This window comes from Paenibacillus sp. J2R1T-4, assembly GCF_059692235.1.
The window spans coordinates 1-115343 of record NZ_JCAUBA010000017.1 but is presented as its reverse complement, the minus strand read 5'-3'; the positions used below and the strand labels follow the sequence as shown (position 1 = coordinate 115343).

At 48.8% G+C, this 115343-nt stretch carries 104 protein-coding genes, 1 pseudogene and 2 riboswitches; of the genes and pseudogenes, 28 read left to right on the top strand and 77 right to left on the bottom strand.

Annotation, left to right across the window (positions count from 1 at the left end; translation table 11 throughout):
- Window positions 1-21 precede the first annotated feature (21 nt).
- The 8 genes from AC58QD_RS24230 to AC58QD_RS24195 all read right to left on the bottom strand — a co-directional run bounded on the left by AC58QD_RS24230 (window position 22) and on the right by AC58QD_RS24195 (window position 7070).
- Window positions 22-1041: a galactitol-1-phosphate 5-dehydrogenase gene (locus AC58QD_RS24230; RefSeq protein WP_497337590.1), complete on the bottom strand. Its 1020-nt coding sequence runs from the start codon at window positions 1039-1041 to the stop codon at window positions 22-24.
- Between the two features lie 188 nt (window positions 1042-1229).
- The gene (locus tag AC58QD_RS24225; protein WP_497337589.1) at window positions 1230-1943 is read right to left on the bottom strand and encodes a GntR family transcriptional regulator; all 714 of its coding nucleotides are present in this window, start codon (window positions 1941-1943) and stop codon (window positions 1230-1232) included.
- A gap of 186 nt (window positions 1944-2129) precedes the next feature.
- Window positions 2130-2579, bottom strand: coding sequence for a NanQ anomerase/TabA/YiaL family protein (locus tag AC58QD_RS24220; protein WP_497337588.1), 450 nt, complete (start codon window positions 2577-2579; stop codon window positions 2130-2132).
- A 49-nt stretch (window positions 2580-2628) separates the two neighbouring features.
- On the bottom strand, window positions 2629-3414 hold the full coding sequence (locus AC58QD_RS24215; protein WP_497337587.1) for a phytanoyl-CoA dioxygenase family protein: 786 nt from the start codon (window positions 3412-3414) through the stop codon (window positions 2629-2631).
- Between the two features lie 18 nt (window positions 3415-3432).
- Entirely contained in the window at window positions 3433-4380 is a 948-nt protein-coding gene (locus tag AC58QD_RS24210) for an aldo/keto reductase (RefSeq protein ID WP_497337586.1), read from the bottom strand.
- Between the two features lie 50 nt (window positions 4381-4430).
- Window positions 4431-5213: an SDR family NAD(P)-dependent oxidoreductase gene (locus tag AC58QD_RS24205; protein WP_497337585.1), complete on the bottom strand. Its 783-nt coding sequence runs from the start codon at window positions 5211-5213 to the stop codon at window positions 4431-4433.
- Window positions 5214-5216: 3 nt separating this feature from the next.
- Window positions 5217-6068: an HpcH/HpaI aldolase family protein gene (locus tag AC58QD_RS24200; protein WP_497337584.1), complete on the bottom strand. Its 852-nt coding sequence runs from the start codon at window positions 6066-6068 to the stop codon at window positions 5217-5219.
- Window positions 6069-6083: 15 nt separating this feature from the next.
- Window positions 6084-7070: a Gfo/Idh/MocA family oxidoreductase gene (locus AC58QD_RS24195; protein ID WP_497337583.1), complete on the bottom strand. Its 987-nt coding sequence runs from the start codon at window positions 7068-7070 to the stop codon at window positions 6084-6086.
- Window positions 7071-7415: 345 nt separating this feature from the next.
- Between AC58QD_RS24195 and AC58QD_RS24190 the strand changes: the two genes are divergently transcribed.
- The gene (locus AC58QD_RS24190; RefSeq protein ID WP_497337582.1) at window positions 7416-7721 is read left to right on the top strand and encodes a DUF5658 family protein; all 306 of its coding nucleotides are present in this window, start codon (window positions 7416-7418) and stop codon (window positions 7719-7721) included.
- A 520-nt stretch (window positions 7722-8241) separates the two neighbouring features.
- Here the strand turns inward: AC58QD_RS24190 and AC58QD_RS24185 are convergent.
- The 6 genes from AC58QD_RS24185 to AC58QD_RS24160 form a co-directional block, all read right to left on the bottom strand.
- A complete protein-coding gene (locus tag AC58QD_RS24185) occupies window positions 8242-9432 on the bottom strand; it encodes a DUF3900 domain-containing protein (RefSeq protein ID WP_497337581.1) in 1191 nt (396 codons plus the stop codon).
- An 835-nt stretch (window positions 9433-10267) separates the two neighbouring features.
- A complete protein-coding gene (locus AC58QD_RS24180) occupies window positions 10268-11803 on the bottom strand; it encodes an alpha-L-arabinofuranosidase family protein (protein ID WP_497337580.1) in 1536 nt (511 codons plus the stop codon).
- A gap of 7 nt (window positions 11804-11810) precedes the next feature.
- A complete protein-coding gene (locus tag AC58QD_RS24175; protein WP_497337579.1) occupies window positions 11811-13298 on the bottom strand; it encodes an FAD-dependent oxidoreductase in 1488 nt (495 codons plus the stop codon).
- 31 nt (window positions 13299-13329) lie between these two features.
- Window positions 13330-14847: an extracellular solute-binding protein gene (locus AC58QD_RS24170; protein ID WP_497337578.1), complete on the bottom strand. Its 1518-nt coding sequence runs from the start codon at window positions 14845-14847 to the stop codon at window positions 13330-13332.
- Window positions 14848-14930: 83 nt separating this feature from the next.
- Window positions 14931-15797, bottom strand: a complete 867-nt coding sequence (locus AC58QD_RS24165) for a carbohydrate ABC transporter permease (RefSeq protein WP_497337577.1) — start codon at window positions 15795-15797, stop codon at window positions 14931-14933.
- Window positions 15798-15812: 15 nt separating this feature from the next.
- Entirely contained in the window at window positions 15813-16802 is a 990-nt protein-coding gene (locus AC58QD_RS24160) for an ABC transporter permease (RefSeq protein ID WP_497337576.1), read from the bottom strand.
- A 218-nt stretch (window positions 16803-17020) separates the two neighbouring features.
- Here AC58QD_RS24160 and AC58QD_RS24155 point away from each other — a divergent pair, with 218 nt between their 5' ends.
- From AC58QD_RS24155 to AC58QD_RS24125, 7 genes are all read left to right on the top strand, one after another.
- Window positions 17021-18634: a response regulator gene (locus AC58QD_RS24155; protein WP_497337575.1), complete on the top strand. Its 1614-nt coding sequence runs from the start codon at window positions 17021-17023 to the stop codon at window positions 18632-18634.
- Complete coding sequence (locus tag AC58QD_RS24150; RefSeq protein ID WP_497337574.1) at window positions 18631-20436, top strand: sensor histidine kinase; 1806 nt, start codon at window positions 18631-18633, stop codon at window positions 20434-20436. Before AC58QD_RS24155 ends, AC58QD_RS24150 begins: the two co-directional genes overlap by 4 nt.
- Before the next feature lie 303 nt (window positions 20437-20739).
- Entirely contained in the window at window positions 20740-22497 is a 1758-nt protein-coding gene (locus AC58QD_RS24145; protein WP_497337573.1) for an ABC transporter ATP-binding protein, read from the top strand.
- Window positions 22494-24251 (top strand): ABC transporter ATP-binding protein, encoded by a 1758-nt coding sequence (locus AC58QD_RS24140; RefSeq protein WP_497337572.1) that lies wholly within the window; start codon window positions 22494-22496, stop codon window positions 24249-24251. The genes AC58QD_RS24145 and AC58QD_RS24140 overlap by 4 nt, the downstream gene beginning before the upstream one ends.
- A gap of 490 nt (window positions 24252-24741) precedes the next feature.
- Complete coding sequence (locus tag AC58QD_RS24135) at window positions 24742-26223, top strand: spore germination protein (RefSeq protein ID WP_497337571.1); 1482 nt, start codon at window positions 24742-24744, stop codon at window positions 26221-26223.
- On the top strand, window positions 26201-27292 hold the full coding sequence (locus AC58QD_RS24130) for a GerAB/ArcD/ProY family transporter (protein ID WP_497337570.1): 1092 nt from the start codon (window positions 26201-26203) through the stop codon (window positions 27290-27292). The genes AC58QD_RS24135 and AC58QD_RS24130 overlap by 23 nt, the downstream gene beginning before the upstream one ends.
- A gap of 1 nt (window position 27293) precedes the next feature.
- The gene (locus AC58QD_RS24125) at window positions 27294-28388 is read left to right on the top strand and encodes a Ger(x)C family spore germination protein (protein WP_497337569.1); all 1095 of its coding nucleotides are present in this window, start codon (window positions 27294-27296) and stop codon (window positions 28386-28388) included.
- A gap of 63 nt (window positions 28389-28451) precedes the next feature.
- Here the strand turns inward: AC58QD_RS24125 and AC58QD_RS24120 are convergent, their stop codons facing one another.
- The 8 genes from AC58QD_RS24120 to AC58QD_RS24085 form a co-directional block, all read right to left on the bottom strand.
- Window positions 28452-29318, bottom strand: coding sequence for an inositol monophosphatase family protein (locus AC58QD_RS24120; RefSeq protein WP_497337568.1), 867 nt, complete (start codon window positions 29316-29318; stop codon window positions 28452-28454).
- Between the two features lie 113 nt (window positions 29319-29431).
- Complete coding sequence (locus AC58QD_RS24115; protein ID WP_497337633.1) at window positions 29432-30247, bottom strand: sulfite exporter TauE/SafE family protein; 816 nt, start codon at window positions 30245-30247, stop codon at window positions 29432-29434.
- Window positions 30248-30362: 115 nt separating this feature from the next.
- Window positions 30363-31136, bottom strand: coding sequence for an enoyl-ACP reductase FabI (fabI, locus tag AC58QD_RS24110; RefSeq protein WP_497337567.1), 774 nt, complete (start codon window positions 31134-31136; stop codon window positions 30363-30365).
- 118 nt (window positions 31137-31254) lie between these two features.
- Window positions 31255-32220 carry a UV DNA damage repair endonuclease UvsE gene (gene uvsE, locus AC58QD_RS24105; RefSeq protein WP_497337566.1) on the bottom strand — a complete coding sequence of 322 codons (966 nt, stop codon included), beginning with the start codon at window positions 32218-32220 and terminating at the stop codon, window positions 31255-31257.
- Window positions 32221-32295: 75 nt separating this feature from the next.
- Entirely contained in the window at window positions 32296-33606 is a 1311-nt protein-coding gene (gene serS, locus AC58QD_RS24100) for a serine--tRNA ligase (RefSeq protein WP_497337565.1), read from the bottom strand.
- Between the two features lie 293 nt (window positions 33607-33899).
- On the bottom strand, window positions 33900-34226 hold the full coding sequence (locus tag AC58QD_RS24095; protein ID WP_497337564.1) for a hypothetical protein: 327 nt from the start codon (window positions 34224-34226) through the stop codon (window positions 33900-33902).
- Window positions 34227-34259: 33 nt separating this feature from the next.
- On the bottom strand, window positions 34260-35387 hold the full coding sequence (locus AC58QD_RS24090; protein ID WP_497337563.1) for a D-alanine--D-alanine ligase: 1128 nt from the start codon (window positions 35385-35387) through the stop codon (window positions 34260-34262).
- A 116-nt stretch (window positions 35388-35503) separates the two neighbouring features.
- Entirely contained in the window at window positions 35504-36541 is a 1038-nt protein-coding gene (locus tag AC58QD_RS24085) for an amidase domain-containing protein (protein ID WP_497337562.1), read from the bottom strand.
- A 233-nt stretch (window positions 36542-36774) separates the two neighbouring features.
- On the opposite strand from AC58QD_RS24085, the gene acnA reads away from it, so the two are divergent.
- Window positions 36775-39492 (top strand): aconitate hydratase AcnA, encoded by a 2718-nt coding sequence (acnA, locus tag AC58QD_RS24080; protein ID WP_497337561.1) that lies wholly within the window; start codon window positions 36775-36777, stop codon window positions 39490-39492.
- Window positions 39493-39579: 87 nt separating this feature from the next.
- Here the strand turns inward: acnA and AC58QD_RS24075 are convergent, their stop codons facing one another.
- Entirely contained in the window at window positions 39580-40164 is a 585-nt protein-coding gene (locus tag AC58QD_RS24075; protein ID WP_497337560.1) for a Uma2 family endonuclease, read from the bottom strand.
- 205 nt (window positions 40165-40369) lie between these two features.
- Between AC58QD_RS24075 and AC58QD_RS24070 the strand changes: the two genes are divergently transcribed.
- Entirely contained in the window at window positions 40370-41350 is a 981-nt protein-coding gene (locus AC58QD_RS24070; RefSeq protein WP_497337559.1) for an alpha/beta hydrolase, read from the top strand.
- Between the two features lie 87 nt (window positions 41351-41437).
- On the opposite strand, the gene AC58QD_RS24065 is transcribed toward AC58QD_RS24070, so the two are convergent.
- Both AC58QD_RS24065 and AC58QD_RS24060 read right to left on the bottom strand, forming a co-directional pair.
- The gene (locus AC58QD_RS24065; RefSeq protein ID WP_497337558.1) at window positions 41438-42424 is read right to left on the bottom strand and encodes a hypothetical protein; all 987 of its coding nucleotides are present in this window, start codon (window positions 42422-42424) and stop codon (window positions 41438-41440) included.
- A 178-nt stretch (window positions 42425-42602) separates the two neighbouring features.
- A complete protein-coding gene (locus AC58QD_RS24060; RefSeq protein ID WP_497337557.1) occupies window positions 42603-43346 on the bottom strand; it encodes an IclR family transcriptional regulator in 744 nt (247 codons plus the stop codon).
- A gap of 216 nt (window positions 43347-43562) precedes the next feature.
- Between AC58QD_RS24060 and AC58QD_RS24055 the strand changes: the two genes are divergently transcribed.
- Window positions 43563-44603, top strand: coding sequence for a Fe-Mn family superoxide dismutase (locus AC58QD_RS24055; RefSeq protein ID WP_497337556.1), 1041 nt, complete (start codon window positions 43563-43565; stop codon window positions 44601-44603).
- A 4-nt stretch (window positions 44604-44607) separates the two neighbouring features.
- Here AC58QD_RS24055 and AC58QD_RS24050 read toward each other — a convergent pair whose 3' ends face one another.
- From AC58QD_RS24050 to AC58QD_RS24040, 3 genes are all read right to left on the bottom strand, one after another.
- Window positions 44608-45342 carry a TspO-related membrane protein gene (locus AC58QD_RS24050; protein ID WP_497337555.1) on the bottom strand — a complete coding sequence of 245 codons (735 nt, stop codon included), beginning with the start codon at window positions 45340-45342 and terminating at the stop codon, window positions 44608-44610.
- Between the two features lie 366 nt (window positions 45343-45708).
- Window positions 45709-45816, bottom strand: coding sequence for a PAS domain-containing protein (locus tag AC58QD_RS24045; RefSeq protein ID WP_497337632.1), 108 nt, complete (start codon window positions 45814-45816; stop codon window positions 45709-45711).
- 314 nt (window positions 45817-46130) lie between these two features.
- Complete coding sequence (locus AC58QD_RS24040; RefSeq protein WP_497337554.1) at window positions 46131-46517, bottom strand: hypothetical protein; 387 nt, start codon at window positions 46515-46517, stop codon at window positions 46131-46133.
- A 587-nt stretch (window positions 46518-47104) separates the two neighbouring features.
- On the opposite strand from AC58QD_RS24040, the gene AC58QD_RS24035 reads away from it, so the two are divergent.
- Together AC58QD_RS24035 and AC58QD_RS24030 are read left to right on the top strand one after the other, a co-directional pair.
- A complete protein-coding gene (locus AC58QD_RS24035) occupies window positions 47105-47995 on the top strand; it encodes an ATP-binding cassette domain-containing protein (protein ID WP_497337553.1) in 891 nt (296 codons plus the stop codon).
- Window positions 47992-48780, top strand: a complete 789-nt coding sequence (locus AC58QD_RS24030) for an ABC transporter permease (RefSeq protein ID WP_497337552.1) — start codon at window positions 47992-47994, stop codon at window positions 48778-48780. Before AC58QD_RS24035 ends, AC58QD_RS24030 begins: the two co-directional genes overlap by 4 nt.
- Window positions 48781-48838: 58 nt before the next feature.
- Here the strand turns inward: AC58QD_RS24030 and AC58QD_RS24025 are convergent, their stop codons facing one another.
- The 6 genes from AC58QD_RS24025 to AC58QD_RS24000 form a co-directional block, all read right to left on the bottom strand.
- A complete protein-coding gene (locus AC58QD_RS24025) occupies window positions 48839-49624 on the bottom strand; it encodes a TetR/AcrR family transcriptional regulator (protein WP_497337551.1) in 786 nt (261 codons plus the stop codon).
- 117 nt (window positions 49625-49741) lie between these two features.
- Entirely contained in the window at window positions 49742-49939 is a 198-nt protein-coding gene (locus tag AC58QD_RS24020; protein ID WP_497337550.1) for a hypothetical protein, read from the bottom strand.
- Window positions 49940-50613: 674 nt separating this feature from the next.
- Window positions 50614-51147, bottom strand: a complete 534-nt coding sequence (locus AC58QD_RS24015) for a hypothetical protein (protein WP_497337549.1) — start codon at window positions 51145-51147, stop codon at window positions 50614-50616.
- A gap of 175 nt (window positions 51148-51322) precedes the next feature.
- The gene (locus tag AC58QD_RS24010; RefSeq protein ID WP_497337548.1) at window positions 51323-51769 is read right to left on the bottom strand and encodes an NUDIX domain-containing protein; all 447 of its coding nucleotides are present in this window, start codon (window positions 51767-51769) and stop codon (window positions 51323-51325) included.
- A 26-nt stretch (window positions 51770-51795) separates the two neighbouring features.
- Complete coding sequence (locus AC58QD_RS24005) at window positions 51796-52383, bottom strand: GNAT family N-acetyltransferase (RefSeq protein ID WP_497337547.1); 588 nt, start codon at window positions 52381-52383, stop codon at window positions 51796-51798.
- Window positions 52384-52907: 524 nt separating this feature from the next.
- Complete coding sequence (locus AC58QD_RS24000; RefSeq protein WP_497337546.1) at window positions 52908-53081, bottom strand: hypothetical protein; 174 nt, start codon at window positions 53079-53081, stop codon at window positions 52908-52910.
- Between the two features lie 169 nt (window positions 53082-53250).
- Here AC58QD_RS24000 and AC58QD_RS23995 point away from each other — a divergent pair, with 169 nt between their 5' ends.
- Window positions 53251-53676: a DUF1801 domain-containing protein gene (locus AC58QD_RS23995; RefSeq protein ID WP_497337545.1), complete on the top strand. Its 426-nt coding sequence runs from the start codon at window positions 53251-53253 to the stop codon at window positions 53674-53676.
- 379 nt (window positions 53677-54055) lie between these two features.
- Entirely contained in the window at window positions 54056-54529 is a 474-nt protein-coding gene (locus tag AC58QD_RS23990) for a hypothetical protein (protein ID WP_497337544.1), read from the top strand.
- A 171-nt stretch (window positions 54530-54700) separates the two neighbouring features.
- Here the strand turns inward: AC58QD_RS23990 and folE are convergent, their stop codons facing one another.
- From folE to AC58QD_RS23945, 9 genes and pseudogenes are all read right to left on the bottom strand, one after another.
- Window positions 54701-55294 (bottom strand): GTP cyclohydrolase I FolE, encoded by a 594-nt coding sequence (gene folE / locus AC58QD_RS23985; protein WP_497337543.1) that lies wholly within the window; start codon window positions 55292-55294, stop codon window positions 54701-54703.
- Between the two features lie 13 nt (window positions 55295-55307).
- The gene (locus AC58QD_RS23980) at window positions 55308-55523 is read right to left on the bottom strand and encodes a YneF family protein (protein WP_497337542.1); all 216 of its coding nucleotides are present in this window, start codon (window positions 55521-55523) and stop codon (window positions 55308-55310) included.
- Between the two features lie 82 nt (window positions 55524-55605).
- Window positions 55606-56637, bottom strand: a complete 1032-nt coding sequence (locus AC58QD_RS23975; protein ID WP_497337541.1) for an HD-GYP domain-containing protein — start codon at window positions 56635-56637, stop codon at window positions 55606-55608.
- 162 nt (window positions 56638-56799) lie between these two features.
- Complete coding sequence (gene queG, locus AC58QD_RS23970; RefSeq protein ID WP_497337540.1) at window positions 56800-57972, bottom strand: tRNA epoxyqueuosine(34) reductase QueG; 1173 nt, start codon at window positions 57970-57972, stop codon at window positions 56800-56802.
- Window positions 57973-58048: 76 nt separating this feature from the next.
- Entirely contained in the window at window positions 58049-58657 is a 609-nt protein-coding gene (gene lepB / locus AC58QD_RS23965; protein ID WP_497337539.1) for a signal peptidase I, read from the bottom strand.
- Window position 58658: 1 nt separating this feature from the next.
- Entirely contained in the window at window positions 58659-59210 is a 552-nt protein-coding gene (locus AC58QD_RS23960) for a DUF402 domain-containing protein (RefSeq protein ID WP_497337538.1), read from the bottom strand.
- 189 nt (window positions 59211-59399) lie between these two features.
- A complete protein-coding gene (locus tag AC58QD_RS23955) occupies window positions 59400-59825 on the bottom strand; it encodes a GNAT family N-acetyltransferase (RefSeq protein WP_497337537.1) in 426 nt (141 codons plus the stop codon).
- A 201-nt stretch (window positions 59826-60026) separates the two neighbouring features.
- Window positions 60027-60965: a sensor histidine kinase gene (locus tag AC58QD_RS23950; RefSeq protein WP_497337536.1), complete on the bottom strand. Its 939-nt coding sequence runs from the start codon at window positions 60963-60965 to the stop codon at window positions 60027-60029.
- Window positions 60962-61701, bottom strand: a pseudogene (locus AC58QD_RS23945) (response regulator transcription factor). The gene AC58QD_RS23950 and the pseudogene AC58QD_RS23945 overlap by 4 nt, the downstream one beginning before the upstream one ends.
- Before the next feature lie 95 nt (window positions 61702-61796).
- On the opposite strand from AC58QD_RS23945, the gene AC58QD_RS23940 reads away from it, so the two are divergent.
- Window positions 61797-63092, top strand: a complete 1296-nt coding sequence (locus tag AC58QD_RS23940; protein ID WP_497337535.1) for a hypothetical protein — start codon at window positions 61797-61799, stop codon at window positions 63090-63092.
- A gap of 701 nt (window positions 63093-63793) precedes the next feature.
- Here AC58QD_RS23940 and AC58QD_RS23935 read toward each other — a convergent pair.
- Window positions 63794-64837 carry an Ldh family oxidoreductase gene (locus tag AC58QD_RS23935; RefSeq protein WP_497337534.1) on the bottom strand — a complete coding sequence of 348 codons (1044 nt, stop codon included), beginning with the start codon at window positions 64835-64837 and terminating at the stop codon, window positions 63794-63796.
- A gap of 141 nt (window positions 64838-64978) precedes the next feature.
- Window positions 64979-65773 carry an IclR family transcriptional regulator gene (locus AC58QD_RS23930; protein WP_497337533.1) on the bottom strand — a complete coding sequence of 265 codons (795 nt, stop codon included), beginning with the start codon at window positions 65771-65773 and terminating at the stop codon, window positions 64979-64981.
- A 225-nt stretch (window positions 65774-65998) separates the two neighbouring features.
- Here AC58QD_RS23930 and AC58QD_RS23925 point away from each other — a divergent pair, with 225 nt between their 5' ends.
- A complete protein-coding gene (locus AC58QD_RS23925) occupies window positions 65999-66814 on the top strand; it encodes an AAC(3) family N-acetyltransferase (protein WP_497337532.1) in 816 nt (271 codons plus the stop codon).
- Window positions 66815-66871: 57 nt separating this feature from the next.
- Here the strand turns inward: AC58QD_RS23925 and AC58QD_RS23920 are convergent, their stop codons facing one another.
- Genes AC58QD_RS23920 through AC58QD_RS23885 form a run of 8 tightly spaced genes read right to left on the bottom strand, consistent with a single transcriptional unit; the run spans window position 66872 to window position 73922 of the window.
- Window positions 66872-67261, bottom strand: a complete 390-nt coding sequence (locus tag AC58QD_RS23920; protein WP_497337531.1) for a RidA family protein — start codon at window positions 67259-67261, stop codon at window positions 66872-66874.
- Between the two features lie 22 nt (window positions 67262-67283).
- Window positions 67284-68117 carry an amidohydrolase family protein gene (locus tag AC58QD_RS23915; protein WP_497337530.1) on the bottom strand — a complete coding sequence of 278 codons (834 nt, stop codon included), beginning with the start codon at window positions 68115-68117 and terminating at the stop codon, window positions 67284-67286.
- The gene (locus tag AC58QD_RS23910; protein ID WP_497337529.1) at window positions 68114-69223 is read right to left on the bottom strand and encodes an aldose 1-epimerase; all 1110 of its coding nucleotides are present in this window, start codon (window positions 69221-69223) and stop codon (window positions 68114-68116) included. The genes AC58QD_RS23915 and AC58QD_RS23910 overlap by 4 nt, the downstream gene beginning before the upstream one ends.
- A 51-nt stretch (window positions 69224-69274) precedes the next feature.
- Complete coding sequence (locus AC58QD_RS23905; protein WP_497337528.1) at window positions 69275-70393, bottom strand: mandelate racemase/muconate lactonizing enzyme family protein; 1119 nt, start codon at window positions 70391-70393, stop codon at window positions 69275-69277.
- Window positions 70390-71175 carry an amidohydrolase family protein gene (locus AC58QD_RS23900; RefSeq protein ID WP_497337527.1) on the bottom strand — a complete coding sequence of 262 codons (786 nt, stop codon included), beginning with the start codon at window positions 71173-71175 and terminating at the stop codon, window positions 70390-70392. The genes AC58QD_RS23905 and AC58QD_RS23900 overlap by 4 nt, the downstream gene beginning before the upstream one ends.
- Window positions 71176-71200: 25 nt before the next feature.
- Window positions 71201-71938, bottom strand: coding sequence for an amidohydrolase family protein (locus AC58QD_RS23895; RefSeq protein WP_497337526.1), 738 nt, complete (start codon window positions 71936-71938; stop codon window positions 71201-71203).
- Window positions 71935-72966: a Gfo/Idh/MocA family protein gene (locus AC58QD_RS23890; RefSeq protein WP_497337525.1), complete on the bottom strand. Its 1032-nt coding sequence runs from the start codon at window positions 72964-72966 to the stop codon at window positions 71935-71937. Before AC58QD_RS23890 ends, AC58QD_RS23895 begins: the two co-directional genes overlap by 4 nt.
- Before the next feature lie 26 nt (window positions 72967-72992).
- Window positions 72993-73922 carry a hypothetical protein gene (locus AC58QD_RS23885; RefSeq protein ID WP_497337524.1) on the bottom strand — a complete coding sequence of 310 codons (930 nt, stop codon included), beginning with the start codon at window positions 73920-73922 and terminating at the stop codon, window positions 72993-72995.
- A gap of 105 nt (window positions 73923-74027) precedes the next feature.
- Between AC58QD_RS23885 and AC58QD_RS23880 the strand changes: the two genes are divergently transcribed.
- Together AC58QD_RS23880 and AC58QD_RS23875 are read left to right on the top strand one after the other, a co-directional pair.
- Entirely contained in the window at window positions 74028-74822 is a 795-nt protein-coding gene (locus tag AC58QD_RS23880) for a creatininase family protein (RefSeq protein WP_497337523.1), read from the top strand.
- Window positions 74823-74946: 124 nt separating this feature from the next.
- Complete coding sequence (locus tag AC58QD_RS23875) at window positions 74947-76398, top strand: aldehyde dehydrogenase family protein (protein WP_497337522.1); 1452 nt, start codon at window positions 74947-74949, stop codon at window positions 76396-76398.
- A 387-nt stretch (window positions 76399-76785) separates the two neighbouring features.
- Here the strand turns inward: AC58QD_RS23875 and AC58QD_RS23870 are convergent, their stop codons facing one another.
- The 7 genes from AC58QD_RS23870 to AC58QD_RS23840 all read right to left on the bottom strand — a co-directional run bounded on the left by AC58QD_RS23870 (window position 76786) and on the right by AC58QD_RS23840 (window position 84206).
- On the bottom strand, window positions 76786-77985 hold the full coding sequence (locus AC58QD_RS23870; RefSeq protein WP_497337521.1) for an MFS transporter: 1200 nt from the start codon (window positions 77983-77985) through the stop codon (window positions 76786-76788).
- Window positions 77986-78031: 46 nt separating this feature from the next.
- A complete protein-coding gene (locus AC58QD_RS23865) occupies window positions 78032-78904 on the bottom strand; it encodes a methyltransferase domain-containing protein (RefSeq protein WP_497337520.1) in 873 nt (290 codons plus the stop codon).
- A gap of 200 nt (window positions 78905-79104) precedes the next feature.
- A complete protein-coding gene (locus AC58QD_RS23860; RefSeq protein WP_497337519.1) occupies window positions 79105-79329 on the bottom strand; it encodes an XRE family transcriptional regulator in 225 nt (74 codons plus the stop codon).
- Window positions 79330-79344: 15 nt separating this feature from the next.
- Entirely contained in the window at window positions 79345-79968 is a 624-nt protein-coding gene (gene kdpC / locus AC58QD_RS23855; RefSeq protein WP_497337518.1) for a potassium-transporting ATPase subunit KdpC, read from the bottom strand.
- Window positions 79969-80004: 36 nt separating this feature from the next.
- A complete protein-coding gene (kdpB, locus tag AC58QD_RS23850) occupies window positions 80005-82038 on the bottom strand; it encodes a potassium-transporting ATPase subunit KdpB (RefSeq protein ID WP_497337631.1) in 2034 nt (677 codons plus the stop codon).
- A 21-nt stretch (window positions 82039-82059) separates the two neighbouring features.
- Entirely contained in the window at window positions 82060-83739 is a 1680-nt protein-coding gene (gene kdpA / locus AC58QD_RS23845) for a potassium-transporting ATPase subunit KdpA (RefSeq protein ID WP_497337517.1), read from the bottom strand.
- Between the two features lie 62 nt (window positions 83740-83801).
- Entirely contained in the window at window positions 83802-84206 is a 405-nt protein-coding gene (locus tag AC58QD_RS23840) for a hypothetical protein (protein WP_497337516.1), read from the bottom strand.
- A 118-nt stretch (window positions 84207-84324) separates the two neighbouring features.
- Window positions 84325-84544, bottom strand: a riboswitch (cyclic di-AMP (ydaO/yuaA leader).
- A gap of 86 nt (window positions 84545-84630) precedes the next feature.
- Window positions 84631-84833: riboswitch (cyclic di-AMP (ydaO/yuaA leader) on the bottom strand.
- A gap of 410 nt (window positions 84834-85243) precedes the next feature.
- Between AC58QD_RS23840 and AC58QD_RS23835 the strand changes: the two genes are divergently transcribed.
- The 4 genes from AC58QD_RS23835 to AC58QD_RS23820 all read left to right on the top strand — a co-directional run bounded on the left by AC58QD_RS23835 (window position 85244) and on the right by AC58QD_RS23820 (window position 88969).
- Window positions 85244-85684 carry a hypothetical protein gene (locus AC58QD_RS23835; RefSeq protein WP_497337515.1) on the top strand — a complete coding sequence of 147 codons (441 nt, stop codon included), beginning with the start codon at window positions 85244-85246 and terminating at the stop codon, window positions 85682-85684.
- A gap of 50 nt (window positions 85685-85734) precedes the next feature.
- Window positions 85735-88068, top strand: a complete 2334-nt coding sequence (locus tag AC58QD_RS23830; protein ID WP_497337514.1) for a histidine kinase — start codon at window positions 85735-85737, stop codon at window positions 88066-88068.
- A gap of 106 nt (window positions 88069-88174) precedes the next feature.
- The gene (locus tag AC58QD_RS23825; RefSeq protein WP_497337513.1) at window positions 88175-88783 is read left to right on the top strand and encodes a superoxide dismutase; all 609 of its coding nucleotides are present in this window, start codon (window positions 88175-88177) and stop codon (window positions 88781-88783) included.
- A gap of 3 nt (window positions 88784-88786) precedes the next feature.
- Window positions 88787-88969 (top strand): hypothetical protein, encoded by a 183-nt coding sequence (locus AC58QD_RS23820; RefSeq protein WP_497337512.1) that lies wholly within the window; start codon window positions 88787-88789, stop codon window positions 88967-88969.
- Here the strand turns inward: AC58QD_RS23820 and AC58QD_RS23815 are convergent.
- A complete protein-coding gene (locus AC58QD_RS23815) occupies window positions 88946-89803 on the bottom strand; it encodes an aldose epimerase family protein (protein ID WP_497337511.1) in 858 nt (285 codons plus the stop codon). The genes AC58QD_RS23820 and AC58QD_RS23815 overlap by 24 nt on opposite strands.
- A 213-nt stretch (window positions 89804-90016) precedes the next feature.
- Here AC58QD_RS23815 and AC58QD_RS23810 point away from each other — a divergent pair, with 213 nt between their 5' ends.
- The gene (locus tag AC58QD_RS23810) at window positions 90017-90178 is read left to right on the top strand and encodes a hypothetical protein (RefSeq protein ID WP_497337510.1); all 162 of its coding nucleotides are present in this window, start codon (window positions 90017-90019) and stop codon (window positions 90176-90178) included.
- Between the two features lie 814 nt (window positions 90179-90992).
- On the opposite strand, the gene mutY is transcribed toward AC58QD_RS23810, so the two are convergent.
- The gene (gene mutY, locus AC58QD_RS23805) at window positions 90993-92489 is read right to left on the bottom strand and encodes an A/G-specific adenine glycosylase (RefSeq protein WP_497337509.1); all 1497 of its coding nucleotides are present in this window, start codon (window positions 92487-92489) and stop codon (window positions 90993-90995) included.
- A gap of 132 nt (window positions 92490-92621) precedes the next feature.
- Between mutY and AC58QD_RS23800 the strand changes: the two genes are divergently transcribed.
- On the top strand, window positions 92622-93476 hold the full coding sequence (locus tag AC58QD_RS23800; protein WP_497337508.1) for an AraC family transcriptional regulator: 855 nt from the start codon (window positions 92622-92624) through the stop codon (window positions 93474-93476).
- 179 nt (window positions 93477-93655) lie between these two features.
- Here the strand turns inward: AC58QD_RS23800 and AC58QD_RS23795 are convergent, their stop codons facing one another.
- The 5 genes from AC58QD_RS23795 to AC58QD_RS23775 form a co-directional block, all read right to left on the bottom strand.
- On the bottom strand, window positions 93656-94747 hold the full coding sequence (locus tag AC58QD_RS23795) for an exo-alpha-sialidase (RefSeq protein WP_497337507.1): 1092 nt from the start codon (window positions 94745-94747) through the stop codon (window positions 93656-93658).
- A 66-nt stretch (window positions 94748-94813) separates the two neighbouring features.
- A complete protein-coding gene (locus AC58QD_RS23790; protein WP_497337506.1) occupies window positions 94814-95701 on the bottom strand; it encodes a carbohydrate ABC transporter permease in 888 nt (295 codons plus the stop codon).
- Window positions 95702-95714: 13 nt separating this feature from the next.
- Complete coding sequence (locus AC58QD_RS23785) at window positions 95715-96659, bottom strand: ABC transporter permease (RefSeq protein WP_497337505.1); 945 nt, start codon at window positions 96657-96659, stop codon at window positions 95715-95717.
- Between the two features lie 120 nt (window positions 96660-96779).
- Window positions 96780-98381, bottom strand: a complete 1602-nt coding sequence (locus AC58QD_RS23780; RefSeq protein WP_497337504.1) for a type 2 periplasmic-binding domain-containing protein — start codon at window positions 98379-98381, stop codon at window positions 96780-96782.
- A gap of 211 nt (window positions 98382-98592) precedes the next feature.
- Complete coding sequence (locus AC58QD_RS23775; RefSeq protein ID WP_497337503.1) at window positions 98593-100959, bottom strand: helix-turn-helix domain-containing protein; 2367 nt, start codon at window positions 100957-100959, stop codon at window positions 98593-98595.
- A 483-nt stretch (window positions 100960-101442) separates the two neighbouring features.
- Between AC58QD_RS23775 and AC58QD_RS23770 the strand changes: the two genes are divergently transcribed.
- On the top strand, window positions 101443-102021 hold the full coding sequence (locus AC58QD_RS23770) for a hypothetical protein (RefSeq protein WP_497337502.1): 579 nt from the start codon (window positions 101443-101445) through the stop codon (window positions 102019-102021).
- 6 nt (window positions 102022-102027) lie between these two features.
- Here AC58QD_RS23770 and AC58QD_RS23765 read toward each other — a convergent pair whose 3' ends face one another.
- Window positions 102028-102792, bottom strand: coding sequence for a (S)-benzoin forming benzil reductase (locus AC58QD_RS23765; RefSeq protein WP_497337501.1), 765 nt, complete (start codon window positions 102790-102792; stop codon window positions 102028-102030).
- Window positions 102793-102839: 47 nt separating this feature from the next.
- On the opposite strand from AC58QD_RS23765, the gene AC58QD_RS23760 reads away from it, so the two are divergent.
- Window positions 102840-103193, top strand: coding sequence for a c-type cytochrome (locus AC58QD_RS23760; protein WP_497337500.1), 354 nt, complete (start codon window positions 102840-102842; stop codon window positions 103191-103193).
- A gap of 29 nt (window positions 103194-103222) precedes the next feature.
- On the opposite strand, the gene acpS is transcribed toward AC58QD_RS23760, so the two are convergent.
- Entirely contained in the window at window positions 103223-103618 is a 396-nt protein-coding gene (acpS, locus tag AC58QD_RS23755) for a holo-ACP synthase (RefSeq protein ID WP_497337499.1), read from the bottom strand.
- 6 nt (window positions 103619-103624) lie between these two features.
- Window positions 103625-104434 (bottom strand): NAD(+) synthase, encoded by an 810-nt coding sequence (gene nadE / locus AC58QD_RS23750; RefSeq protein ID WP_497337498.1) that lies wholly within the window; start codon window positions 104432-104434, stop codon window positions 103625-103627.
- Between the two features lie 270 nt (window positions 104435-104704).
- Between nadE and AC58QD_RS23745 the strand changes: the two genes are divergently transcribed.
- Complete coding sequence (locus AC58QD_RS23745) at window positions 104705-104998, top strand: hypothetical protein (protein ID WP_497337497.1); 294 nt, start codon at window positions 104705-104707, stop codon at window positions 104996-104998.
- Window positions 104999-105559: 561 nt separating this feature from the next.
- Here AC58QD_RS23745 and AC58QD_RS23740 read toward each other — a convergent pair.
- The 7 genes from AC58QD_RS23740 to AC58QD_RS23710 form a co-directional block, all read right to left on the bottom strand.
- A complete protein-coding gene (locus AC58QD_RS23740) occupies window positions 105560-106603 on the bottom strand; it encodes a zinc-dependent alcohol dehydrogenase (RefSeq protein ID WP_497337496.1) in 1044 nt (347 codons plus the stop codon).
- Between the two features lie 30 nt (window positions 106604-106633).
- Window positions 106634-110416 (bottom strand): beta-galactosidase, encoded by a 3783-nt coding sequence (locus AC58QD_RS23735; protein WP_497337494.1) that lies wholly within the window; start codon window positions 110414-110416, stop codon window positions 106634-106636.
- Window positions 110417-110460: 44 nt separating this feature from the next.
- The gene (locus AC58QD_RS23730; RefSeq protein WP_497337493.1) at window positions 110461-111270 is read right to left on the bottom strand and encodes a sugar phosphate isomerase/epimerase family protein; all 810 of its coding nucleotides are present in this window, start codon (window positions 111268-111270) and stop codon (window positions 110461-110463) included.
- Window positions 111271-111451: 181 nt separating this feature from the next.
- A complete protein-coding gene (locus tag AC58QD_RS23725) occupies window positions 111452-112456 on the bottom strand; it encodes a phosphotransferase (protein WP_497337492.1) in 1005 nt (334 codons plus the stop codon).
- Entirely contained in the window at window positions 112447-112692 is a 246-nt protein-coding gene (locus tag AC58QD_RS23720) for a hypothetical protein (RefSeq protein WP_497337491.1), read from the bottom strand. Before AC58QD_RS23720 ends, AC58QD_RS23725 begins: the two co-directional genes overlap by 10 nt.
- Window positions 112693-112770: 78 nt before the next feature.
- Entirely contained in the window at window positions 112771-114102 is a 1332-nt protein-coding gene (locus AC58QD_RS23715) for a multi antimicrobial extrusion protein MatE (protein WP_497337490.1), read from the bottom strand.
- Window positions 114103-114460: 358 nt separating this feature from the next.
- On the bottom strand, window positions 114461-115343 hold an 883-nt coding region (locus tag AC58QD_RS23710; protein WP_497337489.1), incomplete at its 5' end, for a type 2 periplasmic-binding domain-containing protein.

Genomic DNA, 115343 nt, shown 5'->3' with positions numbered 1-115343 from the left:
ATGTCAATGATTTCCTCTTTACTACTTAACCGAAAGTAGGATCTTTCCTTTATGTACCTTGCCTTCGGTCAAATCTTTGAAAGCCTGATCCCCATCGGAAAGCGGTCTGATTTCGGTCCACCCCTCTTCGGTAATAGCTCCTTCAGATAGAAGGCGTACCGCATCGTGAAAATCTTGAGGGGTATAACAGAATGATCCCAAGACACGGATCTCGTTACGGATAAAGTGATTTACTGGTAATTGTGTGGCATCGATACCCAAGCCAATATTCATGATCGTGCCGCCCGGATTAAGCAAATATGCGGCAGCTTCACGGGTCTGCTGAAAGCCAGCAGCGTCAATGACAACATCAATACCTTCCGGAAACGAAGCTCGGATGACCTCCTTCAGATTCTCTTCTTGCGGGTTGATTGCTAGATCTATACCATTGTTGCGAGCGATCTCGAGACGCTTAGTGTTCGTGTCAGTAACTACAACTTGCATAGCTCCTAATAACTTGGCTGTGAAAGCCGATAGCAGCCCGATTCCTCCGGCTCCGCAAACAAGCACATTAGCAAACGGATTATCCGATAACGCACGACGCGTTGCCCGTAATGAACAAGCTAGCGGCTCCGCTAACGCTGCCCGAAAAGGACTTAGATGACCTGGAACGGGTATGATGGATGATCTTGGAACAGCGACCCATTCACCGAAAGCCCCAGGTCGATGAACGCCTATAATCATGCGGGAAGCGCATAAATGCGGCAGACCTTTTCGACACGAAGCGCAAGTGCCGCAGGATAGCAGCGGATTCACCACCACTCTCTGCCCTTCTTGAAGATCCTTAACTCCGCTTCCTAACGCTTGCACAGTTCCGCAAAATTCGTGCCCCATCACAAGCGGCGGAACGCGCAAGCTGTTGTGACCCAAATACCCTTCAATTTCCGAGCCGCAAATTCCGACTGCTTCAACAGAAACAACTACTTCATCTTTTCCGTAATGAGGATCATCCACCTCATTCCACTGCATTTCTCTTACCTGCTCCCATACTAGCGCTTTCATTCTCTTGAACCTCCTATCCAGACTGCTGCTGCTTTGGAAAATCACATATTTATGTTGCAACTATTTCCTGTATATATTTTATATTATATATAATGTTTTTGTCTATTATTATTTTGCTGATACAAAACAAAACTGCCCCACGTTCTATGGGACAGCAGCTCGACTCGAATGTCACTCTAATCTTTCATTTACAACCAAATATTTTCCTCATATTGAGGTTGTTCCATCTTCTTCTCATTTAATTCCACGAATTCACGATAGGATCTAAAGATATGCCTTCGTATTGTTTTCTCAGCAAAGTCTGGGTCTTTTCTTTTTAAGGCTTCGATTAGCTCTGCATGATCCTCTACTTCTTTTTGCTTAGTAGATTTAGTCCCCAGCATTCGATTCACTAGAGATATCTGGAACGAAATCGATTTGTACATCGTTATAAGTCTGGAATGATTGGATAAATAAATAATGGTCTGGTGAATGTGGGCAGAATCCTGCATTAGATAAGGAATCGAATCGTCGTGTAGTTTATCATTCATCCCATTGTAGAACTGTTCCAGCTCGTCAATCTCCTGGTCTGATGCATTTTGTGTGGCCAAACGGATCGCAAGCCCCTCCAACATGGAACGAACCGAATATATTTCGAAGACATCCTTCATGTCTAATGTACGTACAAGAGGGCCTTTATTCGGAACAATCGTAATAATACCTTCACCTTGCAGATGCCGGATTGCTTCACGAACAGGCGTCTGGCTAATGCCTAATTCCTTGGCTAGCTTGGTCTCAACGATCCGTTCTCCGGGATTCAATTCGCCGAGCAAGATTTGCTGTTTGATATATACAACAAGATCTTCGCTAATATTTTGTTTTTGAATTACCATTGGCTTTTGATTCAAAGAATTATTGTCCATCGTCCAAAACCTCATTACATATTTATTGTTTTTGTTGTAGTCTGATCAACTTTGCGAAAAAAACTCTATATATACAATAATATATATAATGTTAATGAAATGTCAATCAACCTCGAATGTCATTTCACCCAACCGTATACTGAAGAAGAGAAAAGAGGCAAGGGATTCCCTTACCTCTATCTAGTCTTATATATGAACTTTGACGACGATTTTTTTCACCTCTTCTGGGAGTATCCCGGTAATACACGGCATATGCGCGTCCTGAGGAAACACTAGCGCGAAGCTCCCTGCTGCAAGACCAAGGAAGCTTCCCTCTCCAGCAAACAAAGCGTAATCCTGCTCTGTATCGTAAGATTTCGTTTCTTGCAAGGAATCGACCGGTGCATAACCGAACGATTCGAGCCCTTTGACGATATATTGGATATCCAAATAGTTACGATGGGCTTCCCACAGTCCTTTTTCCTTTGGCTTCGTCGTATATTCCTGCACTAGAGCAAATATATGGGTGCCGTCGATTTCATATTTTCCAGATTCCAAGTTATTTAAATCCGTATCGATTAAAAATTGAAACGCCTGACGCAATCGAGGATGAAGCCCATAATAGTGCTGTGAATGATTCAACGTGTCAATAATCATATCCATTCCTCCTGTGAAGGCTGCTGCCACAAATGTCGGGTTGAACTTGTCATTCTGCAGATTTGCGTATGCGTTTGGAAACTGCAGGGCGCGCGTACAGCTCCGTTGGGACGTCCCCTTGCGGGTTATGGTTGAATGTATCCACACCGCGAACCATGTAACTCAGGAAATTCGGATTGCGCTCAAGGTCGCAACGAACTTCGGTAGCGGAATAGCGGAGAATATACCCCACCCTCCAGCGATCCGAGACGTTGCCGGACGAGCCGTGCACAATCGCGTCGTCGTGCAAGGAGAAGCCTCCTGCAGGAATGCGCAGCGTCACAGCATCCTCTGTACTGAAGTGACCTTTCTCCAGCTCGAAGGACAAGACAGATTCCTCACCAGCAATGCGATGCTTGATAATACCGGCCTTATGCGAGCGCGGGATGACCTGCATGGCGCCATTTGCTTCATCCACGTCCCACAGCGCAATCCAGACCGTAACCGTATTGTGCGGCGAGAGCGGCCAATAGTAGGCGTCCTGGTGCCATGGGACCGTCTTCGGCGAGTGGGGGGGCTTTACTATAAACTCACTTCCCCACAAGTAGAAATCAGGACCAAGCAAGCTTTCTACGTAATCCAGCAATTGAGGCTCATTAGCCACATCAAAAAGCCACCGGCTCGTTCGGTGCCATTGCATAATGTCCGTTGGGGACTCATCATCTTGAAGCAATGAAGTGATCTGTCTGTACCCCTGCTGCAAGTCGGTCAGCTTCGCTTCGGTAAACACGGGAGGGAGGCCTGCCAAGTATCCGTTCTCCCTATAAAACTGAATTTGAGCTTCCGATAATCCCATCCTCTTCAACTCCTCTCATTAATTCGCTAACCTCCAATGAACTGGGTTCACAATATGCTCCGGAAGGTTCGCGAGACTGGCGAGAATATTCGCTCTTCCGGTATTACTAATAGCTGGACCATGGAACAGCTGGAGGTTCTCACGAACCTGTTCAGGAGTCTCTGCCCCGAACACGATGCTGTGGATCTGCGGAATATCACGGATGAACGACACCGCCAGTTGTGCAACCGACAGGCCTTCTTGTGCGGCAATGGTACGAATAGTACGCAATGGTCCGGCCGCATCCAGAAGGTGCGCAGGCAGCTCGTGTTCCTCCATGAACAGCAGACCTTGGAGGAAAATGCTGCGGGCGAACACGATTTTCCCCGCTTCCTCTAACCGCTTCAAACCACCGAATGTGAGGAGGCTGGTATCGAATATATTAATCGGAATCTGCACAGCCTCGTACACATCATCCCTCACCGTCAACCACTGCTCATCGAACTCCGCCTGTGTCATCACACCGAACGATACGCCCATCCGGTCCATAAGTCCTTCCTTCACCAACCGCTTCGCAACTCGAGTTACCGTCGATCCATGCGCGGCCAGGATGGCCGGATTATGCAGCATCATCACAGGCACCCTGGAAAGACGCAAATTATATAGGGACGACTCCAGCTTCTCGACCATCATGCGTTCAACTTCAGCGGGTGTAGCGGAAGCGTCTGCCGATAGCTGCATTTTGGTCACGATGAGGGGGCGATCGCGATGCTCAAAAAAACGGCCTAGCACCTGCTCCGAACTCCCGTAGGCGTTGGCAGTGTCGAAACAGTTTATGCCGCCAGTCAAAGCCGTTTCGAGTATAGCATTGCTGGTCGTATCGTCAGGCTTGCCGTTCTTATTGGCAATGCCGTAAGGAATGCCGAGTTGGACCGTACCCAGCGTAAGCTTGGAGAAAGTCAATCCTTTTAAGGTCACTTCTAACACAGGGTATGCCTCCTTGTATGGATCTGTTGAGATGTGATTCATGGTGTTATTTATTTCGCCGTATAGCCTCCATCGACCGGAATGTTCGTCCCCGTTACATAGACGGAGGCGTCAGAAGCCAGGAAGACGATGGCTCCCATCAGATCGGATTGATTCGCCATCCGGTTCAGGAACGTGCGGGCACTGTACCTCTTCACGAATTCATCAGGTGTCTTCTCCGTCCAGAATCCGCCCGGGCTGATGCAGTTGCAGCGCACGCCAGTCGGACCGTAATAGCTCGCAGCGAATCGGGTGAAGTTGATCATTCCCCCCTTATGAAAAAAGTAATCCGGCACGAAGCCATGGAAACTAAGCCCCTCGTAGAGCGATGCGTCCGGCCCGATCATGCCTTGGATCGAACCGATATTGACGATCGATCCGCTCCCCTGTTTCGCCATCACATCGCCGAACGCGCGGGTCACAAGGAAGATGCCGGTCGCATTGGCGGACATGCTTTTCGCGAACTTCTCAGCCGAATCGTCCCAGCTCGACATTGTCCGCGCAACCGCATTGTTGATCAGAATGTCAAAGCGTCCTTCTGCGGCCATAATCTCATCGCGCAGCGTTATTATTGAAGCTTCGTCCTCCTGGTCCATGTATAGCGCGCGGATATTGCTGCCTTCCTTGTGAAACTCGCCCTCAATTGCCCGCAACTGATCCTTTTGCCGGCTTGAGATGTATGTGCGGGCGCCCGCTTCGTGCAGCGCCATTGTGATTTGCCTGCCGTACTTGCCAGCGCCGCCCGTCACTAAAGCTACTTTGCCTGCCAGAGAAAAGCTGTCCAGGATGCTCATCGCCTATCTCCCTCCATAAATGCCGCCAGGCTGTGTCAGCGTCAGCTTCGAGATGTCGCCAACCAGCTGGCGAAAATATTGGCCGAGTCCCACGACGTCCGCCCCAACACTGATGAAGTTGTAGCCAAGTCCGACAAGTTCGTCCCAGTTGCCGACACCGCCAACCGTTCCTGCGAACTTACCTTTAGCTGCAGCCAAATTGGCAATGCGCTTTCGCGTTTCCAGCAATTTCGGATGATCGAACTGCCCCGGAGCACCGATACCTTGGCTGAAATCACCGGGGCCGAAGAAGATCATATCGAGTCCAGGCAGCGCGATGATGTCCTCCAGTTCGTCAAGCGGCTCCGGATCCTCGATTTGCAGAATGTTGAACCGCTGTTCGTTAGCTTGCTGCAAATACTCGAGGAAATCGATATTGCAGAACGCCCCATCGGCGTTGCCGCCATCAACGGGACGGCGGCCAAGAGGGTGGAACTTCGTGTTGTGCACGACTGAGCGAGCATCGGCCAAGCTCATGACGTGAGGCACCATAATGCCGGTGGCATCCATCTCCAGCGGTCGTACCAAATCGCTGTAGCTGCCTCGCGCAACCCGAACGACAATATCGATGTTGTAAGCTTTGGCCGCCAAAATCTGCTTCTCGATTGTCGACCAGTCGTTCGGCACATGCTCCATGTCCGTCCAAATGCAATCAAATCCTGACAACCCTGCGATCTCGGCCACCCGGGAATCCCCCAAGTTCAGTTTGGTGCATAGCGCTACCCCGCCCCCACGCATTTTCTCCAGCACGCGGCTTGGCTTCATTGTAATTGGATTGGTCTGCCTCATTTCTTTTCTCCTCCTCGATTCCTTCATCTTGACAGTTCTTGATCAAATCTCGCGAATCTCATCCAGCATCACTTCTCGGCCGCCCTCTTCACGGCTGCGTATGCCAGCAATGACCATTTTCATTAGCTCGATCGTTTCAGAGAATGGAAAAGGCCGTTCGCCGGTTCGTAAATAATCGACGAATGCCTGAAGCTGCGACTTGAAGGCATAGAACGAGTCCTTCATCGACACCATAGCGTGATCGTTCGTTCCGCATAGCTGGAGGACGCCGAACGAGCCGTACATATCGCTCACGGCCGCTACAACTACATCCGCCCCGCAGGCATGCTTGAAGTGGATGATGTTGCGATCGCGGCTGCCCGTATTTCGCGCTGATTGGAAGCCAGGCCCAAGAATCGGATATATGCCTTCCAGCGCATGGATGCCGTAACGCTCCCAGCTCTTGGGTGTCGTAATCGTGGCAAAACGAATCGAGCCCAGATTGTTCGTAGACAAGTGAAACGGTATGTATTCCTTGCAGTAGCGCATGGAGCTTGAAGACAAAATCGGCTTGCCTTCGGCCACCCAACGGGCGAACGTCTGCAGATCCGGCTCGTTGTCCACGAGCGGCTTGTCGACGAACACGGGCAATCCCGCCTCGACGAATGGCCGGCAGCGCTCGACATGCTCATAACCTTTGTCCGTTGCTACGATGACCGCATCGACCTGTCCGATAACGTCCTCTGGCCGCTCCACAATATAGGGAACATTAGAAGCGCGGGCTACATGCTCGGCATCCTTCGGATCGTCCGTCCATATATGGGTAACGCGCGCGCCCTTAATCTGCAGCGTCTCCTTCGGCTCCTTGTTCAGATATGCCGGGATGGCGGCATACGGGCAAGAAGCCATCTGTTCCGCATCGTACCCGTTGAACATAGCGCTCCAGGAATAGGGATGACCGTTGCCGTCCACCATGCCTAGCATCGCGAGTCTTATCGGATCTTTTCCGCGTAGAGGGAACGTCTCCCGTCCAATACCCTTCGTGTTCATTCCATGCTTCCTCCTTCGCTCCAAATTCCAAATTGATGTCAGAAACCGCTTACATGGATCGCAAACATATCTTTCTCATGCTTGTTCCGGACCCTTCTTGGCGCATGTGCGTTAAACTCCTTTACATAACCATATTATCATCTAAAAGCTGAATATTCCACTATATAATACTATGTCTCATATAGTGTGACACTCAGTCCACAAGCAGAGCTCATTTATACTCGATCGCCTCAGGGATGCCCAAGACTTCGGCCTAATGCACCTGCATTGCATCTTTTTTCGCTAGGACTCCTTATAATAAGAACTAGTTAAGTAGTTCCAATGACCCGAACAGGAGTGATTCCTTTGAACCGAATATTACTTGTTTTCATTTTGATCGCCAGTATATTGGATGCCAGCCTTACCGACATAGGCCTTAGGCTTCAATTGATTGGGGAGGCCAATCCGCTCATGCGCTTTCTGTATGACCATCTTTATATAGGCTTTTATGCCTTCAAAATCATACTGCCTTTGTCACTCTTCTTCCTAATTGCCAAAGCGGGAAAGGGACTGCTAGTCAAAGGGCTGTTTCGTTTATCCGTCGTCGTATACGTCGGCATCCTCTGCATGCATTACTACTGGATTACAGCTACGCTTAACGTTAACGCTTAATAAGTAAAAACCGATCGGGAAGATCACTCCAGCGGTCCTTGGCGTTAGATATCAGTTTGGCGCGTGGGTGGGCGAGGATTGGCCCTAATTTGACATTCAACCGAGTAGCGGGGACGATTAGTTAAGCTATCTGTTGACTACTTAGGTCCTGTAGAGTTCAGTTAGCCAGTGAAAGTATAGGTAATTTATGCGGAAAAGAAGGCTTTTTCTGGGATAACAAGTGCTACTAATGGTTATTGGCCTGGTTTTGAGGAAAATCGGTTCACAATGTGGAAATATAGGATAGTCAGATAGGCTAATTAGTGCCTGAGCGATGAAATGGCTCAAATAGACAGTAGTAAAATGGGTTATATGTAAGTGGCGAGCCACCATTATCTGCGACTAATAGTAATGAACAAAGAAGCCTCCAATACCACGAACGATTCCGTGGGAACTGGAAGCTTCTATTTATGCGGATCAACGATGAATCTTCCGCACAGGTCTGTTGCATTTCATTATAAATCGGTTTTGAAACTCCAATTTAGTAGTCTTGTTGCGACGGGGCTGGCTTCTCCCCTATTTTGCGGACAACATCCTCCAGCTCTTCAGGCTGCAGCAGCTCAATAGGTGAGAAGCCCTTGGCGAACTCAAACGCATCTCCCTCAATCAGCACCACATATCGGCCGTTGTGCCTGGCAATGTGGAGGCTGTCCCCGAAGTCTGTGAGCTTCGCTTTTACGACTGTCTCATCCAGCTTAAATCTCAATTCCAGCTCCGGTTTCTCTTCGGTCAGACGCTGTGCGGCATCGACTACCTGCTCCGGAGTCCATTTCTCCTGAAGCTCACGCTTGTCACTGCACGCCCATAGCTCGATTTCCTTGGCTTCACGCTCTCTCTCTTCTGGCGAATATCGCTGCAAGCGAGCGGGCTGCCCCGATTGCTCAACCAGATGATCGAAATCTGAATCTGTAACAGGCGCTGGCTCCGCCCCCTCGTACGGCAGTGGCTGCTGATCGGACGAAGATTGCCCCTCCCATTTGTGCACCATATATTCTTGAACCATATCCATGACTTGATGATTAATAAGTTCGGGCAATGACTTTTCATATGTGACGAATTTCAGGAAGTCTTCAAAGTACCGTGCATGCGATGCCTGATGAATCTTCAGCTCCCATTCCTCTACCATGCCTTCCTCCGGCATATGCGGAAATTGAATCGACTTGATATTCTTCGCGCTAATGGCCATTTCCACTTGACGAACAAGAGACTGCTCGTCCGAGATATGCGCTATCTTTTGCTCGAAGTCGCATTTCATGACGAACACGAACGGCTCACTGCTCACCCGCTCTGCTCTGGTTTGGGCGATAATAAGCGCACCTCCCCGCACAGCATTGGTGGACATATACATGCGAACGAGCTCGTCCGCATAGCTGGCAAAATAGTCCTTCGAATCTTCGGTTCGAAGTCTGTTAAACAAAGCATAGTTCGGATTGCTTCCCAGCTCATAGCCCGGTTCTACGATGAATCGGCCAATCTTGGTCGGGGCTTGCTCTGTATTAGGATGCTTCTCTACCTTCCTTTTGCTGATTCGGGCGAATTCCCCATCCAGAAAATGTTTGATCTCACTTCCTGCATAAGCTTCTCGATCAAGCGTCTGGTAATGCTTAAAGGTCTTCTCCGACCCATCCAATCTGATTACAAAAAATGATAAATACTCTATAGTGAACTCCACTCTATGCAGCTCCTCGGTTTCAACAAATGGCTTGCCTTTGCTCAGACCTTTACTTTAGCGGAAAATCGGCCGCTCTACAACTGCCATCCTAGTAATGGTTATGGCAACCTCCCTTTATTTACAAAAAACAGCGAACCGTAATTGAAAACCCGGTTGACGCTGTTTGAAGGTTTATTCTTTACAGGCGGCTCCATGAGCTACATACTTTTCTAGTCAACCGCCCTCATTTTGCCGGTGCGCCATATGGTGATTAACCGGGGTGCAGGGGGGGGACTCAATGTAGTCAGGTTAAGGAGCAAACGAGTAAAGGGGAGTAAGTTAGGTTTAGGGCGGCGGCTAGTGAAGGTGGATTCTCTTTGGAGAGAAGAGGGAGTCTTCCAACAGGCTGTTTTAACCACTCTGTGTATTAAATTTCGACATCTGCTTTAGTTAGTTAAAGTGGCTGAGCGGCAGCAATTGTGTTCGAAATTTCATACAGATTATCGCAGATGCTTGTATTATTGTGCGAAGAGTATGAAATATCGCATATAATGACGGTATAAACCAGAATAAGGAAAATTATATGCGAAATTTCATACAGATGCACTAGAATCATGAGGCAAGTCGGAGAACGCAATGCAGACTACGGGAGCAAGGGGGAACGACGTCCGAAAAAGCAGATCGCTACGGAGTCATTGCTATGCACCTAAATAGTAGGATGCCACTGATAATCTCGGCTCTAACCAGACAACATTGGTGGGAGCAGGACAATGTTGTCTGGTTAGCGCTTTACCGATCCACCTTCCTGCCCCATCCGTTCCACGCATGAAGCGCCCATTCTTCGCGCTTCAGCAGCTTAAGTCGTTTGTTCCTTAGCGCACAGCAGCAGAACAACAGAATGTGCCGGGCAGCTCCAAGTACCGTCCCACCCGTCGACGGTTTCCAACCGCGGTATAACTTGGTCGGCGGCTCCGAAATCGTTAGACGCATACACGTCTTGATGATGCAGCGTCCAGGACTGCTTTGGCGCATAGCCCCGCGGAAGAACCAGCTTGACCTCTAAAGCAGCGTTCGGACTGCGGTTGATCAGTGAGACGGCCAAGGTTCCATCGGCATTCCACGAAGCGGCGGCATCGACTACCGGAGCTTCCAGATCACCCGTAGGCTCGCAGACGAACTGGGGACTGTTGATCAGAGGAGCTATCCCTGTCTTGACCGCTCCCTGTATCAACACCGCTGCTGCATTACCGGCAAACCAGCGAGCATACTGTTGGAAAATATAGTACAGAGGCGTCCTCAGCACCTCAGTTTCATTCGCGCGCATTACACCGTTGCCATTCACGAGGAACACATAGTTGGCCATCGCGACCCTCGGGCTTAGCCGTATCATCACGTTCAATACCCCCGCCGTGAAGATGGCATCCTGAAGATTGCGCGGGCTGCTGCGGTTCAGGCGGTAGGAGCCATTGTCGGAGCGGACATAGTGGCGGATGTTCCATTCATCCATGCTGATCTGGATCGGTCGCGTGGAGCCGGATGGGTCCGAATACGCGTCGATGGTTGCCAGCATGCGGCGAAGCCGCTTCTCGAAGTACGCCGGAGTATAGGCGATCGATTCGTATTCCGCGCCGCTCTTCCGATCGGAGGAAGAGGCGTACAAATGAAACGTCAAGTAATCGATCGCTTTTCCCCCGTGGCGAAGCACTTCTCGATCCCAATGCGTATCACTGCCGCCATGAGAGCCGACACCCAGGATACGTGCATCCGGCTGAACTTTACGAACGAATTCAGACCAGTTGGCCAGACGCTTGCCGTAATCCTCCGCATCCATCTGCCCCGCTTCCCAATGCCCGTAGGTTTCGTTGCCGATTCCCCAGTACTTGACGTTGTACGGCTCCACGCGTCCATTCGCCCTGCGGCGCTGCACATCTGTCGTGTCTGCCGTCCCGTTCACGTAGTCCATCCAGCGCAGCGCTTCATCCAATGTACCCGTGCCCAGGTTGAAATTGATATAGGGCTCCGTCCCAATCGTCTCACACCAATGCAGAAATTCGTCCGTTCCGAACCGGTTGGACTCAATCCCGCCCCAATGGAAATTGCGGCGAACCGGCCGTTGCGCCCCTTCTCCAATGCCGTCCTCCCAATGGTAAAAGTCGGCGAAGCAGCCGCCCGGCCAGCGGACAATTGGCGCTCCCAGCTCCTTAATCGCCTCCATTACGTCCTGTCTGTTCCCCCGCTCATCGGAGAAGGATGACTTGTCATCCCAGATGCAGGGATAAATGCAGTCCTCTAGATGCTCCAGATATTGCCCGTATATGTGAGGATTGATCGTTCCTATAGTTGTGCCTTCCAACACGGTTATTGTAGTTGAAGGAGCTACTGCCTCCGCCATTGTCATCTCATCCCTTCGCAAACGGATTATGATGGGAGGCCGTACCGCCCGATCCGTTATTTTTGTTCAATCGCAAGGCTGGATCTACCAGCATCTCTGCTTGCTCAGTCAGCAGAAATTGTCCCTGCGCAAGCAGCAGTGCCCGCACATCGGACGCATCCACATCCCTCGTGCTCAGCTCATGCCTGACTGCTAGTGCGGCCGCCGTTCCGGCTCCCTGACCGATGCCCATCGATGTCGCCATTACACGGGTAGAGCCAAAAGCGTTATGCGTCGCAGATATGCATCGTCCCGCAACCAGTACATTGTCGACGCCTTGGGGCAGCAGGCTGCGATACGGAATTTCGTACACGCATTTGCCCGAGCCGGTAAATACTTGCTGCTCGCCTTCAGGCGGGTGAATATCAATGGCAAAGGTGCCGCAGGCGATGCCATCGTGAAAAGCGCGGCTCGATAATACATCCTCTTCCACCATCGTATAGTCGCCAATGATATGCCTTGTTTCACGGATGCCTACCTGAACCCCCGTATCGAGTACATAGGCATTCTCGAATCCCCCGATATACGATTTCATGAATTCGGTAATCGCCCATGCCTGGCGGCGCGTCTCGATCTCGGCTCTCGTCAGGTCGGCCACAAGCGTACCGTCAACGCCCTGCAGCCTTGTGCAGTTGACGGCAAACTGACCGTCCTTGGGCAGCTCGTACATAAGTATGCGCGGAGCAGCATCCTCGGGGTAATCGCCTTTGGCCTGCGCTTCCTTAATAATGTCTTTCATACCTAGAAAGGCAAGCGCGCTTTGCGCCTCAATTTCTTCATCACTGGGCGAGTCTTTGAGCAGATGGCGGTTGGCTTTCATCCATGCCTTGAGGCCCGGGATATCGACACCGGCGATCCGATAAAACAAGGTCACAGGCTGCATCGCTCCATCGCTCTCGCGCCCCTTGACGAATGGGGCGCCAATTCGGGCGATAATGTCTGCATCCGCCGAGCAATCGACAACCAGCTTCGGGCAAATCGCCTGCCGCCCCGACTTGCTCTCTACGATCACGCCGGTAACTCTTCCATTCCCGTCGGTCACAGCATCAGCTACAACCGTATGCAGCATAAGCTGGACACCCGCTTCCTGCAGCAGATCGAACAGCACGAGCTTCATGCCCTCGGGATCAAATGGCGACATGGACGCATTGTCGAACGTCAAGTCGGTAACATGGCCCGGAGAAGCCGTCTTGACCACCAGCCTGTCAACCAATTCACCGGCTATGCCGCGGATAACCTGCAAGCCATTCGTATCATGGAAGGTGAACATTGGATTGACCATTGCTACCGTCAGATTGCCGCCGACAAACCCGTATCTTTCCACCAGCAGCACACTAGCCCCGTTACGGGCGGCTGCAACAGCCGCGCCGATCCCTGCCGGTCCCGCGCCGACAACCAGTACATCGGGCTCTGCCACGACAGGCACTCTTTTTTCCGGTTCTACTATATAGTTCATCGTTCTTCCACTCCCGCTGCTTAGGATTCCGTTACTTCTTCTTCGTAGTTGCATACCATGTATTAATCGCTTTGGACATCTCGGCACCACCTGAGCTGTCCCATTCCTTTATAAACTTATCGAAGCCGTCGAGCTGCTCTCCATCCAGCAAAAATTTGAGGAAATAGTCGACTTCCTTTTGCGAAATGGTCTGTGAATTTTTACCTACTTCTTGCAGCGGCGGCATAAAGGCAATCGGATTCTTCTTGGCATATTTGTCGTAGTCTTTGTTCAGAGCATTGAAGGCTTCGAACAGAGTCGGTGTTCTCCGCACCCTGGCCAGCCACATATCCGCATATTCCTTCTCATGTATTCCGTTTAAGTACCAGTAGGCATTTCCCCGTCTTTCAGTAAAAATCGGCATAATCGGGCTGTAGACTCCCTTTTCCTCATTGAACGTTACCCCTTTTTCGCCCAGTGTAAGGAATGTGAATGTATCAAACTTCAGCTTCTCATTCATAAATTTGATCGCATCCTCGGCCTTCTTCGACGACTTCGGAATCGCATGGACATACAGCAGCTTATCAGAATCCTGAATGCCCGCTTTGCCGTCCTTTCCCTGCAGCGGATTCATGAATCCCATCTTGCTAGCAGGCACGTTCTTGGCAAGTGAAGGAGCCATATTCGAGGCATCATTCCAGTTTCCGGAGATCATCGCCGCCTTACCGCCAACGAATTTCTCCTGCGCCTGCGCCGTTTTATTAACCGACCAGTCATTGTCGATTAGACCTTCCTTGTACAGCTTTTTCATAAAGGCGAAATATTCCTTCATCTGCGGCTGCTTGATTCTCGGCAACAGCTGCCCGTCGACCTCCGCCCAGTCGGTGTACATCCCGAAAGCGCTATAAATCGTTCCGATGGACATCGCCTGCCCGGTTAGCGGAATCATATCCGGTTTCTTTTCCTTGATCGTTTTCAGAGTCGTATAGAAATCGTCTAGCGTCTCCGGTGTTTTCAGATTGAGCTCGGTCAATATATCCTGCCGGAAAACAATCGTTGAATCTATATTCGCGCGTTCATTTTTCTGCGGAACCCCATACAGCTTGCCGTTGTATTTGCCCAGCTCCCAAGAGGCAGGGGAAATCGCTTTCTTGAGATTGTCCCCGTATTTGGCGACCAGATCGTCAATTGGCTGAAGAGCTCCCTGCACCACAAGCGTATAATATTGGGTCGGGGTCAAGGTTAGAATATCGTAGTCGGCACCTGAGGCAATCTCAATGTTCAGCTTCTCTTCCGGCTTGTCTTTGGGCAGCAGGAAATATTCCACCTTGTACCCCGTCTTGTCTTCAATTTCCTTGGCCAGCGGGTCCTTGTTCGGATCCATCCCAATGTTGAAGCCGAGCACCTTGAGCGGCTGCTTCGCTTTCTCCGGCGTAGCTGCGTTCCCGGTCGCGGCCGCTGTGGGCGCGGCTGTATCCTTATTGGCAGGGGTCGAAGAGCATCCGGCAAGCAGCGAAATACTGAGCACAGCGGGAACTGCGATGTTAAGCCATGAATGTCTATTGTTCATGCGGGTAGTGCCTCCCTTTAATTTGGTAAGTATCTATTTAATACCGCTCGCTCTCATACCGAACGGGTTAAATACAACGGCAATTATCCTTTAACCGATCCGATCGTAAGGCCGTGAACGAAATATTTTTGCAAAAAAGGGTAAACCGCCAAAATCGGCAGCACGGATGCAACAACCGCCGTAGCCCGGACGCCTTCTGCTGATATATTCATACGTTCCTCCACGCTTTGCTGGCTGAGCACATCATTGGTGTTCGCCATCGTGTCGTACAAATACAACTGCAGCGGCTTCAGATGGGCCGAGCTGATAAAGATCAACGGATGGAAGTAGCTGTTCCAGTAGCCCACCGCATAAAACAATCCCAGGGTAGCCAGCACCGGAAGCGAAATAGGAAGAACGATCATCAGCAATATACGCATATGGCCTGCACCGTCGATTTTGGCTGATTCCTCGATGCTTTCGGGCAAGCCTTCAAAAAACGTTTTACACACGAGCAGGTTGAACGGAACAACCAGCAGCGGAACAATCATGGCCCACACCGTATCAAGCAAGCCCAGCCCCTTCATCAGCAGATAACCAGGGATGATTCCCCCATAGAACAGCATACTGAACACATACAGCAGAAGAATCGCTTTGCGCCCCCGAAACTCTGGCTTGGACAGCGGGTATGCCGCCATTACCGTTATCGCCAGACTCAGCAAGGTGCCGAAGACAGTCACGAATACCGTCACTTGAAAGGCCGCCAAAAAACCGGATTTCATCAACACAAAAGTATAAGCATCAAGGTTCCAGCCAATAGGGATAAAGGTTACCTTATTAGCCATAACCGAAGCCTCATCGCTGAACGATTTGGCTGCCACATGCAGGAAGGGCAGCACACAAACCAGTCCAAGCACAGTCAGAAATAGTACATTGATCGTGTCAAACCATGTTATTGTGGTGCGCTTCATACCGTTCTCCCCTCTCTACCAAATTCCCTTCCCGAGAAACCTTCGGCTCGCCATATTACTCGAAAAGATCAAGATAAAGGCCACCACCGACTCAAAAAGTCCAAGCGCTGTCGACATGCTGAAATCCAGCTTGCCGAGGCCAATCCGGTACACGTAGGTCTGAATAATATCCGCCACCTCGTATACGGAAGGGTTGTACATAATAAGCACCTGTTCAAAGCCCGCGTTGAGAATATGTCCCAGCCTGAGAATAAACACCAGAATAATGATCGGGACAATGCCCGGCAAGGTGATATGCCAGATGCGCCTAGAGCGGTTCGCCCCATCCACTACTGCTGCTTCATATAACTGAGGATCAATAGACGTCATAGCCGCGAGAAACAGGATCGTGTTCCATCCGCTCTCCTTCCAGCCTTCCGTAAAGACGAGCAGCATCCTGAACAGCTTCGGATCCGTGAAGAATCCCAGCTTTTCCATCCCCAGAAAACCAAGGATCTGATTAAAGATGCCATACGAACCGAGCAGAGAGTAAAATAATCCGAACACAATGACCCACGATAGAAAATGCGGCATGTAAACAATTGTTTGAATCCAGCGTTTGAATACTCGGAGCCTCAATTCGTTCAGCAACACCGCTATCAGGATGGGCACCGGAAACAGAAAAACGAGCTTATACAAACTAATGATGAGCGTGTTCAGGATGACCTGCACAAACTGCTGCTCCCGGAATATTCGTTCAAAATGCTGCAAGCCGACCCACGGGCTCTGAATCACGGATTCCAGCAGACTATCCCCGTTGAACAAGTTGAAATCCTTGAAGGCTAGTGTCAGTCCGTACAGAGGGATAAATTTGTAAATGATGAGAAACAGGAGACCCGGCAGCGACATGAGATAAAGACTGTAGTTTCTGAGGAAATAACCGATAAAACCGGTCTTCTCTCCGGGTGCGGTGCGCGATGCCCGCCCTGTCAGGCTATGCTTGGCGGTTCCCGTATTTTCGCTCATGGTGACATCCTTTCTATATTAGTGGTTTACACGGAGAGCTTGGTGCTTTTACAATGAACTTGGGGAAAGCCCTTGTGTTCACATTATATATGGGGCCGACATACTGGGAATAGAAGGCCGGATTATGATTTGTTGGTGCTGGATTATAGTATTGGTTAACAGCAAATCTGAATCAACGCTTAGTTGTATGCGGTTACAATGAAACCGGGGTGCTTATTATGTATCAAATGATCATTGTAGATGATGAAGCTTCTGTTCGTTCGGGGTTGCGGGAGTGTGTGGATTGGCAGCAGTACGGCATAGAAGTGGTCGGTGAAGCTGAGGACGGAGTCGATGCATTAGCGCTGTTGGCAGAGGTTGAGGTCCATATTTTGATTACGGATGTCAAGATGCCTCATATGGATGGGATCACTTTATCCGCTAAGCTGCGGGAGTTATATGTCGATATCAAAATTATTTTTATAAGCGGCTTTGACGATCTGGATTATATTATGTCAGCCCTGAAGCTGGACGCGGTCGATTATATATTGAAGCCGATTCAACTGGATGAGTTGAAGACCGTTGTCCGCAAAGTTACCCTGCTGCTCCAGGAAGAGGAGGCCCGACTCCATCAGCTCAATGAATTGAATATGAAGCTTAATCAGAGCATCCCGCTATTGCGGGAACGATTTCTAGTTGCCCTCGTCCGTGATGGCATCAATCCTGATGAGCGACTTCCGGGGAAATTCGATTTTCTCGATATCCATCTCCGCCCAAATGAAGGGAACTATTGCGTTTTTATAGTTAAAATCGATGATTACCTAACAGCGCAGGGAAAGTCTGAAAAGGACCGTCAGCTCCTTTCCTTTGCTCTATTGAATATTTGCGAGGATATCATGAACGAACATCTGCGCGGCCACGCTTTCGAAACGACACCAGGCGAATATGCGGGGATTCTCAACCTGTTCTCCGATTCGGATGAGGAACAGCTTTATAATGTGGTCAGCGAGTGCAGGGAGCAGCTCAATCGGATCTTGAAACTGCAAGTAACGATCGGAGTTGGCAGTACGGTTAACGACATCGTATCGTTACCGCGTTCATACCGTTTGGCCGTCCAAGCTGCAGAGCACAAATGGTTTCTCGGCAAAAATCAAATTATCACGATTGATAGTCTGGGAACCGACAAGGAGGAGCCTTCGCTTGGAGCGTTGCCGGATACCCGTAAGTTTGAGGCTCTACTGAAGTCGGACCAGAGCTCAGCCGCTGCCCGTTATGTCAGCGACTGGTTCCTGATGTGGACGGAGAATCGCTCTCTGTCCATCAAATCCTGCCAGAATGGTTGTATCCAGCTCGTGCTGGCCTGCTCCAACCTTCTCATGGAGCTTGAGATTGACAAGGAGCCGATTAACCGGAACGAGCGTCGGTTATGGGAATTTGTTCAACGGGTGGAAACGATTAGTGAGTTGAAAGACGACGTGCTCGCACATATCGAGCTGGTTCACAAGGCCATTATTGAAAAGCGGGAGCGTAAAACCAAGAATGGAGTCGTCCAGATCAAGAGCTACATTCAAGAGCATTTCGCCAAAGATCTCACGATTGCCGAGATCGCCAGCTCCGTCTATTTGACCACCACATACATTTGCCTGCTGTTCAAACAGGAGACGGGCATGACGATCAATGAGTACTTGATAGAGGTGCGCATTAGCAAGGCCAAGGAGATGCTGGGCGATTTCCGCAACAAGCTGTATGATATTTGCTTTGCTGTCGGGTATAAAGACCCGGCCTATTTCAGCAAGCTGTTCAAAAAACAGACCGGATTCTCGCCCACTGAATTCCGAGACAAAATGTTATGAGAGGCCTCAGCCTATTCCGCGCCTCCTTCGTCAGGCTCAGTCTCACGAAAAAAGTAATTTTGCTGTATGTTTGCCTGATCCTGTTTCCCAGCTGTCTGCTGATGTACACCTACTACACGAAATCAGCCGCCATTATTGAAAAGGATATGAGCGAATCGATGCTGCAGACTCTCAATCAGGCGGAAATCAATATAACCTACAGGCTGAGCGCTATCGAGAACGTCTCGAACAGCCTGATTTCCAATCCCGATTTATACCGCTATCTGACCAGTCTCGGACAATCGGAGGCCGTCCAGTTCCAACACTTTCGCGAGCTGGAGCGGCTCGTTATGAGCATGGAAAACAACCGCGACATCCACCGCATCCGTTTGTTTATTCAGCCAGAGTTATACTATTCGCGAGAAAATATTCATTTCTTCCCCCTTCATCAGCTGCAGTCTTCCAACAGGCAGTGGTATGATCGGATCATTGACAGGAACGGATCGATCTATTGGCAAAGCTCTTATTTCCAAAAGTTTGTTGGTGGTGAGGACGCATACGTATTATCCAACTCGCGGATGCTGCGGGATCCGGCCAATTTTGAGAATCTGGCAGGCATTCTGGTCATTGATATCAAATACAAGCTGCTTCAGACTATACTGGAGCAGATCCATTTGGCGAAGACGCAAAGCATATATTTGCTCGATCAGGACGGTCGGATTATTTCCCATTCCGACCCTGAGCGATTAGGTCCAGCAAGCAGCATAAGCACTATGAAGCAGTCGCTGCTGGCGGACAAGGATGAAGGCTATTTTCGTGACCCCGAACATGCTGACGTGTATACGATTTTTCACCGCATTCCTCTTACCAAGTGGGTTGTGGTCGCAGACATACCTACCGCTACCATATCCGGAGAGAGCGTCACATTAGCCAAGGTTTCTGCTGTAATCGTATTGGCAGTCAGCTTCGTTGTATTTGTTTTTGCCCTGTCCCTGCTATTCGTGTATGTCGCGGACAGTATGAGCAAACGAATCAAGGAGCTTATACGCCTGATGAAAAAAGAAGGCCTGGAGGGGTTGGATCACGGGTTGCCGAACGAGGGCAGTGATATGAGGAACTTAGAGTTTGCGATCTCCAGTATGGTCCAGACAGTCAAACATCTAACCGAGGAATCCTACGACGCCAAGCTGCACGAGCGTGAAGCCCAGCTGAAAGCACTCCAAGCGCAAATTAATCCCCATTTCCTTTACAACACGCTGGACAGCATCAACTGGATGGCCATTCGCAGGAATGCTGACGACATCGCGCGTATGGTGGATTCGCTCTCCAAGTATTTTCGCTTAAGTCTGAATAAAGGCAAGGATATCGTGACACTGGATGAAGAGCTGCAGCTCGTCCAGGCCTATATTCACATTCAAAATTCACGGTTCTCCAACGGGATCCAGGCGGAGTTCCGTGTTGATTCCGACATACTGGCCTGCCCTTTGCCCAAGTTGACCCTGCAGCCCATTGTGGAAAATGCCATTCTCCACGGCATTCAGTTGAAGAAGCCAAAAGTCGGCATCCTGCTCATTTCCGCTCATTTCGCAAATAATGCCATTCGCCTCACAGTAGAGGATGATGGGGTCGGCATGGAAGCCGCGCAGCTCAGTCAGCTGCTGCTGCCCCCCTCACAGGATAAAGCGACCAATGGTTATGGGTTATACAATGTCCATGAGCGAATCCGGCTGTATTCTCAAGACTCCAAATACGGACTATCGATCCACAGCGAGCCTGGAGTCGGGACTAAAGTCGAGATATTAATAGCCATCAAATCTCTATAACAAGCATGAGTTGAATTGATTGTAGGGAACCCATGCCTATTACCAAAATAACTGCATTTCGTACCGTTAATTTCATCCAATCCGGCTCATCTCGATAAAAGTCTAATCATTAACTGCAGGTTTTGCAGTTACAATTCGAGACTTGAATATACGACTCCTTCCATTTTAATCAAATTGTCCGTTGACGCTTGTTAGGGAATCTATTAGAGTACATACTTAAGAGAAAAAGCTCAAATAAAACTTTGCTCATTAACCTAGTAGATATTATGGAGTCCCCGTTGTAAGAGGAAAGGTGAACCTGTCATGAAAGCAATTAACATCCCGCTCAGCGAATACGTCAAATTACTATATGGCTACTTGAAACCGCAGTGGAAAAGCATGCTCCTCCTCACCCTTTTGCTGTTGGCCTCATTAGCTATGCAATTGATTAATCCCCAGATTATCCGATATTTTCTGGATACGGCTCAATCCGAACAAAGCGGACGGCCGCTTATTATTGCCGCTGCTTTATTCATAGGCGTCTCGCTTGTGCTGCAGGTAGTAACCGTTATTGCTGCTTATATAGGTGAAAATGTGGGTTGGATCGCCACGAACCGACTCCGGGGTGACGTCGCGGCTCACTGCATGAGCCTGGATTTGTCTTTCCATAAGTCGCATACGGCTGGGGCGATCATCGAACGGGTCGATGGAGACATTAATGCACTGGCCAATTTTTTCTCGAATTTCGTCATTACATTGATGAGCAACTTATTGCTCGTTGCAGGGATTCTGGTGTTGTTGTTCCGTGAAGGCTGGTTGATCGGGACGGCGATGAGTCTTTTCGTTGTGTTAGCGATATTTGCTATTAACTTCATTCGCAAATTCGCAGTGCCTTATTGGGGGAAGCTGCGCGGAATGAGTGCCGAGTTTTACGGGTTTCTTGGCGAGCATCTGGAGGGTACAGAGGACACACGTGCTAACGGGGCTACCCCTTTTGTTATGCATCGTTTTCACACTTTGCTGCGCAAATGGCTGCCTATCCGCATTCGTGCATTCATGGGCTGGGCGGCTATGTGGATCACAACGCTTATTGTGTTTGCGATTGGGAATGCGATTGCTTTTGCGGTGAGTGCTTATATGTGGAAAGCAGGAGCGATCACAATCGGAACCGTGTATATGATTTTTTATTATACCGAGCTAATGGCTAAGCCTATTGAGAAAATTCGTACCCAAATGGAAGATCTCCAGAAAGCCGACGCCAGTATCATTCGAGTGCGCGAACTATTGGCAACGAAGTCTGCGATTCCTGATGATGGGCCGGGCACGCCGCTGCCCGATAGACCGTTGTCTGTTGAGTTTGATCGGGTATCCTTCGGGTACGAGTCAGAGATTATGAACCTGCATGAGCTGAACTTTCGTCTTGAGCCTGGAAAAGTAATGGGCGTATTAGGCAGAACGGGCAGCGGTAAATCTACATTAGCCCGTTTACTGTTGCGGTTCTATGATGTCCAAGCAGGTACGATTAAGCTAGGCGGAGTGTCTATTCGGGATGCCAAATTGAAGAACCTCCGGCAACGGGTGGCACTGGTCACGCAAAATATTGAAATATTCCAAGGCACTGTGAGGGATAACCTGACATTCTTCGATGAATCCATCGAGGATCGTCGAATTATAGAGGTGCTGGAGCAGCTCGGACTGGATAGCTGGCTTCACTCCTTGCCTCTTGCATTGGACAGTCAGCTTGAATCAGGAGGTGGCGGATTATCTGCAGGTGAAGCTCAACTGCTTGCCTTTGCCCGTGTATTCTTATCCGAACCGGGACTCGTTATCCTGGATGAAGCTTCATCGAGACTCGATCCTGCTACAGAGCAAAAGATGGAGGCCGCGATCAACCGATTATTACGCGAGCGTACGTGCATCATTATTGCGCATAGGCTCACAACGATTCAGCGTGCAGATGCCATTCTGATTCTTGAGGATGGACACATTGCCGAATTCGGAAGCCGTATCAAGCTTGCTGAGGATCGGGATTCGCGCTACAGCCGAATTCTCAAGGCCGGAATGGAGGAGATGCTCGTATGACTACCTTCCAATTCATGTGGCGGTTAATCCGCTATCGACCTGGATTATATGTTTTGAATGCTACGGCATGGTCACTGATTTATTTGGCCCCTGTTATCCCAGGCCTCATTACGAAATGGTTCTTCGATATGATATCAGGCGAGGCGGTGTACAATTTCGGTATTTGGACACTTGTAGTCTTCCTGATCGCGGCGGCTCTTGGGCGTTCGGGCCTGATCTTGATCGGTTTTATTACCGACGTACAATTCCGGGCTCGAATAGGCGGACTATTGCGCCGCAATATGCTCAGCCATATTCTGAAGGAACCTGGAGCCAAAGCGATTCCAATCTCGCCTGGGGAAGCGATTAGCAACTTCCGCGATGATGTGGAGCAGACGGAGGAAGCTGTAAGCTGGTCGGTTGATGCATTCGGCATGACCACCTTCGCTACTGTCTCTTTCTTGATTCTGTTCAATATTGACGTTCAGATGACGCTGCTCGTATTCGTTCCACTCGTGCTAGTGGTAACTGCTGCTCAGATGTCTACTGCGATGCTGCAGAAGTACCGTGCCGCCAGCCGTGAAGCGACGAGTCAAGTAACAGGCGCTATTGCGGAAATGTTCGGATCCGTGCAGGCCATTCAAGTAGCTGGCGCTGAGGATCGCGTTATTGGTAGGTTCCGACATCTGAATGATCAACGCCGCAACGCGATGCTCAAGGATAAACTGATGAATCAAGTGCTGGATTCCATCTTTTCCAACACCGTTAATATTGGGACAGGTTTGATCTTATTGCTGGGCGCCCAATCGATGCGCGACGGCAGCTTCACGGTAGGCGATTTCGCTTTGTTCGTGTACTACCTGACCTTCGTCACTCAGTTCATTCAGAATTTCGGTAAATTCCTGACTTATTACAAGCAAAGCGAAGTGTCCAAGGTCCGGATGGCCGGATTGCTTCAGAACGCTCCTGCGACCAAGCTGACAGAATCGCATCCGCTGTTCTTGCGGGGAGAGCTTCCGAAGCTTGAGGTGCCTGTTCGAGGAGAGAACGACCAACTGCAGCTGCTGGAAGTGAGCGGATTGTCGTATCGTTATCCGGAGACAGGACGAGGCATCGACGATATTGATTTGCATCTGCCCCGGCATTCGTTCACGGTCATAACGGGGCGGATCGGGTCCGGCAAGACGACACTCGTCCGGACGCTGCTTGGCTTGCTCCCCAAGGATCGGGGAGCCGTGGTGTGGAATGGCCGGGAGGTGGACGACCCCGGCAGCTTCTTTGTGCCGCCGCGCAGCGCGTACACGCCTCAGGTGCCGCGGCTCTACAGCGACACCTTGCAGCGCAACGTGCTGCTCGGCTTGCCCGATGAGCCGGCGAGGCTCGAGGCGGCGATTCGCTCTGCGGTGATGGAGCAAGACATCGCCGCCCTGCCTAGCGGCCTTGACACCGTCATAGGCCCGCGCGGGGTGAAGCTGTCGGGCGGCCAGGCGCAGCGCACCGCTGCTGCCCGCATGTTCGTTCGCGGCGCGGAGCTGTACGTCTTCGACGACTTGTCGAGCGCCCTCGACGTGGAGACGGAGCGTAAGCTGTGGGAGCGGCTCTTCGAGCGGCGTGAGGCGACATGTCTTGTCGTCTCCCACCGCAAGGCCGCCCTTGCTTACGCTGACCGCATCCTCGTCCTGAAGGACGGGCGCGTAGAAGCAGAGGGCTCGCTTGACGAGCTGCTCGCCACAAGCGAAGAGATGCGCCGGCTTTGGAACGCCGACACGGAGTAGGCAATACCGATTCGAATTGCCCTGTTCATAACCGTTCATTTGACACATAGAAAACCTGGCGGACGTAAATCGCCAGGTTTTTTTGATAGTATAGAATTTATTAATTATGGAGGTGGAGGAAATATTCCCCTCGGCTGTTCTTTCCTCGCTCACTTCTGCTTTTCGCCGCCTGTTTGGATTGTAGTGGCACGCTGCCTGCAAATAACCCATTTTACTACTGTTTATTTGAGCGATTTCTTTACTCAGCCACTAATTAGCCTATCTCACTATCCCCTATTTCTGCATTGTGAACCGATTCCCCTCAAAACCTAGACAATAACCAATAGTAAAACTGGCTATCTTAGAGAAGCGGTCGATTCTACCCTAATAACCTATACTAGAATTGGCTAACCTGTCTCCACATGACCTAAGCAGTAACTAGTGTGATATCCAACCGTCTCCTGAATGAAAAACACCCTCTTTTGAGAAACTATGCATGAGGAGGGATGTTATGGAATCCGATACGAGCAAGCCATCGCATGAGCAACGGCTCAAAGAACTTCAAGAAGCTTTACATCATACCGATGATCTGATGCACACGGTCGTGCAATCCAGCTCACAGAAATCGGAAACACTCCTTTACTTTATAGAGCCGCTTACAGATGCTGTGAAAATTCGTGACAGCGTCATAATCCCATTATCATCTGACACCGGCAGGCCGTTGATTCAGTCGTTAGCGGGTACAACCGTAACAGCTGTTCATTCTGTTCAACAATCCGTCGATTTACTCCTGCTCGGCTACTGCCTCGTCTGTACGGAGGAAGATCCTTGGGGTGTGGCCGTACAGGCTGAAGCTACATATGCCAGAAGCGTTATAGAGCCTCAGAACGAGAAGGTGGTTAGAGGCTCCCATGAGGGCACGGTCGAACAGCTCTCTGTAAATTTGAATATGATCCGCAAGAAAATAATTAATGCCAAGCTAACCGTGAAATACCACATGCTTGGCAAGGAGACGAACTCGAAAGCAGCCATCCTCTTCGTAGATGAAATCGTCAATCCTGATTTAGTCCATATGCTTATGGAACGAGTGAAGTCCATTCACACCGATGATGCTTTCTCAACTGATTTCTTGGAAGATCTCATCGAAGATAATCCTTGGTCGTTATTCCCCCAGATCCTCCATACAGAAAGACCAGATCGGGTGGCTGCCTGCTTGATGGAGGGCAGGGTTGTCCTCTTAATGGAAGGCTCACCTACAGCATTGGTTATGCCTGTAACTTTCGTTGCGTTCTACCAGTCGCCCGACGATTATAATGCCAGGTGGATGATAGGCACATTCTTCCGGATTATTCGAGTAAACAGCTTTTTCTTAGCGATCACATTGCCAGCTTTCTACATAGCAATCATTTCGTTTCACCCGGAAGTGATTCCGAGTGAGCTCGTGCTTCCCGTGCAAAATGCAGTCCGTGACATTCCTTTTCCACCTATTATTGAAGCCATGTTCATGGAGCTTACAATCGAGCTCATCCGGGAAATGGGCATTCGACTTCCAACACCAATCAGTCAGACCATCGGTATCGTTGGCGGTCTTGTAATCGGAGAAGCTGTTGTCCAAGCTGGACTTATATCCAGCCCCATGATCATTGTTGTGGCATTGACGGCCATCGCTTCTTTTGTTGTACCCTCTAATGAAATGAGTATGGCCGTGCGATTGGTCCGCTTCCCGTTCATGATTCTTGCCTCCATCTTTGGACTATTAGGCATTTCATTCGGAGTGACGATCCTTTTTATCCATCTTTGCAAGTTGGAATCATTCGGGACCCCCTACTTAGCCGGCTATGCACCAATGGGTTGGAAAGAGTTGAAGGATTCTTTGATACGTTTTCCGCAGTGGGTGATGAACACCCGTCCTTCATTCTTGCGCACACGCCGTAAAAGGACTCAAGTCTCAACAAGAAAGTGGGCAAAAGATGACGAGTCAAAACAGAACTAACAGCATCTATTTAAGCCAACTTTTCGTAGTCATAGTTCAATTCCAGATTGGCTTTGCCATCCTGCGTATAGCGCATATAACTTCGAAACATGCAGGTCATGACGGTTGGATCTCTGTGTTAGCCGCGGGTATCTTCGCCCAAATTATGATTCTGATTCTATGGTTGATTATGAAGAGATATCCGGAACAAGATTTGTTCCAGATCTCTGAGAAATTACTTGGACGGATCGGTGGAAAGATTATCACTTTTGTGTGCATCTTATACTTCTTTTTGCTCATTCTGTACTTGATGACGGAATTGACCCGGCTAATCCATACATGGGTGCTTCCCCTAACCCCGCAATGGGCCCTATTAATTTTCCCTGTGTTCTGTACTTGTTATTTGGCTATAGAGCCGGCTCGTGTTCTTGCCCGCTTCATGACGGTTACCTTCATGGTCATATTATTGCCTATTGTTATGACTCTGTTCCCTATGACTCACGCAGAGTTTTTGTATTTACTTCCTATAGGGGAGGCAGGAATACTCTCTATCTTGAAGGGGGCAAAGGATAGCTTACTAGGTCATCTTGGATTTGAGGCTATGTTCGTTATGTTCGCTTTGTCTCAAGGCACTCACAAGCAGAAGCTTGCCGCGATCTCTGCAGCCAACGGCTTTGTCACACTCTGTTACGTTCTCATCACGATTGGAGGGATAACGGTGTTCAGTCCGAAGGAGCTGGCGATTGTTCCGGAACCGACATTGTATATGCTCAAAGCAGTCTCTTTCAAAATCATTGAACGTGCCGATCTAATCTTTTTCTCGGCATGGGTTGTCATTATCATTTGCACTTTAGCGGGTTATGCCTACTTATTAAGCATTGCCTTTAACCGGTTATCCGGGATTAGAAGAAAGCCGATCATCCTTGGCTTAGGGGTGGTCAGTTATGCTGTCAATCTATTCACAGTCAATCCGGATACACTACGGGTCATAACGCTTTATTCCGAGTATGCTTCCTATGTAGCAGCAATCGGTGTTCCTCTAATTTTGTTGATCGCTGTGCCATTCCGAAAATCGAGGGAGGCAAGCTGATATGATCACCTTTATTCGTCATGTACTGAAACGAGCTGCGCTGATTACTATACTCATGCTGCTCCCAGGATGCTGGGATCAATCCCTTTTGGGCGGCTCCGTAATTCAACTCGCTTTTGGCATCGATCTTGCCGACAATGGTAAAATCAATACTTCCTTCTACTTGGTTTCAGGTGAGAATCAAATTGAAATTATTAGTTTAGACGGCGATACGCCAAGAGATATCAAGCTACATGCTAACCAACGCTTGCCTGGCACTGTGGATTCCTCCAAGAATAGGGTCGTTCTGATATCCGAAGAGGCAGCGAGGAAAGGGATTTATCCTTATCTGGATGTCCTTTACCGTGATCCCAAAAGCTCGTTGAACGCTAAAATCTCCATTGCGGAAGGTTCATCCAAGCAAGTTTTACAAGCATTCTCCAGCTCCGCCAATAAGCTGGCTATAGATAAATTTTTCACTTCCATGGAATACTCGACCTCCATCCCTTCCGTGAATGTGCAAGATATTTGTACAACAATATTTGACGACGGCAGAGATACCATTATGCCTTACGTTTCGTTGGATAAGGAAAACAGGGTGGTTGTTAGCGGCAGTGCTCTTTTTCACAATGAATTTTATAAAGGGAAGATGACAAAAGATGACACCGAGCTGCTATTAGTTATGAAAAATGACCTTGCCAAAACAGCTCAATTCAGAGTTCATCTCGATGAAATACCAGGTATTCGGGGATTCGCAACCTCCAATGCGATTCAAGTGAAGTCTAAGATGAAGGTAACGTTGAAGGATGGCAAAGTGAATACATCCCTTAGAACCAAAATCCGATTGGAATTAATAGAGTTTCCTGATGATAAACTAGAAAATCCGGAACGAATCACAGAAATAGAAACATTATATGAAAGGGAATTGACCAAACAGATGAGTCAAGTATTCAAACAATTGCAAAATGCAAAGTGCGACGCCCTTGGAATAGCCCGTCATATTCAAGCTTTTTATTCTAGTGAATGGAACCAGATGGATTGGGAAAAGGATTATGCCCAAGTTCAATTCGAACCGCATGTGGATGTAGAGATTACGGGGACAGGCATCATTGAGTAAGCGGCAAAAAGGCTCGAAGCTCCGTCTTAACGGTGGCTCGAGCCTGTATTATACCCATCGTGCTTACTGTTCGTACCCTGTCGCATCTGCAGAGGCGAGCTCTAATTGGAGCTCACGCTGGATATGGCCGTTTGTTGCCAATACATGGCGGACTGGAAGTGTATATGGACGTCCAAGCGTATCCGTGACTTCTCCTCCGGCTTCACGAACAAGCAGAGCACCTGCGGCGATATCCCAGCTATTCAGCCCGATTTCCCAGAACCCGCTTAATCTCCCCGCTGCTACATAGGCAAGATGAAGGGCGGCAGAACCAACAACTCGTACGTTTCTGACCTTTGGTGCTAACGCCTGTAATCCTTTCATATTGACCGGAAGCGTACTGTTCGTACCTGCCGGGAACCCTGTTGCAATAAGGCTGTCTGACAGCTTGACATCCTTCGAGACACTCATTCGTTTGCCCTTCAGGTAAGCTCCCTTGCCTTTCTCCGCCACGAACAACTCATCATGCCATGGGTCGTAAATAACCCCTACGATCACTTCACCCTTATATGCAAGCGCTATCGACACCGAGAAGAAAGGAAAGCCATGAACAAAGTTCGTCGTTCCGTCGATCGGGTCGACAATCCATAAATATTCCTCATCCCTTAATTCCTTAAGCGCTTGGATGGAAGCCTCGGAACCGGCGTTCACTCCCTCTTCACCCAGGAAGGCATGTGATGGAAAATGAGTTTTGATCAAGTTGCGAATTAATGCCTCCGCGCCGCGGTCTATCTCAGTGACTAAGTCCTGCCCTGAGCTCTTCACATCCAGCTTAGAGTGTGCGCCTAGCTTCAGCTTGATCCATTCCCCCGCTTTAGCTGCTGTATTAATTGCAACTGCGGTAAAGCTCTTGCTGCCTACTGTATATACTTCCAATTCTTCATTACTCACAGGCTATTCACTCTTTCTATGATTACGATACTATAACTATATAATATTTACGCCGCAAAATCCTCAGCGTTTCACCCAAAAAAAGTTGTGTTATGCGACAAAAGGCTTTAGAACTAGGACAACCCGCTCCAGATTAGCTTGAAAGCCAGTAGAATCAATGTTATTCTGAGCAGCCACAACAATCCGTTACCGCTGATCCGTCTCACAATTCGTGCCCCAAACCAACCGCCCAGCCAAGCGCCAGGGGCAAGTGCTAACACCAGCCAACCGCCTACATCTCCATGATACAGATGGGTCATGCTGCCGAGTATCGATGATAGGAAGATAACGAACATCGATGTCGCTGTCGCTACATGAGCCGGATAGCGGAATAAGAGCACCATGGCCGGAACGAACAACGACCCGCCGCCAATCCCGAACAATCCGGATATGAACCCTACACCGAATCCTACTACAAGTGCTGCTGGAATATTGTAGCCGTACTCCGATGTTACTCCTGCAGCATCTGTGAACTTACGCTGAATAGGCCAAGTAATGTTCGCGGGCTGAAGCAAATGCTTGAACATAAGCAGTCCTGCCATGAATAACATGAATATTCCAAAGACGAGCTGGAATGATTTGGGTTCGAACCAATCTGTTATGGAAGCCCCTAACATAGCTGCAGGCCCGCTAGTGATGAAGTAGATCCAGGCACTTTTGAAATCAACCTTGCGATCTTTCATATAAGTCAGTGTCGAGGATAAAGCCGTGAATATTAACACTGTCAAGGACGTTCCTACCGCTAGAGTAGTGGAAATCTCCTGATCAAGCAGCAATGGACCGATGTAGATTAGCACAGGTACAATAATAATTCCGCCGCCTAATCCCACGATGCTGCCGAATGTTGCGGACACTGCACCTAACAACAGAAGGACGATGAATGCTAACACAGACACTTGGATCCGCCCCTCTCGACTGGGATTACAAAGTAGAAGCATCCGCCCGACACAGAGTCAGACGGATGCACGATGAAGATGAGTCTAATTCAGATCCGTTATGCGAATATTACACGCCTACAATATGGTATCCGTTATCTACGTAAATCACTTCACCCGTAATTCCTCGCGATAAGTTGCTCATTAAGAACATAGCAGTATCGCCAACCTCTGCGGTCTCCGTTGTGCGGCGAAGCGGAGCTTTCTCTTCTACTTGACGCAGGATTGAATTGAAATCCTTGATCCCTTTGGCAGCCAATGTGCGAATCGGACCTGCAGAAATGCCGTTAACACGAATGTTGAACTGGCCCAGGTCATTAGCCAAATAGCGAATGCTCGCTTCGAGAGCAGCCTTAGCAACGCCCATAACATTGTAATTCTTCATTGCGCGTTCCGCACCCAGGTATGTCATCGCCATGATGCTGCCGCCTTCTGTCATGAGCGGATATACACGCTGTGCTACTGCTACAAGCGAGTATGCACTGATATCATGCGCCAGGGCGAATCCGTCACGTGAAGTGTCAACATATAAGCCATCCAGCTCTTCCCCTTTTGCAAAAGCGATGCTATGTACAAAGCCATGAAGCACACCGAAATGTCCTTTCAGTTCACTGGCCAAAGTATCGATCTCGGCGTCCGCCGTTACGTTACATGGAAGCACCAGCGGTGAATTCGGCAGCGTATCTGCTAATTTGCGAACCCGTTCTTCAACACGTTCATTCTCATAAGTAAAAGCCAATCTTGCTCCATGAGCGGCTAACGATTGGGCGATCGCCCATGCAATACTCCGATCGTTGGCTACGCCCATTATCAATATATTTTTACCTGTCAACAATTGACTCATCCTGTTCGTTTCCCCTCTCCACCACATGAAATCTACGAATTTTACCTCTTGTCCTACAAATAAAGTCCTCTTAAACCGTACCCCATTTTTTTCAATATTTCAAGAGGGATTCGTGTTTTCACTTCAGTTCTATCGTTGTTTGATCCATAAGCTGCACATCGTCCTGCCTCTTCAGCTTATCCACTAAGCGGAATAAAGAAGCATCCTTCATCTTGGCTTCGATCATTACATCAAGTTCAGGCGTAACCTCGCGTATCATCCTTAGGAACCTGAGCAGGGGCACTTCCTCCACATAGTCAGCATGTCCTCGTTGATCCTTTTCGCTCTTAGGGCTGGACACATGGATTTTGGGCGCCAGATGCTGTCCCTCCCAAGTACGGGCAATTCGCTCCCAGAGCTGTAGATCCAGTTCGCCATCACCTGTATTTACTTGATGATGATGAATATCAAGCACCATGGGGACGCCTAGCTGTTCGCATACCTCTAAGGTTTCGATAGTTGTAAATGTCTTGTCATCGTTCTCGAGCGTAATATGTGCCTTGATGTGAGCATCCATTTTGTTAAAATTAGCAATAAATCTAGGTATCGCTGCCTCTTTGTTCCCATAGGCGCCGCCAATGTGAATATTACATTTCGCTTTGTCATCCAACCCCATAAGGTCAAGCATCTGTACATGCCGCTCCAGATCTTCATAGGAATTTCGCAGAACATCCTCCCTAGGTGTACTAAGGACAGTGAAATGATCCGGGTGGAAGCTGACGCGCATACCGTGCTCCTTCACATAGTCACCGATTTCGCGAAAACCAGGCTCCAGTAAAGGGAAAGGATTCCAACCTTCCAGCAGCTCATGGCTAATTAACGGGATTAACTTGGACGAGAACCGATACAGATGAACTTCATAAGCTCGATTATGACGAAGCAAGCGGAGCGTATTGGCCAAGTTCTCCTCGGCAATACGCTCGAGCTTCCGTACTGCTGCTTCGCGATCGGCAAGCTTCAGAAAAGATGTTGCTGTCATTGTCTTAGAAGGGGATGCATTCTGCACCATCATAGACATCGCCACATAACCAAATCTTACAATCACGCTTTTCCCTCCGTTGCCTTTATCAGATTCGTTTATTTTCTCCCTTAGGCAGCAAAATGATGCTTACGATTGTTGTTAGGGTGAAATTGTTGTCATTCCGTTCATATAAGGCTGAAGTGCTGCTGGAATGCGCACAGAACCGTCTTCCTGTTGATGATTTTCCAGCAGAGGAATCAATATCCTAGGTGAAGCAACCGCCGTGTTATTGAGCGTGTAAGCAAACTTCAGATTACCCTCAGCATCCCTGTAACGGATATTAGACCGTCTCGCTTGAAAATCAAGCAAATTCGACGATGAATGTGTTTCCCCATAGCTGCCTCTGCTAGGCATCCACGTTTCAATATCGTATTGCTTGAATGTTTTCTGCGACATATCTCCCGTACACACGGCAACTACTCGATAAGGCAGCTCCAGCATAGTCAGGATCTGCTCCGCGTTGCGAGTTATTTCCTGCAGCAAGTGTTCGGCCAGCTCATCATCGGCTTCACACAATACAACCTGCTCTACTTTGGCAAATTGATGAACCCGGTACAAGCCCCGGACATCTCTGCCAGCCGAACCTATTTCACTGCGAAAGCATGATGATGCTGAGGCGATACGGATCGGGGCATTCAATTCAACCGTCTCTCCGCTGTAGTAAGCTACAAGAGGAACCTCAGCGGTTCCGACCAGCCACTTGTCCTCATCCTGAAGACCGTAAGTCTGGTCCTTTCCCAATGGAAAAAACGCTGTACTCGCCATCGCTTCCTCGCGAACCATAAGGGGAACCTCCATCAAGCTAAAGCCTCGGTTCACGAGCAGATCCGCCGCCATCTGCTGAACAGCACGATGCAGCATAGCCCCTGCACCCCTGAGGTAATAGCTGCGGCTCCCCGCTGCTTTTACTCCTCTGGGGATATCAATGATTCCAAGCTGCTCTCCAAGTGTAACGTGGTCCACAGGCTCGAATGCAAATTCAGGCAAGCTGCCAACCTTTCGAAGCTCCACATTGTCCATATCGCTAGCGCCAACTGGCGTATCGAGCGACACGATATTCGGAACAAGCAGCATGAGCTGTCTGTACTTCGTGTTGACCTCCTCTAATTGTACCTCAAGCTCAGCAATTTGACTGTTTATGACTTTCACCGCTTGTTGTATTTGTTCCTTATCGCTGTCTTCATTTGCTTCAACACTATTATTTGTCCGCACGTTGTGCAGGTTGTAAAGCGTTGCAATCTGTTTCGACTTCTGGTTGCGCTGCTCGCGCAAGCCTTCCGTTTCGTTGACAAGCCTGCGCCGCTCCTCGTCTAGCTTAAGCAATTCCTCGACTGAGATTGTGATCTTCTTCTGGTCTGCTGTCCATTGTACCTTCTCTGCATGCTGTCTAATCCACTTGATGTCTAACATGGTTACTGCCCCTCTCGTCATCGTAATAACACAAAAAGCGCCCTCATCCTGTTGGGACGAGGGGCGCTTTGCGCTCGCGGTGCCACCCAATTTGACCGACTCCGGAGAGTCTGGTCCGCTTGGTTCCGCAGTAACGGGGCGGGTCCGGCTTACTTAGAGGGTATGTTCCGTGGCATGGACACCCTGTTCGCAAACGCCTCCGAGTTGGATTCTCATCATAGGCGATTTGAGCTGTATGATTATTAGGATGAATTATACGTCATAAGATGGCTATGTAGCAAGGAATAATTGAATCAGTTCCCTTGCTCTTGCTCAGCAAAAAACATTTCATGCGCCAGATCCGTCTGAATCCGAGCTTCTTCATCGGTCAGTCTGCGGACCAACACCATCTCAACCTGCGTCACTTCTTCACTTTGGAAATTAATCTCTGCGATCGATGCGACAATCTTGACAATGGCTATTGCTTTGTTCGCAGGCGTGTAGGCAATGACTTTCTGGCCCGTTGGGAATACACGGAAGCCGCTTTTTATCATTTTGCCCCGACCGTATTCCAATAATTCATATAACTCTTGCTCTGATTTGAATTTGCACACAGAATTGAACTCGGTTTGAAAACCCATGACTGCACCTCCTAATACATTTGGAAGAATGATTTAAGTATCGAATGAGTACCGAATTTGTTGTTTGGCTGTATGCCTCTGCAAAGCAAGCTGTATCAGATCGTCAAGTAATTCTCTGTAAGGTTTGCCCGTCTCTTTCCAGAGGAGCGGATACATACTGAACGGGGTGAAGCCTGGCATTGTGTTGATTTCATTAATCAATACAGCATCATCTGATTTTCTCAGGAAGAAGTCTACCCGGGACAAGCCAGTGCCATCAATGGCCTGAAAAGCTCGAGTTGCCATTTCGCGAATTTGTTGGGCTAACTCGTAAGGAAGCTCCGCAGGTATGATCATTCCCGATTTGCCATCGATATATTTTGCTTTATAATCGTAAAATTCATTAGAGGAGACAATTTCCCCTGGAACTGATGCTATAGGTTCATCGTTACCCAGAACGGCCACTTCGATTTCTCTTCCCTCGATGAACTCTTCCACAATCGCCTTGCGATCATATTGGAAAGCAACAGACAACGCTTCAATTAATTCTTCACGACTTCTGGCCTTGGATATTCCTACACTGGATCCTAAGTTAGCAGGTTTGACGAAGCAAGGATAACCGATTGAAATCTCGATCTCCATCAGGAAAAACGCCTGATCCTTCTCCCATTGTGCCCTGGTGAAGCTGCGAAAAACACATTGCGGAAGGCCTTCCTGAGCAAAAATTTTCTTCATCATTACTTTATCCATCCCTATTGCTGATGCTAGGACTCCTGCTCCAACATAAGGAATATTGGCAATTTCAAGCATTCCCTGAATAGTGCCGTCTTCACCGAACGTGCCGTGCAATAATGGGAATACTACATCAAGACTTTGCGTGTCCGGGGTCCCGCCCGTTGCATGAACGGCTTGGGAGCCGAATATAGGTTGAAGCGCACCAGATTCCCCATTCACTGCGCGGCCTTCTTGTTCGGGTTCGAATTGCAGCAGCTCCTTGCGCTCTACTGGAGCTTGAAGCGCTGGGCCAGATCGCCACGACCCCTCCTTGGTAATATAGAAAGGCTGAATTTCATATTTCGAATGATCAAATGCTTGAATAACCGCCATTGCTGTTGATAAAGATACATCATGTTCGCCGGACTTTCCACCGTAGATCAGACCGACGCGAATTCGTTTGTTCATAGTTACCTCCGCCCATGAATAGTAGTCCAGCCGATGCCTCATGCTAGTTAAACAAACAACTATTCGCAGGTATTATTGAATAGCTGCAGGGCTGTAGTAACGCATGCCCATTGTGATCAGAATTGATCAAGAATATGGAGAAACCTGTATCTGGTATTCGGAGTCCAGGCATAGGAATCCTTGTAATCCCAATAGCGATGCTTACTGTTAACCGTGTGTGCATTCACGAGAGGCATGCCGGCAGCATCGATCGCAGTAACGAACGTATTATGCTGGAAATGCCCGTTGCCGTCCCAATCGTAACAAATGACATCACCGATTGTTAATTGAGCTGCATGATCTTTGATCTCTGCCCTAAGTCCTGTTCGGCTTGTCGACAAATGCATACATAAGCTATGCGCAACAGCCCAACTGAAGCTCCACAGCTCGCGCTTCTGTGACATCCCTTGATACCACCAGCCTGTTTCCCTCTTCCCAGTATAGTTCATAGGCGCTCCGCCTGCAAAGAGGCACTGTGAAACAAAGCTTGTGCAATCCACTTCAAAAGCAACATAAGCAGGATTGTCACTGTTCCACCATGTATTCGCGTATTCTTGCGCTTTCATACGATTGTATAAAACTGGGCGATAAGCACCATCGAAGCCATTACCGCTAATTAAGCGAGTGTTTAAATAAGGAACCGATCGGTTATGGTAAGTTCGGTGCTGGATTTCATCCTCTTCTGCTCTAGCAAGTGCTTCGGAAGGTGGTGACAACCGGGAAAATCGTTCTGCCACTTCAGGCTCCACAGCTGTAACAAACCAGCGGCCGTCTTCACGGGATATTGTAAGCCGTTCTCGTTCCTTACGCTCTTCGGTGTGCTTCATACCGTACAGCTCATAGTCAAAGGAGCGACGCATCTCGATATCTACAGCAATTTGACGTCCGTGCTCATGCTCAGCGATTTGTTGAATAACTAGTCCTGTTTCATTGCGAAGAGGCTTTACACGTCTTTCACGATGCCCCGACTGCAATCTCCGCAAGCGAATCTCCTGTCTTCGCAAGTATCGGTCATCTCTGACAGTTGATAATAGCGGGTCAACCTGATAACCGACTTCCAATTGGTTGCGATGGTGCATGTATTCGTAGACGGTTTTTTTCCATTTTTCAATCATTTGGAACCCCCCTGCCCAACTGGAAAAGGTATATGCACTTTAAGTAGGTATGGTTTCACGCAAAAAGACATTATCCCATTTATATGAAAGGAACGTTGCAAACATGTGTAATTTAACACTTTACGGCATACTTAGAAGAAGGTATACTTAAGACAAGGAATTATGAAATCACGTTTCATCTAATGAAACTGGTTCCGTTTTTATACAAAGACAATCCATAGGGAGGCACAAACATGTCCAAAAAAGACCATTTCTCCGTAAGGACCCAGCTTACCGTTGGCGGCAAACCGTTCAACTACTACAGCTTGAAAGCCTTGGAGAGCAAAGGCTTCAACGGAGTTGACAAACTTCCGTTCTCCATTAAGGTGTTACTTGAAGCAGCTGTTCGCCAATTTGACGGACGCGCTATTACGAATGAACATGTGAAACAAATCGCAGGCTGGGCTGAGGGCCGCGACAGCAACAAGGAAATTCCGTTTATTCCAGCACGTATTGTATTGCAAGATTTCACAGGAGTTCCTGTTGTAGTAGACCTTGCTGCTATGCGTGACACCATGAAACGCGCTGGCGGAGATCCTAAGCGTATTAACCCGCTTGTACCGGTTGACCTTGTAATTGACCACTCTGTTATGGTCGATGCTTTCGGTTCCAAACAAGCTTTGGAATACAATGAGAACATTGAATTCGAGCGTAACGGTGAGCGCTACCGCTTCTTGCGTTGGGCTCAAACTGCGTTCGATAACTTCCGCGCTGTTCCACCTGCTACAGGGATTGTTCACCAAGTTAACTTGGAGTACCTTGCTTCCGTAGCTGCAACGAAGACTGTAGACGGCGAAACTGTAGTATATCCGGATTCCCTGGTAGGTACAGATTCACACACTACTATGATCAACGGCCTTGGCGTTGTTGGTTGGGGTGTCGGAGGTATTGAGGCAGAAGCTGGGATGCTTGGCCAACCTCTATATTTCGTTACACCTGAAGTTATTGGTTTCAAATTGACTGGCAGCTTGTCCGAAGGGGCTACTGCAACTGACCTTGCACTTACCGTTACCCAAATTCTTCGTAAGAAGGGTGTTGTAGGTAAATTCGTTGAGTTCTATGGTCCTGGACTCAGCAATATCAGCTTGGCTGACCGTGCTACAGTGGCTAACATGGCGCCTGAGTACGGAGCAACAATCGGCTTCTTCCCGGTTGACAGCGAAGCCTTGAACTATCTGCGCAGCACGGGTCGCCCTGAAGAGCAAATCATGCTTGTTGAAGCGTATTACAAAGCTCAAGGCATGTTCCGCACAGACGAAACGCCAGATCCAGTATTCACGGATTCCATCGAACTTGACCTTTCCACAATCGTACCAAGCTTGGCTGGTCCGAAGCGTCCTCAAGACCGTGTGGAATTGACGAATATGAAAGACGCTTTCAACGAAATCATCCGCACACCGATTGAAAAAGGCGGATACGGATTATCTGATGAGAAAATCGCCCAAACGGTTCCCGTCTCCCACCCGAACGGTAAGAATTCCACACTTAGCACAGGTGCTGTCGTTATTGCTGCGATCACGAGCTGTACGAACACCTCTAACCCTAGTGTTATGCTTGGTGCTGGGCTTGTAGCTAAAAAAGCCGTTGAACGCGGTTTGACCGTTCCAGGCTATGTAAAGACCAGCTTGACTCCAGGATCTCTGGTAGTTAACGAGTACTTGCAAAAGGCAGGCTTGATCGAGCCATTGGAAGCACTTGGATTCCACATTGCGGGTTACGGCTGTGCTACTTGTATCGGTAACAGCGGACCGTTGCCGGATGAAGTGAGCCAATCCATCGCGGACAATGATCTTACTGTAGCAGCCGTATTATCTGGTAACCGTAACTTTGAAGGCCGTGTACACGCACAAGTGAAGGCTAACTACCTGGCTTCCCCTCCGCTTGTTGTTGCTTATGCCTTGGCAGGTAACGTGAATATTGACTTGGTCAATGATCCAATCGGCCATGACAGAGACAACCAGCCTGTATACTTGAAAGACATCTGGCCGACTAACGATGAGATCAAATCAGCTGTTGCTTCGGCTCTTAGCCCAGACATGTTCCGTGCGAAGTACGAGAATGTGTTCACGCAAAATGAGCGTTGGAACCAGATTCCTGTGCCAAAAGGCGAGCTGTACGAGTGGGATACGAACTCCACTTATATTCAAGAGCCTCCGTTCTTCCAAGGCCTTAGTCAAGAGCTTGATGATATTCAAGAAGTACATGGCGCCAAAGCACTTGCGTTGCTTAGCGACTCCGTCACGACGGACCATATCTCCCCTGCTGGTAACATCAAGACTGACAGCCCAGGCGGAAGTTACTTGCTCGAGCATGGCGTGAAGAAAGAAGACTTCAACTCCTACGGCTCCCGTCGTGGTAACCACGAAGTCATGATGCGCGGTACATTCGCGAACATCCGTATTCGTAACCAGGTTGCTCCAGGCACCGAAGGCGGCGTAACTACTTACTTGCCTAACGGTGAAGTAATGTCCATCTACGATGCATCGATGAAATACCAAGCGACCGAAACTTCCCTTGTTGTAATCGCGGGTAAAGAGTACGGTACAGGGTCTTCCCGTGACTGGGCAGCCAAGGGTACTTTCCTGCTTGGCGTAAAAGCAGTTATCGCTGAGAGCTTCGAGCGTATTCACCGCAGTAACCTCGTTGGAATGGGCGTTCTACCGCTTCAATTCCCAGAAGGTCTTGGTTGGAAAACGCTTGGTATCACAGGTACCGAGACATTCGACATTTCCGGTCTTGACAATGGCGTTCAACCTGGTCAAACGGTACGCGTGGCAGCAACTCGTGAAGACGGTTCTTCCTTCGAGTTCGACGCCATCGTGCGTCTGGACAGCATGGTTGACGTTGACTACTATCGCAACGGCGGTATCCTGCAAACGGTGCTTCGCCAGATTATTGCTGAAGGTAAATAAGAACTTGACATAGAAAGAGCGGGACACCTTGGTGTCACCGCTCTTTTGTTCGTTATTGGAAAGTTTCCTGGTCTAACTCGCCTCATCCTAATTCTCGGCACTTTTGAACCTTGCAATGGCACCGAACAGCTCGCCCAGCTTAACCGACATACATGGATATTTCTTGGAGGTTAACGTATCCGTCTCATCATAAGAAGCTGCCAATGTATACTCCTCATTAGCCAGTAAGAATTGATCTACGATGGAATGCACCGGATCAATGATCCAATACTCGCTGACTCTGAACCGAGCATACAGTTCTTTTTTACGCACCTTATCGCGTGAACCTGTACTTGGCGACAATATTTCAACGAGCAGATTAGGCGTACCAATAATCTTCTCATTCACAATAATGGAGAGGTTGTCATTTGCAATAAAAATCAGATCTGGCTGAACAATATTGTCTTCACTAAGATGCACATCCAAGGGAGCCAGCAGAATAACTCCGTCAGGTTGGCAAGAACTATTAAGACTCATATATAGCTGTCCTAGCAAAGCCTGATGCGAGATGCTCGGAGATGAAAGAAAGTCATAGCGTACTCCATCAATGATTTCATAGCGATCAGAAATGTCGTAAAATCCGGGTTGTTCCTTGATGGCTGGTGTTTTCTTTCTATTATTCTGCTCCGTCATGGCTACCTCCTAGTTACGTAGATGATGGTATTATATCATAAGCATTTCATGCTTTGGATTTTATAGAAAACGAGTCGGCACATGTGTAAACTGTCCCTATAGAATTCCAATTAATAAAGTATTGACCGAACCACTAGTTACCAAATATGATTAAACTATCTTATTCCCTTGATTCGACATTTTCTGCACCTAGAGGAGGGACTGTATGGAAACTACTGTGTTATCTGCAAGTCAAGCTAATTCTACAACCATATTAGAAAACGCTTACATTTCCACTAAGCATAAAAAGAATTACGTATTACCCATTGTTGCTTTTATTATCTTACTGGCAGTAGGAGCCGTCCTGACTTTTCACGGCTACATCGCCTGGTCGCTCGCAAGACCGTATATCGCCCCTCTCAGCTCCAACCCCATGAAGGCAGTTGGTCTAGGTTATGAAGAAGTCCATTTCACTAGCAGCAGCGGCGGCAGCATGTTAGAAGGATGGTATATTCCTTCCCTCAACTCTGACAAAACCGTTATATTCTCTCACGGCTATGGCGGGAATCGCGAGGAGCTGTGGGTCCCTTTTTACAGTCTCGCCAAAGAACTGCACAAGCATCAATATAACGTGCTCCTGTTCGATTATTCCTACGTCATTCCCGATATATTACCTACAGGAGGCATCAGGGAATCGTTGGAGCTGCAGGGTGCTATTGATTATGTCAAGCAGCGCGGCAGCGCACACACATATATATGGGGCTTCTCCATGGGAGCCGGAACCGCTCTGCAAACAGCACTGCACACTCAGGATATCGCGGGCATGGTTTTGGATAGCACTTTTTTGCTCGAACCCGAGACGATGTTTCTGAACGTCAGACAACATCTCGATTTGCCAAGGCTCTCCTTGCCTCTCATTCGATTGTTCTTCCCTCTGCTGAACGGTACCAGCCTTAATCAGATCCCGTATCAAACGATCAAACAAACCACATATTCCATGCCGATCTTGTTCATCCATAGCATGAAGGATGCGAAAGCTCCTTTCGGAATCGTAAAGTCTATTTATGACAATCAAGCCTCTACACAATTGGCGAAGCTCTGGCTTCTCCCGGAAGGTAGGCATGAGCTGATTTATAAAGCTAACAAGAAGGAATATTTGAAGCGGGCTTTATCGTTCTTCGATCTTGCCAGGACTGATATTCCTTGATTTGCAATAAACCTGTTAGCACACTCCTAAGAGCGTCAATCGCATTTGGATGCGGTATGACGCTCTTCCATCAACTAACTCTCCTCTTCAGCGACTATTATGACGTTTGCGATGTGCAGTTCGCTTCCTGGCTATCCTGGCTCTTTTAAGCCGTCGTCTAGTACGCTCGCGTCTGTTCATACTTTTTGCACGCTTCGCAGAGATCTTCTTGCCGAGTTTGCGGTGGATTCGTTTACGTAATTTACGTGCACGTTTGGCTGGTTGCTTGGCAGGTTGAAGCCATCCCTTCATGTCTACCAGTGCTTGACCTTTGATCGGATGAATCCAGTAAAAGGATGGATGCTGTCTGGTTTGTTCGGCTTCCGGGATCGTGATATCACTCCCCCAACGCACGCTGTTATTGTACATATGACCATCTGGATATTCCCTGACCCTGCCCCCGCACGCCATCGCCAATGTGACGAAAAACGTTTCTTCCAGCGTGAATGGCGGGTCTGAGTGGATCATTTGAGCCGCCGTATCTGGATTAACATGGCTAAGCATTCGGCGGACGATTTCGTGCTTGTATACCTGTCCCGGGTTGAAATACCGAAAGTAAGTATCCGTACGAAATAGTGGCTGCCACAACGGCCATTTCTCGGTCATATATTGAATCGGAAGCGAATTCGGATTGTCTGCAGCCGTATTGAGTCCCCAGCCCATACAGTCGGCATCTGCCATCGTTTCATCGAGAAATGCTTCAAAGCCATGTTTGACAAATAACACATCATGATCCAGATTGATCAAATAATCATATTCGGTCTGCGTATCTTCCAGCCACCTCATCACTTCCCACAGATAGGGTGTCAAATTCCCGTATACAATAGGATGGCTGTTGGGGTATTTACACACGTTCAAACTAGTAGCAAACTCAGGATTCGTCCCGCCGTTGTATAACACGATTTCGGCATTCGGATTATAATGACGGATATTATCTAATTGCGCGGCCAATACATGCTCTTCCTGATAAGCAAGCAGCGCAAAAATGATTCGTTTTGCTACTGGCTGCTGGTATGCTGTTCCTTGGCTATCCAAGCCCTCCCCCCCTCACTCATCATACTGTAGCTTATGTGGGTCAAGCCAGGAATGGTGCGTGGAGAGGGCGCCCTAATAATTCCTTTAGCTTCAGTCCGCTGCATGAACAAAGCAGGAGCCTCCAAGTGGAGGCTCCTGCTATAATGAACTGATATAACCTCTACCGCTGAAGCGTTATTCAACGCACCATCTTGCCCATCCGGTTCGCTGCCTCAATAATAAGCGGAGCGTGCTCCTTCATCCGCTCGAGCGTCAGTCGGTTCGCCGGCCCCGACACGGCGAGCGCGTCAGCGAGCTTATGCGAGCGGTTAAAGATCGGCGCGGCTACCGCAGCTGCCCCTGGCTCGCGCTCCTCGACGCTCGTGGCGTAACCGAGCCGGCGAATCTCGCCGAGCTGCCGCTCGAACACTGCGCGCTCTTTCGCGTCTGCCCAGCTCAGCGCATCGAGCAGCTCCCGTTGCTCCTCGGGCTGCGCAAAGGCAATGAGCACCTTGCTCGATGCTCCCACGCTTAGCGGCAGCCTAGCGCCAATCGGTGCAACGCGGCGAATCGCTTGATTGCTCTGCACCGCCTGAATGCGAATCCGCTCGTTCCCATCGCGCATATATAAGCTGATCGTCTCGCCAAGCTGATCGCGCAATCGTTCCATCTCTGGCAGCAGAATCGTCGCCGGATCATCACCATGTTCCATATTCGCTGCCAGCTCCCAAATTCGGAAGCCGAGTCTGTATTTCTCCGTCTCTGCATTGCGAATGACGAAGCCCCTTCCCTCCAAGGATGCGAGCAGCCGATGAACCGTACTTTTATGAAGAGAGATTTTACCTGCTATTTCCGTTAGGCTTAGCTCTGTGGAGTCAGTAAAGCATAGGATGACATCCAGAGCACGTTCTACTGCACGAACTGTCAGTTTCTGATCTTCCATGAAGACACCGCCAGATAGGTTTCATATAATGAAACAGAGTTTTATTAAATTATACCCCACTCTCCTTACAAATGCACGTTTTTCCTACCTTTTGGAATATTTCTCATACCATTATTGTAACCAAATATTATAAATAATCGATCACCGCTAAGAATAGTCCAACCTCCGCCAAGAATACATTGTCAGAAGATTATGTAGAGGGAGGCCAACCTCAGTATGCCGGATATGTATGAAACCTTCATGCCAATGAGAGTTCTGGAAGAAATTCGCTCGTGGAAACGACAAGAACGAGAGCAAACGATGAGCATTCGCAAGCAAATGACTTATCTGCAGCCTGAGTATAGAGAACAGCTGGAGCAATGGGAAGCCGTCTTAGGCCAAACAGAAGCAGCAGCGGAGCAATGGATGGATGCCATATGGAGATCAACACCGGACTCAAGCCTGGCCGTTCGCCAATCTGTGTACGAATTACTGCAAGTGTCCTCCGCACAATCCAGACAAATGCTCCAGACGCTGCATGCCATATTGGGAAATGAAAGCAGAAATAGGAATTTTGAGCGTCCCTCACCCGAAGCAAGTCCTCCAGCAACCGGAGAGGGAAATTGGTCCGCTTCCACAGTTCCCTATCGTGAAGTCCCGATCGGAGGCCACACCCTTCCGCCCTTGCCTTATAACTACAATGCGCTCGAGCCCCATATCGATGAGAAAACCATGCGCATTCACCATGACATTCACCATAAATCTTATGTAGATGGTCTGAATACGGCAGAAAAAAAGATGGCGGAAGCCCGTCAAACCGGCAATTATGACTTGGTTAAACATTGGGAAAGGGAATTAGCCTTCAACGGGGCTGGACATTACTTGCATACGATATTCTGGAATGCGATGAGTCCTAAGGGCGGGGGCCAACCCAAAGGTGACCTGGCCAGGCAGATTGAACGTGACTTTGGCAGCTTTGAAGCATTCAAGCAGCAATTCAGCGCGGCGGCAGAAAAAGTGGAGGGCGGGGGATGGGCAATACTCGTTTGGTCTCCAAGAAGCGGACGGTTGGAAATTCTGCAGGCTGAGAAACATCAAAACTTGTCCCAATGGGATGTTATTCCTTTGCTGTCGCTTGATGTGTGGGAGCATGCCTATTACTTAAAATATCAGAACAAACGGCCTGATTACGTCAAGGCCTGGTGGAATGTAGTGAATTGGCCCTATGTGGCTGAACGGTTCGGTGCAGCGAGCCAATTGAAATGGCAGCCTTATTAGTCTTTCAACGCACCAGCTTGCGGAGCAAGGTGAGTGCATAAATAAAGAGCGCAGCAGCCAATACCCAAGCCCCGATCTGGATGTTGGCTGTTGCTCGCACAGAGGCTCCGATTGCAACAAACGCCCATACAAACACGGCTATATAAACGGGATCCACATACCTGCTTCCCATCCAGACTGCTAATCCGGCTGCTACGACAAGCATGATAATGGTCCAAGCTTCGTTCGTTAAGCCCCACCCACTCCAGTCATTAGCGTACAAGACCACACTTATATTCACGATCGTTGCAACTGAAATCCATCCCAGATATAAGCTGAAAGGCAATTGCACAAGCCATTGTACCGCTGTTGAACGTGTGTTTGAGCGAGTTTTCAGGTATACCACAGTTAACGTAATGAGCAATCCGAACATAATAAATACGGTTGAATCTATGTACAAATAATGCCACAGCACAACCCAAGCACAGTTAAAAAGACAACTAATCACAAACCAAGGTCCCACAGCTTGAACCTCTGGTTGTTTCTGACCAGAAGGAAAAAGCTGATATACTACGAAACCCGCTAGAGACGCGTAAATCACACCCCAAATAGCAAAAGCATAAGTCGTTGGTGTAATGAGTACCGGAAACATAGCGGATATCTCGCCAGTTGATCGTCCTCCTAACGGGATCGCATTAGCCAACCAGTTGAGTATTAGTACCACACCTAAGGCAATTACATTCAGCCATCGATAGGTCATAGCTGCTAGCCTCCTTCTACGTGGGACATTTAAGAGTACCTGACTCCTGTTCCTTACCCACTTTATTCACTATATGCACAGCCTGCAATAAACTAGTCCCAAAATATATCGGAACCATCTGCCCCCTCATTTCTTCAAGTTTTCTGAAACCAGATGTCTTTGAAGTCGATCCCGCCCTTGCTCAGAGGTGGTTCGGATAAGAAAATGGCTGCCGATCACGCTGGCAGCCACTTTTTGTTCTAACACTGTTATTCGTTCGGTATGGAGAGACGATTAACAAGACTTTCTATAAGAATTAATTGTTCCGTTATATGACCCACGGAATCGTTAGATCCAATAGTTCCTCTCAACGATTCCAGACGACTTCTAATTTGAGTTACAACACCATCCCAATAAATGGGAGAAGGAACCATTTGCCAATACAATGTTTGCATCCAGGTCTAATAAAAGGATGGGATCCCTGTTATTTTCGATAAATGATTCTCACAACCCTTTGGACAGCAGCCTCATTCTCACATTTGTTGTTGTTTGTGACGTTATATCTATTAAAAATCCAGAGATACTCATAAACTTATTTTCCACTTCGTTTGATACAGTTGTTATTTTCATTTCTATATTTTTTCCATCTTTAGCTTTGATCTCCGTTATAAATTCCTGGGCATCGCTTTCTAAAGCTTTTTGGAAATAATAATGCAGCCTTCTAAATTCATCACACAGATTACATCCGTATGATTTTCGAAGATTTCAATCAGATACTAGGAAGCGGAGGAACTGATTCGGCTTGTAATTTATTCTATTCTACCTTCTCCACTTAACTGCGTTCCTCCAGGTAAACCTAATTGGCCAAAGGTGTAAATATAGTCAGATTGATATCTCTTTTTAACGCCTTCAATAGAAACGAAATATTCATTACCTTCTTCTAAGAGGTTATATATTCTTGAATCCTCTATCATTACCTTATATCTCTTTTTGTCTGGACTAACATCATTAGCGTTAGAACCAACTACCCACATTTTGAGGTATTTACCTGGTTCGATATGATGTTCTTTTTTCTCAATATAAATGAACATACCAACACTTTGAAAAGACTTACCTCTCTCAAAATAAATATAAAGAGCAAATGATAATACCAGCACAATCAAAATTAACCATTTTTTATTGAGTTTTTCAGGCAATTAATCCACCTCCATACATCACCACTGCTTCATCTTGAGTACGATTTAACGTATTTCACTCCTGCTTTTCGTGGCATCTTGATTTTAGGTACCTCGCCTACAGATAAGCCATGTTACTACTGTCTATTTGGGCCATTTCATCTCTCAGTCACTATTTAACCAATTTGACTATCCCCTATTTCCACATTGCGAACCAGTTCTCCTCAAAACCATGCGAATAACCAATAGTAAAACTTGTTATCCCAGAAAGAACCGTCTTAACCTCCCAAATAACCTATACTAGCACCGACTAACTGATCTCCACGGTCCTAAGTAGTAACTCAGGACTTCACTAATCCTATTCAGCTTCATATTACCCTTTACCATTAGACGCACGGGCATCGATAAAGTTCCAGCGTTAATGGTTAAGTCATGCTGCGCTCGTCATTGATCATACGGAATGTCCTTGTAGGCATAGTATGTGGGATAAACGTCTGCAGGTTTTAACGACCTGATTCAAAAATATCCGTCTGGAGAATGAGGCTAAATAACTGAGTATCAAATATACTGTTTATATGATCCACAATTTAATGAACAGGAGATGCATAATGAATACCTATTCCATTGAAGTGAAACAATTGCGCAAGAGCTTCGGCAATCTAACCGTACTGGACAGTTTAAATTTGGTGGTAGCAAAAGGAACGATATTCGCGTTGCTCGGTCCGAACGGTGCCGGCAAAACGACACTGATCCACATCTTGTCAACGTTGTCCGAACCAGACGGCGGGTCCGCGCGAATTGAGGGGTACGACGTTGTTGCTGACAGAAACGCGGTACGCCAGTCAATCAGTCTGACCGGTCAATTCGCTGCGGTCGATGAAGTGCTGACAGGCCGTGAGAATGTCATGATGATGTGCCGGCTGTCCGGCTTGTCGCCGGCGGAGTCCCGTTCACGGACGGCAGAGCTGCTGAAGCGCTTCGACCTCGACGCCGCGGCCGGCAAGCGCGTGAAAACCTACTCAGGCGGCATGCGCCGCAGGCTGGACCTGGCCGTAAGTCTGGTCGTCAGCCGTCCGGTGCTGTTCCTCGACGAACCGACGACCGGCCTGGATACGGTCAGTCGCCGCTCCCTCTGGGAAATCATCCTGCAGCTCAAACAGCAAGGGATGACGATATTCTTGACGACGCAGTATTTGGAAGAAGCCGATCAGCTTGCCGATGAAATCGCAGTACTAAACCAGGGACGAATCGTCGCGACAGGCACGTCCGAGGCTCTGAAAGCGCGCGTCGGGGGAGAAGTCATCGAATTGAGGAACTCTCTGGACGAAGTCATTCGGACCATTTCGACCAGCGGCAGCGTTCATGATGTACGGCGAACATTGAACGAGGTTGCCTCCTTGTATCCGCTGGATACGAAGATCGTCCTTCGCAAGCCAAGCATGGACGATGTCTTTCTTGCCTTAACAACAACTGAACAGAAGGAGGCTTCGCTCGTATGAACGATCTTCAACCAATTTCCAAGCCCGCTTCTTTCGCGGCAACTAACGCCGTCTTCATTAGCCGCAGCATCCGCCACAGCTTGCGCAACATCGAGTCGCTCCTGATGGCGCTCATGCTGCCGATTATGCTAATGCTGCTGTTCACATACGTATTCGGCGGCGCGATCGATCCGAACGGCGACTATGTGAATTATGTCGTTCCGGGCATTATACTTTTGTGCGCCGGCTTCGGCTCGTCCAGCACTGCGGTCGACGTAGCAACAGACATGACCAACGGCATTATCGATCGGTTCCGGACGATGCCGATCCGCAGCATTAGCGTGGTCACGGGCCATGTCGCTGCTAGCCTCGCCCGGAATTTGCTCGCTACAGGTATCGTCATCGGCGTCGCACTGCTGGTCGGGTTCCGCCCTTCCGCCAGTGTGGTCGAATGGCTGGGCGCTCTTGGCCTCATCACCCTGTTCATCCTCACCTTTACTTGGCTATTTGCCGCAATCGGCCTCGTCACCGGCAGCCCTTCCGCCGCCAGCGGCTACGGGTTCGCACTGCTGTTCCTCCCTTATCTCTCCAGCGCCTTCGTCCCGACAAGCACGATGCCTTCCTGGCTGCAAGGGTTCGCCAACCATCAGCCGATCACACCGGTCATCGAGACGATTCGTGGATTGTTAACCGACACGCCGGTGATGGATAACGGCTGGTGGGCGATCGGTTGGTGCGCGTTGATCCTAGTAATCGCTATCACTTGGTGCACCCTGGCTTTCCGCCGGATAGGCGGAAAGCGGTAAAACGAATAAAAACAGCGTTTCGGCATCGCCGAGACGCTGTTTTTATTGATGAAGTCGTTTATTCTTGGATCGATGTCTTCTGCTTCAAATAGTGTTCAATGCCGTCCAAGATCCTATCGAGTCCGAAATCGAGATCGTCACCGATCGGGTTGTCGGCCTCGTCCGTATAAGCGCCGGACATCAGGATAGGGTACAAATACGGAAACCGATCCGATTTGACCAACTGCTTGAGCGCGGCGCTATAGCTGACGCCGCTGAACGTCTCGGGGCTCGCACCTTCGCGGATTGCCCGGTCCATGTCCCGCACGATCAGCCCGCACGCCCTCGTATAGCTGCTTACGAGCAGCAGGAATGACATTTTCTCGAAATCATTCAGCGGGAACCCCCGCATAATTCTAAGCATCCAATCGATCACTTGAAGATTGCCCGGTGTGATTGGTACGCTCGTAATCGGGATATCGCCGTACCAGGGATGCTCCCGGAATACACCCACGCAAGTCCAGACATACTCTCGCATTTCCTGGCGCCACGTTTTACCCTCCTCTTCCGGTGGAATAGGGATGTCGCAGACCGCGTCCTGCATGAGCACCAACAAGTCTTCCTTGCTCGTGATGTAACGATACAGCGACATTGTAGTGAAGCCCAACGATTGGGCAACCCGCTTCATCGAAACAGCGGCAAGACCGTCCTGATCAGCAATCTCGATCGCCGCGTCGACGATTTTCTTGACGCTTAGCTCGCCTTTGGGGCCTCTTCGCGGCTGCTTGACGATCCCCCAGCTTAGCGTTACCCCTGGCGGCAGCCCCTGTAATACTTCTTCATCGATACTATCGCCGCTTCCCATGTATGCTCGATCCTCCATCGTCGTTACAGGTGTCGAAGGTATGTACTTCCTATAAAGTATATCACAAGCACCCCAACACCAAATAACACATAGCGATCATCAGGCATAAAGTTCCTCTTAGTCCTTAACCAGAATAATCTGACTTTCTAGCGCACTTTCATAGCTTTTTTTCATCCTTGTGTCAAAATCCATAGAGTCAAAGATCTCTGGGGCTATGGTCGCCTTGGATTTTTGATAGGCCATCAGCTCGTTGCACAACTCTCTACATTGCTCGATGTTTCCATTTTCCACAATTTCAATTGTTATGTTTTTCATCTCTTTTTCATCCTTCATAGGTGTATAATTTGTCAAGTGCTTAATCGATATCAATACTGCTTAATGGAATGATACCAAATCGGAATAGCACAATAGTAAGGGCTAAAAAGATGATCACCAAACAAACATGCTTTTTACCAACCCACCCTGCTTCCATATAGTGTTTGAAAGAGTTGTGAAGTATCGTATACAAAGGGATCATACCCGTAGTAAGAGCGATAAAATATATGGGTCCATTCGATGATAGCTGTGTGATATGAGTATAGCCATACCCTACTAATACAAACCAAACAACGATTAACAATGACCAAAACGATGTTTTGATCAGAACCATTTCATTCGTATTCTGGGATATATTCCTCCCGCAATTTTTACAATGACCTGCATCAATGCAGCTATGGCATAAAAATCGCATACATTCTGGACATTTCCTTACTGACTCCGTACTTTTATGAATTGTACAAATCAAGTAAATCCTTCCCTTCCATTTAACTTAGCAGAGCCGTAGATCGAGCCAGCGGCGAGCAAAAAAGTGACCCACAGCAACGGGCTGCGGGTCTAAATTTATATATTAAAAAGGGGGTCGTACTTTATTATAAACTTGATTCATTAAAACTGGATGAAAATAAGATTTCAATTGTGTTACACTTCTAAGCTATTGCACCCGTTAAACCTTACGCTAAACCATGTCCTTTAAGAATAAGCAATTTTTCCTTTGGAATACTTTTTTCCAAATCCCCATTTTCAACTTCGATTGCTTCCCATTCCGAATACAGAACAAAGTCAGTTGTTACTGGTAGAATTTCATTCCATTTATATGAGTTTAATTGGTAGGCAACCTCAAAACGTACATTTTGACAAAATTCCCAAGTATCTTCCCACTCATCATTCTCAGTTAGCCCGACAAACTTCTCTTGTTTCTCTTGAAAGGAAGGTAACACTTGTTCAAGCCCTACCTGATACCGAGCAGGCATCTCAGCCGAATTCCACAAATACCATAATTTCTCACTAACCTCTTCATTAATCATTTCGTCTCTATATGATTTTATACCAAGAGTGATTAAACCAAGCACAGGTTCGTTGTCGGATCCAAAAAGGGAGATATAACATACTTCATCCGAGTCCATTAATTTAATTTCTTTAACAGCATTCGGAATTTCACGTAACATATCTTGCTTCAATTCTTCTAGAAGTTGCTTTTTATCCATTTTTTTACCTCCGACTTTTGATTAATATACTGGATACGAAGATCGTTGCCTTAGTGATGGAGTGCGATCCCTTCCCTAGTAGTTTGAAAAAGCTGTCGACCACATCCGTCGGCGGCTTTGAGTCAATTTATCCATCAATTAGAATTGGTGTTTTTAGACTGTTATTATTACCAATCTACTGTGCTAACACGCTCCTCGTTGGGGCTCCCATAATAAAATTAAGATCATGAGCAGGATGCAAATCATAGTCATTTATTTCATTTAACGAAATCCAGGCAATCCCAACTTGATGCACATCTGGAGTGTCTCCTACCTTAGCTTCATTGCGGGACGTAATCTTACATAAGAATGTAAAATCAATTTGATGAACTTCTGACTCTAATTCCGGAAACATGGAGTCCCTCTTGGCGATAAATTCATTAATAAAAAGAAGTTCTATGATTTCGACTTCTAAACTTACCTCTTCAAATACTTCGCGCACTAAGGTTTGTTTTATGCTTTCCCCTTGATTTTGCCCTCCCCCAGGCAGAACATAGAATTCACCTTGGACTCCAGTTCTCCTCAAAACGAGTAGCTGCTCGTCCTTTATTATTATCGCTCGTGCTGCCGTTCTAATCGCCAAAGTTGCACCTCTCTATTGTCTTCTGTTTACCCTTTAGTAAGCCTGTAATAATTATAATTCTCGTTTTTAATCTCAATGCTGTTTAAAAAATCGAAACCACATTTTTGTATTACTCTATTCGATGAAATGTTATGCATCAGAGCTACAGCGTTAAGTATCTCGACATTGGTTTTCTCAAACAAATACTTGATCATTCCTTGTGCGGCTTGGGTGGTATAACCTTTGCCTCTATAATCTTTTGATATAGCATACATAATCTCTCTGTTTGGCGGTGGCAACTCCTCTTTTATTCCAGTACAACACCAACCAATGAATTTACCTGAATCTTTCAAAATAATTCCTAATCGCAGACGGAGTTGTTCAATATTCCCACCCTCTGCTACAGCTCTAAAAAACCGTTTATTCTCTTTAATTTCATAGTTTATTAACCAACTTTTTCGTTGTTCCTTATGTACATTCCAACCAGGCAAGAATTCATATATTTCGGGTTGCCAAGTAAGAGAGTGATATTCGTCCAAATCCTCCACTCTAAACTCACGCAAAATAATATCATTACATTCAATCGTAAAAACGTCATGAATGTATTCCGAGCTATCACCTTTAATTATTATCATTCCCCTCTACTTGTGCACAAAGCGCCGAAATATCCATTGTGGAATATCGTAACATAACATTCGCGAATAGGTTGGGAAAGAATTACTATTTATTAAACTTTCGGATTCATGGACTTTATTTCTTTGTATACTCATACAAAATCAGTCCATTATATCAAATATGCTGCGTTTGAGAGAAATTAACTGAAGGTTTTGCAGTTACTACTCGCGCTGTTTAGCTAGATAATCTGCCCTGTGCCTAACTGAACTCGTTGTAGTGGTACGCTGCCTGCGCATAACCCATAGTACTACTGTTTATTTGGGCCACTTCATCGAGCATGCACTAATTAGCCAATCTGACTATCCCTTATTTCCGCATTGTGAATCCGTTTTCCTCAAAACCTGGCCAATAACCAATAGTAAAACTTGCTATCCCAAAAAAAGCTGTCTTTTCCACCCTAATAACCTATACTAGCAGTGGCTAATGATCGCCACAGAACCTAAGCAGTAGCGACATAAGTAACTATTTTTACACCGCTTCATCCCTACGATAAGTCCAATTGATCAAAGACGATTGCATCTTTACCGACAGATGAATTAGCTTTCACAGCGGCAATTGCAGTAAAGCGGGTCCCCCCTATAAAACTGATGTAGGAGTACCCGCCGATTACGCACAAGATAATAATAAACATGATAATACCTTTATTGTTAGTCCTCATGTTCCCTCCAAATTCTTATTTACACCACCATTCCATTATCGTTTCCCGATAGCTTGAATGGTCAACCATTTATAGCTAAACTACAAAAGAAGACTATTTATTGAATAGATTGAAAGAGCCAAGAAACTAGCGACAAGATAATAATAATTGACGAGGAGTGGTTTCTAGTATGTACGAACAAAAAACAAAAGAAACGGACAGCAGTGTCCTTGAGTTTATTGAAAATGTCGAAAGCCTTAAGAAGCGTGAAGACGCCTATAAATTATTAGATATTTTTACTGAAACGACAGGCTATGAAGCGAAGATGTGGGGACCCAGTATTATTGGATTTGGTGCATATCATTATAAATATGAATCCGGTCACGAGGGCGATGCACCGCTAGTTGGTTTTTCACCTCGAAAAGCCAAAATAAGTCTGTATTTTGCCACGGGTGACTCAAAACGAGAGGAGTTATTAAAGGACTTCGGCATACATACGGCAGCAAAAGCGTGTGTGTACATCAATAAAGTAGCAGATATCGATGTTGATGTTTTAAAGGCGTTAATAAACCAATCTGTATCTTTTCTGAAAGAAATGTATCCGAATCAAAACTGAACTATTATGTTCCATTTTGATATTTATAGAGCTAATCTGCCCACTCGCGCAACAGGGCTGCCGACATTCCAACGGTAGCCTTTACAATAAGTATTTGATTAAGGCTATTTGCTACCTTCTTTCGAAGGTGTAATGAAAATGTGTTCTCGAGTGAAACCTCAGAATATCCTGCTACGTCCGAAGCAATCTTCGCATGAAATTCCACAACAAGCTATTTAACCCAATTCGGTATATGAGGTTTGAAATATTTCCCTACCTTCTCTAGCTCATTCATTACGTACTTTATTTTATTTTCGTCTAAAAACCAGTTATCTTTAGTAGTCCCTGTTTTATCAATAACTGGACTTACATAGAACAGGCTCTCTCTCGGAAAATCAGTTTGATTTTACTCACTCACTTCGGTCAGGAAGGGACGCACTATAAGAAGACTGGCAACACGATCGAGCTCATTCCAGATGCCTTCAAGAGGGATGTGACCGACAATGGGAATTTCCTGAGCATTTATGGAGCGTTCACGCCCATTTATGATTTTGCCAAGCTCGGCTTTGTCATCAAAGATCCACAAGAGACGGACCGGGATCGAAGCATATTGGAGAAGCTCAAGTCTTACAAGTACATTTCTTCGATCGGCACGAATGTGGCCGTGCCAACGGGTATGAACTTAAGCGATTTCCGCAAACAAATGAACCAATATCAAACCAAAATTTTATTCGAAGAAAAAGACGCCTCCAACTGGCCGAAATACCGCCAAGAATTGATGAGCAAGTATGGAGGCAAGCCGATATTCGAAGTGTATGCGGAACAAATCGGTGCCGCCCATGGGAAGAAATATGTTTTCAAGACAGAAAATTAACTATTGGAATATGTTGAAAGCTGTCCGGTCCATTATTGACCGGACCGTTTTTTATTCTGATAACATATGCACAAGGATCGGTATGTCAAAGCAAAACAGACAGCAAGCCTCTAAAGGCCGTCTGTCTGTCTGTCTGTCTGTTGTCACAACACAACAAATTAATAATCCTGCTTATCCTTTGACCAGAGCCAGAAACTCTGAACGCAGCGCAGAATCCCCGCGGAACTGTCCTCGAACACCGGAGGTGATTGTTTTGCTGCCAGGCTTCTTCACACCACGTGAACACATACATAAGTGCTCACCTTCAACGACAACCATAACACCCTTCGGCTTAAGCACCCGATCCAGAATGTCGGCAATCTCTGATGTGATGCGTTCTTGAACCTGCAGCTTTCTCGTAACGGCCTCCACCAAGCGGGCAAATTTGCTCAAACCGGCGATTTTACCGCTTGGCAAGTAACCGACATGGATCTTACCAAAGAATGGAGCCATATGGTGCTCACACTGGCTGTAATAAACGATATCCTTGATAATGACCAGCTCTTCATGCTGTTCATCGAACGTAACACCGAGTACTTCCTCAGGATTCACACTGTAGCCTGCGAATATTTCTTCATACATACGGGTTACCCGAGCAGGCGTTTCGAGCAAGCCTTCACGGTCCACATCTTCTCCAATGAGTCTAATAATCTCACGGAAATGGTGTTCGATCTGCTCACGATTTTCTCCCACGTGGCGATTCAAATAATCTTTTACCCCAGCCATGTAAACTCCTTTGTTACTTGAATTTTTGGTTCTTCATCATAGTCTGTACTTTATTCATCTGCTGTTTATTCAGATTATAACCCATTTTCTTGGCCATTTGAGCCAACATCTCAGGATTACTCTGCATTTGCTCCAACTGGCGCCGCAAGTAGAACACACCTATGAAAAAGCCTCCCGCTAGCCCGATAATTAAAGTCACGATAGGAATAATCCAATCCCAAGCTGACATTATTTTGTCACCCCAACCTTGAAATAGTTTTGAATTAAATCTCATTCATCATAGCATGTCTGATCGACGCATTCAACGCAAGTTAGGTTAGTACGGAATCTACGAATATGGTAGTCTCTCTAGCCAAATCAATTTGTTTGACATCTATCTCGTGGTTAGCTCCCTGAGACACAATCCGTACAACTGGACGACCCGGCAAGCCGCGATGCTGACCTACTACAACTCCTACCTCTCTATTGGAGAGCTTAACGGAAGAGCCGGTTGGATAGATCGATACCGTTCTTAAGAATTGGACAAGCACTTCCCGATCCAACTTCGTCCCCGACATGGCCATCATCCGTTCACATGCCTCGTGCGGCAGAAGCCGCTTGGTCGTGCTCAAATCAAACAACAAATTATCGTATGTATTCGCCACGCTAACAATCTGAGCATACAGGTGAATCTGATCCCCCACCAGCTTGCGCGGAAATCCTTGACCATCAGGCTGCTCATGATGCTGCAGGGCTACATGGGCAATTAGCAGATTCAGCTCCGGCTTTTGCTTCAAGATGTCGAACCCACGCCATGTATGGTGCCGTTTGGGATCAGGGGAGTTATCATCCGTAATACGCTCCACCTTGCCCACATCATGAAGCATCGCTCCGATGGCTAATTCTTTCAGTTGAGTCTGATTCAAACCTAGATTCATACCGATCATGATGGACATCAGACATACATTCATAGCATGAACGTACAGTTCATTATCCTTCGTGCGAATATCGGATAGCTGGATTAGCACCTCTTTACTGCGGACGACATCGTCGAGTACCTGATCCGCGGTAACACTGACAGAACGAGTATCTAATTGCTTGCCTGATCGAATAGAATCGAAGGTGTCTGTCATTTTGCGTAACACAACCCGCTTCGTCTCTTCTGATAAGACTTCCGGAATTTCTACATCCTCGAAGCTCGGATCCTTAATATAGACCATCGTAGCTCCAATTCGATTCAACGTATTGATCATATATACCGTTAATTGCACACCTGCCGACAACAGGATCGTCCCATTGCTGGAGAAAATGGTCTTCCCCAAGTATTGTCCGGGCTCCACTTGTTCGATGTTCGTGTACCTCACTACTGCCTCACCTCTCGCATCAGTTGTTTTCCATACACTTATCTGTTGTAATACCCCTACCTTGAAAACCACTGATGGCGAGAGAAACGTCGACTGGGTTGTTCATCTGTAAATTCCAAATGATATTAGCTCCCGCCGCGTTCTCGCTATTTATGAATGCTCCTATTCTTGCTGCGCATCGCCTGAGGCTGAGGCCCGTCTCAGCTCATCAAGCACTTGTGGATGCTGCTCATCCAGCATCGCGCGAGCGATGGCGGCGTCAGCTTCTTCGCCGCCGATTCGGCCGAGCGCCCACGCGGCAGTGCCGCGAATCTCCGGGCGCTCGTCATGCTCTAGCCGTTCCGCCAGATGAGGCACCGCGGAACGGTCTTTAAAGCTGCCCAGCGCGATGATCGCGTTGCGCTGGATGGGCTTGCGGCCGCGCCAGGAGGCAGCCATGGAGCCGTACTGCTCCTTGAACTGCTTGTTCGTCAGAGTAAGCAGCGGGACAAGCAAAGGCTTCACCATCTCAGGGTCAGGCTGCAGCTCCGGCTGGTGCGTCCAGTTCTTGCCCTTATTAATCGGGCATACGACCTGGCACGTATCACAGCCATACAGCCGATTGCCTATCTTGAGCTTCATCTCATCCTCTACGAAACCCTTCGTCTGGGTTACGAAGGAGATACAGCGGCTTGAATTCAGCTCCCCAGGCCCGACAAGCGCACCAGTGGGGCAAGCATCTATACACTTCGTGCAAGATCCGCATTGATCCGTAATGGGCTCATCGGGCGGGAATGGAATATTGGTGATAAGCTCCCCCAAATAGATCCATGAGCCCCATTCCGGCGAGATGATGGAACAATTCTTGGCGCTCCAGCCAATACCTGCTCGTTCTGCTACTGCACGGTCTACAAGTGCTCCGGTGTCCACCATACTTTCCATCCTGGCGTCCGGGACCCGCTCCGAAATAAACGCTTCAAGCTGCTTGAGCCGGTCTCGCAGCACATGGTGGTAGTCCGCTCCCCAAGAGGACCGTGAGATAATCCCCCGGTAAGCGCCTGGCTCGGATTTGGGAGGATCGTTAAGCTTCGATGGATAAGCAATCGCGATGGAAATGACGGATTGAGGCTCAGGCAGGCTTAAGGCCGGATTCACCCTGCGCTCAATATCTGGCTCTTCGAATCCAGATTCGAAACCTTTCTCCCTATGCCTAAGCAGCACCTGCTTCAACTCAGTGAACGGCGCGGCCGAAGCAAATCCAATCTGATCTATGCCGAGTTCAGGCAAAGCCAGTCGTATCTCTTCTTTCAACCTCTCCCATCGGTTGCTTGTGCCCATCGTTGCGTCTGTCTGCATGATCCAATCTCCTTATTCCTTACCTACGGCTAGCTCGTCCACCTTAGAATGAACCGTGCCTTCTAACCTTTCCAATCTATAAAGTACCTGCTTTCCCCATCGGCCATAGGATGAAATCAGCCCGACCTTCTATAAGGCCTGAAGCCACGGAGCCGAAACTTCTGCTATCCAAGCTTGCTCCCTGATGGCGGTTGTCACCCATAACGAAATATCGGCCTTCCTCTACGACGAATGGCCCGTGATCGCCATCCTCGATCCGGATGTCCGTGTACGGCTCCTGAACGATGTCCCCATTCACATATAACTTACCGCTGCGAATTTCGACTCGATCTCCAGGAAGTCCCACCACACGTTTCACCAAAAATTTGCGATCCACGTCCTGCTGGACAGGATCTTTTAATATAACGACGTCCCCGCGCTTCGGACTTCCCGTTATATAAACGATTTTGTTAATAAACAACCATTCCTTTTCCTGAAGCGTGGGTTCCATGGAATGGCCTTTTACAGTCGATAAATTAAAAACATACAAATTCAGCACAATCACAATAATAAGCGCTACCGAGATCGATTTGATCCAGTCCCATATTTCTGCAGCCATGTTCGGTTTCCTACTGTTATCCTGTACTGCAGCCCCAGATGCGGTCTCTGGTTCTTCTTGAATCTGATGTTTTGGAGAAACGCTCATGTTACACCTCTGGTACTACGTGTTTCCACATTTGATAGTAGGCTCTGACCCGATCATCCTCGAATGGAGAACGGCTTCCCCGAATTCTTTGGAGCAATCCTTCCATTCCGCTCTTGACCTTGCGATCTACAATATCGGAATAGTGATAATTAGCTTTGTGCTGTTCATACTCCTCTTGATCGACAATAAACACTCCCCCGTCCACCGTCCGGATCACATCCAAGTCATAATCAATGTAGGTGAGAACCTGGCCGTTTACGTATGGGGGTGAAGCGATATTACAGTAATATCGAATTCCTTGCTCCTCAATCAGCGACACAATGTTGTACCACTGACCAGGGATAAAAAAAGCAACGGATGGAATGCGACTGATCCATTCTTTGCCGTCTCCTTCTCTGATACGTGTCTGACTGTTAACAAGGATATACATAGATTCCTCTGCGTGTTCGGGAAACATTCGTTCTTTTGGCACAAGCCAATTGTGCAGCCACATTCTGTGGAGGTGCCCGTCATGCTTGAAGCTTTTAATGATGTAAGGCGTTCGTTGTTCCATAGCAGGCCCTCTTTATTGTCTGTCCACTAAATTTCATTATACATGATCACGGCAGCAAGCGGAAACGATTCATGTTCACCCGGAGCCCTTGGATTCGAAAAAAACTATGAAAAGAAAAACATATCCGGAAGTCCGCAAAGGGATTCTTGATATGCTTCTAGTTCGAGACTATTCATTTCTCGTCTAAAGTCATCCAGATACAATACGCAAGTGGCGGTATGATCTGGAGAAATCTGTGTCCGCATAACCTACAGCTTCGTAAAGAGGCAGTATCGGTTCATTATGCGGATCTACTGTAATGAGAATTTTGCTTACTTTGCGCTGAAGGAAACGTTGCTTCAAAGTCTGAATCAACGTCTTTCCGATCCCCCGACGCTGATACTGTGAGGAAACAGCAATTCTATAATAGTAACCCTGGTTCTTCTGATCGATCGTACCAATAATGACTCCGGCAACTTCTTCATTTAAGACGGCAACTAGGATGAGGTCAGAATCCAGTGAGAGCTGCTTAGCAAAAGCCTCCATCGTCTCTTCCGCACAGGCTACCGAAAGCACTTCTTCCATCAAGCTTGTAATCATAGCATAATCTGATAGTTGAAAAGGCCGAACGTACATGAGGTCGCTCCTCGTTACTAGTATTTTGTGTAGGGTATGTAAATAGATTATACGACAAAATCCGAGGAAATCCTGCTATTTATTTACGAAAACTATAAAAAAGATACGTTTTTCTTTCATTTCCTCCTGAAAACGCTTTATTTGAAGCGTTTTCAATGTAAAAATAGGAATATTAGGGAATAACCACAGATTATGAGTCTTTCAACTATAATTGATTTTCCTGAGCTTAACAGTGAATACCGTTCTATTATAAGGAGTGCTTTTGAGTGTGATCGTCCCGTTCATGATTTCAACTAACCTTTTCGTTATCGTCAGTCCGAGTCCGCTGCCCTGGTATAAATGATTTCTGGAATCCTCCAACGTGTATAACCGTTCAAAAATCAACTTTTGCTGCGGCTCGCTAATGCCTTTTCCCTGATCCCAGACATCCATATAGACATACTCCGCGTCTTCTCTCAGCTTCAAACCAACAACCTTGCCGTCGCCGCCGTATCGAATGGCATTGGAGATCAGATTGTTCAAAATCCGATTGAGTGCTTCTTCGTTCCCCATTACATGGACCGCATGATCAGGAATATCGATTGCAGCCTCAAAGCCGCGTGATACGATGTTTTCATAAAAGAACAAAATATTGTTTTTGCTTACTTCCGTAATATTGATCTTTGACAGGGTCAACGCTTGATCTCCAGACTCCAATCTGGCCAAGTCAAAAAATTTGTTCATCAGACTAAGCATATCGTTCGCTTTATCGTGAACCTTGCTCAATAACCGTTGTCTTTCCTCGCTGCTCAGTGTCAGGTCGCTAGAGATTGTTTCTGTCAGTCCGAGCACAACCGTTAAGGGTGTTTTCAAATCATGGGACATATTGGTCAGCATTTTTTTGATCGACATTTCTGTTCTGGTATAGTCTGCCTTAGTCTGCCGATTCTCATCCAATAAACGGTTCAAAGCATTCAATAGGCTGTGCAATTGCCGATCACTTGTGAATAGGAGAATATGCTCGCAGGTACCGCTTTGTAGCAAATGATCCAGTTGGAAACGGATGTAATCAAGCTGGCGTTGCTTATTACGGCTTACCGCATACTGAATGATTACGATTAGAAGCAGTACCGTTGCTAGCGCGGCAAGGAAATAGATCATGATCCAAACTCTCCTAACTTGTAACCGATCCCCCACACCGTCTTAATATATTGCGGGGCAGAAAGATCATCTTCAATCTTCTCTCTCAGACGGCTAATATGAACATTTATGGCATTTTCATCGCCGTAATAGTCCTCTTTCCATACGGTTCTGTATATTTGTTCTTTGGAGAAAGCGCGTTTCGGATTTGTCATAAGCAGTTTGAGAATTTGCAGTTCCTTCGAGGTCAGCTTCAGCTCTATGCCGTTCTTGCTCACTTGAAAATGGTCAATGTCCATTGTAAGTTCATGAAATGAATAATCCCCCCGCCCCCTGCAGCAGCATTCTGGGAATACTGGTTCGCTCTGCGCAGAGACGCTTTGACTCTTGCCGACAGTTCTATGAGCGAGAAAGGCTTTGTGAGGTAATCGTCAGCTCCGAATCCAAGACCGAGCGCCTTGTCTACATCGCTATCCTTGGCTGACATGATCAGCACGGGGACGAAGCTCCTCTCTCTCATTATCCGCAGCACGTCCATGCCATCCATCTCAGGGAGCATCAAGTCTAACAGCACTAGATCGAAAGGTTGCCCAGTGAACAATCTGAGCGCTTCCCCTCCATCCGCAGCATGGACAACTCCGAATCCCTCTTTGGTCAGGTGGTTTTGCACCATTTCAGCTATGGACCTATCGTCTTCTACCACTAAGATACATTTCTGCAAATCGAATCCCACCGTTCTCTGCTTCAATTTCTTCATTATACCGCTTCATATCACAGATTAGAAATACAGTGAAGGATTCAAGTCTATTCCGGCGAATATCAGTAGAATATAGTAAAAGGAGGCCGAGCAAGATGGAATTGGGATTTGCCGAGCGTATCGTAACCCCTCCAGTAGGAACATGGCTTGGAGGTTTCTCTAATCGTACCGAGCCCTCTGTTGGTGTGCTTGACGACCTGCGTGCCCAAGCAGCATGGATGCGAAGCCAGGAATACGATCATGTACTGATCGTCCTGGATCAGGTCGGCATTACCCGCGAATGGACCGATATACTGCAGCAGCGGCTTCATGAGGTATGGGGCCTGCGTGACGATCAAGTGCTCATTCACTGGACGCACACCCATTGCGCCCCGCTCTATCGCGAGCCAACGCCAGGCTTCGAGCATGCGGTCTTCCCAGCTGAATATTTCTCCTCGCTGATCGAGGCTGTTGTGGAGACATGCAGTGCAGCTAGGGCAGATCTCGAGCATGTGTCGCTCTCTTATGGCAGCGGCCATAGTGACCTTGCCGTATCCCGCCGTCTAATCGTGGACGGTCAGAATCTGTTCGCCGCCAATCCATTCGGCATCGTCGACCATGAAGTGCCGGTCATTGCCGCGCATCGTCCGGATGGGAGCTGCAAGCTGGTCATGTTCAGCTATGCTTGTCATCCTACAATGACGAATCAATTGCTAATCTCAGCCGAGTATCCAGGCGTTGCTCGCCGTGTAATTGAATCGCGCCTGGAGGACGGTGCGCGAGCTATGTTCCTGCAAGGCTGTGGGGCCGACGCAGTCGTCGGTGTACATAGCAGTGAGAAGCAGCGCTACACCTTGCCGGATCAAGGCGAGGATGTGGAAGCAGCCGGACGCAGCTTGGCTTGGAAGGTGCTCCTTATATTCGCTCATAGGATGGAGCCCGTGGCGGATGATACGTTGTCCAGCTTCATAGTCAGCTGCGATCCAACGTTTGAGCATTTTCCCTCTCGCAGCGAGATTGAAGCTCGTATAGATGGCGAGCACCCTGGCGATGTGCGCTGGGCGCACTACCAGCTGCAAAAGTGGGAGGGCGAGCCTGTATGGCCCACTTCGATTGAAGCCCGCCTGCATGGATTGCGATTGGGCGATATTTATTTGCTAGGCCATCCGGGAGAGACCGTGGCCGCCTACGGTCTGCGGCTGAAGGAGCGCCATCCGAAGCTGAAGCTCGTCACCTTGAGCTACTGTCACGCTCAGATCGGTTATATCCCGAGGCGGGCGATGTACGACGAAGGTGGCTACGAGGTTGACGCTTGGCGCACTTGGGGGTATCCATCTCGTTGGGACCGCAGCATTGAGCAGCTGTTCGAGTCTGCCGCGGAAAAGGTGCTTTCACACTTGCAGGGAAAATGAATGGGAGCGGTAAGATTGTTCTCTTTTCGGAAGGCTTGAATGAGCAAGATTCTGCCGCATTTGTACGAACCGTCTGCTCTACTGACGGTTCTTTGCCGTCTTGGACCTATTTGCTGGCGTGGCCTCAGCGGTGCAATTTAGTTCCACTAACGAGACTGTTACAACAAATTAATTGCAATTATGGTTACTACTTAGGTCCTGTGGAGATCTGATAGCCAGTGCTAGTATAGGTTATTAGGATGGAAAAGACGGTTTTTTCTGGGATAGCAAGTTTTACTATTGGTTATTGGCTGGTTTTGAGGAAATTTGGTTCACAAAGTGGTAATAAGGGATAGTTAGATTGGCTAATTCGTGCCTGAGCGATGAAATGGCCCAAATAGACAATAGTAACATGGCTTATCAATAAGTTTCGCGTCACTGTACTCCCTACTGGCCACGATAAGCAGAAATGAAGCAGGAAAGAACAGCGATTTTCGCTTATGGAAGGTGGAACCACACAACGGATTCGAGCAATCGAAACCTAAGTAGTAACCAAATTATGCAACTAAATTCAATCCTACCGAAAATTGGCTTACTTTTATTGCAAAAAAGCAACTAATCTATTCTCTTGCAAGGCATCAATTCCATTTGGCCAGATCAATTCAGATATGATTATGTCCGTAAAGACATGCCCTCACCTATTCATAGAATTGTTACTTCGTTTATAAGAATGGAACTCCACACTGTCGACCGATTTCTACTAACTCCATTCGGACTTCATCCGACAACAGGACCCCTGCGTGCATATTTTCCAAGTAAGTTCTATAACGGCGCTCGCCCGGATACAATATTTCTTCAGCATGTGTCGCTAGGGGTTCCCGTTTGATCTCCTGCAAAAATTGCTCTGTATAATCGTAATAATCCTCTATAGGCATCCATTTCGCAATGTCCAGCAAAATGAAACAGTGACCCACATTAGCAGGAGGACTGCCCTCTTGGTACAAATTATTAACATGTGGTCCGAAGGCTGCTTGAGATAAAATGGCTGTCATCATCTCTACGGCCATAGCCAGTGCATAACCTTTTGCGCCTCCGAGCGGCAAGACGGCCCCTCTAAGAGCACTCGCAGCATCTGTCGTGTCGTTCCCTTCCTCATCGACAGCCCAGCCTAATGGAATGGATTGTCCCTGCTTCTGCGCAAGAATGATTTTTCCCCTGGCTACTACACTAGAAGACATATCGATGATCACAGGAGGATCCTTACGGGTCGGGAAGCCGAAAGCAATCGGATTCGTACCTAAAAAGGCCCTTTTCCCTCCTGATGGCGGAATGCCTGGCGGAGAATTGGTCATAGCAATTAAAGCCATTCGCTCCTTGCAAGCCATCTGACAGTAGTAAGAAGCCGTTCCAAAATGATTGCTGTTCCGAATGAAAAGGCCAGCCATTCCGCTCTCTCTCGCCGCCGGGATTGCCGCCTGTAATGCACGCGTGGAAACTACTTGGCCCAAGCCGTTTCCACCATCTATGCTCCATATTGATCCTGTTGGAGTCATGCGAATGTCTGGTTTGGCTTCAATGCGGCCTTCCTTAATTCTCTTGGTGTAAATAGCCAGTCGGCTCACACCGTGACTGCTGGCTCCTTCCAACTCAGCCTGGACAAGTGAATCGGCTGCCGCATGGGCATCGTGATCTGCAAAGCCGAGGGAAGAGAAGATTTGTCTACAGAAGGTGTATAGGGTGATAGAAGAATAACGGTGTTGTACCATTAGCTCTCTCCTGATAAATGGAATGTAGGGCAAAGGATTAATTTCTCACATACCCGTATGAAAAAAGCGCCCTGATCCAAACGCGGTGGGCGCAAGCCTTGTTTCTTGTTAGCTTAAATTGCTTTCCCACACGAGCACCCATTACGAATCCGTTTGGATTGAGGTATAGCCCATTGCGGTCGAAATACGCTGTGCAGTGTCAATAACCATGCCAGTGAACTCTTGGAAGCGCGCCGCCGGGAGCTCTCGGTGCATAGCAATAATACTAATCGAGGCTATGACCTTGCCCGCATTGTCACGGACTGGTGCGCCGATGCATCGCACGCCCAGGACCTCTTCCTCGTCATCCAACGAGAAGCCGAGCTTGCGCACAGTTTGCAGGGCAGATTTGAAATCAGCGGGGGTGCTGGAGGATTTCTCAGTCCCGCCTCCTAATCCTCTGGCGGCAATGATCTCGTCAACCTGCGACTCAGGCAGAAAGGCCGCAATAGCCTTGCCCACTGCTGTCAGATGAACGGGGGCACGCTTGCCAATATAAGTATCGAACCGCACGAAGCCCGTCCCTTCCACCTTTTCCAGATAAACCACATCAGACCCGTCCAGCATAGCCAAATGCACCGGAAAGCCTGACTTATCTCTCAAAGCCACCATAAAAGGCAGAGCAGTTGCACGAATATCCAGATGGCTGAGCACCTTGCTGCCCAACTGGAACAATCGCAGTGTTGCGCGGTACCTGCCGTCGGCGTTCTTCTCGATATACCCGAGCGCCTCCAAGCTCTCCAGAAGCACAAAAGCACTGCTCTTCGCGAGCGACAGATGGGTACAGACATCAGCAAAACGCAGCCCTAAGGGCTCTTTACTAAGAAGCTCCAACATTTTGAATGCCCGCTCAACGTTAGGAATGATGCGGGAATTCGATTCTCTTTTACTCGTCATATAGACCACCAACTCTCAACCTTCACTTACTTCCCTCTTCCTATAACAAAGGTAGCAAAAATAACTCATTCCGTACATTTATGGATTGATCCCTATCAGCCGCGATGCTACAATGGAGATATCGATTATTCTGAAACGTAGTTCAGTATTCGGAACTGAAAGTGCATTCCTAACATACCATAACGATTAGTAACGAACAACCCCAAGCTGTGGGAGGAGATCCTTTTGAAGCAACAACTTACTAAACAATCCTTAATAGCATCTTTTCAACAACTAGGCGTTCTGCCTGGCACTTCACTTGTAGTTCACAGCGCATACCGCAATATAGGCAACGTTGAAGGCGGTGTAGATACAGTAATAGATGCTCTGCTGGAATGTATCGGCAAGGATGGCCTTCTCGTCGTACCCACCTTTACTTACAATAACGAGATATTCGATCCATCATCCACCCCTAGCCGAACCGGCATTATTACCGAGCTGCTGCGCAATCGCACGGACTCGGTGCGTTCGCTCCATCCCACTCACTCAGTCGCCGCTATCGGAAAGGATGCGGAAAAGGTATGCGAGGGACATCACCTCGTCCCGGGCCTTGGAATTGACAGCCCTTTGGATCGTGTAGCCAAGTCGGGGGGCGGCATTCTACTGCTCGGTGTCGGGCACGCTAACAACTCAACTATTCATGTCGGCGAGGCTTACGCGCTTGCTCCGTATGCGACAATCCCTTTCAATCCCGACTGGACGACACGTATTCAAGTAACCGGCGCCACTCCGCTAGAGGTAGAAGTATACGATCCGCCTGGCTGCAGCCGAGCTTTCGGGGTTATTGAAGACAGCTTGAGGCGTCGAGGCGCTGTTCGCGACGCCCTGATTGGCAACGCTCTAGTTCAATGGATGCCTGGACAGGCAGTCATAGACTGCACGACAGATTTGCTGCACGGCGATTTCACTGCCCTGCTCTGCAGCGACCCAAGCTGTTATCGGTGCAGCCGCGGCATCAAATTAATCAAAGAGCGATTGGATAATGACCCCCTATTAAAGTAAGGTGCGATGCGATGGGATCTTCTCGCGCCGAGAAGGTCCCTGATTCACACATAGCGTTCAGGACTCGCGATTAAGAGGCGCATAAGCTATAACATCAATCTCAACCAACGCATTAGGCAAAAAGCTTCCTACTGTAGTCCGGACCGGCTTCGGATCTGGAAAATACCCTTCATACACCTGATCAAACTGCTTGAACAGGCTCATGTCCTTCAGATGAACGGTGGACTTCACCACATCGGCAAGCGTAGCCCCGCCCTCTGCGAGGATCGCCTTCACATTTTCCAATGTACGGACGGTCTGAGCTTCAATTCCTTCGGCCAGCTCCGTTGTCACCGGATCGCGACCCACTTGTCCCGCTACGAATATGTAGTCTCCAGCCCGCAGCCCTTGTGAGTACGCGCCCACCTTGGCCGGAGCACCGTCCGTGCGCAATTCTTGCTTGCTCATAATAAGTCGGCCTCCCTGCGGCTTACTCCAGATTGAGTTCCTTAAGAATATTATTGTTCAGAAGCGCTTCTATATCAGCCGGTGTGTAGCTTGGGAACGGCATCTGCTGGGCATACTCCGCCGACTTGCGCAGGCCTGCTACAGAATCCGCAAATGTGCAGATCGGGTAGTCCGTGCCAAAAATAAGCTTCTTCCACACCCCGTACTCCTTCGCTAAGGTCAGGGAGTTGTATAGCTGCCATGGTCGGTAAAAGAGGGCCGATACGTCCGCGTATACGTTAGGATGCTTACGGATTACGCTGATCGTCTCTCCTTCCCACGGATGCCCCATATGCGCGATGATGATCCGCAATTCGGGAAAAGCCAGAGCCACTTCTTCCAATTGCTCGGGATGTGCCCATTTCATAGGAGCTCTTCGCGGAAAAGTAGTGCCGTGATGTGTCAGGATGGGCAGGCCGTTATCCTCGCAATAGCGGTAAATGCGCATCATCCGCTCATCCATCGGATCATACGCCTGGTAGATCGGACTGGTCTTCAGCCCTCTCATGCCCAGATTGCTCACGCACTCCTTGAGCTCGTCCAAGGCGTTATAATCATGAGGATCCACACATGCAAAGCCTATGAGTTTCTTCGGATCCCTGCTGCAATATTCAGCTACATATTCATTAGGCACATTGAAGCCGAGATGCCTGCTCCGAAACGCAAGTACGATGCATTTATCCACATTCTTCATCTCTTCGTAATGCTCATCCGGGGTCGTGCGCTGCACAGGCTTGCCCCGCATTTTGAACCCTTCCGCCAAATACTCGGTTCCGTAATGCTTCGGCTCCCCAAGATGGGTATGATAGTCGATCATTCTTTTTTCCTCCCAGTCTGCCACTGTACTTCGCCTTCAGGCGTTATTCGTTGTATCGCCTTCGAATTCTCGTAAGCAAAAGCTACTGCATGATAGGATACGGAACGCTGCTCGCCAGGACCAACCCACATCGCAGTGCCGTTTGCTATTGCACCCGCCAAACCTGATACATCGGGGTCGGGAATGCTGCTGAACGGTTCAAGGCCCAAGGCGTAAGCACGGCCGAACCACGGGGCATTGCTCATTCCGCCGAACTCTTGCCATATCCACACATAAGGCCACAGCTCCAAAGGCCAGCTCAGTCCGAAGCCCAGTCCGAGCTGCGAGTTGCTGGCTGCTGCCCAGCCTTCCGCGAGCTCAGCCGCGAACAGCATGTCGCTTGCCAGCTGCTCCCTTGGCGGCATGTGCCGCAAATCAACCTGTTGCCCGTCACGTCCAGGCAAGTAAGGCCATGTGCCAGACGATCCCGGCACGATGCGACCCGGCAAATCTCCGCCGCCAGAGCCGCGAGAGATACGACACTGGGGCATGTGCAGCTCGAGATCCGGCCCCAGGAACGGCTCGCCCAATGCAGGATGCTGCCCCCACATACAAGGCATCGCCTGCGGACTCAGATTCTCGATCGTTTCCCGAATGTTCAGAGCGCCGCTCCCTTTCTTCAGGCGAAGCTCGCGCTCCATGCGAAACGGCATGCGCTGCATCTCGACCCGCATAAGAAGGGCAACCTCATCAGGGGTGTCCAAGAGCACTTCGTATTCCCACCCCATCAAGCAAGCTTCACCATGCGTTCCTAGCTCCGCACCCTTGTAACTCGACGGACCGCCGCCGGATGGAAAAACAGTCTGCCACCCGCCCGGGTAGTGATCAACCCAATTCCCGCGCGGATTAGCGGAAGTCGGCACCCAGCTGTCCCAAGTCCGCATCCCCCATGGGGCACGGTACATGACGTCCACATCCAACGGCTTGAAGCGGAATTCAACTATACTGCCGCCTTGATCCAGGAGCACCGTAACGGCCAAGGTTTCATTCTCCAGCACTGCGATTCGGTGACCGCGGTACGTATAGTCACAGCTAATCCGAGCACCGATGCTTCTAGGTAAATACACCCGTCATCCCTCCAAACTAACAACAATAGACGACTCTATTGCAAGCTTTCTCTAACGAACGCGGTATAACTCTACCTTCTCTTCGTCCAACTCCACGCCCAAGCCAGGCCGCTCGAGCGGTCTCGCTTGGCCGCCTACAATCGGCAGCGGTTCCTGAAGCAGCATATCGGCATAGAAGAAAGGACCCAGAATATCACACGGATATTCTTCCGCACCGATGCCTGTTGTCGCCATGGCGAGATGTATCATGGCAGCGCTGGCCACTCCAAGCTCCAAGTTGCTGCCTACCGTGCATGTAATCCCTGCGGCCTCAGCCACAGCAGCTACTTTGCGAGCAGGTCCTATGCCTCCGCCTTTGCCCACATAGATCGAGAGCACATCCGCTGCTCCTGCTCTTACAAGTCCCATTGCATCCTGCAGCGTATACAGGCTCTCGTCGGCAATGATCGGCACTGTTACTTGACTGCGTACATCCGCCAACCATGACATATCCAGCGCAGGGACTGGCTGCTCGGCGAAGTAAATCCCTTCCTCGCACAGCCGTCGGATCGTCTGAATCGCTTCTCGGGAAGAAGTCCAGCCGCCGTTCGCGTCAACACCCAACTTGATCGACGGTCCTACCGCCTCACGCACTGCTTTGACACGAGCCACGTCTTTGTCCGGCCCTGTGCCTACCTTCACTTTCATGGCGCGGAATCCTTCTTCTACCGCCCAAGCTCCGATCTCTGCAGCTCTGTCCGGCTCCACGCCGGTTATAGAGAACTTGGTGGGCACGAAGTCTCGCACCGCACCGCCCATAAGACGATAGACGGGCAGCCCAGCGGCCTTGCCTAGAATGTCCCAGAACGCCATTTCCAAGGCGGCCTTGGTAAACATATTGTGAGCAATGCGGCGGTGTATGCGCTGCGTCAGCACCTCCACGTTCAAGGGATTTTCACCAATAAGTAAGGGGGCCAGGAAGTTCTGGATGAAATGCGATGCCGTAACTTGATCCTCACCGCTCCATCCAGGTGTACAAGAAACTTCACCCAACCCTGTGATGCCTTCGTCGGTATGCACTTTAACGAGAAGGAACGGTGAGACCAAATGGCTGCCACGGCCGGAACGAATGGCTCGCTCGGGGTGAATGGGCACTTGAACGGGAATCGTTTCTATAGATGTAATTTTCACTGTCCGCCCCTCCTGTCCGAGGTATTAAGATTAGATCTGCCTAACAATTGCAGAGCGTTGGGACCCAATATTTGCTGCTTGGCCTCCTCCGAAATTTCCAAAGCGTCGAATTCACGAAACCGGTAGTCGACATAGGGCTGCTGCGGAACGTGGAAAAGACCGCCATCGGTGCCGAATACGATCTGCTCGAGTGGAACCTGAGACACAATCTGCTCCATTGCAAAAGGAGGTGTCGCACACATGCATAAATACACGTTGCGATGCCTTTTTCCTGCTGCGATAGCCTCTGGCCATAAGTCGTGCAGACCGGCGTGCCCGAGCACAACCTTGAGCTCAGGATGTCTTACGGCCAAATGTGCAATCTGCAAGGAGGATGAGTAGGGCGGCGTACCATCGTGAAAAAAAAGCGGAATGCCAAGCGATGAGGCCCTCTCACAGACAGGCGCCATGAAGCCTTCCAGGGGGCTGAACCCTTGCAGCCAGTTGTGAAACTTTACTCCTCGCATTCCAAGCTCGGTGACGCATCGCTCCACCTCTTCGGCCGCCCCTTCTTTGCGGGGGTCTACCGTACAGAAGGGTACGATCCGATCGGGAAAAGGCGCACACCATTCGGCCAAATAATCGTTGCAGGCTCGAGGATCCGCCCAGAAGCCATCAATCGTGAGCATCACGCTAATATCAATCGAATGCTCGTCCATGAACGCGATATAATCCGCAGCCTTGTAGGGATATGTCCCCTCCCCGCTTCGGGCAGGCTGGTGTACGTGAAAGTCTACCTTCATGCCAATACCTCCTCTCGATCCGAGTTCAATTGTTTCTTAGACCTAATAATCTGTGAATATTTCCGCCTAGAATAGCAGCCTTCTCCGTGTCAGACACTTGGATATCTCGTACCTTATCGATTTCAAGCCCGATCCGCGACACAGGGTGATTGCTCGAAAAAATCATCCGTTCAGCTCCGATCACACCATGCATTCGTTTCATACCCCGTTCCGGAAAATCATGCGCAGTATCTCCAAACAGATTGGGCGCGGTTTCGAGCGCGGGAATAGCATCCATCCAGAAATCGGTCTTCCCATTCTTCCCCATTATAAAAGAAACCTCAGGATAGGTGAGCGCGAGCTCAGTTAGCTGCAAGGGGAGAGCAAAAGCAGGCGTGCCTGTATGAACATAGACCGGCACCTGATGGCGGGCAGCCACTTCTATAAGAGGGTGGACCAGGCTTTCCAGAATCATAAAGCCCTGAACAGGAGGGTGCAGCTTAATTGCACACGCTCCTTCAGCCAGCGCTCGCTCGAGCTCTTCCACAGCTGCGCTCCCATACCAGGGGTTAGCCGTCGCATAAGCCAGGAAACGGCCAGGATACTGTCTGGACAATGCTAGTACGCGGTCATTCCCCTCACGATTATAGACTGCCATCTCCCGATCCACCGGGCTGATCAAAGCTTGGTCGATCCCGCAGCGGTCCATCTCTGCTGCCAACAATCCAGGATCAACCTTGTGGTAACGTCCTTCTCCTACTGTAACATGCGCGTCTATAATCATGCTCGACCCTCCTGATTCAACTCTACAGGGTATCCGGCAGCCATGGAATCAACAATGGCCTGTGTGAGCCGCAAGCTCGCTATTCCTTCCCTGCTTCCTGGGACAGGGGTTCTCCGCTGGCGGATGCAATCCAGAAACTTGCTGAGCTGTATTCGAAAACAAGAGCGTGTGCGGTCCTCCGATAGTTGAATTCGCTCAATAACCGTTCCGCACATTAGTACCGCTTCTCCGTTAACCCTGTCGAGATAGGCCATCCCTTTCGGACCTAGAATTTGATATTCGCCAGATGGCAGGTGCGGGAAGAACCAGCCGACCTCGAGCTTCGCCTGATCGCCGTTCTCATACTCAATCAACGCTGTATTGTAGTTCGGAGCAGGGAATTCCGGGCGAGTAGTCAGCCCTTGGGCAGCTACACGAACCGGCCTCGAGCCAGTCAGGAAGGCCAAGTGATCAGCGGCATGTGCACCATCATGTATGCATGGGGGGCCGTGTCGCAAAGTATTCAGAATCCGATGATAATGCTCTGAGTTCCCTTCTGGATCCCATATTTCATCGAATAAGCTTAATCGAATCTGCAGAGGACGCCCGAGACGCCCTTCCTGAATCCAGCTCTGCAAAGCGTCCATCAACGGACCATGCCGATATGTAAACCCAACCTGCAGCAGACGACCGCTTTCCCTTTCGGCCGCTGCCACCTCTTCCGCCTTTTCAACTGTAGTGGCCATAGGCTTCTCACACAAAACATCCTTGCCCGCTAGCAGTGCTTCTATTGTAATTGCAGGTGTCACCCATGGGGGAGTGCACACCAATACCGCCTGAACGTTAGCATCAGCCAGAAGACGGAGGTGGTCTGTCGTATTATATTCACTGCTGCATATAGCCCCTGCCGTTGCTGCACGTTCCTGATCGACATCGCATACTGCAACTATACGGACAGACGTATTCTCCATCAGGGCAGGCAAATGCTGCGCCATCACAATATCACCGCATCCAATAACGGCTATCCCTATAGTATTGGTTCCAGACATTGGCTTTCCTCCCTTACACCCGGTGTTTATACCTTCGGTATACCGAGACCAAGAGCGCCTGGCTTCGACATTACCGCCTCAGGATAATAACGGCGAAGGATCTCGAGCCCTATTGCCGCACGCCGCACTTTCTCCTTGCATTGAGCAATCGCCATCGGTTCAATATGCCCGCCGCATGGATATACACTCGCTGCATTGCGAAGTCCGAATTTGATGTATACCGGTGAAACGACCCGCACAATTTCCGGAATTTCATACATCCGTATTTGTCCGCCGAAGTCGTCTGGTGCTTCTACATAAAGATCGAGAGGCATTTGCACAGCCTGACGGATCGCCCCAAGCCTTGCCAGTGTCAATGCAGTAGGCACGTTGTAGGTGTTAGCTCCAATCGCTTCCATTTGCCTTATTGAAGCCGGGTTAGCCGCACCCATGGATACAGATACTTTGACGACCAGGTCTGCAGGCAGCTGACCTGCTCTCTTCATTTCATTGACAACAAGCAGCAGACCTTCATCTGCCACAAGAACCCCGCGCATGCCCAAGCGGCAACCACGTTTGATATCTTCAATCGCATAGACGAGCTGATCCATCCCCTCGTGTCTAAGCGCCTGCCCTTTACCTGCGGCCGTGTGGCTGGCTGCTGTAATATCCCAAGTCGTGCGCGGTCCGACAAATAAGCTTACTTCTACGCCATTCGCCGCAGCGAGTTGGAGCATCTCACGAATCTCCGCATCCGTTAAAAGCATGATACCGCTTCCTTGAGAGACGCGATGAATGGGCACTTCGTATTCTTTTGCCGTTTCCAATGTGGCAGCAAGGGCATTCGGTCCTTCAACGCTCGGAATTTCAACCCGTACCTGCGCTCCGTCGGGGAAGCGTTTAGTCGAAGTTGGAAGCTCGTGCGCATCTCTAGTTGGTAATCCTAAGCCAGCCAAAAAATCAAGAGTATCCTGCATAATGGCACCTCCAAATATAATTAGTTCAGCATAATGAAATCCACTTCAAATTATTGATAGTTCAAAGTATAATATAGAGTAATTATAGTGTAAAGGAGAATTCCTATGAGCTCGTCTAGCCACAGACCTAGAAGTATGCGTTTCCACGAATTAACCCGAACTGAGCTTGGAGAGTGGGCACCTGAGGCAACAGTAGTATTGCCGGTGGCCGCTATTGAACAGCACGGACCGCATCTTCCCGTACTGGTAGACTCCTTGATTGCAGAGAACATTTCACTCGCCGCCGCTGCGGAGGCCAGTCAGGAAATCCCGATTCTTGTATGTCCCGTGGTTACATACGGAGCTTCGCAACATCATCTTATTTATCCCGGTGCCATGTCATTATCCACGTCTACATTAATTCAAGTTCTTCACGAACTGACTGACTCGCTTGTAAGCAGTGGGTTCCGCCACATCTTCCTGCTTAACAGCCACGGAGGCAACGAGGAGTGTGTTCGACTGGCGGCGCGCGAGCTTGCCCTGCGCCATCCGGTGGTGGCTGGCGCCGCATCTTACTGGACGATCGCTTGGGACGCTATGGTGAATGAGGGGCGAGCAGCCAGTCTGGGTATGGTGCCTGGGCATGCCGGAGGGTTCGAAACCTCCCTCATGCTAGCCATGCGTCCCGAGCTTGTCCGCACCGATCTGCTTCCCCTGCCTAACAAACGGCCGCTGCCGGAGACGCCGACGGATCCTTCTGCTGGAACTATAATTCAGCGCCACGGCAGCTGGGCTGCTATCGACGGTTACAGCGACGATGCGGGCCCTGCAAACGCAGAGAGCGGCCGGAAGCTGCTTGAACTGATTAGCAGCAAGGTGGCCGGGGAGTTGGTACGCTTCCACCGGACATTGTTGCCATAGACGAAGCGCGACTTTTATCAGCTTAAAGCTCTTGTCAGGCGTGGACTCCCATGGTATCGTTTGGGTATGTTATTTTCTGTACTTAAGTTCAATATACTGAACAACATTGAAGGGAGAAATACGAATGGAATCTTACCATAACCTTATTGATGGCAGATGGGCACCTGCCCGCTCCGGGAAGCTGCGTCCGGATACTAATCCTAGCCGGAGCTCAGAAGTGCTCGGTCAATTTCCCGAGAGCGATGGGCACGACCTGCAGGACGCTGTGGCTTCCGCAGCAACCGCTTATCCTAAATGGCGCAGCATGAGTATAGTAGCTCGTGGAGATATCATGTACCGCGCAGCGGACATCCTCACTTCCCGAGTCGATACCATCGCACGCGATCTCACTCTGGAAGAAGGCAAAACATTGGCCGAGGCCAAGGGTGAGACACTTCGCGCAGCCGCAATCCTGCGCTACTATGCCGGCGAAGCCCGCCAGGAGACAGGTGAAGTGTATGCCGCGCAAGACCCTACTACTCTGCTCTATACCCGCCGCGAGCCCGTAGGTGTAGTTGGCGTTATTACTCCGTGGAACTTCCCTATCGCCATACCTGCATGGAAGATCGCTCCTGCACTCGCATATGGCAACACCGTTGTATGGAAGCCTGCTGACCTTACACCGATGACAGCTTTCCATCTGACACAGGCGCTTGTAGATGCAGGAGTCCCGAAAGGTGTGTTGAACGTAGTCTTCGGACGCGGTTCCGTACTGGGAGCAGCATTGGTGGCGGACACCCAAGTTCGCGCCATCTCCTTCACCGGCTCCAACGGCGTGGGCCGCAATATCGGAATGGGCTGTGCCGCTCGAGGCGCCAAATATCAGCTTGAGATGGGCGGCAAGAATGCCGTCGTTGTCCTGGCAGACGCCGATCTCGAGCTTGCAGTTGAAATGACGATTCGCGGAGCCATGCGCTCGACCGGTCAAAAATGCACCGCGACAAGCCGGGTAATCGTTGAAGCTCCGCTAGTCGGAGCCTTCACCGAGGCGCTTGCAGAGCGCTGCCGCGCCTTGCAAGTTGGCGATCCGCTTGATCCGCAAACCTATATGGGCCCCTTGGCTTCCGCTGATCAACTGCAAACTGTGTTGGATTACGTGAAGATTGGCGGGCAGGAAGGCGCCCAGCTCGTAACCGGCGGCACTTCCCTGGACTCATCCGGTTTCTTCGTATCTCCCACGGTCTTCACGAATGTGAACCCGGACAGCAGGCTCGCAACCGAAGAGATATTCGGTCCCTTAGTCTCCGTCATTCCAGCCGCGAGCATGGATGAAGCACTGGCACTCGTCAACCGCAGCAGCTTCGGTCTGAGCACAGCGGTATTCACCCGCGACCTGGGCAAAGCGCTGCGCTACGTCGACGAGGTTGAATGCGGCATCGTGCACGTCAACTCGGAGACGGCAGGTGCGGAACCGCATGTCCCGTTCGGCGGGATGAAGGAATCCAGCTCCAGTTCACGCGAGCAGGGCAAGTCAGCTCGAGAATTTTTCACCCAAGTGAAAACCATTTACATGGATCGGCCTGCTCCCTTAAGCTAATTAGAATACTTTGAACGCGAAACATCCCGAACCACTTTATTGGTGGATCGGGATGTTTGTTTTTTCATATGAAGAAAAGCTGTCAACCGCCGCAACCTTCGCTAGTTTCGGTATCCAGGGGAACCCGCAATCCAGCTTTCTTGGCAGATTAAGGGACGCGGATCTCTACTAACTGCAAAAGCTGCAGCTAATTTTCTTGGTTCGAGGCATTTTACCAAAATAACTGCATTTCCTAACGTTAATTCTGTGAAAACTTGCTCATTTCGGCAAACCGCTGATAATTTACTGTAGGTTTTACAGTTATTATTATTTGTCATATCGTTTGGAGAGAATTAACTGCAGGTTTTGCAGTTAGCTCTCTGTGCTCAGCTGCAAAACCTGCAGAATTTAAGGTTCTTGATGAACGATCTGTTCCGTTTGGCCTTTCGGGCGAAATCCGAGGCCGAGCAGCGCAAAAGCCAGGAATGCGGCGCCCAAGAACAGAAAAATGCTATTCACAGATACATAGCGGATGCCGTATCCGCCGAGTGTAGGTCCCATGATACTTCCAATGCTGAAGTGGATGGAGGCAATGACATTCGCCGCAGGCAATATTGCCCGGGGTAAAATATCCGCCGCATAAGCGAGTCCCAAGGAATAGAACGATCCCACCATGCCGCCGGCTATAGCGAATGTCACGCACAACAGCGCGACATTGCCTCCAGCGGCAGGTATCGCGAAGAAAGCAAGCGAGCCTACTACTCCACAGGCGATCAGTACCGGCTTCCGCCCGATCCGGTCACTCAAGATACCAAGCGGCAGCTGCAGGATCAGACTCCCTACACCGAATGCCAATAGCAGAAGCGATATCCAATGCTGACTCAGCTCAATGCGCAAGCCGTACAGTGGGAAGCTGCTGTTCATGGAAGCTTCCATCAATCCATACAGGAAGCTTGGTATGAGTACGAACCACGCGACGCGATACGTTGTTACGAACCGATTCTCGATTGCGGCTCCCCTTGCAGCCCGCTCGGGCATCTCATTCTTCATACGCAGCACGAGCAGCAGCACAGTGACGAAGAACAGACAGGAGACAAGGAACGGAACTGCTCTTCCGAGTGGAAGCAGATTAATGCCAAGCGGTCCCAAGCTGAAGCCGAGGCCGTAGGCCATGCCGTACAAGGATATATTTTTTCCTCGCTGATTCGCAGGGCTTGAGCTTACAATCCATAGCTGGGTCGCATAATGGAGCGAGCTGTCACCCACGCCGACCAGCAGCCGCAAAACGAACCAGACGGCCATCGATTGGGTGAACGGGAAGAGCAGGGTGACCAGCGTGACTAACGTGATGCCTGCTAGAATGACTTTTTTGTAACCAAAGCGCATGACCGGCTTCTCCACGAAGAACATCGTGCAGAAGATCCCGATATACATGGCTGCCGAATTAATGCCGTTCATATCCGATGAGACGCCAGAGTCCTCCAGCATGATTGACAACAGCGGCAGCAGCAGCCCCTGGCTCATGCCCGCGACTACGACGACCAGAAGCAAAGTGATTAAACGATAACGGAAAGAAAGAGTAGCTGGAGCAATAACGCGTGATGACAATCCTTTTGCACTCTCCTTGCGATGACAATTGTCCTGATTTTCCTCATTATACCCTAGCTACCTTACCAAAAGTGATTTTCATATTGGAAGCGTAAGTGAAAAATGAATCCACAGTTAGTTGATTCGCTATTAAGCTTTCCGTTTCATACTCATCTAATGCTTCCTGGTAACTGGCTCCTCGATCCATCAAATTACTAATGAACACTTCGCGTTCGTCGCCAGGAGGACTTTGTCGTAAAGAGTTATACAACTTATTTTTGTTCTCAATATCCAAATCAGGATGAAGAAAATTAACCTTATCGGTAACCCTGCATTGGATGTCTTTCAACCCTAATTGACTGAAATAGATGGGTAGTTTCATTCCGATGTTACCATCTTTTCCACTTCGTTTCGCATCTTGTTCGTATAGTTTTTGAAGGAACCCCAGTTGGACAATTTGAGATTGGTCGTGGCCATGCAAGTGAAAATTCGCCATATTTGCTATCCAATGAGGTTCAAAGGTAATGATCCTTCCTTCATCAACTACACAATCAATCATTTTATTTAATATATCCAACGGATTCGGAACATGCAGCAGAAAAGCATGGCATAGGGCGATATCATATTTTCGCTCTAAATCAATCTCATGAATATTGGCTTGAATAAATTCGGTGTTATAAGGTAGGGGCTTGAACAGTTTTCTAGCTTCATCAAGGAGTTTGACCCCCAAATCAACGCCTGTATATTTGGAACCTTTAGGCAATAACGGTAATAGCTTTAATCCCAAATAGCCATAGCCACATCCAAAGTCAATCATATGTACTGGGGTTGCGATTTTCCATACTGACTTTACTAGAAACTCAAGATAGTCGTCGTTGTAAAATAAATCTCTCGAATGGCGTAAATATTCGATTTTCGTATCCCAATAATAGTCGTCCACTACGCACTCTCCTTTATTAGTGTAAGCTATGTGGACATATTGTACCTGATCTCGCCTAATCGCAACAGGTAAAAAACCATTACAGTCATTTCTCCATTGTTTGTCAGGCTCCCCTTGTATCTTGTTAGGTATGCAAAAAAGTCGACAAGGAGCAAATGCTCATTCCCGACTTCAATAGACCTAAGTACCGAATCGTATTTTCACTGAATCCCTGTAGTCGGAATTAGTTCATATAGATCCCGTACATCACAACCGATCGTCCCAGCGATGGAAATGGCAACTTGCAAAGGCATGACTCGTTTGTTCTCCATAAAGTCAGAAAGCCGCTCGGGTTTATACAGCAATGTTTGCGCGAGCTGTTCCTTTGTCTGGCCAGATTCAATCAAACGCTCGTGAAGAAGACAACGACCTAGTTCATATTTCATGGTTCACCACCTCCCTTATCCCTTCACTAAATCTACTAATGCCAAGTTCAGCTTAAGCACGTTCACCCGCGGCTCTCCGAACACACCCAAGCTTCGGCCTTCTGTCTGCTCCTCAACAAGCTGCTCTAGGGCTGCAGTTGACAACCCTGTCAGCTTACTGATCCGCGGAATCTGGACCATAGCCGACTGCGGGGTAATGTGAGGGTCAAGACCGGATCCCGAATTCGTGATCAGATCGATCGGAAGCTCGCTAACGGGAACATCCGGATTATTCTTCTTCCACGCCTCGATCGACTCCTTCGTCCTCTCCAGCATATCTGGATTCGACGGAGCATAGTTGTTCGAGCCTGATGCTTCGGCTTTATACTCAATACTCGATACCCGGCCATGGAAGTACTTCGGGTCTGTGAAGGATTGCCCGATCAGTTCCGAGCCGATTACCTCACCCACGCTGTTCTCGATCAGGCTGCCATTCGCTTTACCCGGCATCAGCAACTGAGCCAACCCTGTGCTCACAAGCGGGTATATGATTCCGCACAACACCAGAAACACCAAGCTCACTCGAAGCACTACACCAAGCGAAAACCTCGCCGAGTTATCTATATCTTGATCTTTATCTTTTGTTCCATCTGCGTTCATACCAACACATCCTCCTTCTCCATCTCTTTCTCCAGCCTAGATCCACACATGAACGGCAAGATCAATGGCTTTAATCCCGATAAAAGGCACGATTACCCCGCCAAGGCCATAGATCAGGATGTTCCGCTGCAGCAGCTTGACCGAGCTCATCGGTTTATAAGCCACGCCCCGCATCGCGAGCGGAATCAACAACGGAATAATGATGGCATTGAAGATCAACGCCGATAGAATCGCCGATAGCGGCGAGCCGAGCTTCATGATGTTCAACGCCTCCATCTGCGGGATGGCCAGCGTGAACATCGCGGGAATGATCGCGAAGTATTTCGCGACATCGTTAGCGATACTGAAGGTAGTCAAGGCACCGCGCGTCATAAGCAGCTGCTTGCCAATCGCGACGACCTCAATAATCTTGGACGGATCAGAGTCCAGGTCCACCATGTTAGCGGCTTCCTTGGCTGCGGTCGTACCGCTATTCATTGCCAGCCCCACATCCGCCTGGGCTAGTGCCGGGGCATCATTCGTGCCATCGCCGGTCATAGCTACCAGCTTCCCTTCCGCCTGCTCGCGGCGAATGACGGCAATCTTATCCTCCGGCTTGCTCTCCGCGATAAAGTCATCCACTCCCGCTTCGCGGGCTATTGTCGCTGCTGTCAACGGGTTGTCTCCCGTACACATCACAGTTTTGATACCCATTTTGCGAAGCTGCTCGAATCGTTCCTTCATCCCAGGCTTAACAGTATCCTTCAAATAAATAAGCCCTACAATTGATCCATCTACTGCTACAGCAAGCGGCGTACCGCCTTCCGATGCAATGGCGTTTCCCTTCGTCTCGAGATCAGACGGAACTTCGCCGCCCTGTGCCAGAACCCACTTTCTCACGGCATCCACAGCACCCTTACGCACTTTGCGTCCATCCGTCAGGTTGATCCCGCTCATCCTGGTTTCGGCCTTGAACTCTACGAACTCACCGCCTTCAGCGAGCGTACTATCATAACTGCTCTCCTGTTTCTTCAGCAGCTCCAGCACAGAGCGTCCTTCCGGTGTCTCATCCTTAACCGAGCTGATCGCCGCCCACTGGGCAACCGTATTAACCGTCTCCGACCCGACTGGGACGAATTCACTAGCCATCCGATTGCCGAATGTGATCGTTCCCGTTTTATCCAGAATCATGGTGTTAATATCACCCGCCGCTTCGACCGCTTTCCCAGACATAGCGAGTACATTAAACTGAGTCACACGATCCATCCCCGCTATTCCAATCGCTGACAACAAGCCTCCAATCGTTGTAGGAATCAGGCAGACCAGCAAGGCAATCAAAACAGGAACCTCCAGCTCTACACCGACATAACTGGCAATTGGGGCTAATGTTGCTACAACGATAAGGAAGATCACCGTGAGACTGATTAATAAGGTGTTCAGAGCAATCTCATTAGGTGTCTTTTGCCTCTTGGAGCCTTCAACTAACGATATCATCCGATCAATAAAAGACTCACCCGGATCACTCGTGATGCGGATTTTGATCTGATCACTGACAACACGCGTACCGCCCGTAACGGAGGAGAAGTCTCCTCCTGCTTCTTTTATCACCGGGGCAGACTCGCCTGTAATGGCTGATTCATCCACCGATGCCAAGCCTTCCACGACATCTCCATCGCCTGGGATCATTTCTCCTTGAGAGACAACTACCAGATCGCCTTTACGAAGCTCCGTAGAAGGAACCTGTTTCACTCCAGAGCTTACAACTTTATTGGCAGTGATCTCACGTTTGCTTTTTTTCAAAGAATCCGCCTGGGCCTTTCCTCTGCCCTCAGCCAGCGCCTCAGCGAAGTTCGCGAACAAAAGAGTGAAAAGCAAGATCAGAAACACAAAGATATTAAAGCCCAGCCTGTGCTCTGTTCCGAAGTAACCCGGGAATATAGTCATAACTAGAACAATAAACGTACCGGCTTCCACCACGAACATAACTGGATTTTTGAACATGGCAACAGGATTCAGCTTGATGAAGCTGTCCTTAATTGCATTTCGGACGATATCGCCTGACAGCAATTTCTTTTTATTCGTATCCACAATGTTCTCCACCTTTCTCCACGCTTAACGAATCGTCAAATGCTCAGCAATCGGCCCCAATACAATAACAGGCAAGAACGTCAACGCGCCTATGATTAGAACCGTTCCCACCAGAATGCCTACGAATAAGCGATTATCGGTCCTAAAAGTGCCTATCGTCTCAGGAACCCACTGTTTCCGAAGCATAGAGCCGCACACAGCCAGCATGAGCACCATCGAAGCATACCGGCCAAGCAGCATTACGATACCCGTTGATATATTCCAGAAAGGCGTATTATCTGCTAGTCCTTCGAACCCGGATCCATTATTGGCCGCAGACGATGTAAATTCGTACAACACCTGCGAGATCCCGTGAAAAGAAGGATTCGTAATTGCAACCGTACCTAGTTCACTAACAAGAGCCAATGCAGTCGGCGCTAATATGATCAAAGGATGGACCAGAATAGCTGCTGCAATCAGCTTCATCTCGCGTGCTTCGATCTTCCTACCGAGAAATTCGGGTGTCCGACCAACCATCAATCCAGCCAGGAATACGGCTAGAATCGCATACATGAGCATATTGACTAGGCCGACGCCTTTACCCCCAAATACACAGTTAAGCATCATTAATGCAAAAGGAGTGATACTGCCAAGCGGAGTCAAGGTATCATGCATATTATTGACTGTTCCTGTAGTCGCTGCAGTAGTTACCGTTGTAAATAGTGCGGACTGGGCGATGCCGAAGCGGACTTCTTTGCCTTCCATACTGCCTTGCGATGCGTCTATACCTAGCCGGTTCATAACTGGATTCCCGCTCGATTCTGCGGCATAGTTAAGTGATAAGAACCCAATGAACAGAATCATCATCGCCGAGAAAATAACCCAGCCCTGCTTGCGGTTCTTAGCGAACATTCCGAATGTATAAGGAAGCGCAGCAGCCAAACACCACATGGATAAAATCTCAATGACATTCGTAATCGGATTCGGATTCTCATAGGGATGAGCGGAGTTCGCTCCGAAGAAACCTCCCCCGTTCGTACCCAAATGTTTGATCGATTCGAGTGACGCTACCGGCCCTATAGCAATTTGTTGCACCGCGCCTTCCAGAGTCGTTGCTGACAAGGTAGGTTTCAACGTTTGCGGGACTTGCAGGGCAACTAAAGCAATTGTCACGACAAAAGCCAGCGGAAGAAACACCCTTGTATGAGCCTTCACGAAATCCTCGAAGAAATTCCCTATTGTATGTCCCTTGTTGGTGATTCCTCTAATAAAAGCGATCGCAACACACAAGCCTGTAGCAGCAGAAGTAAACATCATCATCGTTATGACCGCGATCTGCGAGAAATAAGACAAGCCCGTTTCCCCGCTATAATGCTGAAGATTCGTGTTGGTCATAAAGCTGATCACCGTATTGAACGTAAGCGAGTTTCCCATACCGGCAATTCCATTCGGATTGAGAGGCAGGTTCCCTTGCAGCCTGAGAATAAGATAACTAACCACCATCAAAACAATGTTCATGCCTATGAAACTAATTGCGTATGTCTTCCATGTCATGCCCTTACGTTCTCTGAGTCCAATGATTGAATAGATCGGTCTCTCCAACCAGTTGAACCAGCGGTCCGTTCGGTTCGTCTCATTCGAGAACACATGGAACAGATAAGATCCGAGCGGCTTAACAAGCAGAACAAGCAACACAATGACAATACCCATTTGTATAATCCCCATCGCTAACAAAACTCCTCCCAAGGGACGCTATTACTCAGCGACTCCTTCATTTCCTTCATGCCCTACAGCGTTTCTGTCAGAAATGAAACCTCATTACTATGCGTATGAATGACATAAGTTGCTCCTAGCCCTTTGTATATAAGCCGAGGACGACTCTCCAGTGTAATCACATAGATTGGCTTCGCAGTCCATGTCCGACATATCTGGATATACCGACAGCACAAGGTTTGGCTTGTTTCGAAGAGGAACACTTTCCCGACAGGAAAATCAGGAAGACTCCAGGTCGATTGGTCAATTGTGTCCAGCAATATCCAATCTTTTGCCCCAATTTCCTTATATTTATCCCTTTCGGCTTTATTGTTGACCAATAGAGCAAATGGAAGCTTCATTCGCATTACTTCACGTACAAATACTTCTCCCGCTTTGTTCGGTGCAGAAATGAGTATTCTTTCCGTCTGTGATCCCATTCTTAGTTTCCTCCTGTACACTTTTAAGGCAACAAAAAAGAAGCCTGCGGAAGAGGTGAACTCTTCTCGCGGCTTCATTCATGCACAGCCAAACAGACCGTGCCTTGCCACGACAATCGTTTCCTCTCTCAATACGCTTACGAGGTTAGCTGTCGGATTCGGGCTTGAGAGTTGCCCTACTCATCTAGGAAGCGAACCTATCACTAAAGGCTGCTTTCATGCTTGAGATTCACCCCTGGGAGCACGTTCACTCTGCACGATCTTGCTGCGATACGAGCTCAGGCTACCTGTTGGTTCCCCCGTTCCTTTTCCATTCAAGGACTCAGCGATTCATTCATTTCACTTCATTTACTTCAATTAACTTCACACCAAAAAACCACAGAGGCGTAAGCCCCGTGGTCGCATTAGCCGATCACAAGCTTCATCATCCTCTCTACATCTGCTTACGAGGTTAGCTGTCGGATTCGGACGGTGAGAGTCGCCCTACTCGAGTTACAGGATTCATGGTTCCTTGTCCCTCGAGATTCACCCCATGCCATGCCTATAACGGCTCTCACACCGTCCAGACATCGCTTATATTGGTTCCCCCGTATTCCTGACGTGCAGGAATTTCAGCGATTCACAATAAAACTTTCGCTATGAATCATGAGACGTATCATACGCCTGAGCCGTTCCAGTGTAAAGAATAGCTGATTTTGAAAATAAACCATTCCAGACTTTTATAGGGACCATACACCCATTTATCTCCGTAATTCTCTATATAAGTCTCTATTTCTCCTGATATTATTCCTTTTATGAAATAACTAGCAATCGCAAGGAACCGCCTTATATTCAAAGCCATTCCGAATTGATTTCGCTTTCATTCCGCAAATTATCCCGAAATTGACTCTGTATCACCTTCATTGAGGTTTTACTTTGCTTATCCCTGAGCGTAAGATTCACATTAATTTACAATTTCTTGACCCTGCTTCATGTTTGTTGATTATGTTTATATGAATTCATATGACCTTAAATCGGACTAGGAGTGTGACTAAGGAATGCTTGCAGAATCTGTTGATCCCTATCTGGATCCTATCGCTAACATCCATTTTATTCATCAAACCCCTTCCATCCGCAGAATTAGCACCATGGAACTCTTTCTATTTGAATATAAAAGCTGTATGTTAAAAATAACTAGCGGCGGTGTTAATGGTTGGGGAGAATGTGTTCTGCCTGAGGGCAGCAGCCCGATTAATCTCGTTCGATGGGGCGGGGTATTCGTCGATCTGAAGGGGTTATGCTTGTCAGAATGCCTTCTTCATATTAGAGACAAGGAAATGAGCTGGGGCGCAGAACGGTGTCAGTTGGCTCAATCTGCTTTGTTCCATCTTGCTTGGCAGATCCAGAATCCGGAATACAGCGCCATTCAAGAGACGGATCGTTCTCCCTTATCACGCCATTATTTGATCGAGCAATCCCAGTCCTATTATTCATTCTGATGGGACACAATGTAGATATAGCCTATTTATAGGAAGTGAACAATCTCGCGATGGACCCATTCAAGCGGAAAACGCCAGAAGAAATTCTACATTCCATCTCCAAGCTGCATCAGGGAAAATTGAAAATTATTATCGGCGCAGTCAGCGGTTCTGGCAAAACTTATCATATGCTGCGCGAAGGTCAGCAATTGAAGCGGGAGGGCATTGATGTCGTGATCTGTGCGGTGTCTACTTCACGGCGGCCGGAAACAGTTGAACAACTGGCTGATCTGGAGAGAGTTCCTAGCATACGTTGGATGGACGGAGACATCGAACGGAAGGATCTCAACCTGGACGAGCTGCTTGTGCGCAACCCCGAAGCCGTTCTCGTAGATAGTCTCGCTCATCGGAACCGGAAGCAGGCCCAGTTCGCAACACGTCTCCAAGATATCCGTTTTTTGCTCGGTCACGGCATTAGCATAATTACGACTATTAATGTATATGAGTTGGCCGGTGTAGACTCCCTTGCGAAGGAATGGACAGGCGTACAAGCAGAATGTACAGTACCTATTGATACGTTGGAGTTGGCTGATGAAGTCCGATTGATAGATGTATCTCCTGAAACACTGCTCAAGCGCGTGGAGGAAGGGAACGTTACGAGCAATCGGAGCAGCGCCTTGTTCCAGAGAGGGAATCTGGCGGTCCTAAGAGAGCTGGCGCTTCGTCTGGTAGCTGAGGATGTGAATGATTCGCTTGTAAAGTATCGCGAGGAGCTCGGACTTGTCGGTCCATCAGGAGCATCGGAACGCATTCTTGTATCGGTGCAATATCATTGGAACAGCTCTATATATATTCGCCGCGGACAGCAAATCGCCAGAAGACTGAATGCAGAATTGCTGGTTGTTACTTTTGTCCGTCCGAATCGTGAATTGTCTGCTGAAATGGCTGCTTTCAAGAGATCCATCCTCAGGTTGGTCGATAAAGTACAAGCCGAGTACGAAGAGCTCCCTTTCCCTTCAAGACGACTGCTTCCTTCTGTGTTGCTTCGTTATGCGCTTGAGCATCATGCAACAAGGATCGTTCTGGGGCATTCGAGGCAGTCTCGTTGGCAGGAATTGCTGCAAGGATCAATTGGTAATAAGCTGCTCCGAAGAGCACATAATATCGATATTTTTCTGGTTGCAGATAGTGCTCTGCGCGAAGGCGAACGTATTCTTCCCGCCAAGGTCGCCCCTCCGAAGGAAGCTGGACTTTTTCGCAGACTGTCCACTGTAGAAGTAGAACATAAGATCAATGAAATCACTAGAGGGCATTTTAAAATTCTCATAGGGGCAGCTCCAGGTGTGGGCAAAACCTATGCGATGCTGAGAGAAGGAAACGCCCTGTTGGGCAAAGGGATAGACGTAGTCATTGGACTATTGGAAACACATGGCCGAGAAGAGACGGCTGATCAAGTCGGACAATTGGCTCAGATTGCACGGGCAACCGTGATTTATCAAGGCGTTGAGCTTGAAGAAATGGACACCGATGCCATTATCGCCCGCGATCCAGAAGTCGTCCTTATCGATGAGCTGGCGCATACTAATATCCCGGGATGGCATACTAAAAAACGATTCGAGGATGTTATCCGCATTTTGGAAGCTGGTATCTCAGTTATCGCGACTGTGAATGTGCAGCATCTGGAGAGCTTGAATGATGCTGTTGAGCAAATAACAGGCATTCGTGTGAGAGAAACGGTGCCGGATTACATGTTAAGAATGGCTGACGAAGTAGAGTTGATTGACATTACCCCTCAGTCGCTGCAGCAGCGTATGCGGGAAGGGCGAATATACGCTTTAGAAAAAGTGAATCAAGCGCTCGGGGCCTTCTTCAAGATCGGCAACCTGATCGCGCTTCGAGAGCTAGCCCTGCGCGAAATCGCAGACGATGTGGATGAACGGTTGGAGGCGTGGCAGCGTAAAAACGCTTTGCGGGGACCTTGGCGGAGAAAAGAAGTCATATTCGTATGTGTGAATCTGAATGCACACTCTGAGAAATTAATTCGGAGAGGCTTCCGAATCGCTCATCGATTGAAGGCCACTTGGTATGTAGCCTATACGGATGATGGACGCTCCAAAACAGCGGAGTCCAAAAAGAAGCTAGCCGCCATTCGAGATTTGACCGAACGTTTAGGCGGGATTTTCATGGCGATGCAGGTCAAGAATCGCAGTCAAGTCCCGGACGTAATCGTGCAACACACAACACAATTCAAGGCAACACAGCTTATAGTGGGACAGCCTCTTAAGCCTAAGTGGTGGTCACTGCGACGTTCTTCTGTAGTCCATCATTTGCTGCGCAAGGCTCGCCATATCGACATGCTGATCGTGGCCGACTTCAATCAACAATTAACGATCGAGCCCAAGTAGCCAACACTGGACTTTACAAACATAAGTGTTGAAGATGTTGATTTATGACCCCGAATAGGGGATAATAAATAAGTAATCTACATAACTATTAGGAGGTAATCACCCAATGGCACATCAATTACCAGCACTCCCTTACGCCAACAACGCACTGGAGCCTCATATCGACGAACAAACGATGATGATCCACCACGATCGTCACCACAACGCTTATGTTACGAACTTGAATGCAGCTCTTGAAGGTCATGCTGAGCTTCAAGCTAAGAGCATCGACGAGCTGATCGCTGATCTGAACAGCGTACCTGAGAACATCCGCGCAGCTGTTCGCAACAATGGCGGCGGACACGCTAACCACTCCTTGTTCTGGGAAGTTATCGGTCCTAACGGCGGCGGACAACCATCCGGCGCATTGGCTGATGCCATCGCCAACGAGCTTGGCGGATTCGACAAGTTCAAAGAAGATTTCGCCAAAGCAGGCGCAACTCGTTTCGGTAGCGGTTGGGCATGGTTAAGCGTAAAAGACGGTAAATTATCCGTAAGCAGCACTCCTAACCAAGACAGCCCGGTCATGGAAGGCAGCACTCCAATTCTTGGCATGGACGTTTGGGAGCATGCTTATTACCTGAAGTATCAGAACAAGCGCCCTGACTACATCGCCGCTTTCTGGAACGTAGTGAACTGGGACGAAGTAGGCAAGCGTTACGAAGCAGCTAAGTAATCTTTGCTTAAGGAACAAGCCAATCTCATTGGGAGATTGGCTTGTTTTCTGTTTATCGGTATTCGAGCTGGCTACGAATCGTCTAAATCGCACAACTCTCTGCTCGTTCGTCAAGCTCCGCTGCTGCTGCTGCTCGGCATAGCGCATGGATACAGCTATCTGTTACGGTTCCAATCCGATCGATAGGAAGGTATGCAAGCTTTCACCGGATTTCACCCAGACAAGCTCCTTCTGGCGATAGATTTCTTCTGATTTAGCCATCCATGGTTCAACACAGATAAACGGCTGACCCTGAATAGTCCAAAGCATTGTGTATTTGAATCCAGGTCCGTAGGTCATTGTTACTGGACGCTCTTCAGCGATAGGGCGGAACGTGATTGTGCCAGACTCCGGCCCATTCAAGCAGACCGTTCCCTCATTGCCGGTCAGATCCACCGTACCGGTGAACGGCTGCAGCTGCCCGCCTTTGCCATCTGTCAGGGTCGATACTTCCGTCTTATATTCGATCTTGAGATCATTGCAGAGGAAATACGGATGAAATCCTGGATACATCGGCATGTCCGAATCGCCAGTGTTCCGATATTCCTGCTGAATGGTCAACAAGGAATTCTCGAGTGTGTAGGTAAAGATTAGTTCAAAATCAAACGGATAGGACTGCTTCGTTTCCGGAGTGCTTTTTACTTTTAAAGTGATGGATGACTCTCTGCCTTCCCGCTCACCTTCCAAAGAATCGACTACTTCCCAAACCATGTCACGCACAACACCGTGGCTATTCATGCGGTATTTGATGCCATTCCACTCGTACTCTCCTTGGACCAGCTGCCCGCTAATGGGGAACAGGATCGGATTGCCGCCGCGAATGTTGGTATTCTTATCCTCGAACGTAGCCTGATTCATGAAAAGCAGCTCTCGTCCTTCAATGACCAGGCTTGTCATAATCCCGCCGCGTTCAGGCGCTATGCCAAATGATGAGTTCGTCTTCGTTTCCTTTACTTCTATGACTCGGAACTTGCTTCCCATATTATATAACCTCCACTCTGATTGTCCGCCAGTGCCTTTTGCGCTGTTAAAACCTACAATTGCCTATAATTAGTTATTCGAGATCATCCGAAAAGTTCCTTTCTAGAGCTAATTCGGAAAAAAGCTGCTTCGGTTCATCGGGTTGTCCGTAATGATTCCTTCCCTGCTTGAATATAATGCAGCGAAGACGAATTATACGGAGGTTCGAAGCCCATGTCCAAAACTAATCGAGGAAAAGCGTTATGGAAGCTGCCATCCAGGGGCAGAGGAACATGCCCGGTATGCGGCTCTACAAGAATTAAGCTGTTGTACACCCGAACGTTGCAGGACGGGCAGAAAACAAAAGTTTGTAAAAGATGCCGCACTCAAGTGTAGGCGGTAAGCCAAACGGTCGATATCCGCACGCTCTCAGCAAAAAAAGAGGAACTCAAAGTTCCTTTTTTTTGTGTAGAGGCTGCTTTGTGGGCATGTTGAGTTTATCTACTATTAGTGAAGGTGACTTTACTAATAGTAAACTCAGCTTAACTAATCAAATGAAAATCAAGCGTTTAGGCGTAATTAGTAAAGCAAACTTTACTATTAGTTAACCTGGCTTTGGGAATAGTTAAGTTTGGTTAACTGTTTCGCTCGGCAAGGTGGGAGAGTCACAATATAGTTAGATTTCCTTTACTATTAGTTAGCTTTGATTTACAACATTGGTCTCGATTGCTCGAATTCGTTGTGTGTTTCCCACCATACTCATGCATAAAGTAGCTGTTCTTTCCTCCTAACCTTCTGCTTTATCGTTGCCAGTGTTTTTGGGGATTATAGTGGCACGCTGCTTACCGATTAGCCATGTTACTACTGGCTATTTTGGCCATTTCGTCCCTTAGGCACAATTTAGCCCATCTGACTATCCCCTATTTCCGCATTTTTAACTGATATTCCTTAAAACCAGGCAAATAACCAGTAGTAAAACTTGCTATCCCATAAAAACCCGTCTTTTCCGCCCCAATACCTATACTAGCACTGGCTAACTGTTCTCCACAGGACCTAAGGAGTAACACTGAGCTAATCTAATCGGAGCTAGATCAGTGAGTAAGTGAAATTAGTAAAGATAACTCTTTAGAGCATAACACTACGCTAACTCACCAAAACTCACCTCGCCTCACTGCATGCGCCTCTGTAAGCCCCCCACTACACTTGCCAGTTATTTGCGGGAATTGTGTATCTCACTAATGATCCGCAAGAAAACATTAGGAAATGCATATCGTTCCATATCCGCGACACTTATCCATTTATACCCTGGTGCGAGATCTCCTGCTCCGGACAATCCAACAGTTTCTTCAGCTCCTGCTATTACTGTTTCTCCTGTTTCTCCTGTTTCTCCCGTTCCACCTGCTGCCCCTGAACCTGCCGCTTCAGCTGTCTCATCGGCTCCCATTCGTTCCTCATCTGATCCAACTGCATCAATCTGTTGATCAATGAATTTACACTTGTACACGTCCAGCTCCCATTGGATGTGGCTGAAGGTATGCTCGGCTTCCATAATCCACTCTTCGGGTTCCACGATTAGTCCGAATTGGTCAGCGAGTTTATCGCGCAACAGCTCTTCATCCTTGCTGAGCTGCCTTTGCTGTTCCACGGCTTGAGCAATTTTAACGAGTCTAGTGCCATCAGCACCATTAGCCTCGCCGTTGTCAATGCCTATCATCAGGCCAGCATAGCTGACGTTGTCATAGCCGCTGTCCGCTGGCTCAGCCACCAGGCCGGCGCCAGGCTCGCCCGCGAAGCCGCGGCCGCGGCCCTCGCCGCCAGCGCTGGCGGCCTTGCGCCCGCGGCGCTTCGCGCCTGCTGCCGCAGCCAGCGCCTGCGGCGCCTCCACTCCCGCCACATGCGGGAGTTCCCACATGCGCGCCAGCAGCCCGTCCTGCGGTCGCTGGCGGATCAAGAACCGGCCCCGGTGCTCACCGGTGCCTTCAACAAAAGCAACGAGGCGGGATTCCGGCCGCGGCGGCTTCGCCTTCGTCTTGACCGGAAGCGCCTCGACCATACCCTCCACCCGCGCGGCGCAATGCTCCATCACGGGGCAAGTCAAACAACTGGGCGACTTCGGCGTACACACCGTCGCCCCCAGCTCCATAAGCGCTTGATTGAAATCGCGCGCTTCCTCTTCCGGGATGAGCGTCTTCGCCAGCCCCTCTATACGAATGCGTGTGGACGGCTTCGCGATATCGTCCTGCAGCAGGAAGAAGCGTGACAACACGCGCATCACATTCCCGTCTACAGCGGGTTCCGGCTTATTGTAGGCAATGCTGAGTATCGCCCCGGCTGTATACGGACCGACGCCTTTCAACGACGACACCGCTGCCAAAGTATCTGGCACGATCCCGCCATGCAACTCCTTCACTTGGCGCACGGCTGCTTGCAAATTACGGGCGCGCGAGTAATAACCAAGCCCTTCCCATAGCTTCAGCACCTCTTCTTCGGGTGCATCGGCTAACGCCTCAATAGTAGGAAACTTGTCCAGGAAACGATTATAGTAAGGAATAACAGTATCCACACGGGTTTGCTGCAGCATAACCTCCGAGATCCAAATGTAATAAGGATTGCGGCTGCGGCGCCAGGGCAAATCCCGGTGATGCCTTTTATACCATTGTAATAAGGGGTCAGAGAACGTGAATAATGGATTCGTAGATTGATTCATGACGGCTCCTCTATGTTACTAATTGCAGGTCTGAACTTAGGTCCAAATCGACCGGCTTCAATGCTATACTATAGGTAACGAACGCTTTAAATGTTGCAAGCATGAATCCCACCTCAAAAAGGGAGGCTGAATATGCTCACGCTTGGTGAAATCGCAGCTCAGCTCAATCGGTTCGTCTTCTCCCTACAGCTGATCGGCCATCAGAAGACAGATGCTGCCTGGTCGCAGCAGCTTCGAACCATTCGTCACCATTCTTTTTGGCTGATTGTTAAGGGAAAAGGCACTTTCAATATCAACGGAACGCTTTATCCCGCAGAGCCTGGCAAGCTGTTCTTCTTTGCTCCAGGCATGCAAGTCCTGAGAAGTGCAGATCCGGAGAACCCTATGGAATATTACTTCGTACGTTATCATTATAAAGAAACCTACGAGGAGAAGGAACAGTGGATTTCCAGAAGCTCTGTTGAATGCGCGTTTCCTCTGCAGGGGATGTATGCGATGCAAAATACGCCCCAGCTCATTTATTTGGTAGAGCAGCTGTTCGCACTATGGCAGCGCCGCGGACATATGACAGCCATGCGCCGCAAAATATTGCTGCACGAGTTTTTCCTGGCTCTTTTGCAGGATCTGCGTGCTCAAAAAATTGCAGGAGATACTACAGCGGCGATCGAGTTCACCCAGGAATTTATGGCCCAGCATTATCAAGAGCCGCTTACCCTGGAGCAGCTAGCCCAGTTAGCAGGTCTCAGTGTCAGCCATTATTCCAGGTTATTCAAGAAATATATCGGGTACAGCCCGATCGACTTCCTCACCCATTTGCGCATGGACCGTGCTAAAGAGCTGTTAGTTTTATCAGACTATCGCTTAAAGTCCATTGCAGGCAGTGTCGGGTATGTTGATGAGTTTTATTTCAGCCGGATTTTCAAAAAAGTAGTAGGCTTCTCCCCCCGTGACTATGCCAAAAAACATAGGGCAGAACCTGGCCAGTGATGAACGCACCCTTTATTTCACATCATTTCGGACAAGTAGTAAGCTGCTTTGGCCAAACCGTTATGCTTGCTCGAGGTGATGAGAGATGGATAATCAATACATTCACAAATATATATGCATCCATCAAAAAAGTACCGGTTTCCGCCCTTCAGCAGAAACCGGTACTAATTGTGTTTATCTTATTCCACTTGGCATAACGATCCGGCGATATATCTCGTACCGTCGACCAGATAATAGTAATACGTGATAAGCACGCGGCCGTCCGCAAGCAGTACCGCGCTTGTATACCCAATATCGCTTCCCAGGCCGTCGTCGCGAATCACGGATTCCGTCGCGGAGCCGAGATCGGTACATTCGGCGTCTAGCACGTACGCACGAATGCCGAACGGCTTGTTGCGATAGCCGTAATTCAATAGAACGCGTCCATCTGCAAGCCGGAGAGCGTTGAACGGGCTCGGCGAATAAATCGGCCACATCTTAACCGTGCTCCATGTGCGTCCGCCGTCCATCGACTCTGACGTAAACAACGGCGACGCCGATTGCTCTTCCCCCGGCTGCTTGTTCAGCTTCACGCTGCGGATGAACAGCACCAATTTGCCTGCCTCTGTCTTATACAGATTCGGTTCGTGGAAATGGTATTGCCCTTCGTAGCCAGGGATGACGGCCGCGCGCTCCCATGTACCCCCGCGATTCTCCGTTCTTCCAACGACCACATTGAAGGTGTCGCCATCTTGCTCGTAGAACGGCGCTAATATAGACCCGTCTTCCACCTCCACACTGTTCCCGCGAATCACGACATCGCCAAGGTCTACAAGGGCCGGAGTATCCCACGTCAGTCCCCCGTCAACAGAACGGATCGAATAGCAGCCGGCCATTCGTCCGATCCAGCGATCCATGACGCGATGCCAGGTGCCTGCCTTTAACTCTGAGGGAGCATCGGTTTGCTCATACACCTTCCAAGTGAAATAAGTGACGAACAGAGAACCGTCCTGCAGTACGTTAAGACACGGATCCTGCACGCCGTGGAAAAAATCGTCCCAAATAACCGTAGGCTTTGAATCCCAAACGATGCCGTCTGCCGACCCGATCGAAACCGCCTTCGAGGATGCATCCACATGTGTAACTGCTCCATCGTATGCGTCGCGTCGATCAGGGGCCTGGCGGAAGCCGAGCCGGAACGTTCCGTCATGAAGCGGGACTACAGTCGGGAACGTATTGTAATGCTCATCCTTATAAATTTCCATATGTGCAATCGTAGTTACTTTGGCCATCGTATAACCCTCCTTGAAATGCCGAACTTGTATTCACTTATAGTGGAATGAATTGCATTGTCGGAATCACCCTTTTAGAGATCCGATCATAACGCCCTTTGCAAAATATTTTTGCAGAAAGGGATAGACGACGACGATTGGCGTAATCGCTGCGATAATTGTCGCAGCCTTGACCGATTGGTTCGTTACCTCGGACGTTATTTGAATATAAGTGCCCGAACTGGTCGTATCGATTTTGTCCTGCTGAAATATTTTTTGCACGAGCAGCTGCAGAACGAAGTCGTTTTTCTCCCGCAAATAGATCATCGCATCGAACCAGGCATTCCAATGATGGACGCCCGACCATAGCGCAATAACCGCAATAATGGGCATCGAGAGCGGGAAAATGATGCGGAATGCTACCTGTATCGGATTCGCGCCATCAATCAGTGCCGATTCCTCCAGCTCCTTGGGAAAGCTCATCAAAAAGTTGCGCGCCAGAATGATGTACCACGCATTGGCAAGCGTCGGCAAAATAAGCGCCCACATGGAATTTAGCAGGCCGAGCTTCTTGATGTTCAAATACGTAGGAATCAGACCGCCGCTGAAAAATATCGTGAACAATATGAACAACGTGATGATGTTGCGGTACGGCAAATCCTTGCGGGACAGCGAATGTGCCGCGCACATGGTGACCAGCACCGTAAGACCCGCCCCGGCAACCGTCCTGATAATCGTGTTGCCATACGCGATGTAGATGATATCGCTGCTGAACAATTGCTTATAGGACATCAAATTGAAGCCTTCCGCCCATAACCGCAGTCCCAGCTTGTCGACGTAGGCAGGAGCGGTCAAGGACAACATCAGCAGGTTCCAGAACGGATAAAGGAACAAGATGGACAGGACGATCATGAGACTGAAATTGAATATATCGAATGATTTGCCAGCCAGGCTGCTGCGTCTGAACGTATTCACGCGCCGTCCCTCCTCACCATATCCCGTATTCGTTGAAACGTTTGACGATATAGTTTGTCCCGATGACCAGCACAAGGGCAACGACGTTCTTAAACAAGCCGACTGCTGTCGAGAACCCATATTTTGTATCAATCAGACCGATGCGGTACACATACGTATCGATAACGTCCGCGACACTGTAGACGGCCGGATTGTACAGGTTGAAGATTTGGTCGAAGCCAGCGTTCATAACGCCTCCGACATTAAGAATGAACAACACGGTCATGACCGGAATTAGCGAAGGAAGCGTGATGTACCGCATCTGCTGAAACCTATTCGCCCCGTCGATTGTCGCTGATTCGTATTGATCCTGGTTAATGCCGGCGATTGCGGCCAAATAGATAATGCTTCCCCAGCCCACACTTTGCCACAAGTGGCTGACGACGAGTACCCCAACGAACATGTCCGGGTTCGCCAGAAAATGAATCGGCTTTCCACCGAACAGGGTGATGACAAAGTTGAGCGCTCCCCGCGATGGAGACAGCAGCTCGATCATGATGCCCGACAAAATGACCCAGGACATAAAATGAGGCAAATAGGAAATGGTTTGTACGATTTTCTTGAACCTGCCGTTCATCAATTCGTTAAAAAGCAAGGCAAGCAAAATCGGAGCGGGGAAGCCGAATACAATGTGCAGTCCGCTAATGACAAGCGTGTTGCGCAAAATACGCCAGAAAAAAAAGTCATTAAACAGCTGATTGAAATTTTCCATGCCGATCCATGGACTGCCAAGAATGCCATCGATAAAGCGGTAGTTCTTGAAAGCCATGATGACGCCGTACATTGGAACATAATTAAAGATCAGAAAACAGATGAGCGCCGGAGCCAGCATGAGATAATAAAATCCGTACTTTCGCCATCGGCCTCTCGACGCATTAGACGATAGGGGGACCGATAAGCCGACCGTTGCGTCACTCATACCGCTAGCCTCCTTTTCAAGGAATATGTCACTTCTATCCTTCTAACAAGTCAGGACAACGCATGGCATGGCGGAAACATCGCGAATCCGCGCTGGCTTCCGCCATGCGAGCCTATCCGATTATTTCTTATTCGCTTCGTCGTACAGCTTCTGGTAATTGTCCAGAATGGCCTGGCCGCCGGCGTCGAGGTACTTTTTCTTGAACGCGTCCCACTCCTTGTCGATGTCGAGCTTTCCAACGGTTGTGTTTGTTTCGAATTCAGTGACGATCGTAGTAACGGCTGTGCCGCTTTTCAGAACCGCATCGTTTATGGAGTTGATCGTGAAGTTGATGTCGTTGTATTTTTTCTGGCTGCTCATCGCTACGTCATAAGCAGGAGCATCCATTTTTAGCACGTTGTTCTTTTTGTAGAATTCCCAGTTATCCGGACGCAGGGCGAAATATTGGCCAATGCCTTCCTGCGTGATTTTGTCGATCGATAAATAATCCGGGGCAACTTGGATGACACCGTCTTTGTCCAACGTATAGCCCTTGCCTTCTTCGCCGAAGAAGGAGCGGATATAGAAGCTATCGTTCGCAGACATATAGTTCTTGATCGCCATAATGCGTTCCATCTTCTCATCGCTTGTTTTGCTGCCGAAGAAGAAGCCCCGCTGCATAGCCGGATAGACGCTGCCTCCCGCTCCCTTATCACCGGTCGGTCCCGCAAACGGTTTCATAAATTCGATCTTGGCATTCGGGTTTTTGTCTACCAGCATCTTGGTCACATTGCCTGCTGTTGTCGACGCATACCACCATGGATGATCGGCGAGCACGCCGAATTTGCCGTCCGCCCACTTCGCACGCTGCTGCGGACGCTGATCCGTAATCGATTCGGGATCGATCAAGCCTTCCTTATACCACGCCTGCAACGTTTTCAAATATTGCTTATAGCTATCGGACATCACGCTGGAGAATACTTTGCCGCTGCTGTCTGCATAAAATGCGTTGCCGGACCCGAGACCGAACGCACCGCGCAAATACAGCTGGAGGCCATGTCCTCCGAACGTATCTCTTTTACCGTTTTTGTCCGGATCGTCGAACGTGAAGCGCTTCAATAGTTCGTGGTATTCCTCGAGCGTCTCCGGTAATTTGGAAATGCCGACATTGGCCATCCAGTCCTTGCGGACGCCCATGACCCAAGGCTGCAGCGAAGCGTAATTGATGAATGGCACCGCATACAGCTTTCCTTTGAACTTCATCGTGGATGCGACGATTTTGGGATCGACCATGCTCTCGATGCTCTTCATCCATTCCGGCATGAGCTTGCGCAATTTATCCTCTGGCACTTCCCGCACCAATCCTTGCTCCATCAAGAAAATGGAATCGACGTTGATTCGGATATGATCTGCGGTTTTTCCATCGGCGAAATACAGATTGACCTGCTCTTTGTTGTGAACGTCGAGCGGCACCATCGTAAGCGTCACATTGAACTTTTCTTCGATGAGCTTTTTTACCGGGTTATTGACCGCGTCGTTGATTTTGCCGATCTGATTATGACCGATCCATGAGATGTCCAGATGTTTGGAATACGGTCCCGTTGAGATTGGTGCCATAGTGCTGGCCTTCGATCCGCCATCTTCTTGGCCGCCGCTGCAGCCGCTGAGAATCGTTGCCGCTATCGAAACACTCGCCATCCATTTTCCCGTTCTCTGCCAAGCTTCCCCCTTGCGCTGCTTCAAACGAATCACTCCTTGTCGTTATTGTGTCTTGCTGCCTCAGCATAAATGGATCGCCACCCCTATGAAATGCCCAGATCATGACATGAATCACCCATTAGATGACAATGTCATCAAAACGTAATGTCGAGGAAGCACCTACACGAAGACAGATTCAGAAAAACAAGGAGGACAGCGGCCGCTGTCCCCGTTATTAGGCGCGATTGCCCGGTTGTCAATCATGCTGTTTGCGGAACTCGCCGGGCGTTATGCCTGTCATATCCTTGAAGAGCTTGATAAAATGATTCACCTTGGCATAACCAAGCTGCTCGCTAATATCCTGCACCTTCAATTCAGTATGCAGCAGCAGCTCCTTGCTCCGGCTGACACGTGTTTGAATCACATAATCAGTGAACGTGACGCCAGTATATTCCTTAAAGATGCGGCTCAGATAGGCCGGATTCAAGTTCAACTTATCCGCGATAGACGTAAGCGAAACGGTACCGACGGGCTCGGATACGATCAGCCGCTTGGCATGCTCGACGTGCGAATTTTTCTTCTCTTGGAAAGCCTGGCCGATATACATCGCCGTGGAGCTAATTAAACCTTCGAACCAAACGGTCATGCTTCGCCATTCGTCCTTTTGTAAAAATACGGCCAACAGGTGAGAACGTTCGCCCGGCACGATTTCCTTCATATCGAGATGTAAATCGCGGACGGTTTCAATCAATTTGACAAGCAGCAGCAAGAACGTTTGCTGAACCTGCGGGAAGGCGACCTTCTCCGCCTTGGACCGCATATCCCGCACCATCTCTGCAAACACCGCGAGCGCCTGGTCCTTATCGCCGTTCTTGAGACAGACGATTAGCGTCGTTTCCATATCCTTCGGGTACGGAAGCGGATCGTGCGCATGCAGCCTGACATCTTCGATATATACGACGTCGCCGTCCGCCGTCATCCCGCGGTACTGCAGCGCTTCTTCAGCCTCTTGATAGGCCTGGGGCAGATCTCCGATCGTCTTGCAGAACGTGCCTATGCCGATCGAACAATTCATTTCGTGATTCTCGTAGATCGTATCTCTTATGGTTTCGGCGATAGAGAATGCGGAAGACATCTCATGGTCCGCGCAATTGACCAGCACCAGATATACATCGTCTTCGATCTCTAGTACCCAATGCGTCTGCCCCTCGTCGACCGCCGAAGCTATCGAATCGATAACCAGCAGTTGTTCGATTTGCTCGCTCTCGATGCTCGCGCCAGACCGTCCGCCATTATCGACGGATACTAGAATCGGCACGATGCCATAGGTCTTTAAGCCGATCCCCAAATAATCTAAGCGTTCCTCGACGGCTTTCGTTGGCATCGCATGCTTCTTGATTAGAGAACGCACGAACTTCTCCTGATATGCGGGCAAGCTTTCCCGTAGACGGAGCTGCAATTGCTTCCCCGCAGCGTATGCATCCGCGAGCCCATCGCTGATTATGCGGAATTCGCCCTGCGGCCGTCCTCCCTTCAGTCCGCTGCTTCCTCCTGGAATGCCGTCTTTCACGAATTGAAGCAAATGATTGACGGGTCTGTAAATGCGACGACTCGTCACGACAACCAGGATCGCTGTCGCGAGGGTCAACAGAATGGAGACGATATAGAATAAATTGCGTATATTGGAGACGTTGCTGTACAGCGTCTGCATGTTCGTTACGTTGGCGATGTCCCAGCCGAGCACTTCGGAGCTCCGCCAAGAGACGAGTTGCCGGTCCGTCACAACTTTATGCGACTTGCGGCCTCCGATTTCCGCTGCTTCATTGGCTGAGATAATCGATTGTACGAAAGCGATGCCTTCCGCTTTAGAGGCGTCATTATCGTAAAGCAGCGGCTCCCCTTCTCGGGAAAACACCATCACCGATGTCCCGTGCTCGACGCCAAGCCTGCTGATGAGGTTCGTGTAGAAGGCTTCCGCATCCAGATTGATGACGATCGTATAGTTCGACGCCAGCGGCCGATATACAACCGGGACTACTCGCTTGATCTTACCGTCTTCCAGCATCGCGCCGCGAACGTTCATGATGAGCGGGTAGCCAAGCGAGGAGGGCTTCAAATTATTGTCCCACCCCGCGTCATAGAATTTATCGATTTCATACTGCAAATATCCGGAAGTGAGGACGATCCCCCGGGACGGATTGATATAATATACGGAGCAAATGAACTCGTTCAGCTTCAGCAAATCATTCATGCTGCGGAGCACTTTGGCCTTGCTAACCATGTAGTCAAGCAGCAGTTCCCTGTTCGTTGACGTATGCCAGCCGCTGATCTCATCGAAATAGTTGCCGAGTGGGAACATATCGAATTCGGTTAACGTGTTGTTCGTGACGAACTGGCGGAACCCGTTGCCGATTTGCTTGACGACCAATTCCATGGCGTTCACCGTCTGATTCAAATACAGTTCATTGGCTTGCTCGATATCGTGACGCATTGAATTTTGAACATTATGGTAAAAGAAAAAGCCGAGAACTCCGATCGGTACGAGACTAATCAGCAGCGTAAATGTAACGAGCCGCATTAAAAAATGCTTATGTTTTGTAAACGCCCTTACCCTGTGAATCATGAAAACTCCTCCTTGGATAAAAGTGTTGCCGACACCCACTAAATGTAAGCGTTTTCTTTTTTATCGGAAACCTCACGACATTATTATTATAGCCGTTAAGCCTCACTTGAAGGAATGCTGTCTTCATGACATTTGTGTCCGAAATGATGACATAAACAGCTTGCCGTCTAGAACCCGCTCATATCCCGCCACAAGTGGTCAAACCTTGCACTGTACTTGCTTGCATTGCTCTTGGATGCTCTCCCCCATTGTATCATGACTGAAGAAGCCGTGCAGGTGGTACACGTTTTGCATCCCAGCAGGGAACGCGGCAAAATCAGGTCTTATTTTCAAAAAAAGTAGTAGGCTTCTCCCCCCGTGACTATGCCAAAAAACACAGGGCAGAACCTGGCCAGTGATGAACGTAACCTAATTTGACATCATTTCGGACAAGTAGTAAGCTTGCTTTGGTCAAACCGTTATGCTTGCTCGAGGTGATGAGAGATGGATAATCAATACATTCACAAATATAATCCTTACCTGTACATATGGGGAGCGCAATGGATCATAGGTGCGCTCCTGATTTACATTTGGAACTTGGAGCATAATCATATCGCTCTGACCATCACCGTATGGGCAGCAGCTCTGCTAACATTACTTGTGTTCGTGCTCGGCTTGAAGCAGCGATCGAAGCATGCATCCGAGCAGCGCAGCACTCCAAGCAGTTTGCCATCCCGAAGTAATCATCCGTTCACGTGGGTCTTTCCAATCTGCTACTTAATAGCGTCGGTAGGATTATTCATGCATGCCGCAGATCAAGGCTATTTCCTTTTTGATTTATTGCGCGCGCTTGTGCTTGGCTTCATCTACACGGTGCTTGGTGTCAGGCTTGGACGAGAACTCATTTACTTAGGAATATGGCTGCTCGCGCTTACTGCTGTTCTGACCATCTGGTACTTAGGCTTCGCGCCATTAGTGCTAATGTTCTTCGGAGGCTGGAGCTTAGTCGCCTGTGCTGTTATATTGCGATTCTGGAGCCGCACCGCCACAAACACAGTAATCTCCCGGACTTTCTCTAAGTAGGGACATCTAGTCGCTCAAATTACGGACATCGAGGATACTCCCTGAAGTGAAGCTAAGGTCGAACATAGCGCGCAGAAGCTTAGCAGCAGCATCGTCAGGTGACACCAACTGTCCCGAGTTCTTGAGCTCTATGAACCTGCCGAGATGTGTGAAATCCTCAGGATCTGTATCCCGAATCACTTGCTGCATTGGCGTATCGACAACGCCCGGTGCAATGGAGAGCACCCTGACCGGGTTCAGGTGCTTTTGCTGTTCGACCCCCACGCAGCGGGTGAACATATCAAGCCCGGCTTTGGAGCTGCAATAGCTGCTCCAGCCTTCGTAAGGGTTGCGTCCTGCACCAGAGGATATATTAAGCACGGCTTTGTCGCCTTCAACCGCTGTAGTATGTCTTATAAATGCGGACGTCAGCACCATAGGCGCGATTAAGTTCAATTGAACGTGCCGGGTTACGTCTTCCGCGCCGCAACGCTCAACTGGAGCGATTGGCTGTACTATGCCCGCATTATTAATCAGGTACACGGACTGATAATCAGCGAGGTCCTTATTCCGGAACACTTGCTCCATAAGGGGTTCCAGTCCTTCAGTTTGAACGAGATCCGAGCAGATCCATTCCAGTTCACTTCCTGACAGTGTCGCTGCCGCTTCCATCAATGCTTTGTTCTCCGTCCGTGATATCGCCACAATGCGGGTCATAGTTTGTCCGATCAGATTACGTACGATTGCTTCTCCCAGCCCTTGTGAGGCACCTGTAACAATAATTAGTTTCAATGGAATGAACTCCTTTCATCTTTCAACACATATTAGAGGTGATCTTTGTGAAGCGCACTATAATTACTCTTCTATCCGGTACCCTTCTTGTATCGCTTGTCCTATCTGGCTGCGGAAGCAAATCCGATTCTGATGCAGAAAAAGGAAAGCCTGAGCTTCTGAACCAAGCTTCTGCTGACATCCAGACTGTATATAAGAAAAACTGTCTCTCCTGTCATGGCGGCGGCTTAGAGGGACGAATCGGTCCTAAAACCGATCTCACTCAAATCGGAGGGCGCTTGACGGCTGAACAGATCGACAATCAAATCCGCAAGGGCGGAAACGGGATGCCGGCTTATCAGGATAAATTGACCCCCGATCAGATCAAGTCCCTTACAGACTGGCTGTCAGGCTTGAAGTAATGCACCAAAAAGTAACAAGCGAAGGAGGCTTACTCCTTCGCTTGTTCGGCTACAGCGAACGCTGCCGCCGTAGTCTCCGTATGGGTGATCGTAAGATGCAGCAGCACTTCAGTGGCAGAGAAGCCCAGTCGCTCCCATGCCGATTCGGACACCCTGCATACAGGCTTCCCTAGCTCATCAGGTATGATCCGCATGTCCTGTAGCCCCAACTTGCGGCCAATCCCGCAGCCGAGCGCCTTTGCCACGGCTTCTTTGGCCGCGAATCGTCCAGCGACATACTCCGCTAACCGCCCCTTGCGGGAAGCGGCCAGCTTCCGCTCCTCCGGTGTGAGGACCCGCTCCACAAACCGTTCGCCGTGCGGCTGCTCCAGAATACTCCGTATTCTTGATATCTCCGTTAAATCCGTCCCGATCCCTATTATCATCTTGGATTAAATTCCCGGGATAGGAATGCGTTTATGTTCCGTGCGAATGTACTGACGCTCCAGCTTTTCCTTCGCTTCGGGTCCGATTTCCTTACCTTCCAGATAGTCACTGTTATCATCATACGTAATGCCCAGCTCAGCTTCATCCGTCTGACCTTCCCATAGTCCGGCTGTAGGTGCTTTGTCCAGGACGCTCTGCGGAACACCCAGCTCACTGGCAAGCTGACGAACCTGACGTTTGTTCAATGTGCTAAGCGGTGTTACATCAACAGCACCGTCTCCGTACTTGGTGAAGAAGCCTGTGATCGCCTCAGAAGCATGGTCGGTACCCACTACGATTAGTTTCAAGTCAAAAGCCAGAGAATATTGCACCACCATCCGAGTTCGCGCCTTAATGTTACCTTTGTTCTCACGGCTGATGTGTCGATGAATCCCGAGGTTCTTGAAGCCATACTCCACTTCCAATGCTATCTCATCAACAGACTGCTCGATATTAGTCTCCACTTTGTGTGTGAGCTGAAAAGCTTCAGCAACAGCATAGCTGTGTGCAATATCCGACTGTTCACCGTATGGCTGAAAAACACCAAGGGTAATGTACTCACGTCCCGTTTCCTTAGTCAATTCATCCGTAGCCAGCTTGCATAAGCCTGCTGCAACAGCGCTATCCACGCCTCCGCTAATCGCAATAAGCAATCCGCTCATATTGGCTTGCAGTACGAATTGCTTCAAGAAATCAACGCGTTTGCGAATCTCTTCCTTCGGATCGATCTGTGGCTTAACGCCTAACTTCACAATGATTTCCTGCTGCAAACTCATGGTTTCATCTCCCTTTCCGTACTATTTATCTACATCCAGTATAGACTACCCGTAGTATTTTTCAAGCAATGAGCATATCAAGTAACTTATTATTTTCTGATCCGCTCTCCCTAGGAGATTATATTGGAAAGAAAACGCATCTTCGTCAACTTTTCGTGTTATGTATCCTGACATCAATCTCTCGACAATTTTCATCAATCTGTAATCTATGACTCTTGCATCAATACTTAACCTGCTATAGATGCTAATATAAAGCTGGAGGTGGAGCAGATGCGTATTTTATTACAGCTTACAATAGAGATCATTAGAATTATTGCTATATATTTCATTGGAAGCTGGCTATTATGGACCGCTGAGCAGAAGCTCTATGGCGCTGAACTCGCGCTTGATCATGTCCTGATTTTATTCCTGGCTAACTTTATTCTGATCTTCGTCATATACAGGAACTTGTTCCAACGGAAAGGCTGGTACACGAGTGATAAGACTAACAGACTCTCCAGACCTCTAACTTTGATATTACTAGGGGTTACTCTGCTTTTGCTTATTTCCGTTCCTATTGTTTGATAAGAAAAACCTGACGCTCCGATTGCTGATATGTTTGGGTTCCCTTTATTATATTTTTAGAGGTAGGAACCCCACCACCAAAGGCAACCACTTCGTTTCTCCGCTCCACCTTCCTGTCCTTTCTGTTCGACTATTGTTAAGCAAACTTTGTCAACAGTAAAGGAAATGAACTACATAGGTTCTATGGAGATCTGATAGCCAGTGATAGTACAGGTTATTAGGGCGGAAAAGACGGCTCTTTCTGGGATAGCAAGTTTTAACACTGGTTATTGGCCTGGTTTTGGGGAAAATCGGTTCACAATATGATAATAGGGGATAGCCAGGTTGGCTAAATAGTGCCTGAGTAATGAAATGGCCCAAATAGACAGTAGTAACATGGCTTATGTGCAAGCGGCGTACCTCTATAATCCAAACTAACCGCGAAAAGAAGAAGTGATTGGACAAAAGAAAAACATCCCCGCCTGTTCATTCAGCAGAGCCGATAGAACGTTAGGGGATGCACATATAAATTATCTGAATCGCTAGAGCTATCCAAGACACTTGCCGCCCAAGCTGTACCTATTATCCATGCGTCGTCCAATCCAGAATTACCCCAAGCGCGCCTTCGTTCTTGTTTAATAACAATTGATAACCTCGCTCGGCCTGATCAGCAGGAAGAATGTGAGTGATTAGCGGATTAATGATCAAGCTCCCATTCGAAATGAGCTTAAGTACATAACGCAGCAATTGTGCAGTAGATGGAAGTCCATCAACTCCTTTGATACTGCCATGCGCTCCGATCAGGGAGACAGCCTTCTTATGAATATGGCGGTATATATCAATCTCAGCCGTTCCCCGCGGCGAGCCTAGCAGGATGACCTGACCGTGACTGCGCACCGCTTCAAGCGCCGTATTCACAAGTGCCGGACTTCCTGTCGCCTCTACTACAATGTCAGGCTCTACCCCGCCAGTCAACTCCTTGATCGCTGCGCTTACATCTGTAAGTTCTCCAGAGAGAATTGTGCTTGTGACATTGGTTGTTTTGGCAATCGATAACCTCTCTTCATCTACATCAAAACCAATTGTGTGAGCTCCCTGCAGAGCATAGAGCTGAGCCGCCAAGTTGCCGATCAGTCCCATGCCGATAATGGCCACATGGTTACCTGCTCTGAACCTGGATTGAATCAGCGCACTGGATGAAATCTCCGCCAATCGCGCGAACAGGGCATGCTTGGGATCTACATGATCGGGCAAGGGCACAATATAGTCATCTGAATAATAGATGACATCGTAACTTGCATGATGACCTAGCGCCAATACCTTTTGACCAACTTGTACCTGATTAATCTTGTCCCCGATAGCGATCACTTCACCCACTGAAGCGTACCCGGGATAGAACGGGAATTTAGCCCACCGGTTGCTTGGATTGTTCAGGTCAATATGTGTACCCGTATAGAAAGCCAGCTCCGTACCCGGGCTGATCAAGCTGTACTCCGTGCGTATCAGGATATGGCCTTCAGGGATATCAGATGGCGTCCACTCTGTCGCTTCATACTCACAACTGTAAGCTTGCTTGATGACAACTTTGCGCCCCTTCAATCCCAAGCCTCCTGCAGCATAGCTCATGCTCAACCGCTCCCTTCTTTTACATTGCCACTAGACAACTTCAAATACTGAACTAGATGAAACGCCTGTAGCGGTGTCTTTTACAACCATGGTCCATTTGCCAACCCGTTCATTGAAAGGTATCGATAAGCTCAGCTCCGTGCTGTTCGTTATAACGCTTTTATTCTCGGAATAGATCCACTCGTGTTTCCCTGCAGGATTGTACACATTGATGGAGAGGACATGCTGATACTCGTCTTCCGGCTTTTCACATTGTATCTGGATGGCGGCCTTGAGAATACTTCCTCGTCTTGCCACTGGCGGCACCTCTACACGAATACTTTCCACGCGATAGGGAAGCACGGCGAACAATTGGGATTCCCCATATGGAAATTCATAGACTACATGATTCGTATAACCTAAGTAGCTCTTCTCACGTATATTGTACACATGTCCTTGACGGTTGAACTCAATAGTAAGCTCATCCGTCCGATCCGCCTCGGACCTTCCCCCGCCAACGGACAGCCCATCATGCCCTGTGGAGCGGGTATCAAGCTTGCTCTGCACGCAAACATACTGTGCGCCGCAGTCCGTATAAAGAATGGTTTCATACCCGCACTCGATGGCGGCCCCGCTGCTGTTCCTGATCACGGCTGGTTTCTCAACCCCGCTCAATTGCACAATATGCTTGATCAGCTCACGCAGGGCAAATCCGCCTCCGCCACGTCGCAGCAATGGATACTGATCAATCGCGAGATTCAGATAAACACCTTTTCCCAGGCCGGACTCCTTTACTACTACAGAAGCAACGGTTCCCATGAAATCATTGAAGTAAGCAGCTTGCCCATCTTTTACCCGGGTTCCGATTTCCGCCATGATCAGGCCGGACTCCTCATCCTCCCGCCCCGGAATATGAGCCAAGTTAAAATGGAAGTAAGGGAACTCTGTATTGGTTCTGAACCCTTTATTAATATAAAACGGTCTGGCTTGCGTGCTTAACCTCTCTATACCAAACAGTTCATCCAGCTTCCCATTATCGGAGAGGACACAGTGTTCATTCATTATCCCAGTCTGCAAATCCCCCACCACAATGCCGCCTTGTTCCGCAAAATGTTCGATCTGCTCCGCTTCCTCGTCAGTAAGTGCAATGGAATATGGAAGAATTAGCAGCTTGAACCCTTTACTAACCAACTCACCGGATTCGATTTGTTGGGAGGCGACGAAATTGTACTGATAGCCCAAATCTTCCAGAATATCAATCCATCCTTGACGATTCGTTTCGAAACGAGGCGCATCATTATGGATGTGCGTGCCATGGATGGAATGCATGGAATAATGAACCGCGATACCGAGAGAATCCCTCGCAGCACTATGCAGCAGCAGTTTCCCGATTCCCTCTCTTCGAATTTCCAGAAAAGCTTGGCTCATGTCTCGAGCGCTGCGGCTGAATGTGAAATCCGGATTCAAACAACTGTATTCCCAAAATATACTGATCAAGGTGAGATTATGGAACAACGCATTCCAAATGCTGTTCCGTACACGAACGCCGTCCGCCCCATATCCGAACCATCCGCCAATTATCGTATTTGGTCTTGCAAAAGACCGATGATACTCGAATTGATTCCCGACTCCATAAGCTTCGAAATACCCGACATGCTGATGGAGCTCGTAATAGTCATAACCCGAGTATGCGGTGGAAGCTTGGCAGCCGGACATCCGGATAACTCCATTCTGGTCAGCTTCGCGTATGATGGAACCAATCCTCCGATACGCCTCCGTAAAAGTAAGCTCCATGAACCGTCTGTGATCCCCCCAAGAGGCATACTCCCCGGCGTCCTGCGCTTCCAGCAGAGTATACGGAACGACTAGATCCCAGGACTGGAAGTGAGTTCCCCAAATCTGATTCAGATGATCCAGACTTAAATATTCGGACTGCAGCCACTTTTGCATTTCTAACATGCAGTACGGGCAGAAGCATAAATCCAGCTCATCCACGTAACAAGTGATGGAGCCTTCATCATTGGCAAAATAGGACACCGGTCCGTATTTCTTGTATTTGTTGATCGTCCTCGTAATCCCTGTCTGCAGCTCACTCCATAAAGCTGGATCGTTGAGACAAGGAGTGCGGTGCAGATAAGACTTGTCTCTGGTCCGTAGAAATTTCTCTTTCCGCTCCACATACGGCCCTCTGTGATACCAGTACACGCCGAGCCCTTTGGCCCCTGACATGGTGAGTGTCTTCTGGCTGCCGGGAAACAAGCCGGTAATACCCATATCGCGGAACAGCTCGCCTACAAGCGGTAACCATTCGCCATGGCCTCTATTCTGCGGACACATGAACACTTCAAAATCGTCCAACGTGCGATCCTGGGGAGTAACCACTTTGCGCGGAGACTCTAGTCTTTGTACAAGAACTCCGTCAACGAAAAGCTCCGCCCGGATCCGGATGTACATCGATTTGACGGATTGTACGGTATATTCGAATAGCAGCTCTTGCCCGGAGGTGAACGAATAAGAGTTCTCGGCTAGGACTCTATCAAAATCATCAACGACACAAATCATACAATTCCCTGGGGCGCCCTTCACTCGGAATGATGCAGCTAGAAGGTCCTCCTCCTCTACTACTTCCGCTCCGAAATCGGCCGCTATGATCTCTGCAGATAAGGGGTACTGAACGGCAGCGGTTCCCCAGTCCAACAGCCGCTCCCCTTCCATTAGGTTGACTTCGATTCGATAGGAGCCTCCGGCTTGAAGAGACGAAGGCAGCTCGAATGACATTTCGGGTGCAATGCCTTCGCAGACAATCGAATCAACCCTGTTTCGGATGGTGTATTGAATGGTCAGGCCAGAATCAGATGCAGTGTTCGTTGAAGCAGGCTGTATGCTTACACGTTCATTCTGAACCGTAATCGATTGTATCCGACGATCAGGCACTCTGTTCGCGGTCCAGATGACGCTCCGATAGATTAGCTCATAAAAATATTCCAGATAGGCAAATGACTCTTTATCTCTCGCTCCGTCCCAGTTCTCGATAATGGCATCGAAGGTCGATTCTTTTCCAGTAAACGCACTATGTTGAGGTAAGATATCACGCGGAAAATAACCAAAAGCAGCCACTCTGCCTTTACCGAACTCGTTCACCGCAGCGATTGGCCCACCGGACTCCCCCCGAAGAATGGTCTCGCCCTTGGCCTTATAAGGGTAGAAGGCGAGCTCATCGAAAGGAAACAGCTCAAAGGGAATGCCGTCGGTAATATAGTGGCTGTCCGCCACCCATTTCTCTTGGATCAGTTGCTCAAAAGCGACCCTGGGATATCCGCCACCTGCATTAGCATCATCTCCGAAGCCTTCCTCGAACTGATTGACTAGAGGAGATAAGCTCTCCAGCTCTTCCGATCGCTCCTTCTGAGCGCCATGAAACGGTTTGATCAGCACGAGGCCGGCGCCTTCACGCACTCTTCGCATGATCGCCTTACGGGTTGCTGCCGAGAAATGGGCCCAACCGTTAACACCAGGAATAACCATAACGTCATAATGCTCATCTGACGTCAGAACTTTTTCCAGATTCGCATGAATCACACGGAAATCATCTATTGCGGCTCTTATATCGTAATAATCTCCGATCCCCCATTTATTCAAATCCCAAGCGCGGTCATAAGTAACCGTTTCATAGTTCAGGCCTGTTCTCTGGATGAATTCGACGATTTCTCGACCATAACGCACACTTGGCATGAAGAATACTTTCAGATTAGAATCAATGTACGATTTCAACTTCAGCGGATGATCCGTCTCGATAGCGGTTGAATAGTCAATATCAAATGTTTTGGTGTTCACAACTTCTTCCTCCGATTCAATAAGATTAACTCGCTCCTCGAATTTTAGTTTAGCTTATTCAGATAGCTAATAAATTGCGGGAGTGCGATCTCTGGTTCTTCGATCGAGGGGTGCCACTTCTTTTCCCATTCGAATGAAATCCAACCCTGGTAATTATGCTCCTGTAGAATCGTCAAACATTCCTTGATCGGAACATCGCCATGACCGGCAAGCTTGATCTGCTCATTCGCCCCTCTGCCTCTCGTATCTTTTATATGGGTATGCTTGATATGCGGTCCGAGCATTTCAAATGTATGGCTCATCGATTCCCCGTCGCCGTATTTGTACGGATTATTGATGTCCCACAACACTCCGAACGCCTCACTTTCCACAAGCCTTACAACCTCCGCAACCACATTGGATGGAGAGAAGTCACCATGCGTCTCAAGCAGCACGGTTATATTCTTCCCTTCGGCGTAACGGCAGAGCACCTGCAGGCCTTGCGCAACTTGAGCAATGGTCTCTTCTTTGCGTTCGCGGTCAGGGATAGCATCACCAAATACACGTATATAGGGAACCTCCATCTTGTGCGCCAAATCTATAGTTGCCCTTCCTTCCGCTATGGCTGCGTCCAATCTGGCTGGATCGTGGAACATACATGAAGTGTCGAAACAGCAAATACGGAGTCCTCTAGCCTGCAGATCATTCTTCGTCTTTTCTATCTCGGTATCGAGGAAAGGCTTCATGTTCGGTGCAAACATTTCTCCCTGCAACCCGCGAATCTCGACCCCGTCGTAACCCAATCTGGAAGCCTCGTCCAATATGTGATCCCATGACCATTCGGGACAGCCTAATGTAGTAAAAGCTGTTTTCATCTGCATCTCTCCTCTTCTGTTCGTATTTACTTCTACTATATAGCGGCTAAGACCAATAGAGTATCGTCGCCATTCTGGCTTTTTACTCATATATTTGGATATCCAGAAATAAGTGAAGAACATGAAAAAGAGGCCACTCGGACAATGCCGGCGACCACTTGTATGCAATTCATCTTCAAAATCACTCATACTTCTCTTTATACTGTGCGAAGGATTGAAGGTGAATCTTCTTTGCTCTTTCCTGCGTCAGTTCCTTTACATCCGGGATGTCCTCAGCATCGATGTAGTCGGCAAGAACGTCAATTACGTCATCGAACAGCTTCGCTCTGAAGTAAAGCTCAACACGAGCGAGTGTCTCTCCATCGGTTAGCTTCTCAAGCAACTTCTTCCATCTCGCCCATTCTCCAGTGCTATACAATGGCCATAACAAGACGGAGTAATCCATGGCTGCATCCCCGTTGGCCGACAAATTATCCCAGTCAATAATCCAGAATTGTTCGTTGCTCTGAGGTTCGACAAGCACGTTCTGCCAGTTCAGATCATTATGCACCACACCCGCGGCAAAGCTCTGGAAGGCAGGATGCTGACTTACCAGCTCTTTGAGCAGTTGGATCTCTGAGCCAAACCAAGTCATGGTTTCATCCAATACGAAGGATCGAATCACTTCCCGATGTGCTTGGATGACCTCCAAATCTTCTTCAAATCGAGTAATATATTCGGCGGCGAATGCATCCTTGTACGTTCTTTGCTCACGGCCCTGTGTTAACAGCTTCTCTAGCACGTTGTCCTTGTGCAGCCGGCAAATTACTGCTAATACTTGCTCTGTAATGACATCAACGGCAGCAGCAGTTCCGAGAGGTCCCGCATTTAGAAATTCGAAGACTAGCCCGTAAGGATAACCGGGAATGATCTCCTTATTGATCTCCATTATGAGGCTGGGCGCATGATAATAGGCGGACATATGTGCGTGAATACTGGCCCACTGCTTCAGGAGTGAAGCCCTGCGAACCGGCGATAGCTTGACATGTCTCTTCGTCACCCCATCGAACAGACAGTAGGACTGATTCACGAAGCCCCCTGGGTTCCAAATATAACTTACAGTAATCTCTGCAACATCGAGTCCGAGTTCCTCAGCGTGCTCCCGCGCCCATTGTTGTACATGTTGTTCTGCTAAGGCTATATCCATATTCTCACCCCGTATGTATACATAATGTTCTTGTTGACCTGATTAGTTGCGTTGAGCTTCTGCTTTAGCGGATCGCGACGCTGCGGCCAGGCTGCTGTAGCGTGGATTTTCCGCTTTAGAGCTTCGCGAAATCGCATAGAAGGTACTTCTGTTGCTCGGATCGGAATCGGCTGGCCGCGCTTCATTCGATGACCGTCAAATTGAACGCGTTCAAGGCCTAATGGATAAAGGAGCATTCGATACTCCTAATATAAGTGATATCTATAAGATGCCACAAACACGGATTCACATCATACATACGATGGAACTGACCGTCAATTCGGTGCCCGAGGTACCCCCCTGCTAGATCCGCTCATCCAAGCGGAAGATGTCCGAATGGCAATCAATACAACAATCCATTCACCCACTGCCCCCGCACTTATGGCTAGGGCGCCGATCTGCCCGTTCCATCCCGGAACCGTCGCAACTCCGACCAACAGAGTAAGCACAGTAATGGCCGTGTTTATCGGAATCGAGCGGAACATCGCTTTCGCCTGTCCCCGGCCCATTAGAATTCCGTTGCAGAAATCAAGCCATGGATTGATGAGCGCAAGCACGATAAAAATCCGCAGATTATCGAGCACCGGTTCGCGTAACGCATCACTGAGCCCCATGACGGTGCGGAAAAACCATTCTCCGACCGGAGTTAAGATCAGTATGGCGATAAGCAGCGCCGGAACGAAATTCAGCGGAGCAACGAAGCGCAGCACACTACGTTTGTCGATATTGTAAAAATTAATCGCGATTTGATGCATGTAGTTGAAAAAGCCAATCAGCATATATGTAACGCCTATCGCTACCGCATAGGAAGCGACTGACAGTTTGTTCGCGCTTGTATTGCCAAGGAAGGCGATGATGATCGGGCTGATCGTCACTTGAATGAGGCAAGAGAACAACAAGGGAGAATAGGCGGCAAACAATTTCCGCTGTCCCACGTGTTCTGTTTCGCCGCTCTTGGGCGGTAGTTGACGATATACCTTTATTCCTCGCCAAGCCGTGATCAATGTCTCAATGGCAAAGCCAGCTAAAAATATGGCGCCCCCCACCCAGATCCGATCGACCCAACCGGTCTTAATGAACGAAACGGAAAGCAAGCAGACCAAGAACAACCGGAACAGCATGCTGACACTAATCCATTTGGTCTGCAGATGATTGATTAACACCCCTTGAAACAGGCTTCTGATCCCCATTAGAATTGTAACGAACAGGAGAATCGAATAGTTCGCAAGAGCGGGCTGGAACAACGATTCCTTGGCGTTGAACAGTTTGTGCATCAGCCAGGCACCGATCGGTGAAAATGCAATTATTAAGGTGATGGCAAAAAAGACAGCCGTTAAAAGAGCGGTAAATATCGTCATCGCGTGAAATGCCGCTCGGTCTTTCACGAGAGTTGCACATACGGGACGCAGTCGGTCAAGCGGATTCATGCTGATGGCAAGCAGGCTTAGCGCGATCGCATAGCCTGCGATCAGCGTCTCGGATTGCTCCGCTCTCGCAAATGTACTGTCAATGAAAACATTAGTGACGGAAACGAGGCAAGCAGCAATTCCCAATGGGACGTAAAACAACGCAAGTTTGCGAATGCTCAAAGTGTCTGACGGGTTCAAGATCCGATTCTCCTTCTCTATGTGACAGATGAGCCGTGAATACCCAATACACTAAAAAGCGAGAGTGCCTGTTTCCAGGGCCCTCGCTGTTCTACTGGACACCAGAACGATACCGAGACATATTTCTCTCTTATTCAGCGCCCACACCTATTTAATCTGGTTGGAGCGGAACGCTCCCCAGCTTAATGCCAACACATAGGATGCATTGGTTATTTGTATCAACGAATCGGAGATATGTATGTCAGTATCATTTTGTCTAATAATACATACCCTGTGACACAAAGATCCGTCAAACAAGGACATGAACCGGCAGCCCCCCACCCCTCCGATTTATGTCCAACTATCGTGAACCGCTCGTCTACTTCGTGTTGATATATCTGTCGTACGTTTTTTGATAAATTTTGACCATTTCCTCCAGACCCATTTTTTTCAGTTGGTTCAAATAATCGTCCCATTCTTTCTCGACATTTCCTTCCACAATCCACTTCGCATGCATTTTCGTCGCATAACTATTAATATCGCTGCGAATTTTACTCAGTTTGTCTTGATCCTCCAAGGTAAAATATACGCTCGGATAGATCTGTTTCGGCTGGAAAGGCTCGTACATTTTAAACTGATCCCGCTTCATAAGCGTGCCAGAACTCGGTTTCAATTTATTGACTGTATCGGATAACAGCGCATAGACGGAGCCGTCCCCAGGAGTATTCTTATGCCTGAATTCGGCAAATGATTTCTCGCCTTCCGGCAGCGGCATATTTTCATAAGTTCCATCGGCATTTTCTTTCATCACCTTGCCCACAGGACCATACAAAGATTCGAAGCTTTGCCCGGCTCCATATACATAATCAATCCACTGAATTGTTCGTTCCGGATGCTTGTTGGCCGACGTAATAGCGAATGACCCTTTGGAGTCGATTCCGGCAACGTTTTTGAGCCACATTTGTTTGCCGTTAGGCCCCTTCAGCGGAGCGATGGGAACGAACGGACTTTTGTTCTCGCCAAACACTTCGCTGTTTGACCACAGAACCGCCGCCCCAACTTGCTGGTTTTTGACTTTGGCAATATACACGCTAGCATTCTGCGTGAAGCTTTCTGGATCGATTAACCCTTCCTTATAGAGCTTGCTGAAGTACGCCACTCCCTCTTTATATTGCGGCAAGGACGGAACATAGAGTACTTTGTCGTTCTCGACAAAGAGATGATTGCCACTGTCGACGTAACCGAACGAGCCGTACATGGAG

What these genes read in the sequence shown, in the direction of transcription:
- AC58QD_RS23885 (WP_497337524.1), bottom strand. Translation starts at nt 73,922, where the DNA reads ATGCAGGATACTCTTGATTTTTTGGCTGGCTTAGGATTACCAACTAGA.
- AC58QD_RS23770 (WP_497337502.1), top strand. Translation starts at nt 101,443, where the DNA reads ATGGATAATCAATACATTCACAAATATAATCCTTACCTGTACATATGG.
- AC58QD_RS23895 (WP_497337526.1), bottom strand. Translation starts at nt 71,938, where the DNA reads ATGATTATAGACGCGCATGTTACAGTAGGAGAAGGACGTTACCACAAG.
- AC58QD_RS24060 (WP_497337557.1), bottom strand. Translation starts at nt 43,346, where the DNA reads ATGGAAGATCAGAAACTGACAGTTCGTGCAGTAGAACGTGCTCTGGAT.
- AC58QD_RS23740 (WP_497337496.1), bottom strand. Translation starts at nt 106,603, where the DNA reads ATGAGCTATGCTGCAGGAGGCTTGGGATTGAAGGGGCGCAAAGTTGTC.
- AC58QD_RS24170 (WP_497337578.1), bottom strand. Translation starts at nt 14,847, where the DNA reads ATGAACAATAGACATTCATGGCTTAACATCGCAGTTCCCGCTGTGCTC.
- AC58QD_RS24195 (WP_497337583.1), bottom strand. Translation starts at nt 7,070, where the DNA reads ATGAACACGAAGGGTATTGGACGGGAGACGTTCCCTCTACGCGGAAAA.
- AC58QD_RS23890 (WP_497337525.1), bottom strand. Translation starts at nt 72,966, where the DNA reads ATGTCTGGAACCAATACTATAGGGATAGCCGTTATTGGATGCGGTGAT.
- AC58QD_RS23800 (WP_497337508.1), top strand. Translation starts at nt 92,622, where the DNA reads ATGCTCACGCTTGGTGAAATCGCAGCTCAGCTCAATCGGTTCGTCTTC.
- AC58QD_RS24030 (WP_497337552.1), top strand. Translation starts at nt 47,992, where the DNA reads ATGAACGATCTTCAACCAATTTCCAAGCCCGCTTCTTTCGCGGCAACT.
- AC58QD_RS23980 (WP_497337542.1), bottom strand. Translation starts at nt 55,523, where the DNA reads ATGTCAGCTTGGGATTGGATTATTCCTATCGTGACTTTAATTATCGGG.
- AC58QD_RS23875 (WP_497337522.1), top strand. Translation starts at nt 74,947, where the DNA reads ATGGAATCTTACCATAACCTTATTGATGGCAGATGGGCACCTGCCCGC.
- serS (WP_497337565.1), bottom strand. Translation starts at nt 33,606, where the DNA reads ATGTTAGACATCAAGTGGATTAGACAGCATGCAGAGAAGGTACAATGG.
- AC58QD_RS23775 (WP_497337503.1), bottom strand. Translation starts at nt 100,959, where the DNA reads ATGATTCACAGGGTAAGGGCGTTTACAAAACATAAGCATTTTTTAATG.
- AC58QD_RS24145 (WP_497337573.1), top strand. Translation starts at nt 20,740, where the DNA reads ATGAAAGCAATTAACATCCCGCTCAGCGAATACGTCAAATTACTATAT.
- AC58QD_RS24070 (WP_497337559.1), top strand. Translation starts at nt 40,370, where the DNA reads ATGGAAACTACTGTGTTATCTGCAAGTCAAGCTAATTCTACAACCATA.
- AC58QD_RS23720 (WP_497337491.1), bottom strand. Translation starts at nt 112,692, where the DNA reads ATGCTCCTTTATCCATTAGGCCTTGAACGCGTTCAATTTGACGGTCAT.
- AC58QD_RS24095 (WP_497337564.1), bottom strand. Translation starts at nt 34,226, where the DNA reads ATGGGTTTTCAAACCGAGTTCAATTCTGTGTGCAAATTCAAATCAGAG.
- AC58QD_RS24020 (WP_497337550.1), bottom strand. Translation starts at nt 49,939, where the DNA reads ATGAAAAACATAACAATTGAAATTGTGGAAAATGGAAACATCGAGCAA.
- nadE (WP_497337498.1), bottom strand. Translation starts at nt 104,434, where the DNA reads ATGAGTTTGCAGCAGGAAATCATTGTGAAGTTAGGCGTTAAGCCACAG.
- AC58QD_RS24220 (WP_497337588.1), bottom strand. Translation starts at nt 2,579, where the DNA reads ATGATTATTGACACGTTGAATCATTCACAGCACTATTATGGGCTTCAT.
- AC58QD_RS24225 (WP_497337589.1), bottom strand. Translation starts at nt 1,943, where the DNA reads ATGGACAATAATTCTTTGAATCAAAAGCCAATGGTAATTCAAAAACAA.
- AC58QD_RS23880 (WP_497337523.1), top strand. Translation starts at nt 74,028, where the DNA reads ATGAGCTCGTCTAGCCACAGACCTAGAAGTATGCGTTTCCACGAATTA.
- AC58QD_RS24165 (WP_497337577.1), bottom strand. Translation starts at nt 15,797, where the DNA reads ATGAAGCGCACCACAATAACATGGTTTGACACGATCAATGTACTATTT.
- queG (WP_497337540.1), bottom strand. Translation starts at nt 57,972, where the DNA reads ATGCAGACAGACGCAACGATGGGCACAAGCAACCGATGGGAGAGGTTG.
- fabI (WP_497337567.1), bottom strand. Translation starts at nt 31,136, where the DNA reads ATGAGTCAATTGTTGACAGGTAAAAATATATTGATAATGGGCGTAGCC.
- AC58QD_RS23795 (WP_497337507.1), bottom strand. Translation starts at nt 94,747, where the DNA reads ATGGCCAAAGTAACTACGATTGCACATATGGAAATTTATAAGGATGAG.
- AC58QD_RS24035 (WP_497337553.1), top strand. Translation starts at nt 47,105, where the DNA reads ATGAATACCTATTCCATTGAAGTGAAACAATTGCGCAAGAGCTTCGGC.
- AC58QD_RS23810 (WP_497337510.1), top strand. Translation starts at nt 90,017, where the DNA reads ATGTCCAAAACTAATCGAGGAAAAGCGTTATGGAAGCTGCCATCCAGG.
- AC58QD_RS23920 (WP_497337531.1), bottom strand. Translation starts at nt 67,261, where the DNA reads ATGAGCAAGCAAGAATTGCGCACGGACGGTGCTCCGGCCAAGGTGGGC.
- AC58QD_RS24005 (WP_497337547.1), bottom strand. Translation starts at nt 52,383, where the DNA reads ATGATAATAATTAAAGGTGATAGCTCGGAATACATTCATGACGTTTTT.
- AC58QD_RS23860 (WP_497337519.1), bottom strand. Translation starts at nt 79,329, where the DNA reads ATGAAATATGAACTAGGTCGTTGTCTTCTTCACGAGCGTTTGATTGAA.
- AC58QD_RS23935 (WP_497337534.1), bottom strand. Translation starts at nt 64,837, where the DNA reads ATGGTACAACACCGTTATTCTTCTATCACCCTATACACCTTCTGTAGA.
- AC58QD_RS23730 (WP_497337493.1), bottom strand. Translation starts at nt 111,270, where the DNA reads ATGAAAACAGCTTTTACTACATTAGGCTGTCCCGAATGGTCATGGGAT.
- acpS (WP_497337499.1), bottom strand. Translation starts at nt 103,618, where the DNA reads ATGATAATAGGGATCGGGACGGATTTAACGGAGATATCAAGAATACGG.
- AC58QD_RS24055 (WP_497337556.1), top strand. Translation starts at nt 43,563, where the DNA reads ATGCCGGATATGTATGAAACCTTCATGCCAATGAGAGTTCTGGAAGAA.
- AC58QD_RS24050 (WP_497337555.1), bottom strand. Translation starts at nt 45,342, where the DNA reads ATGACCTATCGATGGCTGAATGTAATTGCCTTAGGTGTGGTACTAATA.
- AC58QD_RS23745 (WP_497337497.1), top strand. Translation starts at nt 104,705, where the DNA reads ATGCGTATTTTATTACAGCTTACAATAGAGATCATTAGAATTATTGCT.
- AC58QD_RS24130 (WP_497337570.1), top strand. Translation starts at nt 26,201, where the DNA reads ATGACGAGTCAAAACAGAACTAACAGCATCTATTTAAGCCAACTTTTC.
- AC58QD_RS23825 (WP_497337513.1), top strand. Translation starts at nt 88,175, where the DNA reads ATGGCACATCAATTACCAGCACTCCCTTACGCCAACAACGCACTGGAG.
- AC58QD_RS23950 (WP_497337536.1), bottom strand. Translation starts at nt 60,965, where the DNA reads ATGATCTATTTCCTTGCCGCGCTAGCAACGGTACTGCTTCTAATCGTA.
- AC58QD_RS24085 (WP_497337562.1), bottom strand. Translation starts at nt 36,541, where the DNA reads ATGATTGAAAAATGGAAAAAAACCGTCTACGAATACATGCACCATCGC.
- mutY (WP_497337509.1), bottom strand. Translation starts at nt 92,489, where the DNA reads ATGAATCAATCTACGAATCCATTATTCACGTTCTCTGACCCCTTATTA.
- AC58QD_RS23930 (WP_497337533.1), bottom strand. Translation starts at nt 65,773, where the DNA reads ATGACGAGTAAAAGAGAATCGAATTCCCGCATCATTCCTAACGTTGAG.
- kdpA (WP_497337517.1), bottom strand. Translation starts at nt 83,739, where the DNA reads ATGGGGATTATACAAATGGGTATTGTCATTGTGTTGCTTGTTCTGCTT.
- AC58QD_RS23815 (WP_497337511.1), bottom strand. Translation starts at nt 89,803, where the DNA reads ATGGGAAGCAAGTTCCGAGTCATAGAAGTAAAGGAAACGAAGACGAAC.
- AC58QD_RS24075 (WP_497337560.1), bottom strand. Translation starts at nt 40,164, where the DNA reads ATGACGGAGCAGAATAATAGAAAGAAAACACCAGCCATCAAGGAACAA.
- AC58QD_RS23900 (WP_497337527.1), bottom strand. Translation starts at nt 71,175, where the DNA reads ATGAAGGTAGACTTTCACGTACACCAGCCTGCCCGAAGCGGGGAGGGG.
- AC58QD_RS24175 (WP_497337579.1), bottom strand. Translation starts at nt 13,298, where the DNA reads ATGAACTATATAGTAGAACCGGAAAAAAGAGTGCCTGTCGTGGCAGAG.
- AC58QD_RS24215 (WP_497337587.1), bottom strand. Translation starts at nt 3,414, where the DNA reads ATGGGATTATCGGAAGCTCAAATTCAGTTTTATAGGGAGAACGGATAC.
- AC58QD_RS24150 (WP_497337574.1), top strand. Translation starts at nt 18,631, where the DNA reads ATGAGAGGCCTCAGCCTATTCCGCGCCTCCTTCGTCAGGCTCAGTCTC.
- AC58QD_RS23830 (WP_497337514.1), top strand. Translation starts at nt 85,735, where the DNA reads ATGGACCCATTCAAGCGGAAAACGCCAGAAGAAATTCTACATTCCATC.
- AC58QD_RS24160 (WP_497337576.1), bottom strand. Translation starts at nt 16,802, where the DNA reads ATGAGCGAAAATACGGGAACCGCCAAGCATAGCCTGACAGGGCGGGCA.
- AC58QD_RS23960 (WP_497337538.1), bottom strand. Translation starts at nt 59,210, where the DNA reads ATGGAACAACGAACGCCTTACATCATTAAAAGCTTCAAGCATGACGGG.
- AC58QD_RS24205 (WP_497337585.1), bottom strand. Translation starts at nt 5,213, where the DNA reads ATGAGCATCCTGGACAGCTTTTCTCTGGCAGGCAAAGTAGCTTTAGTG.
- AC58QD_RS23840 (WP_497337516.1), bottom strand. Translation starts at nt 84,206, where the DNA reads ATGGGATCACAGACGGAAAGAATACTCATTTCTGCACCGAACAAAGCG.
- AC58QD_RS24015 (WP_497337549.1), bottom strand. Translation starts at nt 51,147, where the DNA reads ATGGATAAAAAGCAACTTCTAGAAGAATTGAAGCAAGATATGTTACGT.
- AC58QD_RS23725 (WP_497337492.1), bottom strand. Translation starts at nt 112,456, where the DNA reads ATGGATATAGCCTTAGCAGAACAACATGTACAACAATGGGCGCGGGAG.
- AC58QD_RS24125 (WP_497337569.1), top strand. Translation starts at nt 27,294, where the DNA reads ATGATCACCTTTATTCGTCATGTACTGAAACGAGCTGCGCTGATTACT.
- AC58QD_RS24140 (WP_497337572.1), top strand. Translation starts at nt 22,494, where the DNA reads ATGACTACCTTCCAATTCATGTGGCGGTTAATCCGCTATCGACCTGGA.
- lepB (WP_497337539.1), bottom strand. Translation starts at nt 58,657, where the DNA reads ATGAGCGTTTCTCCAAAACATCAGATTCAAGAAGAACCAGAGACCGCA.
- AC58QD_RS24025 (WP_497337551.1), bottom strand. Translation starts at nt 49,624, where the DNA reads ATGGGAAGCGGCGATAGTATCGATGAAGAAGTATTACAGGGGCTGCCG.
- acnA (WP_497337561.1), top strand. Translation starts at nt 36,775, where the DNA reads ATGTCCAAAAAAGACCATTTCTCCGTAAGGACCCAGCTTACCGTTGGC.
- folE (WP_497337543.1), bottom strand. Translation starts at nt 55,294, where the DNA reads ATGGCTGGGGTAAAAGATTATTTGAATCGCCACGTGGGAGAAAATCGT.
- AC58QD_RS24090 (WP_497337563.1), bottom strand. Translation starts at nt 35,387, where the DNA reads ATGAACAAACGAATTCGCGTCGGTCTGATCTACGGTGGAAAGTCCGGC.
- AC58QD_RS24200 (WP_497337584.1), bottom strand. Translation starts at nt 6,068, where the DNA reads ATGAAGGAATCGAGGAGGAGAAAAGAAATGAGGCAGACCAATCCAATT.
- AC58QD_RS23940 (WP_497337535.1), top strand. Translation starts at nt 61,797, where the DNA reads ATGGAATTGGGATTTGCCGAGCGTATCGTAACCCCTCCAGTAGGAACA.
- AC58QD_RS24135 (WP_497337571.1), top strand. Translation starts at nt 24,742, where the DNA reads ATGGAATCCGATACGAGCAAGCCATCGCATGAGCAACGGCTCAAAGAA.
- AC58QD_RS23955 (WP_497337537.1), bottom strand. Translation starts at nt 59,825, where the DNA reads ATGTACGTTCGGCCTTTTCAACTATCAGATTATGCTATGATTACAAGC.
- AC58QD_RS23835 (WP_497337515.1), top strand. Translation starts at nt 85,244, where the DNA reads ATGCTTGCAGAATCTGTTGATCCCTATCTGGATCCTATCGCTAACATC.
- AC58QD_RS23995 (WP_497337545.1), top strand. Translation starts at nt 53,251, where the DNA reads ATGTACGAACAAAAAACAAAAGAAACGGACAGCAGTGTCCTTGAGTTT.
- kdpC (WP_497337518.1), bottom strand. Translation starts at nt 79,968, where the DNA reads ATGAACGCAGATGGAACAAAAGATAAAGATCAAGATATAGATAACTCG.
- AC58QD_RS23785 (WP_497337505.1), bottom strand. Translation starts at nt 96,659, where the DNA reads ATGAGTGACGCAACGGTCGGCTTATCGGTCCCCCTATCGTCTAATGCG.
- AC58QD_RS24155 (WP_497337575.1), top strand. Translation starts at nt 17,021, where the DNA reads ATGTATCAAATGATCATTGTAGATGATGAAGCTTCTGTTCGTTCGGGG.
- AC58QD_RS24180 (WP_497337580.1), bottom strand. Translation starts at nt 11,803, where the DNA reads ATGGCGGAGGCAGTAGCTCCTTCAACTACAATAACCGTGTTGGAAGGC.
- AC58QD_RS24000 (WP_497337546.1), bottom strand. Translation starts at nt 53,081, where the DNA reads ATGAGGACTAACAATAAAGGTATTATCATGTTTATTATTATCTTGTGC.
- AC58QD_RS23915 (WP_497337530.1), bottom strand. Translation starts at nt 68,117, where the DNA reads ATGATCGACTATCATACCCATCTTGGGGAGCCGAAGCATTACGGAACC.
- AC58QD_RS24230 (WP_497337590.1), bottom strand. Translation starts at nt 1,041, where the DNA reads ATGAAAGCGCTAGTATGGGAGCAGGTAAGAGAAATGCAGTGGAATGAG.